The organism is Bacteroides sp. ET336, assembly GCF_024733815.1.
Taxonomy (GTDB): domain Bacteria; phylum Bacteroidota; class Bacteroidia; order Bacteroidales; family Bacteroidaceae; genus Phocaeicola; species Phocaeicola cellulolyticus.
The window spans coordinates 1-115,343 of sequence record NZ_JANRHK010000010.1; the positions used below are offsets into that span (position 1 = coordinate 1).

110 protein-coding genes and 2 pseudogenes (1 of these 112 running past the window's edge) are annotated in these 115,343 nt (G+C 39.4%); 64 read left to right on the forward strand and 48 right to left on the reverse strand.

Features of this window, described 5'->3' with window-relative positions; genetic code table 11:
- The first annotated feature begins 254 nt into the window (after positions 1 to 254).
- The 9 genes from NW213_RS10050 (at position 255) to NW213_RS10090 (ending at position 8,007) form a co-directional block, all read left to right on the forward strand.
- Positions 255 to 815: a hypothetical protein gene (locus NW213_RS10050; RefSeq protein ID WP_258322678.1), complete on the forward strand. Its 561-nt coding sequence runs from the start codon at positions 255 to 257 to the stop codon at positions 813 to 815.
- 20 nt (positions 816 to 835) lie between these two features.
- The gene (locus NW213_RS10055) at positions 836 to 2,035 is read left to right on the forward strand and encodes a caspase family protein (protein ID WP_258322679.1); all 1,200 of its coding nucleotides are present in this window, start codon (positions 836 to 838) and stop codon (positions 2,033 to 2,035) included.
- Between the two features lie 22 nt (positions 2,036 to 2,057).
- Complete coding sequence (locus NW213_RS10060) at positions 2,058 to 2,669, forward strand: hypothetical protein (protein ID WP_258322680.1); 612 nt, start codon at positions 2,058 to 2,060, stop codon at positions 2,667 to 2,669.
- 27 nt (positions 2,670 to 2,696) lie between these two features.
- The gene (locus NW213_RS10065; protein ID WP_258322681.1) at positions 2,697 to 3,317 is read left to right on the forward strand and encodes a hypothetical protein; all 621 of its coding nucleotides are present in this window, start codon (positions 2,697 to 2,699) and stop codon (positions 3,315 to 3,317) included.
- Positions 3,318 to 3,418: 101 nt separating this feature from the next.
- Entirely contained in the window at positions 3,419 to 4,150 is a 732-nt protein-coding gene (locus NW213_RS10070; RefSeq protein ID WP_258322682.1) for a hypothetical protein, read from the forward strand.
- 5 nt (positions 4,151 to 4,155) lie between these two features.
- A complete protein-coding gene (locus NW213_RS10075; RefSeq protein WP_258322683.1) occupies positions 4,156 to 5,217 on the forward strand; it encodes a hypothetical protein in 1,062 nt (353 codons plus the stop codon).
- Positions 5,218 to 5,228: 11 nt separating this feature from the next.
- Entirely contained in the window at positions 5,229 to 6,260 is a 1,032-nt protein-coding gene (locus tag NW213_RS10080) for an Ig-like domain-containing protein (protein WP_258322684.1), read from the forward strand.
- A gap of 92 nt (positions 6,261 to 6,352) precedes the next feature.
- Positions 6,353 to 6,811: a hypothetical protein gene (locus tag NW213_RS10085; protein ID WP_258322685.1), complete on the forward strand. Its 459-nt coding sequence runs from the start codon at positions 6,353 to 6,355 to the stop codon at positions 6,809 to 6,811.
- Between the two features lie 2 nt (positions 6,812 to 6,813).
- The gene (locus NW213_RS10090; RefSeq protein ID WP_258322686.1) at positions 6,814 to 8,007 is read left to right on the forward strand and encodes a caspase family protein; all 1,194 of its coding nucleotides are present in this window, start codon (positions 6,814 to 6,816) and stop codon (positions 8,005 to 8,007) included.
- A 392-nt stretch (positions 8,008 to 8,399) separates the two neighbouring features.
- Here NW213_RS10090 and NW213_RS10095 read toward each other — a convergent pair.
- The 3 genes and pseudogenes from NW213_RS10095 to NW213_RS10105 all read right to left on the reverse strand — a co-directional run bounded on the left by NW213_RS10095 (position 8,400) and on the right by NW213_RS10105 (position 10,797).
- Positions 8,400 to 10,025, reverse strand: a pseudogene (locus tag NW213_RS10095) (IS66 family transposase).
- 87 nt (positions 10,026 to 10,112) lie between these two features.
- Positions 10,113 to 10,481, reverse strand: a complete 369-nt coding sequence (tnpB, locus tag NW213_RS10100) for an IS66 family insertion sequence element accessory protein TnpB (protein ID WP_071149928.1) — start codon at positions 10,479 to 10,481, stop codon at positions 10,113 to 10,115.
- The gene (locus tag NW213_RS10105; protein WP_022233666.1) at positions 10,474 to 10,797 is read right to left on the reverse strand and encodes a hypothetical protein; all 324 of its coding nucleotides are present in this window, start codon (positions 10,795 to 10,797) and stop codon (positions 10,474 to 10,476) included. Before NW213_RS10105 ends, tnpB begins: the two co-directional genes overlap by 8 nt.
- Before the next feature lie 241 nt (positions 10,798 to 11,038).
- Here NW213_RS10105 and traK point away from each other — a divergent pair.
- The 8 genes and pseudogenes from traK to NW213_RS10145 form a co-directional block, all read left to right on the forward strand.
- Positions 11,039 to 11,422: pseudogene (gene traK, locus NW213_RS10110) on the forward strand (conjugative transposon protein TraK); the annotation flags it as partial.
- Between the two features lies 1 nt (position 11,423).
- Positions 11,424 to 11,843 carry a hypothetical protein gene (locus tag NW213_RS10115; RefSeq protein WP_258322687.1) on the forward strand — a complete coding sequence of 140 codons (420 nt, stop codon included), beginning with the start codon at positions 11,424 to 11,426 and terminating at the stop codon, positions 11,841 to 11,843.
- Positions 11,821 to 13,014 (forward strand): conjugative transposon protein TraM, encoded by a 1,194-nt coding sequence (traM, locus tag NW213_RS10120; protein WP_258322741.1) that lies wholly within the window; start codon positions 11,821 to 11,823, stop codon positions 13,012 to 13,014. The genes NW213_RS10115 and traM overlap by 23 nt, the downstream gene beginning before the upstream one ends.
- Before the next feature lie 18 nt (positions 13,015 to 13,032).
- Positions 13,033 to 13,890, forward strand: coding sequence for a conjugative transposon protein TraN (gene traN, locus NW213_RS10125; protein WP_375338135.1), 858 nt, complete (start codon positions 13,033 to 13,035; stop codon positions 13,888 to 13,890).
- A gap of 3 nt (positions 13,891 to 13,893) precedes the next feature.
- Positions 13,894 to 14,409, forward strand: a complete 516-nt coding sequence (locus tag NW213_RS10130; protein ID WP_009275704.1) for a hypothetical protein — start codon at positions 13,894 to 13,896, stop codon at positions 14,407 to 14,409.
- Between the two features lie 5 nt (positions 14,410 to 14,414).
- Positions 14,415 to 15,062 (forward strand): DUF1566 domain-containing protein, encoded by a 648-nt coding sequence (locus tag NW213_RS10135; RefSeq protein WP_149944515.1) that lies wholly within the window; start codon positions 14,415 to 14,417, stop codon positions 15,060 to 15,062.
- A gap of 16 nt (positions 15,063 to 15,078) precedes the next feature.
- The gene (locus NW213_RS10140; protein WP_258322688.1) at positions 15,079 to 17,265 is read left to right on the forward strand and encodes a type IV secretory system conjugative DNA transfer family protein; all 2,187 of its coding nucleotides are present in this window, start codon (positions 15,079 to 15,081) and stop codon (positions 17,263 to 17,265) included.
- A 200-nt stretch (positions 17,266 to 17,465) separates the two neighbouring features.
- Entirely contained in the window at positions 17,466 to 17,792 is a 327-nt protein-coding gene (locus NW213_RS10145; protein ID WP_375338137.1) for a glycoside hydrolase family protein, read from the forward strand.
- 25 nt (positions 17,793 to 17,817) lie between these two features.
- On the opposite strand, the gene NW213_RS10150 is transcribed toward NW213_RS10145, so the two are convergent.
- The 3 genes from NW213_RS10150 to NW213_RS10160 form a co-directional block, all read right to left on the reverse strand.
- Positions 17,818 to 18,723, reverse strand: a complete 906-nt coding sequence (locus NW213_RS10150; RefSeq protein ID WP_258322690.1) for a hypothetical protein — start codon at positions 18,721 to 18,723, stop codon at positions 17,818 to 17,820.
- Positions 18,724 to 18,814: 91 nt separating this feature from the next.
- On the reverse strand, positions 18,815 to 19,315 hold the full coding sequence (locus NW213_RS10155; RefSeq protein WP_258322691.1) for a hypothetical protein: 501 nt from the start codon (positions 19,313 to 19,315) through the stop codon (positions 18,815 to 18,817).
- Between the two features lie 98 nt (positions 19,316 to 19,413).
- Complete coding sequence (locus tag NW213_RS10160; RefSeq protein WP_258322692.1) at positions 19,414 to 20,949, reverse strand: agmatine deiminase family protein; 1,536 nt, start codon at positions 20,947 to 20,949, stop codon at positions 19,414 to 19,416.
- A 306-nt stretch (positions 20,950 to 21,255) separates the two neighbouring features.
- Here NW213_RS10160 and NW213_RS10165 point away from each other — a divergent pair, with 306 nt between their 5' ends.
- The 12 genes from NW213_RS10165 (at position 21,256) to NW213_RS10220 (ending at position 35,869) form a co-directional block, all read left to right on the forward strand.
- The gene (locus tag NW213_RS10165) at positions 21,256 to 21,498 is read left to right on the forward strand and encodes a helix-turn-helix transcriptional regulator (RefSeq protein WP_258322693.1); all 243 of its coding nucleotides are present in this window, start codon (positions 21,256 to 21,258) and stop codon (positions 21,496 to 21,498) included.
- A gap of 11 nt (positions 21,499 to 21,509) precedes the next feature.
- On the forward strand, positions 21,510 to 23,348 hold the full coding sequence (locus NW213_RS10170; protein ID WP_258322694.1) for a site-specific DNA-methyltransferase: 1,839 nt from the start codon (positions 21,510 to 21,512) through the stop codon (positions 23,346 to 23,348).
- 33 nt (positions 23,349 to 23,381) lie between these two features.
- The gene (locus tag NW213_RS10175; protein ID WP_258322695.1) at positions 23,382 to 25,754 is read left to right on the forward strand and encodes a DEAD/DEAH box helicase family protein; all 2,373 of its coding nucleotides are present in this window, start codon (positions 23,382 to 23,384) and stop codon (positions 25,752 to 25,754) included.
- 5 nt (positions 25,755 to 25,759) lie between these two features.
- Positions 25,760 to 25,978 carry a DNA modification system-associated small protein gene (locus tag NW213_RS10180; RefSeq protein ID WP_005807162.1) on the forward strand — a complete coding sequence of 73 codons (219 nt, stop codon included), beginning with the start codon at positions 25,760 to 25,762 and terminating at the stop codon, positions 25,976 to 25,978.
- A gap of 13 nt (positions 25,979 to 25,991) precedes the next feature.
- A complete protein-coding gene (locus NW213_RS10185; protein ID WP_258322696.1) occupies positions 25,992 to 27,992 on the forward strand; it encodes an AAA family ATPase in 2,001 nt (666 codons plus the stop codon).
- A 5-nt stretch (positions 27,993 to 27,997) separates the two neighbouring features.
- On the forward strand, positions 27,998 to 29,584 hold the full coding sequence (locus NW213_RS10190) for an ATP-binding protein (RefSeq protein ID WP_258322697.1): 1,587 nt from the start codon (positions 27,998 to 28,000) through the stop codon (positions 29,582 to 29,584).
- 34 nt (positions 29,585 to 29,618) lie between these two features.
- Positions 29,619 to 31,505, forward strand: a complete 1,887-nt coding sequence (locus NW213_RS10195; protein ID WP_258322698.1) for a KAP family NTPase — start codon at positions 29,619 to 29,621, stop codon at positions 31,503 to 31,505.
- Entirely contained in the window at positions 31,505 to 32,332 is an 828-nt protein-coding gene (locus tag NW213_RS10200) for a hypothetical protein (RefSeq protein ID WP_258322699.1), read from the forward strand. The genes NW213_RS10195 and NW213_RS10200 overlap by 1 nt, the downstream gene beginning before the upstream one ends.
- Positions 32,322 to 33,659, forward strand: coding sequence for a Qat anti-phage system QueC-like protein QatC (gene qatC, locus NW213_RS10205; protein ID WP_258322700.1), 1,338 nt, complete (start codon positions 32,322 to 32,324; stop codon positions 33,657 to 33,659). The genes NW213_RS10200 and qatC overlap by 11 nt, the downstream gene beginning before the upstream one ends.
- On the forward strand, positions 33,656 to 34,342 hold the full coding sequence (locus NW213_RS10210; protein ID WP_258322701.1) for a TatD family hydrolase: 687 nt from the start codon (positions 33,656 to 33,658) through the stop codon (positions 34,340 to 34,342). Before qatC ends, NW213_RS10210 begins: the two co-directional genes overlap by 4 nt.
- An 11-nt stretch (positions 34,343 to 34,353) precedes the next feature.
- Positions 34,354 to 34,758 (forward strand): hypothetical protein, encoded by a 405-nt coding sequence (locus tag NW213_RS10215; RefSeq protein ID WP_258322702.1) that lies wholly within the window; start codon positions 34,354 to 34,356, stop codon positions 34,756 to 34,758.
- Between the two features lie 91 nt (positions 34,759 to 34,849).
- Entirely contained in the window at positions 34,850 to 35,869 is a 1,020-nt protein-coding gene (locus NW213_RS10220) for a hypothetical protein (protein ID WP_258322703.1), read from the forward strand.
- 5 nt (positions 35,870 to 35,874) lie between these two features.
- Here the strand turns inward: NW213_RS10220 and NW213_RS10225 are convergent, their stop codons facing one another.
- A complete protein-coding gene (locus NW213_RS10225) occupies positions 35,875 to 36,516 on the reverse strand; it encodes a M23 family metallopeptidase (protein ID WP_258322704.1) in 642 nt (213 codons plus the stop codon).
- Positions 36,517 to 36,787: 271 nt separating this feature from the next.
- Between NW213_RS10225 and NW213_RS10230 the strand changes: the two genes are divergently transcribed.
- The 16 genes from NW213_RS10230 to NW213_RS10305 all read left to right on the forward strand — a co-directional run bounded on the left by NW213_RS10230 (position 36,788) and on the right by NW213_RS10305 (position 53,006).
- Positions 36,788 to 37,540, forward strand: a complete 753-nt coding sequence (locus NW213_RS10230) for a DUF4099 domain-containing protein (RefSeq protein WP_258322705.1) — start codon at positions 36,788 to 36,790, stop codon at positions 37,538 to 37,540.
- Between the two features lie 33 nt (positions 37,541 to 37,573).
- Positions 37,574 to 37,783 carry a hypothetical protein gene (locus NW213_RS10235; protein WP_004312159.1) on the forward strand — a complete coding sequence of 70 codons (210 nt, stop codon included), beginning with the start codon at positions 37,574 to 37,576 and terminating at the stop codon, positions 37,781 to 37,783.
- A gap of 24 nt (positions 37,784 to 37,807) precedes the next feature.
- Positions 37,808 to 39,445 (forward strand): hypothetical protein, encoded by a 1,638-nt coding sequence (locus tag NW213_RS10240; protein WP_258322706.1) that lies wholly within the window; start codon positions 37,808 to 37,810, stop codon positions 39,443 to 39,445.
- A gap of 22 nt (positions 39,446 to 39,467) precedes the next feature.
- Entirely contained in the window at positions 39,468 to 40,940 is a 1,473-nt protein-coding gene (locus NW213_RS10245; protein WP_258322707.1) for a toprim domain-containing protein, read from the forward strand.
- A 5-nt stretch (positions 40,941 to 40,945) separates the two neighbouring features.
- Positions 40,946 to 41,437: a PH domain-containing protein gene (locus tag NW213_RS10250; RefSeq protein WP_005939442.1), complete on the forward strand. Its 492-nt coding sequence runs from the start codon at positions 40,946 to 40,948 to the stop codon at positions 41,435 to 41,437.
- Positions 41,418 to 42,173: a hypothetical protein gene (locus tag NW213_RS10255; RefSeq protein ID WP_258322708.1), complete on the forward strand. Its 756-nt coding sequence runs from the start codon at positions 41,418 to 41,420 to the stop codon at positions 42,171 to 42,173. Before NW213_RS10250 ends, NW213_RS10255 begins: the two co-directional genes overlap by 20 nt.
- 20 nt (positions 42,174 to 42,193) lie before the next feature.
- Entirely contained in the window at positions 42,194 to 42,895 is a 702-nt protein-coding gene (locus NW213_RS10260; protein ID WP_022162488.1) for a hypothetical protein, read from the forward strand.
- 54 nt (positions 42,896 to 42,949) lie between these two features.
- Entirely contained in the window at positions 42,950 to 43,627 is a 678-nt protein-coding gene (locus NW213_RS10265) for a hypothetical protein (RefSeq protein WP_258322709.1), read from the forward strand.
- A 26-nt stretch (positions 43,628 to 43,653) separates the two neighbouring features.
- Positions 43,654 to 44,484, forward strand: coding sequence for a M23 family metallopeptidase (locus NW213_RS10270; protein ID WP_022162486.1), 831 nt, complete (start codon positions 43,654 to 43,656; stop codon positions 44,482 to 44,484).
- A gap of 23 nt (positions 44,485 to 44,507) precedes the next feature.
- The gene (locus NW213_RS10275; protein WP_018452583.1) at positions 44,508 to 44,789 is read left to right on the forward strand and encodes a hypothetical protein; all 282 of its coding nucleotides are present in this window, start codon (positions 44,508 to 44,510) and stop codon (positions 44,787 to 44,789) included.
- Between the two features lie 38 nt (positions 44,790 to 44,827).
- Entirely contained in the window at positions 44,828 to 46,216 is a 1,389-nt protein-coding gene (locus tag NW213_RS10280; RefSeq protein WP_211451906.1) for a hypothetical protein, read from the forward strand.
- A gap of 27 nt (positions 46,217 to 46,243) precedes the next feature.
- Positions 46,244 to 48,679, forward strand: a complete 2,436-nt coding sequence (locus NW213_RS10285; protein ID WP_211451904.1) for a zincin-like metallopeptidase domain-containing protein — start codon at positions 46,244 to 46,246, stop codon at positions 48,677 to 48,679.
- A gap of 12 nt (positions 48,680 to 48,691) precedes the next feature.
- On the forward strand, positions 48,692 to 50,272 hold the full coding sequence (locus NW213_RS10290) for a glucosaminidase domain-containing protein (RefSeq protein WP_211451903.1): 1,581 nt from the start codon (positions 48,692 to 48,694) through the stop codon (positions 50,270 to 50,272).
- A gap of 36 nt (positions 50,273 to 50,308) precedes the next feature.
- Complete coding sequence (locus NW213_RS10295; protein ID WP_211451901.1) at positions 50,309 to 50,923, forward strand: hypothetical protein; 615 nt, start codon at positions 50,309 to 50,311, stop codon at positions 50,921 to 50,923.
- 5 nt (positions 50,924 to 50,928) lie between these two features.
- Positions 50,929 to 52,434 (forward strand): ArdC family protein, encoded by a 1,506-nt coding sequence (locus NW213_RS10300; protein ID WP_375338136.1) that lies wholly within the window; start codon positions 50,929 to 50,931, stop codon positions 52,432 to 52,434.
- 188 nt (positions 52,435 to 52,622) lie between these two features.
- Positions 52,623 to 53,006, forward strand: coding sequence for a hypothetical protein (locus tag NW213_RS10305; protein WP_175324244.1), 384 nt, complete (start codon positions 52,623 to 52,625; stop codon positions 53,004 to 53,006).
- A 296-nt stretch (positions 53,007 to 53,302) separates the two neighbouring features.
- Here the strand turns inward: NW213_RS10305 and NW213_RS10310 are convergent, their stop codons facing one another.
- The 14 genes from NW213_RS10310 to NW213_RS10375 all read right to left on the reverse strand — a co-directional run bounded on the left by NW213_RS10310 (position 53,303) and on the right by NW213_RS10375 (position 71,072).
- Positions 53,303 to 53,704, reverse strand: coding sequence for a hypothetical protein (locus NW213_RS10310; protein ID WP_175324243.1), 402 nt, complete (start codon positions 53,702 to 53,704; stop codon positions 53,303 to 53,305).
- 212 nt (positions 53,705 to 53,916) lie between these two features.
- Positions 53,917 to 54,732 (reverse strand): hypothetical protein, encoded by an 816-nt coding sequence (locus NW213_RS10315; protein ID WP_175324242.1) that lies wholly within the window; start codon positions 54,730 to 54,732, stop codon positions 53,917 to 53,919.
- Between the two features lie 10 nt (positions 54,733 to 54,742).
- Positions 54,743 to 59,950, reverse strand: coding sequence for a DEAD/DEAH box helicase (locus NW213_RS10320; RefSeq protein ID WP_258322711.1), 5,208 nt, complete (start codon positions 59,948 to 59,950; stop codon positions 54,743 to 54,745).
- Between the two features lie 2 nt (positions 59,951 to 59,952).
- Positions 59,953 to 61,020, reverse strand: a complete 1,068-nt coding sequence (locus NW213_RS10325) for a DUF1848 domain-containing protein (protein WP_036632436.1) — start codon at positions 61,018 to 61,020, stop codon at positions 59,953 to 59,955.
- Between the two features lie 3 nt (positions 61,021 to 61,023).
- Positions 61,024 to 62,100, reverse strand: coding sequence for a hypothetical protein (locus tag NW213_RS10330; protein WP_036632433.1), 1,077 nt, complete (start codon positions 62,098 to 62,100; stop codon positions 61,024 to 61,026).
- A 107-nt stretch (positions 62,101 to 62,207) separates the two neighbouring features.
- On the reverse strand, positions 62,208 to 63,608 hold the full coding sequence (locus tag NW213_RS10335; protein WP_036644333.1) for an ATP-binding protein: 1,401 nt from the start codon (positions 63,606 to 63,608) through the stop codon (positions 62,208 to 62,210).
- A 360-nt stretch (positions 63,609 to 63,968) separates the two neighbouring features.
- On the reverse strand, positions 63,969 to 65,417 hold the full coding sequence (locus NW213_RS10340) for an OmpA family protein (protein WP_258322712.1): 1,449 nt from the start codon (positions 65,415 to 65,417) through the stop codon (positions 63,969 to 63,971).
- A 53-nt stretch (positions 65,418 to 65,470) separates the two neighbouring features.
- Entirely contained in the window at positions 65,471 to 66,925 is a 1,455-nt protein-coding gene (gene mobV, locus NW213_RS10345) for a MobV family relaxase (protein WP_004312136.1), read from the reverse strand.
- A 263-nt stretch (positions 66,926 to 67,188) separates the two neighbouring features.
- Complete coding sequence (locus tag NW213_RS10350; protein WP_004312135.1) at positions 67,189 to 68,109, reverse strand: hypothetical protein; 921 nt, start codon at positions 68,107 to 68,109, stop codon at positions 67,189 to 67,191.
- Positions 68,110 to 68,185: 76 nt separating this feature from the next.
- On the reverse strand, positions 68,186 to 68,593 hold the full coding sequence (locus NW213_RS10355; protein WP_004312134.1) for a hypothetical protein: 408 nt from the start codon (positions 68,591 to 68,593) through the stop codon (positions 68,186 to 68,188).
- Positions 68,594 to 68,694: 101 nt separating this feature from the next.
- Positions 68,695 to 69,123 carry a hypothetical protein gene (locus tag NW213_RS10360; protein ID WP_009275656.1) on the reverse strand — a complete coding sequence of 143 codons (429 nt, stop codon included), beginning with the start codon at positions 69,121 to 69,123 and terminating at the stop codon, positions 68,695 to 68,697.
- Positions 69,113 to 69,475, reverse strand: coding sequence for a hypothetical protein (locus tag NW213_RS10365; RefSeq protein ID WP_005939535.1), 363 nt, complete (start codon positions 69,473 to 69,475; stop codon positions 69,113 to 69,115). Before NW213_RS10365 ends, NW213_RS10360 begins: the two co-directional genes overlap by 11 nt.
- On the reverse strand, positions 69,476 to 69,931 hold the full coding sequence (locus NW213_RS10370) for a hypothetical protein (protein WP_004312132.1): 456 nt from the start codon (positions 69,929 to 69,931) through the stop codon (positions 69,476 to 69,478).
- A 13-nt stretch (positions 69,932 to 69,944) separates the two neighbouring features.
- Positions 69,945 to 71,072, reverse strand: coding sequence for a hypothetical protein (locus tag NW213_RS10375; RefSeq protein WP_004312131.1), 1,128 nt, complete (start codon positions 71,070 to 71,072; stop codon positions 69,945 to 69,947).
- Positions 71,073 to 71,388: 316 nt separating this feature from the next.
- On the opposite strand from NW213_RS10375, the gene NW213_RS10380 reads away from it, so the two are divergent.
- Together NW213_RS10380 and NW213_RS10385 are read left to right on the forward strand one after the other, a co-directional pair.
- A complete protein-coding gene (locus NW213_RS10380; RefSeq protein WP_004312130.1) occupies positions 71,389 to 72,045 on the forward strand; it encodes a recombinase family protein in 657 nt (218 codons plus the stop codon).
- 5 nt (positions 72,046 to 72,050) lie between these two features.
- Positions 72,051 to 72,851 carry a YqiA/YcfP family alpha/beta fold hydrolase gene (locus NW213_RS10385; RefSeq protein WP_258322713.1) on the forward strand — a complete coding sequence of 267 codons (801 nt, stop codon included), beginning with the start codon at positions 72,051 to 72,053 and terminating at the stop codon, positions 72,849 to 72,851.
- Positions 72,852 to 72,948: 97 nt separating this feature from the next.
- Here NW213_RS10385 and NW213_RS10390 read toward each other — a convergent pair whose 3' ends face one another.
- A complete protein-coding gene (locus tag NW213_RS10390) occupies positions 72,949 to 73,476 on the reverse strand; it encodes a hypothetical protein (RefSeq protein ID WP_232509266.1) in 528 nt (175 codons plus the stop codon).
- 40 nt (positions 73,477 to 73,516) lie between these two features.
- Positions 73,517 to 74,146, reverse strand: coding sequence for a DUF2958 domain-containing protein (locus NW213_RS10395; RefSeq protein ID WP_258322714.1), 630 nt, complete (start codon positions 74,144 to 74,146; stop codon positions 73,517 to 73,519).
- 132 nt (positions 74,147 to 74,278) lie between these two features.
- Between NW213_RS10395 and NW213_RS10400 the strand changes: the two genes are divergently transcribed.
- On the forward strand, positions 74,279 to 75,772 hold the full coding sequence (locus NW213_RS10400) for a DNA methylase (RefSeq protein WP_004312127.1): 1,494 nt from the start codon (positions 74,279 to 74,281) through the stop codon (positions 75,770 to 75,772).
- Positions 75,765 to 76,181: a hypothetical protein gene (locus NW213_RS10405; RefSeq protein WP_018668641.1), complete on the forward strand. Its 417-nt coding sequence runs from the start codon at positions 75,765 to 75,767 to the stop codon at positions 76,179 to 76,181. The genes NW213_RS10400 and NW213_RS10405 overlap by 8 nt, the downstream gene beginning before the upstream one ends.
- A 279-nt stretch (positions 76,182 to 76,460) precedes the next feature.
- Here the strand turns inward: NW213_RS10405 and NW213_RS10410 are convergent, their stop codons facing one another.
- From NW213_RS10410 to NW213_RS10420, 3 genes are all read right to left on the reverse strand, one after another.
- Entirely contained in the window at positions 76,461 to 76,949 is a 489-nt protein-coding gene (locus NW213_RS10410) for an SLOG family protein (protein WP_004312125.1), read from the reverse strand.
- Positions 76,950 to 76,954: 5 nt separating this feature from the next.
- Complete coding sequence (locus tag NW213_RS10415) at positions 76,955 to 77,536, reverse strand: hypothetical protein (RefSeq protein ID WP_004312124.1); 582 nt, start codon at positions 77,534 to 77,536, stop codon at positions 76,955 to 76,957.
- A gap of 477 nt (positions 77,537 to 78,013) precedes the next feature.
- Positions 78,014 to 78,226: a hypothetical protein gene (locus NW213_RS10420; RefSeq protein ID WP_237967204.1), complete on the reverse strand. Its 213-nt coding sequence runs from the start codon at positions 78,224 to 78,226 to the stop codon at positions 78,014 to 78,016.
- On the opposite strand from NW213_RS10420, the gene NW213_RS10425 reads away from it, so the two are divergent.
- Positions 78,225 to 78,485 carry a hypothetical protein gene (locus NW213_RS10425; protein ID WP_258322715.1) on the forward strand — a complete coding sequence of 87 codons (261 nt, stop codon included), beginning with the start codon at positions 78,225 to 78,227 and terminating at the stop codon, positions 78,483 to 78,485. The genes NW213_RS10420 and NW213_RS10425 overlap by 2 nt on opposite strands.
- A gap of 311 nt (positions 78,486 to 78,796) precedes the next feature.
- Here NW213_RS10425 and NW213_RS10430 read toward each other — a convergent pair whose 3' ends face one another.
- The 8 genes from NW213_RS10430 to NW213_RS10465 all read right to left on the reverse strand — a co-directional run bounded on the left by NW213_RS10430 (position 78,797) and on the right by NW213_RS10465 (position 83,743).
- Positions 78,797 to 79,429 (reverse strand): hypothetical protein, encoded by a 633-nt coding sequence (locus NW213_RS10430; protein ID WP_004309326.1) that lies wholly within the window; start codon positions 79,427 to 79,429, stop codon positions 78,797 to 78,799.
- A 550-nt stretch (positions 79,430 to 79,979) separates the two neighbouring features.
- Positions 79,980 to 80,492, reverse strand: a complete 513-nt coding sequence (locus NW213_RS10435; protein ID WP_309148292.1) for a hypothetical protein — start codon at positions 80,490 to 80,492, stop codon at positions 79,980 to 79,982.
- Between the two features lie 116 nt (positions 80,493 to 80,608).
- Positions 80,609 to 80,956 (reverse strand): hypothetical protein, encoded by a 348-nt coding sequence (locus tag NW213_RS10440; protein ID WP_004309324.1) that lies wholly within the window; start codon positions 80,954 to 80,956, stop codon positions 80,609 to 80,611.
- A gap of 5 nt (positions 80,957 to 80,961) precedes the next feature.
- A complete protein-coding gene (locus NW213_RS10445; protein ID WP_258322717.1) occupies positions 80,962 to 81,714 on the reverse strand; it encodes a ParA family protein in 753 nt (250 codons plus the stop codon).
- Positions 81,715 to 81,874: 160 nt separating this feature from the next.
- Entirely contained in the window at positions 81,875 to 82,042 is a 168-nt protein-coding gene (locus NW213_RS10450; protein WP_100069973.1) for a ribonuclease P, read from the reverse strand.
- A 55-nt stretch (positions 82,043 to 82,097) separates the two neighbouring features.
- On the reverse strand, positions 82,098 to 82,685 hold the full coding sequence (locus NW213_RS10455) for a hypothetical protein (protein WP_005826889.1): 588 nt from the start codon (positions 82,683 to 82,685) through the stop codon (positions 82,098 to 82,100).
- A 19-nt stretch (positions 82,686 to 82,704) separates the two neighbouring features.
- Positions 82,705 to 83,055, reverse strand: a complete 351-nt coding sequence (locus NW213_RS10460; protein WP_009275648.1) for a hypothetical protein — start codon at positions 83,053 to 83,055, stop codon at positions 82,705 to 82,707.
- Positions 83,056 to 83,365: 310 nt separating this feature from the next.
- The gene (locus NW213_RS10465; RefSeq protein ID WP_004309321.1) at positions 83,366 to 83,743 is read right to left on the reverse strand and encodes a single-stranded DNA-binding protein; all 378 of its coding nucleotides are present in this window, start codon (positions 83,741 to 83,743) and stop codon (positions 83,366 to 83,368) included.
- A 181-nt stretch (positions 83,744 to 83,924) separates the two neighbouring features.
- Here NW213_RS10465 and NW213_RS10470 point away from each other — a divergent pair, with 181 nt between their 5' ends.
- From NW213_RS10470 to NW213_RS10495, 6 genes are all read left to right on the forward strand, one after another.
- A complete protein-coding gene (locus tag NW213_RS10470) occupies positions 83,925 to 84,143 on the forward strand; it encodes a hypothetical protein (protein ID WP_258322718.1) in 219 nt (72 codons plus the stop codon).
- Between the two features lie 765 nt (positions 84,144 to 84,908).
- Positions 84,909 to 85,718 (forward strand): DUF6577 family protein, encoded by an 810-nt coding sequence (locus tag NW213_RS10475; RefSeq protein WP_004310962.1) that lies wholly within the window; start codon positions 84,909 to 84,911, stop codon positions 85,716 to 85,718.
- Positions 85,708 to 86,781 (forward strand): nucleotidyl transferase AbiEii/AbiGii toxin family protein, encoded by a 1,074-nt coding sequence (locus NW213_RS10480; protein WP_005826901.1) that lies wholly within the window; start codon positions 85,708 to 85,710, stop codon positions 86,779 to 86,781. Before NW213_RS10475 ends, NW213_RS10480 begins: the two co-directional genes overlap by 11 nt.
- Before the next feature lie 1,338 nt (positions 86,782 to 88,119).
- Positions 88,120 to 89,031 (forward strand): helix-turn-helix domain-containing protein, encoded by a 912-nt coding sequence (locus tag NW213_RS10485; protein WP_258322719.1) that lies wholly within the window; start codon positions 88,120 to 88,122, stop codon positions 89,029 to 89,031.
- A 92-nt stretch (positions 89,032 to 89,123) separates the two neighbouring features.
- Entirely contained in the window at positions 89,124 to 90,230 is a 1,107-nt protein-coding gene (locus NW213_RS10490; protein WP_258322720.1) for a site-specific integrase, read from the forward strand.
- A 195-nt stretch (positions 90,231 to 90,425) separates the two neighbouring features.
- Positions 90,426 to 91,193, forward strand: a complete 768-nt coding sequence (locus NW213_RS10495; protein WP_258322721.1) for a mobilization protein — start codon at positions 90,426 to 90,428, stop codon at positions 91,191 to 91,193.
- A gap of 6 nt (positions 91,194 to 91,199) precedes the next feature.
- Here the strand turns inward: NW213_RS10495 and NW213_RS10500 are convergent, their stop codons facing one another.
- The gene (locus tag NW213_RS10500) at positions 91,200 to 92,135 is read right to left on the reverse strand and encodes a restriction endonuclease (protein WP_258322722.1); all 936 of its coding nucleotides are present in this window, start codon (positions 92,133 to 92,135) and stop codon (positions 91,200 to 91,202) included.
- A gap of 240 nt (positions 92,136 to 92,375) precedes the next feature.
- On the opposite strand from NW213_RS10500, the gene NW213_RS10505 reads away from it, so the two are divergent.
- The 6 genes from NW213_RS10505 (at position 92,376) to NW213_RS10530 (ending at position 97,096) form a co-directional block, all read left to right on the forward strand.
- The gene (locus tag NW213_RS10505) at positions 92,376 to 92,744 is read left to right on the forward strand and encodes a helix-turn-helix domain-containing protein (protein WP_258322723.1); all 369 of its coding nucleotides are present in this window, start codon (positions 92,376 to 92,378) and stop codon (positions 92,742 to 92,744) included.
- Positions 92,745 to 92,755: 11 nt separating this feature from the next.
- Entirely contained in the window at positions 92,756 to 94,123 is a 1,368-nt protein-coding gene (locus NW213_RS10510) for a YfjI family protein (protein ID WP_258322724.1), read from the forward strand.
- 83 nt (positions 94,124 to 94,206) lie between these two features.
- Positions 94,207 to 95,280, forward strand: coding sequence for a DUF6371 domain-containing protein (locus NW213_RS10515; RefSeq protein ID WP_258322725.1), 1,074 nt, complete (start codon positions 94,207 to 94,209; stop codon positions 95,278 to 95,280).
- A gap of 139 nt (positions 95,281 to 95,419) precedes the next feature.
- Entirely contained in the window at positions 95,420 to 95,728 is a 309-nt protein-coding gene (locus NW213_RS10520) for a MobC family plasmid mobilization relaxosome protein (RefSeq protein WP_258322726.1), read from the forward strand.
- Positions 95,718 to 96,656 carry a relaxase/mobilization nuclease domain-containing protein gene (locus NW213_RS10525; RefSeq protein ID WP_258322727.1) on the forward strand — a complete coding sequence of 313 codons (939 nt, stop codon included), beginning with the start codon at positions 95,718 to 95,720 and terminating at the stop codon, positions 96,654 to 96,656. The genes NW213_RS10520 and NW213_RS10525 overlap by 11 nt, the downstream gene beginning before the upstream one ends.
- 35 nt (positions 96,657 to 96,691) lie before the next feature.
- Positions 96,692 to 97,096 (forward strand): hypothetical protein, encoded by a 405-nt coding sequence (locus NW213_RS10530; protein WP_008151765.1) that lies wholly within the window; start codon positions 96,692 to 96,694, stop codon positions 97,094 to 97,096.
- A 164-nt stretch (positions 97,097 to 97,260) separates the two neighbouring features.
- Here NW213_RS10530 and NW213_RS10535 read toward each other — a convergent pair whose 3' ends face one another.
- The 9 genes from NW213_RS10535 to NW213_RS10575 form a co-directional block, all read right to left on the reverse strand.
- Positions 97,261 to 100,416, reverse strand: a complete 3,156-nt coding sequence (locus NW213_RS10535; protein ID WP_258322728.1) for a type I restriction endonuclease subunit R — start codon at positions 100,414 to 100,416, stop codon at positions 97,261 to 97,263.
- A gap of 10 nt (positions 100,417 to 100,426) precedes the next feature.
- Positions 100,427 to 100,801, reverse strand: coding sequence for an ASCH domain-containing protein (locus tag NW213_RS10540; protein ID WP_013616573.1), 375 nt, complete (start codon positions 100,799 to 100,801; stop codon positions 100,427 to 100,429).
- Complete coding sequence (locus tag NW213_RS10545; RefSeq protein WP_258322729.1) at positions 100,779 to 102,281, reverse strand: PIN domain-containing protein; 1,503 nt, start codon at positions 102,279 to 102,281, stop codon at positions 100,779 to 100,781. Before NW213_RS10545 ends, NW213_RS10540 begins: the two co-directional genes overlap by 23 nt.
- 1 nt (position 102,282) lies before the next feature.
- The gene (locus tag NW213_RS10550) at positions 102,283 to 103,266 is read right to left on the reverse strand and encodes a hypothetical protein (RefSeq protein ID WP_258322730.1); all 984 of its coding nucleotides are present in this window, start codon (positions 103,264 to 103,266) and stop codon (positions 102,283 to 102,285) included.
- The gene (locus NW213_RS10555; protein WP_258322731.1) at positions 103,263 to 104,549 is read right to left on the reverse strand and encodes a restriction endonuclease subunit S; all 1,287 of its coding nucleotides are present in this window, start codon (positions 104,547 to 104,549) and stop codon (positions 103,263 to 103,265) included. Before NW213_RS10555 ends, NW213_RS10550 begins: the two co-directional genes overlap by 4 nt.
- 2 nt (positions 104,550 to 104,551) lie before the next feature.
- The gene (locus tag NW213_RS10560; protein ID WP_258322732.1) at positions 104,552 to 106,870 is read right to left on the reverse strand and encodes a class I SAM-dependent DNA methyltransferase; all 2,319 of its coding nucleotides are present in this window, start codon (positions 106,868 to 106,870) and stop codon (positions 104,552 to 104,554) included.
- Position 106,871: 1 nt separating this feature from the next.
- Positions 106,872 to 107,078 carry a helix-turn-helix transcriptional regulator gene (locus NW213_RS10565; RefSeq protein ID WP_013616568.1) on the reverse strand — a complete coding sequence of 69 codons (207 nt, stop codon included), beginning with the start codon at positions 107,076 to 107,078 and terminating at the stop codon, positions 106,872 to 106,874.
- A gap of 249 nt (positions 107,079 to 107,327) precedes the next feature.
- Positions 107,328 to 107,648 carry a helix-turn-helix domain-containing protein gene (locus NW213_RS10570; RefSeq protein WP_258322733.1) on the reverse strand — a complete coding sequence of 107 codons (321 nt, stop codon included), beginning with the start codon at positions 107,646 to 107,648 and terminating at the stop codon, positions 107,328 to 107,330.
- Between the two features lie 82 nt (positions 107,649 to 107,730).
- Positions 107,731 to 108,441, reverse strand: a complete 711-nt coding sequence (locus NW213_RS10575; RefSeq protein ID WP_258322734.1) for a hypothetical protein — start codon at positions 108,439 to 108,441, stop codon at positions 107,731 to 107,733.
- A gap of 463 nt (positions 108,442 to 108,904) precedes the next feature.
- Between NW213_RS10575 and NW213_RS10580 the strand changes: the two genes are divergently transcribed.
- The gene (locus tag NW213_RS10580; RefSeq protein WP_258322735.1) at positions 108,905 to 110,038 is read left to right on the forward strand and encodes an ATP-binding protein; all 1,134 of its coding nucleotides are present in this window, start codon (positions 108,905 to 108,907) and stop codon (positions 110,036 to 110,038) included.
- A gap of 118 nt (positions 110,039 to 110,156) precedes the next feature.
- Here NW213_RS10580 and NW213_RS10585 read toward each other — a convergent pair whose 3' ends face one another.
- The 4 genes from NW213_RS10585 to NW213_RS10600 all read right to left on the reverse strand — a co-directional run bounded on the left by NW213_RS10585 (position 110,157) and on the right by NW213_RS10600 (position 114,986).
- Entirely contained in the window at positions 110,157 to 110,984 is an 828-nt protein-coding gene (locus NW213_RS10585) for a nucleotidyl transferase AbiEii/AbiGii toxin family protein (RefSeq protein WP_258322736.1), read from the reverse strand.
- The gene (locus NW213_RS10590) at positions 110,981 to 111,607 is read right to left on the reverse strand and encodes a hypothetical protein (protein ID WP_258322737.1); all 627 of its coding nucleotides are present in this window, start codon (positions 111,605 to 111,607) and stop codon (positions 110,981 to 110,983) included. Before NW213_RS10590 ends, NW213_RS10585 begins: the two co-directional genes overlap by 4 nt.
- A gap of 901 nt (positions 111,608 to 112,508) precedes the next feature.
- Positions 112,509 to 113,417: an AEC family transporter gene (locus NW213_RS10595; RefSeq protein WP_154042630.1), complete on the reverse strand. Its 909-nt coding sequence runs from the start codon at positions 113,415 to 113,417 to the stop codon at positions 112,509 to 112,511.
- A 483-nt stretch (positions 113,418 to 113,900) separates the two neighbouring features.
- Entirely contained in the window at positions 113,901 to 114,986 is a 1,086-nt protein-coding gene (locus tag NW213_RS10600) for an IS110 family transposase (protein WP_154045073.1), read from the reverse strand.
- A gap of 202 nt (positions 114,987 to 115,188) precedes the next feature.
- On the opposite strand from NW213_RS10600, the gene NW213_RS10605 reads away from it, so the two are divergent.
- Positions 115,189 to 115,343, forward strand: the beginning of a protein-coding gene (locus tag NW213_RS10605; RefSeq protein ID WP_258322738.1) for a YitT family protein. It continues 580 nt past the right edge of the window; only the first 155 of its 735 coding nucleotides appear in the window; its start codon is at positions 115,189 to 115,191; its stop codon lies beyond the right edge, outside the window.

Genomic DNA, 115,343 nt, shown 5'->3' on the forward strand with positions numbered 1-115,343 from the left:
CTCTCCTATGGAGAGAGAGAACAAGAACTGTAATAATAATAGCTATATGTAACATATGATTAACATATTGATTTCAATAGTGGAACTTAGTTCACGAAGTATGTTATCTTTTGTATGTAATACATGGAGGGCTCTATTTACTATTGAATCCTCCATGGAATTCAGCATAAGGTTCTATGTCTATCATATGAACATTCTAAAGCTATCAGCTGATAAAATGCGTTTCGCAATTAACTTAACAAAATATTACTCAGATGAAAATTAAGATTTTACCATTTAGTTGTTATGCTAAACTTGTTGTAACATTTATTGCGGCAAGTTTTATTGTGACGAGTTGTTCCGCCTCCCCAACAAACAGAATTGAGGATAACAGGGTAACAATTCAAAAAGATTCTGTTATGCGTAAAGCAGTTGGCGATAGTATCTATACTATTCTCACCAATGCCAAGTCTGTTTCTGCTACATTAAAACTTAAGGCCAAAGACAACAAAACAGATTCTGTCGTAAACATGAAAGTTGCAAAGAATGATAAGTATGTCCTAAACTTCATTCTCTCTGCACCGTCTTATTATGAAAGTAACGACACTGTATTTGGAAAATACGTGCCGAATTTCACATTAAATTTTAAAGCTTCCAAAGGACGGTCATGTACAGCAAACTTTGATTTTGGTCTTAGAAAGTGGAATATTTGTGATGCAAACGGAAATGAAATTGTAAAATTTGATTTGCCAACAAATGATGTGTTAAGGTTTGCCAACCAACTTTTCCCTGATTGCGAATATTTTAATGTACTCTTAAATAGTCAACAAAAATGAAAAAGATTATATTGTTTTTTTTGGTTTGCATCTCGTCTGTAGTCGTAAAAGCGCAAACAATTCATTGGCTTACATTTATAGATACGGAAGACCCCCAAGTTGGAGAATTAGACAAAACGGGGCGGAGTGTATTATATGGACGATTCGTCAATGTAGTAAATGCCGCATTGCGTGACAAAGGGTATAAATCAAATATCCGTGACATCTACGATTCCGCTCTAACGCCCGAAAAATGCAAGGCTGAAGTAGAAAGCTTGACTTGTGATGAAAATGACATCATCATTTTCTATTATATTGGACATGGCACACATGCCCAAGCAGAAAACAATCCATACCCACAGATGCTTCTTGGCTGTGATTTCAGTGAAGAACATAAGTTTATACCCCTAAAATGGGTTCATGATGAACTAAAAACCAAAGGAGCAAGACTTACATTGTCTATAGGAATGTGCTGTAATGTAGTTCAGACAGCTTCTGCCAAAAGAGCACCTACTTTTTCTATCAATTATGGAAACGTCGAATTGACAGATACTGAACGAAACTCCATACAAAAAATGTTCCTTGGATATACTGGGGACTTTATACTTAGCTCTGCATCTGTTGGACAATCGTCTGTTGGTGGAAGTACGCCCTTAGGGGATATGGATTTATTCACAGCCGTTCTAGTTACAATCTTTGGCGATATGGCGTATGAAGGTAATTTAGAGTGGAACACTCTTTTCACTGAGGTGAAAGGAATTGTAAACTCAGTGACGGGTGGTAACCAAACACCGTTCTGGAATAATAATCTTGTTGCATCAACTATGCCTCAAAAACGACCTGTTAGACCCGGTGAGCAAAAGCGTGTTGTAAGCACACCTAATAAACAAAATAACAATCCGGGTATAAGCACAACTAAAACAAGTGTGAACATTAATGATATGGCTTCAATGTGTAATTATTTATCTTCACATTTTGATTGTATGGTAGATAATAGTAATAGTCGAAGTATAAGAAAAAATGAAGTGCAAATCATAAAACAGATTTTCAGTAATGATGCCATTGTGAAGATTATCCCTCAAGACGTAGATTCTCCTGTAATTGACAAAGAGACCATATCTGTATTTTTGGGAAGAATATCTTCTAGTGAGGGAAGCATTCTGAAAGTAATCCCTGTATCATACAAACACAGTGGAAAAACTATTACAGAACTAACAGTGCGAGAATGTTATAACAAGTAAAAATAGTTAATTCAATAGCAATATGTTAAGATTCATTTTTTCAATTATTGTTCTTTTTGCAAGCATAATTTCATATGCACAGTCAAACATAAATGACTTAATAGCAGCCCGTGCTCAGCAGAAAGTAAAGCAAATGACAGACTACGTTGCATATATGGCAGATAAAGATAAACCTATAGAGGATAGAAAAGAATATCGCGTTCTAGCTCTAAATCTATTCATAGGTCATGGTGAACCGTATATTGTCAATGGTGCTTCACGCGATGGTGTCATTATGCAAATCACATCAAAGTATCGTAAGAAACCTACACAAAGGTTGATGAAAGATTACTTTACTGGGTTAATAAACATGAGATATTCAAAAGTCGTTATAGAATCATCAGACATAGCCGATATAAAAGTTAGTGAATTAAAAAAGGTCGCTGACCATGAATATGAATGCACTTGTACATTCGTACAAGCATTCTGTGGTTATCGCGATGGAAGACCAGTCTACAAAGACATTACAAAAAAAAGAGTAACATGTCGCATAATAGAAGAAGAAACAGTAAAAATCTCCGACACTGGTGATATTGAAACAGAATACGAGTATGTAGTTTTATTGGGTGATGTAGAGGCTTTAGAAACTACTTAAGTTTTGCTTTATCTATAGCGACCCATTTTGGGGAAATTAAAGAAAAAATACATTCTTACTTTCGTTGTTGTCCTTAGCGCAACCTTAGCATATACGCAACCTAACAATGAAGATGCGATAACTATACGAACTGTGCATAAGGTCAAGCAACTGACAGATTATATCAACCATATGGCTGATAAAAATTTACCTATAGAAGACCGGTTGGAATATCGTCAGGCTGCTTTAAATCTATTTATTGGGCAAGGAGAAGCATATATAGTTAATGGTTCTCCACGAGGTGTTTATATGAAAATAACCTCTAAGTACCGTAAAAAGCCTGTGATAAGATTGATGAAAGACTACTTTACGGGATTGGTCCATCAGAGATATACTAAAATAAATATAGTGTCTGTTGAAGTTGTAAACGATATTAAAATAAGTGAACTAAAAAAAGTAGGAGAAAAAGAGTATGAGTGTACTTGCACAGTATCAGCATTCTATGGGTTTCATGATGGCAAACCTATTTATAAAAAAGTACCTCATAAACGAGTGACATGTCGTATAATTGAGGAGGAAACAATTCAAATATCTTCTTCTGGTCAAACAAATAAAAAGGTAGAATATGCTGTTGGCTTGGGTGACGTTGAAGCGATAGAAGTATATTGAAACGCAAACTGTATTATTTTAAATAATTTGGCATGAGAAAGTTTTTGATTACAGTGTTTATATGCATAAGTTCAACCTGCTATGCACAGTTCATTGGTAGCATGATTAATGAAGAGCAAGAACGAGCAAGGATTAGTCTTGTTGACGAATTTATGAAAAGATTTAATGGACTTCAAGACAGGCCAGATATCACTAAAAGTGTCGAAGATTATGAGACAAAAAGGCTTTTAGCTCTCTTTAATGGCAAGCAGTTCAAATCAATTAATGACTCTACGCTTAAAGAAGCATTTGAATTCATTGATGAGATTCAAAAAGATAGCACTCATATAAACTATACCGATACGACATGGATTGCAAAGGTGGATTGTCATGGCTTATTTAAAAAGAAGAATGTAACCTTTACATTATATATGTCAGTTGAGAACCGTAAGGATGATATGTATAAGTGGGTTATAAATAAGGCAGAGGGTGAAATATTCAGATTACTGCCAAGTTCTATATCTGATGATGTCTTTATTAGTCCTGATGCTCATGAAACTAAATTCATGGGGCTAAAGCATATTACAACAGGAAAAGATGATTATATATCTCGCTATTTAAAAAGAGATAAAAGAATTGATTTAACCTCTGTATTTTTATCATATGTATATAATGGTCTTCTAGAAATAGATTATATTGAGGATGTGGAATTTATCTTTTTTCAAGTACCCAATTATATTTTCACTATAAAAGAATTTAATCGAGAAAGCTTTAATGACGGCTGGCTGATAAGTTCTTTTCAAAAATTGGCAGAAGATGAAAAGACCCTTATATATAACAATTTAAAAAGATAGTCATCATGAGAAGATTTGTTCTAATTATATTATGTAATCTGTTTATATCGAGTATATATGCGCAAACATATGCAATATCCAGTGCCAAAGAATTAACAAATAGAATTGAGAATTGGGTAGTATCTGATAGATATAAAGATAGAAAGGCTATTGAGAATCTGTGCAAAAAAGGAATGAGAATCTCTGACGGTCTAGCTATGCAATTAGCAAAGAGGAACGATGCTGTTCCTCTAGAAACATATGAACTGGCAGATTATCTAAACTGGATTCAAAATGAAATGGATAAACGCCCAAAAAATTTTAAAATATCATTCAGTAACTATAGGAGAATCCCTGAAGAAAAATGGCCTTCCAATACCAAAGGCTTTGAACTTTATGCCTGTACGGTAAATACATACGGTACTTTAAATTATTCGTGTGAAGATTTGATACTTGTTAAGAAAGGCGTGATATACGGTATTGCTCCTTACATAGAAGACAAGAACCATAAAGTCCATATTGATTTTGATGATTTCATTAATGACTATGAAACAGTTGGTTTTTCATACAATTATGGGAAGCATTTTCCTGTAGGAGGTTCTTTTAATTATTCATTCGAAGAAATACCTTTCATGCTAAGTGTTGATTTTGGAATAAATTTAGATGGAGATAAATATATCATTGACAAAGTGGAGATGCAAGATATATTAAACTATACGAGAGAGAAAAAAGTAGTTGATCCAAAATTTTTCTTGACTTTAACACCACAAGTGTATTTTAAATATTTCGCTATAGGATGTGGAGTTGGCTTCCTTTATATGGATGGAACAGAAGAAACTGCAAATTATGCGTACACATCTAACTCAACAACAAGTGGAAATGTAAGCGTTACGGTTTCTGGTTCGGGTAGTCAAAGCGTAGCAGATAATTATATAATGCTTAAACCAATGATACGACCAGTAGCCAAAGGATTCATTCCAATATCTGATGAATTCTGGATTTCATTAAATGTTGGCTATGATTTAATTTTTGGCTATGAGGAAAAGAACGGGTTAAGTTTTGGTCTTGGTATTCAATGGGAACTATAAAACTAAGGATTATGATTTATAATAATTTTTACAGAAAGCTCTTACGCATATCTATTCTTTGCATAACTTTTACTTTAGTTTCATGTGAAGATGAAAATGTCGGGGAATTTTTCCTTACGGGAAACATAGAAAATATGATTCCTGAAGAAGCATACGACTTAAGAAGAATGAATTCTGACGATGGGAAATATATTATATATACGCCAGATTTGAACTCCAATTTTGAATACTGGGGATTATCATTGGAGCGGGTGGAATATTATATTGATGATGAACTATATACAACAGAACAAGTACAGCCATTTGAACTAATCTTAAATAAAAACGAAATGACAGTTGGTACTCATACCGTCAATGCAAAAATGACTGTTGTAGGAGAGAAATGCGAAGATGTCGTTCTTGAAAGGAATGACAATTTTTACATCTCTGAGACAGGTATTGTATCTGAACGTCATGGAGATTTCTTTTTTGACTATAATTATGTTACAAAGGGAGAATATCTTATTATAACTCCAGAATTATTACTTAATCGTTCAACAGAAGGATGTGAAATAGATGAAGTTCGATATTATTTTGATGGTACATTAATTTCTACAGAGTCCGTAGCACCGTTTGCATTAAACTATATGGTAAATGAAGAAATTGGAAGTAGCCATTCAATAGGTGTTACAATAGATTACCATGACAGTGAAAATAGTAATCTAACATACAATTGGTCTTATGCAAACTACACTGTACGTGATGAAGATGATGCATTTATACTATGGGATATCAAGTCCAGCAGGAATGATTATGCTAATGGTGAAACTATCTCGCTAACGACAAGACATTTTAAAGGTGATAATGTGGACGTTGATTTTGAAATTGAGTTTTATTTAGACGGAAAATTGATAGGACACTCAACTTCATTCCCATATACATTGAACTACACTTTGTCTGATTTAAAAATTGGTACGCATACAATTACAGGAAAGACCATTTCAAAATATAAGGATTATACTACGTCAGGGTCTTCTGATGAAACCATTATTATTACGAAATAAAAATGAAACATTATTCGCGTAGCTGCATATTCTACATTTTTTCTTTCTTGTTTTTGGTAAATTGCAATGCACAAAGCAAACAAGTGAAGGATATGTACTTTGAAGATAGTATATCTGTAATCTCAAAAAGTTACATAGATATAATTGAAAAAACAGACTCTATTGTGTGGTATCTTTTAGACCCCATGTGTGAAGTTGACACAACTGCAATGCAATTACAAGGTTATGGAGAAATACTATTAATACAAACCGATACTGTGCTTGATAGATGTAATGCTTTAAGAAGTACTCTTCTTTATCCAGGTTCGTTCAAGAAATCTGATATGGTCAAAGAAAGCACCTTTCTGCCAGATATTGCAATTCGTTTCTTTTCTGTTGATAGCGTACTAACATTCTCATACTCATTTTATTGTGATTTATGCCATTTTGAGATTGATGGGAAATATCAAGAAGTTGATGGAGAAATGATTAGAAAGTCTATAATAACAATGGCGTCAGAGGTTTTCCCTAACGACCGCTATATCCGGAATCTGAAAAGAAAAGAGAAATGAAGATGAATAGAATAATTTTAATATTGCCGTTTTTAGTTTGTTCCATTCATTTGTATGGTCAAACTATGCATTCCATCATATTTACCAACATGGAGGAGCAAGGACGCGAGTTAGACCGTACAGCGGAAATGAAACAAATGACAGAATTTTGCATGTCAATAGCGGAAGCCTTGGATTACAAGCATAACTTACGCTGTCATAGCGGAGCTGAATTTACCTCAAAAATGTTAGAGAAAGAAATAGCCTCGTTAAATGTACAGGAAAACGATGTGGTCTTATTTTACTATGCAGGACATGGTTGTAATTGGGATGATGATGATTGGCCGCACATGGCATTCTTGGATAAACAGTATTGGGAAACTACGACATTTAATAAATTAAAAGCTGTAAGTAAAAAGGCAAAATTGTTATTATGTATAGCGAGTTGTTGCAACATGGATTCTGAGGGGCGCAGAAAAGAAAGGATGCAATATGCGCCCATAGATAAAGAAAAAGCCAAGAAACTATTTTTAGGTTTTAGCGGGAAAAAAGCAATTATAGCTTCTTCCAGTATCCGTGGTCAATACACTTATAGTTGGTCTTCTGGAACTATGCTTGGGTCTATATATACTATTAGTTTGCGTAAAACCGTAAATGAAGTATTAAGTGGAATATCCAATATCGGACTTACTTGGGATGAAATATTTGAGGCTACAAAACAGCAAACACTTGCTTATACCAACAATAGGCAACTACCTCAATACGTGATTGAAAATAATTCTTCTCGAAATATAGCAATAACTCCTTTGCCAAGTCGGAAAACAAAAAATGCACAAGCTAAGATTGATAAAATCTGGCTGAAAAAAAACATCATGCACAATGGGGTTAGCTGTTTAGAGATTCATGTAAAGTTTAATACGCATTTTATGGAGCAGTCAGGCGGTAGAGTTGTAGCCCTATTTGAAAGTCCTAAAGGATATATGCTTAAAGATACAAATAATAACTATTGTACAGATGATGGACAAGTTTCAGTAGGAACGGATTTTGGTTCCCATTATGAGCATGCAATATATCCTGATGTTACCTTAATTATTCCAAATGATGAAATTCATGTGACAAAAAGGAATTATACTTATTACATAAAATTGGGGGTATATGATTATTCTCAAAATAAATATATTTATTTTAGTGATTATGTGACAATAGAGAAAAGTTGAATACCAATGCCGACCATCAGAAATGAAACAACAAAGCATTTTTTCGACCTAATTAATACAAGACTTAATTCTATATCTATTTCTGACTATTGGATAATCGAGTAGCGACACACTCACTAACCGTAAGTATTCAATAATCTTCTAGTAATCCTTACATAGAAATAGCGACTGTAACTATAAAGTAAAAAGTTACAGTCGCTATTGTTTTATTGCATATGTTGCAATTATAAGAAGGCGATAATTATCTAATATTATCGAGTATAGAAGAATATCAGTAAGCATTCGATAAACTACAAGTTTTAAACCTTTATATACAACAATAGCGACTGTCACTATGAACCTAATAGTTTCAGCCGCTATTATTTTGTTGAACCTATATGTTGCATATGGCATTAGTTGTCAGATACCCCATGCTGTTTTGTCAATATACTTTCCGGATGTTTCAGCTTCCACTTGTGTGGAAGCAGATCCAAAAGTATCTCATGAGTTGCATTCTTGTGATAAGGCATTTAGGCGATTACATCATTCAGGTAATTCCTTGGGTTTACATCGTGTGCCTTACAAGTAGCCAATAGGGAACAGATAACAGACATATTAGCTGCTGCTTCGTGATTACCACAGAAAAGAAAATTTTTTCTGCTCAGAGTGATGGGCCGTTGGACATTTTCCGCCAGATTGTTATCCCAGTACAGGCGGCCATCGTCCAGACATCTCATAATATTATCCCATTTGGTATAGGCATATGTTATGGCCTTGCCTGTCAAAGAACCTGGACTGTATTTAATTCCTTCTGCCTCCATCCATACCTTCATTGCCTCCATGATTGGCCTGGACAGTTCCTGACGCGTCTGTCTGCGCTCATCATATGACAGGCCGGCTTCGTCACACTGGCGTTCTATTTTATAGATATGCTGTATCTGAGTCAGTGCATGTTGCGCCATCTCCCTGTTTTCATCCAAAGCCTGCTCAAAATGACGGCGTATATGCACCAGGCAGTTGAGCAGCCGCACGTCGGGGTTGGTCTTGAAGGCTGTTTCATAACCTGCAAAACCGTCACATTGAAGATATCCCTTGAAGTTATATTGATTTGCCAGGGATTCGATGACCGCTCCGGCCCGTGATCCCCCGTCGTAATGGAAGATGACCAGTTTCTCCATGACTGATCTTACCATCCAGAGATATTCCTTGTCGGCTCTGTGTTTTTCTCTGTTAATGACCGGAACTGTAGTTTCATCCGCCTGTACATAGTCACAGGAGAAGACTTCACGTTTGAGTTCTTCATACAGAGGCTTAAGCAGTTCCACGGTTTTCTTGAACCAGCCGTCCAGTGTACTTTCGGTAAGGCCTTTCATTCCAAGATGGCGGTATTGCTGTATCTGACGGTAGAACGGGACATGATATTCATACTTCTGAAGCAATATTTCGGCAAGCAGGCTGGTGTCAGCAATGCACTTGTCGACCGGCATCAGCGGCATGGGAGCTATCTCTACGCCTTTCTGTCCGGCTGGAGGAAGCAGGGTACTATCCTTGAGAGCATATTTGGGACGGATGATCACCTTGACGTAAAGCATTCCCGGCTTGTGTTTGACGACTTTTGTTATCTCTTCGCCTATTCTACGGTATAAAGACAAGTCTACGCCTTTCGGTTCTATTGTATCGGTCTCCAATACGGGCAAGTCCTCTATCATTTTGCGGTTCTGGCGATTTCGTTTTACGTCTTCCGCCGATTCCTTCTCAATCTTTTCCACAGCCTCGTCCCGCTTTTCTTCCGCCTGCTGCCGGAGTCCGGAAAACTCGCCGGCAAAGAGATCTGGCATATTAGGATCATATACGCGAAGTTTCTCCGATTTACGGCCAAAGAGCTGACGGTTCAGCCACGCGACCTGAGCCGTCAACTCCTTGATACGTTCCTGCAGCTTTTTTATCTGTTCGGATTGATTCTTATTAGTAGTAGACAATGAGGCTATAGAGGCATTCAGCCCTTCTATCGTCTTGAGTAAAATTTCTTTTTCTTCCATTGTCTATACTTCTTTTAATGGTGTAAATATACTAATTAACAGTGAATTATGCAACAATATCCAAAGTTTACTCACGCAAAAAACATGTTATACATGGTATTCCTTACGTTCGGCTCTTAACCGCCGGAGCCTCTGTTCCGGGTTTTCCTGTATTCCTTCAACCATCATCACCAGATCGCGCCACTCCATGGGATAGCTGTTTGATTTGGGATCATACTCCGGCAGCTTGAAGCGACCGGCCTCCAGACGTTTTACATACATTACCATACCTCCGTCTTCGGCATGAAGGAGTTTCATTAGCCTGCGGCTGGAACCGATGAAGATGAAGACATCACCGTTCCTCACTTCACTGTTCATTTTCTCATGTACCACTCCGCATAGCGAACTGATACCCTTGCGCATATCTGTCCTGCCCGGACACAGGAAGTAGCGCATCGTGTCGTTCAGGTTAAACATGACCGTTTCGAAGACTTTGGGTAAATATTTCCTTCAGCAAATCTTCAGAACCGCTCCCGAAGTGGGCACGAAGTCCATTGGGAAACAGCAGCGCAACACCATGCGGCAATTGTTCTTCTTGGGAAGACTCCGTAAATGCCTGTTTAAAACTGATAGGAGCCAACTCGTGTTTGATGCTGCTCCTGTCAACGGAACATTTTCTACGCCAGTAGTGATAGGTTGAATAACTTACACCTATCTGTTGAAGATACGACTTCAACGGCAGCTCGCTTTGTTGCACCTGCAATTCTAATTCTTCAAATTCTTGTCTGTTCATAATAATTGAGGTTTGATTGTATTCACTGCCGCAAAGCTACAACCAAACCTCAAAGTGTAAAAGGTGCATTTCTTCGAATGCTTACGAATATCATTCTCCTTTGACTATTTGGCAGTCACAAACAATGTTCGTATAAGTTCTTATAAATCACCTCCGTTGTGTCTGTCTTGTTACTTTCCCGTTGCCTTATTTATCTTATATTCTGTATATCAATATTTTATGTTGATATATAAAGAAAGTCCACCATCTGTTTTTCACCCTGGCCCCAGACGACAAATATATCAAGTACACAATGGACAAAGCCATGTATTTAGTGGACGAAACGGGTCTTGCCCAGTATAATACATTGAAAGAAAAAGGATTCTACTCGAATATTATGGGTACGAGTGCTGTGTTCAGCATATTCTGCGACAGTATAAAATTCGATAAGGAAAAGATGGAGTTCATGTATTATGGCAAACAGCGTATAGAACGACGGACAAGCATTCTTACCAGAGAACTGGTCACTGCAGGTCAGCTGAAACGTGTACCGAGGACTGACAATAACCCTCACGGATTGCTCATCACAAACTGGAGGACACTTATGAATAAGGATATTGAACAAAAGAACAAAATGAACTACTAATATGGGATGGAAAAAATTATTTGTCGGAGAGAAGATGCCAGATAAGGATGATCCGAAATATAAGCAAAGATACGAAAGTGAAGTCAATGCCGGTCGCAAGTTCGCACGTATGATGAAACTTGATGTGCTTGCCGGAACGGTTCAGAACTTTGCCAACAATCACAGAAAACTGTTTCTAGTCATTGTGTTCGGACTTATCATACTCTGTCTATGTCTGAATATCTACAGAATGGCATTTGTGTTTAACAGGCAGCAATCCGTCCAAAGTGCCACAGAAAGGCAGGAGCTGATATTGCGTAAACATTACAACAAGGGCAATGAAACATCCAAACGTTTTCACGAAGTACTTTCTACCGTCAATGACGAATCTAATAATAACAACGTAAACATAAAGAATGATGGACGCACTGAAGAACATTAACTGGAAGCAGCCAAAGTACATGATTCCAATAATCATCTACTTTCCCCTGTTGTTTGTCGGTTACTTTGTCATAGATCTGTTTCATACGGAGAAGGCAGAGACTCCTAACGGACTCACTACGACTGATTATCTGAACCCAGAATTGCCTGATGCCAACATGAAAGGCGATGGAATTGGCAATAAGTATGACAATATGCTTAAATCATATGGGAAAATAGATGACTATACTGCTTTAGGAAACATTGACCGTAATGAAGAAGACAACAAAGAAGAGTATGATTCAAAATATTCAGAAGAAGAGCTTAAACAATTGGAATCTCAGAAACAGGAAGCCGAGAAACTCGCTGAGATGCAAAGACAACTACAGGAGAGCGCACAGAAAGGTCAGGAAGTCGCACAAGGCGACGGTACTTCTGAAGAAGACCGCTTAGCCCTCAGTAAACAACGTGAGCAAGAAGCCATGGAGGAGCTGAACCGGGCTATTGCCCAAGCCAGATTACAAGGTCTGCAAGCTACAAATTTGCCGACTGATACGGATACACTTACAAAGAGGAATGAAAAGAATCTGGAAGTGTCTGATGAAAAAGAAAATAACGATGAACCCCTGGAAGTGGTCAAGAAAGTCAGAGTAACGTCCGACTATTTCAATACTATCTGTGAGAATGAAAAAGAGCAGAAGTTAATTAAAGCCATCATAGATGAAAACATCAAGGCAGTTGACGGCTCAAGAGTCCGTCTCCGATTAATAGATGATGTGGAAATCAATGAAGTTGCTGTTCCCAAAGGATCATACCTTTATGCAACTATGAGCGGTTTTGGCTCACAGCGTGTTAAAGGCAATGTTACAAGCATCATGGTAGATGGTGAGATTATCAAAGTAAACCTTGCCCTCTATGATACAGACGGATTAGAAGGACTGTATGTTCCAAGCAGCCAGTTCCGTGAAACGACAAAAGACGTGGGTAGCGGTGCGCTAAGCAATACATCTACACTCACCAATACAACCACATCTGGAAACAGTCTGGCATCATGGGGAGCGCAAGCTATTTCCAATGCAGTCCAGAAAAGCAGTAATGCCGTCAGCAAGGCAATCAAAAAAAATAAAGCCAAGCTCAAATATGGCACTTTCGTTTACCTCATTAATTCTCGTTCAAACAACAAAGAAAAATAATTTAAGCACGTAGATATTATGAAACTGAAGACTTTTAAAAGAATCGGCGCATTGGCGGTATGTGTTTTGGCAACCTTCCCCTCTATGGCTCAGCAGACGTATCAGGAAATCGAGCAGCTCACCGTTAATGAGAATGTGACAACTGTTATCACAGCCACAGAACCAGTACGCTTTGTCGACATCTCCACTGATGCCGTTGTTGGAGACCAGCCCATCAACAATACCATCCGTCTTAAACCTAAAGAAGGAGCTGACATACATGCCGATGGAGATATTCTTGCCATTGTGACGATTGTAACAGAACGCTATCGTACACAATATGCGCTCATCTATACCACACGTATGCAGGAGGCAGTGTCTGACAAACAAATCCAGCCGGAAGAGAAAATTCCATACCACAACCCGGCAGTCTCAATGAGTACAGAAGAGATGACCAGATATGCCAGAACGATATGGAACTCCCCTGCGAGAATACGTAATGTGAGTACCAGACAGCATCGTATGACTATGCGGTTGAATAACATCTACTCAGTTGGTGAATATTTCTTTTTGGATTTCAGCATAGAGAACCGCACCAACATACGGTTTGACATCGATGAGTTGCGCATCAAGCTAAACGACAAGAAAATATCCAAGGCAACCAACGCACAGATGATAGAGCTGACTCCGGTCTTGGCACTCGAAAAGGCCCAAAGTTTCAAGCATGGATACAGAAATGTCATAGTTCTGAAGAAGATGACCTTCCCCAATGACAAAGTCCTAACTATTGAACTTTCTGAGAAACAAATCAGTGGCCGAACCATCAGCCTTGACATCGATTATGAAGATGTGCTGTATGCGGACTCTTTCAACTCATGTCTAATGATGGAGGAATAAGCCATGAAGAAAATCATCTTATCATTGATAATGGTACTCAGTTGTACCATTTCTTCATTTGCACAAAGTCACAGTGACCGTTTATCCTTGGGAGTTGGTGCACTTTATGAACGTGGGCTGGATGCTACCATCGCATGGGAACATGAAACACGTCACCATAACGCTTGGGAGTATTTCATCAACGGCTATATTAAATGGGACGAATGTGCTTCATGTGGTCATATCTGTCCTGATTCATTTTGGAACAACTATCGGACATGGGGAATTGGAGTCGCATACAAACCTTGTTTAGTCAGAGGACGTAACCATTACGGGAATCTGCGCATAGGAGCTTCTGGAGGCAGTGACACAGATAAATTCATTGCCGGTATTCATGCCGGTTACGAGCATAATTTATCACTCCGTCATGGCTGGGGACTGTATATTCAGGCCAAATGCGACCTTATCGTCCCTGACCGTAAGGATTTGTTCCGAACTGGTATAGTAATAGGATTTAAAATACCCACATCAAAAAGATAAAGAAGATGAAGATATTTCACACCATTTGTGCCGCTTTCATGGCGGCAACCATAGCATCATGTGATGCACATCAGGACTTTCCGGATACCTCAATGAAGATTGGAGACATCCTGTGTACCGATGGAAAAGTCGTCAGATATGAAAAAATGAAAGCACAGGAAAAGACACCCATAGCCGTGGTTTTCTATGTCAATCAAAAAGAGGATATTGAAGGTACTGGATATGCAGTCTATCTGAAAGATATAGAGCCTTGCGCCTACTCTGATAGTATTGGAATAAAGCATGATACTTCCGCAGACCTGGCAGCCTTCGATGGGAACAGCAATACCCATGCCATGTATTCTACCTATACTTCGCCTGCAGCCGAAGCTGTTTTTGACATGTGGCAATATGGACAGAGCGCCTACATCCCTTCCGTTGCTCAGTTATACCTGTTGTATGAAGTAAGAAATAAGATTAATGAATATATCCGTAAATGTGGTGGAGATGAGATACAGGACAATCCTGATGAATGCTGGTACTGGACATCAACAGAAGTAAAGGAGCAGGAAACCGATAAAGCATGGTTGTTCTCACTTGCCTCTGGAGCCATTCAGGAAACGCCGAAAACACAAGCACATAAAATCAGACCAATCATCACATTATACAACTGATTAAAAAACTGCTTTAATGGAAGAAACTAAAGAACTACAGACCACGTATAAAATATTCCGCTACTTGATTTATCTGTCACTGATAGTGGAATTTTTCGAATATGCCATTAATCCTGAACTACTGGATTATTGGAGTGGCATCCTGTGCGATATTCATGACCGTATAAAACGGTGGTATATTTATCAGGACGGCAACCTTATATGGAGTAAAATAGCTACCTTTATACTTATCTGCATTACATGTATAGGTACCCGTAACAAGAAGCATCTGGAATTTGATGCTCGTCATCAGGTATTCTACCCATTATTTGGTGGACTCGTTGTATTGATATTGTCTATTTGGCTTTACGGCCAAAGTATGAGTATGAAATTCTATACAATCAGTTTGAACTACTGGTTGTATATGGTTACGTCAATCATCGGTACAATATGTATACATGTAGCCCTTGACAATATATCCAAGTTCTTAAAGGAAGGACTTCTGAAAGACCGTTTCAACTTTGAGAACGAGTCATTCGAGCAATGCCAGGAATTGCAGGAAAACAAATACAGTGTCAATATACCCATGCGCTATTATTACAAGGGAAAATTCCGCAAAGGATGGGTGAACATTGTCAATCCCTTCCGTGGTACGTGGGTTGTCGGTACACCGGGTTCAGGTAAGACTTTCTCCATTATCGAACCATTTATCCGTCAGCACAGCGCAAAGGGCTTTGCCATGGTTGTGTACGATTATAAGTTTCCGACCCTCGCTCAGAAATTATACTATCATTATAAGATAAACCAAAAAGCTGGGAAAGTTCCCAGGGACTGTAAATTCAATATCATCAACTTTGTGGATGTAGAGTATTCCAGACGCGTCAATCCTATCCAACAGAAGTATATCGGAAATCTTGCTGCTGCCAGCGAAACTGCTGAGACCTTGTTGGAATCACTGCAGAAAGGAAAGAAAGAAGGCGGTGGCGGTAGCGACCAGTTCTTCCAGACTTCCGCCGTAAACTTCCTCGCTGCTTGTATCTATTTCTTTGTTAACTATAAGAAAGTACCTTACGACAAGGACGGCCATGCCCTCATAGCAGAGATGACCACAGAACCGAAGACACACAGACCCAAGTCTACAGGCCGAGTATTTGACCAAACAGGTAAGGAAGTGGAACCTGAATATTGGTTGGGGAAATACAGCGACATGCCTCATATCCTATCCTTTCTGAATCAAGACTACCAGACCATCTTTGAGGTACTGGAGACTGACCCTGAAGTAGCTCCCCTATTGGGGCCGTTCCAAACAGCCATGAAGAACAAGGCGATGGAACAGTTGGAAGGTATGATTGGTACACTGCGTGTCTATACATCCCGTCTGGCCACCAAGGAATCCTATTGGATATTCCATAAGGATGGTGATGATTTTGACCTGAAGGTGTCTGATCCGAAGAATCCGAGTTATCTGCTTATAGCCAACGACCCTGAAATGGAAAGTATTATCGGTGCCTTGAATGCACTGATTCTGAACCGTCTCGTAACCCGTGTGAATACCGGTCAAGGTAAGAATATTCCTGTGAGCATCATCGTGGATGAGTTGCCTACACTCTATTTTCACAAGATAGACCGACTGATTGGTACCGCCCGAAGTAACAAAGTGAGTGTCACACTGGGATTTCAGGAACTACCGCAGCTCGAATCCGATTATGGGAAAGTGGGTATGCAGAAAGTTATCACAACAGTGGGTAACGTAGTCAGTGGCTCAGCAAGAGCAAAAGAGACTTTAGAGTGGCTTTCTAACGACATCTTCGGTAAGATTGTCCAGCTAAAAAAAGGTGTAACCATTGACCGTGACAAGACCTCCATTAATCTCAACGAGAATATGGACAGCCTTGTTCCAGCAAGTAAAATTTCTGATATGCCCACCGGTTGGATCTGTGGCCAGTCCGCCCGTGATTTTATCAAGACCAAGACAGGACGTGGCGATAGCATGAACATTCAGGAGTCTGCCGAGTTCCAAACCTCCAAGTTCTATTGCAAGACTGATTTCGACATGAAAAAGATTGCAGAAGAGGAAGCGAACTACAAGAACTACCAGATACCGAAGTTCTACACCTTCCCTTCAAAGGATGCCAAGGAACGCATTCTGTACCAGAACTTCGTAAGTGTCAATCTTGATGTCAAGAACATGATTGACGAGATAACCAAATTTAAAGTAAAATGAATTTCAGGATAATAGCAACTTTTGTCATATTCTTATTTGGTATGAGAGTTAACGGCCAGACGGTAACGCCGTCTGAGCCACTCTCTAAAAGCCTAACGATTTTCGACCTTCCACCTTTTGAAAGAGCAGTCTGTTGTATCAAGTACTATGAGGGACTACATCGAAAAAAAGACTATCCTTACGTTGGATATGGACATCGACTGCGACCCGGAGAAAGGTATTCATCCGAGATGACTACCACAGAATCAGAGTCACTTCTCCGTAAAGACCTTAAAGAACTCTGTTCATTGTTTCGCCCCTATGGTAAAGACTCACTTATACTCGCAGCATTAGCTTATAATGTAGGAGCCTTCAAGCTGTTAGGATTAAAAGGTAAATACCCCAAAAGTACAATTCTAAAGAAACTCGATTCCGGAGATAGGAATATAAAAAATGACTATGTGAAGTATTGCCACTGGCGTGGAAAGAAGATTGTTTCCATAGAGCGACGACGATATGCTGAATTTATACTACTCTTTTCACCATAGTAATCTTTAAACATTATCAAGAATTCTACTTACAAGTTTTATTAAGATTTATATTTTCAGACGGTAAAATGCCTTTTACATTTAATGTATCAAGTTGTTTTACCACAATTGAATCAGGAACGATTGTTTTACTTTGAATAATAGCCTCTTTTATTTCTTTCAATTGTGAATCTTCAATCTTCGCAGGTGAAGCACATTTATTAACCAGAAGAGGAACAATGACAGAAAACAAAACAGCCATTGCAGATATAAATAATGACCAGTTTGTCTTGTTTATTTGTTTCTCTTGCCACACATTATTTGCATCCATTTGCTCTTTGTGATGAGAATCACTTCTCTCAATCTGTTCGATATGATGATTATTATTCTCCTCCAGCTGCTTTTCAAAATTTCTTTGTTCAATTGTTTTGTATTTGTTTTTAACAAAGTCTTCAAGCAGAGGCAATGGATAGACTACTTTGTTTGCATATTTTTCCAAATAGTCAACAAAGTCAATAAATACTTTATGCTGTGCATCTACAGAACATAATGCGATAATATCCTCATTTTCAATCCAAAATCTATCATTATCCTTATCGTACTTATATTTTTCCCGATCATATAACATTCTTTCGTTATCATTCTTGATTTCAAATGATAAGGTTTGAATTTTTACAAAATTCTCCTTTTCAAGCTCTTCTACAAAGTATAAAAAATCAGCCACTTGGAAATAGCTTTTTCTCAATGCATCCCAATTAATTTCTTTACTATTAATGTTTCGTATAGAATAAAAAACTAAAGTTTTATTAGTTTCAATATTCCATTTTAGAGCAAAGCAGTTTAATTCTTTGCGTAGTAATGTTGCAACTTGTAGCTCTTCTAACCTTGCTGATTGCTTTAGTTGAACAAGTTTTTCTAATAGTTGCTTTTCGTTTTCTGTTAACTGTCTCATAATTGTAGTCTAATTAAAGAATTTAATCTGCGAATACCATTCCATGTTTTTTATCTTTGTACATTGTATATTGAGTATAAACATTTAAGGACTATTTGCCATTGCTATATTCGTGTATAACAGCCTTCTGAGCCTCATTCAATGCATCCCATTGTGTTCCTCCAGGAGTTAACACCATATCCATTATCGCCTTTCTGGTTTCTTTCGGCAAAGACTTCCATTGTTCTTTTTCCTTATCAGAGAATGCTCCTGGCACTAACATATTCAAGACATCCAAAGCTGTAAGTTCGTTATTCGTTGCTTCTGACAACGACTTCTTCACGTCTCTTTTGGTTGCACAGGTATCAACGGATAAAGCCAAACCGGTAGTGTCATTCAATACTGACACTCCACAAAATCCAAACATTTTAGCAAGCAAGTCTTTGGAGATAGTAAATTGAGCATTTCCCCTTTTGTTTGCCCTGCTTTTGGATAGAGAATTGTGAACCATCGTCTGTGTTTTAGGTAAAGACATTCGAACTTGTGACTGAGCATAAATTCGAGGGATGACCACAAACATTGCCAATACTGATATGATTAAATACCTACCCATATAAATTCCTTAATTTAATCTACAAATTTACAAAGAATTAGCTTAAATGAATTACATAAGTCAATATAAATGCAGCTTCCTCTCTAAGCTAAATTCCATTATCTCCGAATGTTCCAGCTGATACAATGTAAAGCACCACCTTCCTCTGCTACTTCAGCCATTTCAATTTGATGAATCTCGCAATCAGGGAATGCTTCATGTATATATTGCCAAGCAATAGCATCCTCTTTAATATTGAATATTGGCATGAAAATCTTGTTACCGATTTGCAAAAAATTGATGTAAGCCCAATTCAGATCAGTGCGTGAAGAAGTCACCTTATCCGCAAATCGCATCTCTGTGACTACAAAGCCATATTCTTCAAGAATACGTCGGATAGCGGCAGCTTCTTCCGGGTATTGATCTCCATGATTACCCATCAGGATACGGTTGCCACCACACCATTTGACAAATCCATCAGAATGACCATACTTGTCTGTATCACGAGCATTAAAGTCACCGTGCATTTTCCATGGAATTATAATCACGGGATGTCCAAGTTCCGACTCCAACTCAGATTTGAACACTGCATCCTCTTTTTCTTTACCATTCTCGGTGAACACCTTATCCGTCATCACAATATAAGGACCACATGGAACCATATTTCCGCCGTCAATTATTAGTTTTGTTGAACGACAACTTATCCCCATTCCACGTAGTACGTTAGTACATTCGGTCCTTGTTTCAGCATCCTCTGGATTCTTGCTCTTCATCAGATAGTCAGGATAATATTGGTACTTCAAGAACTTATTCTCACTCAACTGAATAGGCATATAGTCGCGTGTCCAATAATCTCTGGTGCATTTTAACTCTTTGGGTTCTATGCCGCAATCCTTCAGAAGTTTAGTCAGACGCTGATAAAATTCCGGATGTCCATCCTTCTTATCCTTCAACCTGGGTGACAGATAGATTTCATTTATTTCAATGTCATGTAGCAACTGGTCACACCGCACATATCTGTATCGCTTATCCTTAAAAGAGGAAAACTCTTCGTGTAACTCTTTTCTGTCTGGATGTGATAGATATTCTCCAAGTATATAATCCACTTTACTTTCAATAGTCTGCTTACCGGTTAGAAGATTCAATCTGGGTTTACAAATATATCCAACCATACCGTTATTGCGCTCTACAAGAGTAGGAAAATTATAGTCCTGTTCAATCGCATAATGGAGTCTGAACAGCTCTGCACAAGCCCAAGGTCCTTCTAAAATATCGTTTTTATCCTCGCTAACTAACTGACGGATCAGAATACCTCCAAAGTAAGAGCTATCATCCAATATATACTTATTCACCTTTTTCCCAGTGCTGTCAGTCCCTTCCTTTTTACAAATATCACTTGGAAAATTCAAATCTATACCTCCAAAATCATTCACGTACCAACAAAATGAATTAGAAAAACGAGGATGAGTGATTATGTCACGATGATGCTTATTGTAGAAGTAAAACTCAATCTCTTTGAAAAGATAGATTTTTTCTCCCTGTTGTATCGCAAAATTTTCAAACAGTAATTTCGCTATCTGAGTAAATCGCAACTCTATCTCTGCTGTACTTATTTCAGCATTAAGAGACATTAATTCTTTGAGCTCTGCAATCATTTTTTACTATAACACTTTAATATCAAAATTAAAACTTTATACGGTTGCTTTTAAAAGATCTATGAAATTACCTCAAATCTTTTTGAAGATGATTCAACCGTTTTATTATAGAATACATATTTTCATTATATATTTAATGCTTAAAATTTCAATCAGTAAAGATAGTCATATTTCAATAAATGACTCAATTTAAATTAATAATATTGATGTGATTCGCAATTTTTATTATAAATTGGTCTATAAGAATGGCGGTTAATTAAATTTTATTCATTACTTTTGTAATAATATGAAATAATCATCACTAAAATGAAAGTGAGAAAAGATATAAATCGAATTAAAGTTGTTCTCGTTGAGAAGAAAAGGACAAACAAATGGCTTGCTGAACAACTCGGAAAGGATCCTGCTACAGTGTCTAAGTGGTGTACAAATACAGCGCAACCAGGACTAGAAACACTGTTGCAGATAGCCAGGGTTTTGGAGGTTGATGTTAAAGAATTGCTTAACTCTTCATTGGAAAGCGATATTCAAATGGTTAGGCTTGTTAAATAACAGAAAAAATTATGGATAGAAATGAACTAATAAATAAGATACGCGAAATAGATAGTTTGACAAATGACGAGAAATCGGCATTAATTGAGTTACTTCGCAAACAAAAGAAATACGGACTAGTATGGGAAAATAAACCTGAAGATGTTGAGGAACGTCTTCGTGAAGAGTTACCCGTTCTAATTGAAGACATAAGTAAAGCGATCATCAACACAGCTGCAGATGTCCCTAACCATATTCTTATCGAGGGAGATAACCTAGAAGCCCTTACAGCTCTTACCTACACGCACGAAGGGAAAATTGATGTAATTTATATTGATCCCCCATATAATACAGGGAAAAAAGATGAGTTTAAATATAATGATAAATATGTTGATGCACAAGATGAATATAGACATAGTAAATGGTTATCATTTATGTCAAAAAGATTACGTCTGGCTCAAAAACTATTAAAAAATACTGGTATAATTTTTATTTCAATTGATGATAATGAAGTTGCTCAGTTGAAATGTATTTGTGATGAAATTTTTAATACTTTCACTGATAAAACAAGAACAAATTGTTTAGGTGTTCTTGTTTGGGATTTAGGGACCGGAACTCAGGCTGGTCATTTTACCAGAGCTCATGAATATGTGTTAGTATATGCACTTAATAAAGATAATGTCGCAAACTTTAGTGGTGGTGAAGGAGAAATCGATCATTCTGCATTAAAAAAAATTTCCAAAAAGAATCCTCCTGTTTTATTTAGATTTAAAGCAGGAACTAAATTTCTTGCACCTAATGGGACAGAATTATGTAATGAATGGGGAGATTCAGAAAAAACAAAGCTTATTTCTGGAAGGATGGTAGCAGAAAATGGAGCTTTAAAGTACGATGTAGAACTGGAAGCTGGCTTCGCTATGGTTAAACAAATGAAGTCATGGTTTAATGGTGAATTCACTGTAGATTCAAAAGGTCAACAAGTTACAGAGTTTTATTTTAATAGTACAGGAGTTTTGCATTACAAAAAGCAACGCTCAGTTATTAATCCGCCAAGTGTAATAAAGGAGTGTGGCTCAACTAAAACTGGTTCGACAGAATTATCAGACATAATTGGAAGTTCAGATACATTTGGCTATCCTAAACCTTCAAAACTGATTAAATTTCTATTATCATTACAAAATAACAACATAACTGTTCTTGATTTTTTTGCTGGGAGTGGTACAACATTGCATGCTGTTATGCAACTAAATAAAGAAGATGGAGGACAACGTCGATGCATTCTTGTAACAAACAACGAAAACGAGATATGTGAAAAAGTTACATATATTCGCGCAAAAAAAGCTATAAAAGGGTATAAAACTTCTGCAGGAAAAGTTTTTGAAGGCTTAAACAGAAACAACCTACGTTATTATAAAACAGATTTCATATCGCGAAACCAAACACCTCAGAATATGCGTGCATTGGTCGCTGCCTCTACAGGCTTGCTCTGTATAAAGAATGATATTTACAGAGAGACTAAACTTGCTGGACGGAATATAAGCCCGAAAATTGCTCGCTATTTTGAAGAAGGCAATAATCGTATGCTCATAATATACGATGAACGAGCCATATCTGCCATTGCTGAAATCCTTGAAACAGTTGAAACGGGGAAAGATAAAATAAAAGTTTATGTATTTTCTCTGAGTAGTTATGCTTTTGATGACGAGTTTGTAGAAGTTGCTGATAAAATACAGCTTTGCGCATTACCAGACGCAATTTATCAAGCTTATAAAAAAGTTCTACCAAAGCGCCGCCCTAAATTCTTGCCGGAAGCAATGGAAGAAGAGCAACACAATGATACCGAAAACAATTTGTCAATGGATGAAGCATAAGAACAGTACTAAAATGTAAAAAGGAAGGAAACAATGAAAAATATACAATATCAGCAAAAGGCCGTAAGCGAACTGGTGGAAAAGACCATCGGGTTACTTTCACTTAGCGGAAATCGCCATACGCTCGTGTTCAAAGCACCAACTGGCAGCGGAAAGACAGTTATGGCATCGGAGATGCTTATACGGCTGAACAATGAACTGGCCGAACGCCCAGACGCACCGTTCACCGAAGTGGCATACATCTGGATCGCGCCTAACAAGCTTCATGAGCAGAGCTACTTCAAGATGAAAAACTATTTCACGGAAACAAAAATTCTGCGTCCAGTTATTTATGATGAGCTTGACCATTCAATAGAAGGATACATACATCCCGGAGAAATTCTATTCGTAAACTGGGAAAGTATCAACAAGGACAATGCTGTGATGGTGCGTGAGACAGAACTTTCGGCTTCACTATACGATATTACCCGTCGTACACAGGAAGATAATGCTATCCCGATAATAGTAATCATAGACGAGGAGCACATGTTTGGAAGTCGCAATGCGAGGAAATCGGAAAAAGTGCTGAGCAACATCTGTCCGAAAGTGGAAATCCGCATTTCAGCCACACCTCTACCGGAATCAACCGCAAAGGCGGAGGAACAGGTTACGGTTCCGCGAGAACGTGTTATTGCAGAACAGATGATCAAGGAAAGTGTCATTCTGAATCCGGCACTGGAGTTCAATCCGATGCTTGGTACATTGAACCAGCAACTTATCAATCTTGCTTTGAAAAAGCGCGAAGAACTGGCGGATACCTATCGGAAAGAAGGAGTGGACATCAATCCGTTGCTCCTGATACAATTGCCAAATGATGGGGAGGCAATGACTGGGGATGATAATTCGGTCAAAGAGGAAGTTCTGACCTATCTTGACAGCATCAAAGGAATCAATGTAGCGAACGGAAAGCTCGCAATATGGTTGAGTAACGAGAAGACTGACAATCTGCAAACAATAGCCAATCCTGATGATATCACAGAAGTTTTGTTGTTCAAACAGGCCATTGCTTTGGGTTGGGATTGTCCGCGAGCTGCCGTATTATTGATCTTCAGGAAAATAGAAAGTTTCACTTTCTCTGCACAAACAGTAGGACGTATTCTCCGTATGCCTGAGCAACGTTTTTATCAAAATAATCTGTTGAACAGAGGTTACGTCTATACAAACCTCAGTAAAGATATTATTGAAATCGTAAAAGACGATATGGACTATCTGTCGTCACTCCATGCTGTGCGCCGGATGAACCTAAATAACGTATCGCTTATTTCGGAATACAATGAACGCACATCTGCTGACCGTAATCGTTTGGGATCTGATTTCAAAAAGATTCTCATGGAGACTTTTGAAAGAAACTGGCTTGTAACGAATTGTATGCCTTTATTATTTACTGCGGCAGAACTGGATGGGATGCCGGAGGAAGAAATAAGTGAGGAAGATCGGGTAAGTCAAACTTATAAAAACCGTAAAGCCGTAGAAGATAAAATCAATTTTAATGTAAAGAGCATTGGAATTGAGATTGTGGAAGACCTCAGTATTACAGGAGAAGTAGGCCAGACCATGATTCGCAATAAAGCAAAATACGTGCGTACCATGCAGGAACTTAATACCGCTTATATGGCTTTTTGTGCAAAGATGCTTGGCAACGGCTATGAAAAAGTCAGCATAAAGACTTTAGCCGTGGCTCTTTTGGAAATTATGGAAGATTTGTTCGAGCTGTTTGAGAGCGAAGCAATCAAAGTCATACTATATCATGGTAATCGTCCTAAGTTTGCTGATATTATAGAAAGAGCATTGAAACAATATGCTATTATCCTTCAACGTCGTCGTGCCGCATATCGTGCAAAAGGATATGTGAAATACACATGGGAAGTTCCAGCAGACAGATTCTACCAGGAAGACACGAACAGAGTGTGTCCAAAGATAGAAAACCATGCGTTGATGCCGTATATTCAAGAAAACAGGGTATCTTCACCCGAACTGAAGTTTACGGCATTTTTAGAGGAAAACAAGGAATATATAGACTGGTGGTACAAAAACGGAGACTCAGGTAAACAACATTATGCCATTAGCTATACTAATGTAGATGGTAATAAGGCGCTGTTTTATGTTGATTTTGTGATACGAATGAAAAACGGCCAAGTTTTTCTGTTTGATACCAAGAGTGAAGACAGTGACAAGAACGCTCCATGTAAACACAACGCTTTGATTGATTATATCCATAACAAGGAAAATGCCGACAAGCACTTGAAAGGCGGTGTGATAATCCAAACTAAAAACGGGGAAAATTGGAAATATTGCCCGATGAAAATAGAGAACACAACAGACATATCAAGTTGGGACAGTTTCCATCCCGATGAATATAAAGCATAACGGTTATGGCAAAAGGAATCGACCCTAAATTTGTGCATTACGGCATCCGCAAAGATGATCTTGCTACGATTGAAGCCATTTGTGAAGCCGACAATATTGACTTCGACTGGCTTAGTGAGGAAATACTGAAAGCATATCACGCCAAAAAGGTGGATGTGATAGAAATGAGTGACAGCGATGCGGAAGAGATAATTCGCGCCGCCATACAAAAAGTACGTCAATAATGAATTTGTAGCCATGCTAATACAAAAAATAAAGATAAGTAATTTTAAGACCTACCTGTCACTTGATCTTGATCTGACGGTAGATGATGACCGTCCGATTATACTTATCGGCGGTTCTAATGGCGGTGGAAAGACAACTCTGTTTGAGGCTATAAGCGGTGCGCTTTATGGACTTAAAATAGAGAATAAGGAACATTTTATGGAATTGCTCAATCAGGGTGCAATAAACAAGGTGAAGCCGGAAATCAGTCTGCAAATAACATTTGTAGGAAAAGTGTTAGGGCAGCAACAGAAGTATATCCTAAAAAGAATATACCAGTTAAATCCGCAAGACCGTCCGCTTGAAAGCGTATCCCTGAACATGAACGGAAATATGTATGTGTATGGCACTATGACTGCACCGAAAGAAAGAGTACGTGCAGAACAAGAAATCAGTAAAATCATCAAAGCCAATCTGCCACAGGAATTGAGCCAGTATTTTTTGTTTGATGCCATGCAGTCAAGTGAACTACTGAAGAAAAACGTGTTCCAGCAGACCATCCGCGACAATTTTGAGAATGTACTTGGATTCAAGAAGTATCTACAATTGAAACGGGCATCTGAGAAATTGCAACAGGAATGGGCGCAGCAACGATTGGAAGCCGAACAAGAAGCCAAGGAATACAACAATCTGTGCAGTCAGAAAGAAGGTCTTGTTGCTGAAGTGAACGCTTGTCTTGCCGAGCAGGACAGGTTATACAAATATATGGCATCGGTCGAGGACGAATATCAGCGTGCCAAAGAAGGAGCGCAACAGGCCATGAACCTGAACAAGCGTATTCAGGATGTTACCGGGAAAATCCGGGCAATAACCGATGAAGCTGCCGATTATGCCGAAAATCTAAAAACATTTATCGAGAATATCGAGATAAATGTCTTTCTGCCTAAGCTGGCATCCAATCTTTCACAGGAAATCAACAACATACTACGCATAAAAGAACAATTGTTGAAACAGAGCACAGGTGCCTATCCGATAGAGACACTCCGTGATGTGACGGCAAAGATTATTGAGTATCTGAAAGAACTGTCATTGTGTAGTCAAGCTGTAGAGGTAGAAAATGTGGTAGCCCACATGGTTGCCTTACAGAGTACGACGAACACGAAAGACCCATACGACTTTTTGGATGATGCCGAGGTTAATGCACTTAAAGAATTACCCAAGAAAGGAGGCAACAACCAGTTCGTTACACTTGACCGCAGAAGACAGAATATGGAAATAAAGCTTGCTAACCTGGATAATCTGCGGACAGAAAAACGAACGCTTGAACAAACACAGATCGGAGGTAACAATCTTCTGATAGCAAACTATGAGAATGCCAAACGAACTGTCGAGAAACTGAAGTTGCAGGAGGATAGTTTGAAAAATGAAATTCAACGTCTGGAGAAACGGATTCATCAGTACGATGTACAGATTCAACAGGAGCCGGACATCAAGTTTGACACCTTGGTAAAACTCCGTCCTTTTTTTGATAAGGTTGCTGACAGCTTGCTGAAAAAGAAAAAGGTCCAAATAGAAACAGAAATGCAATCACAACTCAACAAACTGTTGGTTTCATACAAAGGACATGTAGGCAGGGTTGAGTTGTCTGACAGTATGGAGAATTTCAATATCAGACTATATCACACAGCCGGAAATGAAATATCCTTGAACCAGCTCAATGCAGCATCGAAACAGATATTTATTCAAGTATTACTAAAGGTATTGCGTAACTTAGGAGACTACAACCCGCCGGTAATGATTGACACGGTAATGGGTGTACTTGATAATGAGAGTCGTGACGCATTAATGGAAGAATACTTCCCTCAGTTAGCGGAACAGACTATATTACTCTGTACTACATCAGAAATACGAACAGACAGCGATTATCTGAAATTGGAACCATTTATATCAAAGACCTATACTCTGCATCGTAATGTGGAAGAACAGAACACCACTGTAGAAGAAGGTTATTTCGGAATACCTCTTAATCAGTAACGACTATGAGCATAATAAATTTTTCAAATACCCGCCAGATGGAAGGATTGCTTGACGAAATCAGTCAGGTTAAGGAACTTATAGAGAATAAAATCAACTTGTCTCGTGCCGCTGACAGGGAGAAACGGGTCAGTCTCACGCTGAACAAAGTAATGCGTATCTGCTTTATAGTAGGACTCAGCATTACTGCAGAACGTAAGGATGAAAACTATAAGGACATACAACTGTCAACGTCTTCAACTCGTATTGTGCCCAGTTTCTTCACCATGCACGACCTGTCTACCTTATACTCCGCTTTATTGAAATTACGTTATGCGAATCTGAATATAGACTGGTCACAGAACGCTACTGTTTCTCGTATCATTGCCTCTGAAATGTTGCGTGGAAGAGATTATTTATTGGAAGAGAACAATCTTGATTCCTTCTTGTATGCAGTCAATAATAAGGTAGCCATGGCGAAAGATATACCTGTGCTCAATCTGATTATCGGTAACTATGGAGATGCCGAGATGGAAGCCACACTTGACATCAACAGTAGGAACATTACCAACTCACAAATCATTATAGCTGGAGCAACTGGTTCAGGTAAAACCAACTTGTTAGCCGTTTTGATGCAGCAGTTCCGGGCATTGTCTTCTGAATCCCAATATCCGGTAAACTTCCTGTTGTTTGACTATAAAGGCGAGTTCAGCGATATTCAGAACAATCATTGGCTGTCACAATTCGACGTGGACCGAAGCTGTATCTTAGATCCTATAGAGCATCCCCTACCGTTCACTCCATTTAAGGACTTCACTGGGCGACCTATAAATGAGATAAACCTCTATTCATCTGAAATGGCTTCAGCCCTTTGTTCGATAGACCGAGTATCCGCAAGTGCTAACATGAATAATCGTCTGAGCGAAGCCATAGTAGAAGCATATAAGAAGACTGATGGATCACCTATTACATTCTCTATGATGTTGGAGGAATACCAGGCAAAAATGGTGGATTCCGCAAAAGACGACAGTATTTCATCAGTATTGAAGCAGTTGGTTCGTGCAAACATATTTGAGGAAGAGGACAAGGCAGATCTTATCGGAGACTGTTACATTATAAAGATGGACGGTTATCCAAAAGACGGTCCGATAGCCAAGGCTATTGTGTACTTCATCATATCCAAGCTGAATAATATATACGAACAGCTTGAAAAGCAGGCGACCAATGAGGATGTGGTACAGATTCGTCACTTCTCTATCATAGATGAAGCCCATTATATGCTTGACTTTGATAACCGGCCATTACGTAATCTGATTGCTGTAGGTCGTAACAAGGGATTGAGTATTATCCTTGCAACCCAAAACATGAGCAGTTTCAAGAGCAAAGGTTTTGACTTTTATGCCAATGCCCAATATCCTCTTATCATGAAGCAACAGACCATCGACGACAAGGTTATAAAAGACCTATATGGAGTTAGTGGCCAGGAATTGCAAGAAGTACGAACAGCAATAGCTGGGCTTCAGAAAGGTGAGCTAATTATAAAAGACCAAATGGCTTTTGCTTTAGGTATGGGTAAGAAATATAAGAAGATCAATGTAACACATTTGATATAAATTAGATTACTCAACTATCTTAAATTGGAATTGTATGTGGTCAGATATTGAAACTTCAAAAGATTTATTGGGTTACATGGTTCACGCTTCATTGTTAAAAGATGTCGTGACAAATGAAAATAATTTACCAATTACCATAGGACTATATGGGGATTGGGGATGTGGAAAATCTAGTATTCTCAAAATATTAAAGGAAGAACTGGAAAAAGAAAATGACTGTGTTGTCGTATATTTTGATGGTTGGTCTTTTGAAAGTTTCGATGATGCAAAAATGGCCTTAATACAAGGGATTATTGATGCTCTAGAAAATAATGAACGCTTTTGGGAAAAAATAAAAGATGATACAGAGGAAACAGTAGAGAAGTTTAAAAAGAGTTTCAAGAAACTCCGTAAATCGATTAGTTGGATGAGACTATTAAAATGGGCTGTAACAACAGGTGCACCAATTGCTGCGGCTGGAGTGACAGGAGGTGCATCTCTTATAATCCCCACATTATTGGATCTCTTCAATAAGAATAAAGGTAAGTTAGATGAAGTTTTAACAAACGAACACGCAGAGCAACTACTTAGAGACACTTTATTTAAAGATGATGAAGAAAAAAAATATGAAGCAGTGCGTGAATTTAGAAAAGACTTTGAGGCTTTAATAAACAATAGCAAACAGGGAAAAATTGTTGTATTAATTGATGATCTGGACAGATGTTTGCCTCGGCATATTATAGACAATCTTGAAGCTATCAAATTGTTTCTGAATGTTCCTAAAACTGCATTCGTGATTGCGGCTGATAGGTTTATTGTTTCTAATGCAATAAAGAGCGAATATAAGACTATTATCGAAGAAGGTGAAAAACAAGATAATCGTCCTAATCTCGGTGATTCATATATGGAAAAATTTATACAAGTTCCTTATAATATTCCTGCATTAAGTCGTAAAGAAGTAGAAACTTATGTAACACTCCTTTTTTGTCAATCTCTTCTCTGTGAAAAGCTATTTGATAAAGTGCAATCTGACTTCGTTGATTTCAGTAACAAAAATAAATTTGATAGGTATGGTTGGGATAACATTCAAGAGATATTAAAGGATGAGTACGAAAATAAACAAGCTTTATATGAAACGATAGGTTTCGTAACACGTTTCTCAAATATTATCGGTCGATCATTGCGCTGGAATCCGCGATTAATCAAACGATTTTTAAATGCTTATGAAATAAGAGCTAATTTGTTGGCAAAATCGGATATATGTGATACTAAGAATAAGTTTGCATTGCTTAAACTAATGCTAATTGAACAGCAATATATTGAGCAATTTAAGCAACTCAACAGTTGGATTATGAATGCAAAAGAGACATCCGAGGAATTGCTTAAAATAGAAAGCTATTCTCTGAGTGACAGAAAGGGAGAGTTGGAATTTAAAGATTGGAAACAAGATGACTTGTTACAGATTATTTCAGAAGAGCCTAAATTTAGTTCAGTCAATATGAAAGAACTCTTTTGGGTGTCTCGTGATAATATGGTTGTTGATATGAGCGGTATATCATTAGTTCCTTCGCGAATAAGAACTATTTTCAAAGAGGCCTATGATGCTACTGATAAAATATGCAAAAATGTTATTCAAACAAAAGTGGTTAATATGACACAAGACGATCTTAGGGACTTTTTTAATCTTCTTGACGCACAAATTGCTACTTCACCAAACGTAAAAAATGGCTATTGTATTTATTGTATTTGTGATACAGAGAATATTGATGGAGCTTACGAACATTTGAAAGCAATAATATCGCGTATAGACGTTACAAAAATCCCTATTTCAATCGGGAATAGATTTCATGATTTGCTTATCAAACATAATAATGATGCCGAGTTCCGAGAATTTTTGTCTAAGAACTCAAAGTTAATTAAAACAATTGACAGTGCACAATAATGGGAACATCACATAGACATACTCCAGGAATTGCTGGAGAACCTAATTGGGGGAAAGCATCTTCTGCTTTAACTAATGTTGCAAAAACGGAAGAAAAGTCCGAGCAGTTAACAAACAATCCTCCAACTAATGTAAGTAATAAACAAATAGCTAAACGTCAAACAAATTATTCAAAATCAATTACTAAAGGATATCACCATGCCGTACGCAATTTAGTTCGTGCGGCTGGTGGACGAACTAAGGTTAGTAGTGGCTCTTCACGAGCTTTAGGACGAGCAGGTATTTATGTTGCAAGTGCTTTAGCAAGTACAATTGCTGCCATTGCTCAAAAAGGGTTGAATAATTGGCTTTCGGAGAAAGGCTTTGGCAGTAGTGCTGGAAAAACATGTATTGAGATCCTTCATTTTCTCCGCGAATATCTTAGTTGTGATGTAGTTGGCATGGATGATACAGCTGCAAATGAGGCGTTGGAATATATTCTTGATAAATTTGAAGATAAGATTGACGAAGATGCCTCCAATTTTGATGAGGTCATGAAAACAACAATGTCCACTTCTGAAATAAATGAGGTTATTGACGAATATATGGGTATGTATGTTTATAGTCATCTTTCTCAAGATTTTAAGGAAAAACTTGAACATGAAAGAGGGACAACAATTACAACTGCAACATTAGAAGAAATTAAAGATCTCATAATGGATGATGTTCACAGAGGTTATAACGGCCATACCTCATCTACAATAGATTGGACTGGAAAAGAAGGAAAAGACTTTATACAACATGAATTTAATAGAATAATCTATATCATTTCAGGCAATGAAGATTAATGTTACCACATATAAAACAGAAAAATTTAGTAAACGGGATTATCGTTTAACAATTGGCTTAAATATTGATACTCTTAAGTCGAAAATTATTAATTCTTCTGCTGTCATTCAATTATTTCCAATTACCTATTTTCATGGAAAGATTGCAGAAGAAGCTTATGGGCTTCTATACTTATCCGCAATAGTCTATGCAATTGATAGGTCTGTGGATAGGCATATATACTCTATTGACGGATGGTCAAGAGAGTTTGACGTGGATATTGTAATACCTAAACATGAGCACTTTATTACGATACAAGATGAAATAAATAAAATGCTTTCTTTCCTAACTGGAGATTATTGGAACTGTAGATTTGTAGATGAAGCTGATGTGGTATATCCTAAATTCAAAACACATACTGACTATGATAATATAAAGCAAGTAATCTTATTTTCGGGCGGATTGGATTCTCTTATAGGTGCAATAGACTATCTATCTCAAAATCCTAATGATCATCTGTATTTATCTTCGCATTATGATAGGTTTATGGGAGGTCCAAAAAATGACCAAAAAAAAGTAAGGCAAGCTTTGATAAAAAAATATAAAAGCTCTCTTAAATATAGAGATGCTGTCTTAATTACGCCAAAACTTTCGATTGAAATGTCATGCCGTTCACGCTCTTTTATGTTTTTTGCTTTAGCTACAATAGTTGCTTCATATGCTAAATGCGATGTCGTAGTTCCAGAGAATGGATCAGTATCATTAAATTACCCATTGTCTCCTTCTCGCAGAGCATCTTGTAGTACAAGAACAACGCATCCATTATTCATAATGCGCTATCAGAATATGATTAATGCACTTGGACTAAATATACGAATATATAATCCTTATGAGTTCATGACCAAAGGAGAAATGGTTCAACAGTGTGCTGACAAGAATTTCTTATTACAAGTAGTTGATCTATCAAATTCTTGTGGTAAGAGAAATATGCATCAACAGATGTATGATAATCCTAATGCAACACACTGTGCTCATTGTATGCCATGTATGTATCGTAAAGCGGCTTTGTTGGGAGAATTGGATCCTACATCATATGGTAACCATTTGGAAACTATTTTCAAAAAACATAAGTACTCTGTATCTAATGATTTTTTTGCCATGCTCGATTTTTTAAAATCTAGTATTTCTAAAGAAGACATAAAAAAAGAACTCTACATTGCAGGAATGAGTGGATTCACAAATATAGATCGATATGTTGACCTTGTTATTCGTACAAGAAAAGAGTTAGAAGATATGTTGCGCGCAGAAAACTGTCAGTTAATTAATCAATATATGGGTTGGATATGATAATTGATACGCACTGTCATATTGATATGCTTCCTAATCCTGAATCATATCTTATGGAAAAAGAACAAAGTGGAGATATAACTATTGGAATGACTAATTTGCCAAGCCATTTTACAATGGGTATTCCCTACTTTAATGAATTAAAGAAATCTCGATTAGCGTTAGGATTTCATCCTCAATTAGCTCAATCACACATTGCAGAATTAAAAGATTTTCCAAATCTTATTTCAAAAACATCATATATAGGTGAAGTTGGTTTGGATTTTAGCAAAAGCCACATAAATAGCAAAGATACTCAACTTAGTTGCTTTAACTTTATTTGTCAATGTCTGCAAGGAAAAAACAAAATAGTGAGTGTTCATTCCCGTAAAGCTGAGAATGAAGTTTTAGATATTCTAAAAAAACACTCAGTAAAAAATGTAATCTTTCATTGGTATACTGGGCCATTAGGATTAATTGAGGATATAGTAAATGCAGGTTATTATTTCTCAATCAATGAAGCAATGACAAAAACAATTTCGGGTAAAAAAATTATCGATAAGATTCCCCAAAACAGAATACTTACAGAAACGGACTTTCCATATAACAAACAATCAAACATTACCAATGCTATTTTAAATTGTGGTTTGACAGAAGTTCTTATTCAGTCCAACTTTAAGAATCTAATAAAATCCATTTTATAATTTTAAAAGATATGAATTCTATCCGCATATTTCTATTAAAAGGAAAAGAAAGCATGATTAACCATGTAAAGAGCATTCAAACATTGGGATGTGCCTACTGGAAAAAATCTCGCAATAAAAAATTGGAGGTTGGTGATATATGCTATCTATATCTCATTGGTAAAGGTCATTATCAAGTGCGCTATCGCCTCGAAGTTGTAGATACAAACTGTACTCGCAATGATAGCTCATGTTGGATTGCTCCGTTCAAAGCAGATAATAACTGTTATAAACTCGTTCCAACAGCAGAGATGTATATGGGTAATAAATTATCTTTAGACACTCTTGAAAATATAGGTGTCAATCGTCATAGCCAGTTCAAGGAACTCAATGAATATCAGGAAGTCTTTTTGAGTCAATATTTCCGTGAACTTTAAAATCACATAAAAGCAATTATATTGTAAAATATAAAAGTATGCTATTCGATAGATGATCAAGAACTAACAGAATTAAAAGGATAATTTGAAGATGGAGAAGACTATCAAAGGAATAAAATACTACCTTCCGAGCAAATTAACTTCGGAACAAGAAGCGATTTATATACACATCATAGACTGGAAACGTAAAAATATTACCACCCAAAGAGGTTTATATAGAGGACATGAGTACGATGCGATTTTCCCAAAAGAAACTCCTCTCCCGAAAATGTTGTACAAGCCGATAGTCCCATTGCTGGAGGAAATGCAACAAGGCAATTTTGCTTATAAACCCCATAAATTTGCAAATCATGCTGTCAGTTCTCAGACTGCATGCATCAACCTTTTCATGCCTTTACTCCACTCTAAAGATGCAGACCGCATATTACCTATAATTCCTGGATGTCCTTCGGATTTTAGTAGAATAGCACGAAACAAACTTTTCCATGGGTTCTGTTTTGAATATTGGGGACAAGATATTAAACAAGGAACGGGCGTCTTGAATGACCACTCCAAACGAGCTGGGACTGATGCAGATGTAGCCATTGCTTATTATAACAATGAAGATAAATTATGTCTGTGGCTGATTGAGCATAAACTGAGCGAAAAAGAGTTTACCATTTGTGGAGCGTACACGAGCGAAGCAAATTCATGTAAAGAGAATTGCACTCTATGTACACTCATAGACATTGCTCATAATCCTAAGAAATGCCATTATCATATAATCGGATATGAATACTGGGATATTCTAAAGAAGAATTTGGATAAATTCCAAGGCTCAATAAATATTAAAGGTTGCCCATTCAAAGATGGACTTAACCAACTATGGCGGAATCAGATGCTTGCATTTGCGTTGCAGGGAAAAGGGGCATATAATACAGTGACTTTCTCGGTATGCCATCATGCCAAAAACACCATGTTGGATAAGTCAATCAATAGATACAAAGCATTGACTTGCGGAAATCAAATGTTCAGTTCTTTCACCAACTATGATATAATGAGAGCTATAACTACGCAAGATTATGACTTGCAGAAATGGGTACAATGGTATAAAGAGGTCTATTGCTTTTAAACCCATTACAATACAGTCAAGGCTGCCACACAACTTTGTCGGGTGGCTTCTATATGTTTGAGAATGAGCATCGGGTCTATGCTATTTCCATTAAACTTGCAGGTTATATGCAGATGTTCTCCTGTACTGCGACCAGTACTTCCGGTAATTCCAACGATTTCTCCAGCCTTTACTGACTGACCTTGATATGCAAGTATGCGTGAAAGGTGGCAGTAGCTTACTATAAAATCACCGTGTTTAAGTATTACATATTTACCTGAAACCCTATCATGCCCAACCTTCACCACTTCGCCTGCCATCATTGCAAGAACTTTTGCATTCCTTGCATGAAGATCCAAACCATTGTGGAATTTTCGTTTGCCTGAGAAAGGATTTTTCCGATAGCCGTAAGGTGAATTGATTTTAATCTTAGACAGTGGATAGCTCACACTCATATAACGTGCTATTTGCTCTTTCATGGAATCATGCTTCAAAGAATCCTTCAATATCAGATTATCCGCAAGAGAAGAAGTATTTATCTCTTGTGGATTTTTAGTCTTATGGATTTGGTGATTATGCAAACGTCCAACCGTATTAAATTGAGCTTTTATTGTGGTACCTGACATCAATGAGAGAAGTACCATCATGAGTATGTTTCTAATTTCCATGAAACAAAATTACATATCTCTATTACCATGGGATAAAACTCACATACTTCAAGTGATTTTTCTAACTTTATTTATGCTAATAGTATGATTTTAATCAAAAAATCATACTTCTTTCATAATGATATATAAAACTTAAGGCATGATATACCCATTCTTCTGATTCTCTAATCACACCTTATATTTTTGTTTCTGGATTAGCAATTACAGTTCTTCATAAGACAATGAAATACTGTTATGGAAGAAATAATAATGTATTAAAAAAAGGTAACAAATGAATTACAACTTTGATGAGAATGAAATGCCCTACGGCATTCTCGAACGTTTTGGATTGACACAGGAGATGATTGAGGATCTGCCGACAGACGTTTTGCAGAATATTCTCAATGGCCGGCATTCTCCAGTCTTACCTGTCCATATCACTGCAGATGATAGTGAAGAAGTTAAAGCAAGAACACGATTCTGCCTTGTCAGAATGCCAGAAGGCAATGTAGATATTCTCTTCTTTCCGAAGCTTGACGAGTATGATTTCAAAGTATTCAATGAGCAGCAGAAGCAAAACCTTCTTGCAGGCAAACCAATTATCGGACATTTGGAGAGCAACGAGTCTGGCAACGAACTCGGTACTAAATGTTTCTTTCAGCTTGACCAGGAAAGCAAACAAGTGCTGAGCGTACCAACCCCTGTCATAGGCAGGAACATTCAATATCTTACAGATCGTTATCATCTTACGGGTGCTGAGATGCAGAAACTGCAGAACGGAGAAATCCTTTCTATCATTGAAGACGATGATGAGATTTCCATCGGTATCGATCTGAATTCAAATACGGGTATCCGTCTCGCTGCAGGTAATGAACAAGTTTGGCGCAGAGAAGCCAAACGGGAATGGGACAAATACAACTTCGGTATTTTCGGTTGTTGGACCATGGACGAAAATGGTAATCTTGACTATATCCATGAGGAGGACTACTCTGAAGAAATCTGGAATGAGCAGAAGAAACAAGGTATGCGCATGATGCAACGATAAACCAATGTAACAACCATCAATAACAAATCCAATATGGCAAATATCAAATACTATCCAGAAGACGAGCTTGTACAGAAAGTACAGAGTGGAGAATACGGTTGGCTCGATTACATCAATCACCACTCACCGGAATGGCAGGAAGAATACACCGAATTCTGTAATGAAAGGAACCTTGTAGTTAACGAAGAATCAGCCGAAGATTTTATCGAATGGAAAGGCGAGCTTGTTGAAACTGGCGAATAATCAACATTTAAAATCAATCACAATATGTCAATCAGATCAAATGCACTACCAGTAGGTAGAGATTTGTCACCTGAGCTGCAGGATATTCTCCGTCGCAACGGTATGCAAGCACATATCATCCGACAAGGAGAAAACTATCTTCTGGCTGTTCAAGGGCATGACTCACCTCTCCTAACCTATCATATCAGTGCCAGACAGATAAGAGACTTGGCAGATTGGGGTACAAACTCGGCTAGCAAAAAAGCCTATAACACCTTTGCTGATTTAGTGAAGAAAGACTTCTATATGCCGAGAGACTTTGTCCATGCCCGTAATGCCAACGGTCGTGTAGCCATGGGACTTCATGGCTACCGGATTGGTGTTGGCGAATACGGCAGACTGCCGTGGGACAGACAACGTGCCTTTATGATGATGGACCCGTTTCATGGACGATTCTTAGGATGGACACCACGCAATCAGGAAGGCTTCCACATGCGCCGTGTCGGTGGTGCCATGTTCCTGCAGGGAGCCCCTATGGTTCCGGAACGTCCCGATGGAAGAATCAAACCAGGTGAATTACTCAATGGAGGCTATGGCTTCTATTATAAAGGAGAACAGCAAAATGTGGCACAGCAGCCCTCACAGGATGTACTCGCAGGTTTGGAAGCTGTAATTCCACCTGTTGAAATACCTACCCGTCCACAGGAGCTGGCAAAAACGTACAAGGAACTTATCACCTCAGACGTATACTTCAGTAACGAAAAATGGCAGGAATGTCTGTCTTCTCATGGAGTCATTATTGATACCAACAGTAAGACTCTGACCATTCAGTCGACCGCCACACAACATGAACTTGTTTACGACCTGACGGATGAAGAAGTTACCCGGCTTACAGACAATTCCATCAAGAATGTACCTGTACAGAACCGTCTAGACATCATCAACAACGTCATCAAAAATGATTTTTCAGATAGATTGACGATAGACATGCTCAATTCCAATGAACAGATAGCCCTGAATCTTACTCCTGAAGTGGAAACAGAACTGAATGCCAGACAAGAAGTAGTGGCAGAACATGCGTTTCCTCTTACTCAGGGAAATGAATATGTCATTGCGGAGCAGGAAGACCGAAGCGTAGCCCATGTGGATGGCAACAGCCTTTATGACATAAACCAAGATAAAGGTTGGTTTCGGGAAGGAAGAAACGGACGTGAGGTACAGGTGGACGACATCAGAGTTGAGCCTGTACGAAACGAGCAAGGAGAAATCCAGCAAGACGAAAAAGGCAATGCTATGTTCCGTATGACCGCTGTTATCAATGGCGAAAGCATCAGTCACGAGATAAGCCAAAAGCAATATGAAAAGTTCATGGCCGTAGATGACTATCATCGCATGAAACTCTTCTCTAAAATCTTTGACGAAGTAGACATGAAGAATGCGCCGGGACATGGAAGGAATATAGGTGCCATGATTGGAGGTGCTCTACTTGCAGGTCTTACTGTTATGCGAGAACTCGGAAGAGACCATTATCCTCCAGCCGTGTTTGTTGAACATCATCATGCACCAGGGCCACATGTCTATTTCAAAGGAGGTGTGGACTCACCGCAGGATCTTGCTTCAAGAGCATTTGATGCCGGACTCAATGCAGCTGAGCATGGAGTCGGCTTAGGACATGGCAGATAATACTTAATCATCATAGAACACAATGAACGAAGAGCAGAAATTTGAAGACTATCGCAACCGTCTTAATATCAGAGACGTGTTGACGGATGCAGGTTATACGCTTCACAAGCGGGACGGCTTGCGCTATCCTGCCTATGTACGTCTGGATAATGATGGACGCAGAATCAGGGGTGACAAATTTATTGTCATGCCCAATAAGAACTGTTGTTTCCAACCTCCAACGATAAAACTGTATTCTGTCACATCCTTCATTTGGGAACATCCTAACCTCTTTCCTGAATACAATCAAGGAATGAAAGAGTCTGCTCTTGTTCACAAAGTCTGTCAACGGCTATTGAATATTCCTGTGGAGCAACGTAACCAGAATGTGCTTGCTCCTACCCGTGATGCAAAGCCTTTCAATATCAAAGATTATAAGATTGAGCGTTTTCATCCTGATGAAGCTGACTCTCAGAAACTTTTTTATGCTTTCTTCAAGTCAAGAGGAATCGATTTTGCTACACGTTGTGCTTTTCACCGTAACTTCTTTCTTGCTTCCAAGGCCGCAGACAATGGAGCAAGTTATAAGAACCTTTCTTTTCCCATGTATATACCGGGGCATCCTGAGAAATGTGTCGGTTTGGAAGAAAGAGGCTGTCCACGTAAGGATGGCTCTGCACGAAAAGGTATGGCAGCCGGTACAAATGCAAGTGAAGGTCTGTGGATGGCAAGTCCGAAAGACATGGAACTGAAAGATGCGAAAGATGTATATGTGTTTGAGAGTGCATACGATGCCATGGCATTCTACCAGTTGAGAATGAAGAAAGACTCCGGACTGGACTACAAAGCAAGACAGGAGCTGAAGTCAGCCGTATTTATCTCCACCGGAGGAAATCCCAGTTACGGGCAGATACAGGGAGTGGTCAAGGCTGCTCCCTATGCTACTTTCCATCTTGGCTTTGACAATGACCTGGCGGGAAAACAGTTCGTCTTCAACTTTGAATCCATCGTACAAAAGATGAATCCGTTGCACCCTGAATCAGTCTCATCGGACATGAAAGGCTTCATTGAAAGTTTCAAGGAAGGTATCACATCTACCAAAGAACTGCTTGATATTGACGATGACAGATATGTGGAACTCCCTGAAGGACTACAGAAGCTTTACCTCGCTTATGACACAGCAAGAAATGAGGCATGGGAATACCATTATTCTCCCTTTCTGTGTAAGGAAGACAAGCAGGAAGCGGCTGACAGGATGAACAAAGCCTATCAGGAGTTTAAACAGGCCCTGTTTCAAAAGCTCCATGTGCAGGACGGACAAGACCTGAATCCAATAGGAATAGTACGTGAACTGCCGTCTGAAGGCTATAAGGATTTTAATGATGAACTGTTGGAAAAGAAACAATACTCAATGACCGATGTCGTTGAGACAGCCTTTGACGAAAATGGTGTTTCTCTCACTGAAGAGAGAGAAGAAGAAAATGAAGAAACCAAAAAGAGCGGACTAAAACGATAAATGATATGACAGACTCAAACAGACGGTTCAGCATAATCACATTGCACCCTCACTGGGCGCAATACATTATCTCACAAGGCATGGCATTTCTTATCAGTTGTGCCCTGTTCTTGGCAGCCGGTCACGAAAGCATCACCTATAAGATGCCTTTTGTGGTACTCGGGGCAATCATGACGTGCATCATGCTCTACGGTTGTCTTTATCTACACAAACTGAGCTATATCATCACATCCGAACAACTGATTATCCAACATGGTGTACTTATCAGGAAGAGTGACTACATTGAACTCTACAGGGTGGTTGACTTCAGTGAAAACCGTGGTATCGTGGAACAGCTGTTCGGATTGAAGACTGTCTCGATTTTCAGCGGAGACCGTTCCAATCCCAAACTGGACATATTTGGAATCAAGGAGCGCATTGATGTTGTAGGAATTATCCGTGAACGAGTTGAGTATAACAAACAAAGGAAAGGTATCTATGAAATCACGAACAGATAATATATCGTCAGAAGCCAAGACTTCCAAAGGCATTGCTTACGACAGCAGATGGATGATTATCTCGGCCATTGCTTTGGCCTTGTTCCTATTCCGTCTTGAAGGTCGTGCCCAATTGGTTTCCAGCAATCCGATGGAATATGTGGCATTAGCTGAAGGTAATGAGCTTATCAACGGTCAAATCAAGAATCAGATTGAAGACCAGCAGAAGACGGCACTACTACAAAATACCATTGCGGCAGAGTTCACTCAGATAAAGCAATGGGAGAGAAAGTACAACAGCTACCTGAAAACCGTGTCTGGCTATGCCTCCACACTTAAAGCATGCAGTCATCTCTATGATGACGGTGTAAGGATATTCATCAGTCTTTGTGATTTGAAGAAAGCCATATCACAGAATCCACAAGGGATAATGGCCACAATGAGTATGAATAACCTTTATATCGAAACAGCGACTGAACTCATCACTGTATACAGCATCCTGAAAGATGCCGTAGCCAAAGGTGGAGCAAGCAATATGCTTACGGGTGCGGAACGCAGTAAGATTCTTTGGGAGTTGAATGACCGTCTGGCACAATTCAACAAAAGACTTTCACAGCTCTCCATCAGCATCCGTTATTACACAATGGCCGATGTATGGAACAGAGCCACTGCAGGAATGATAGACAGGAACACCGCTGAGATTGGCGGTCAAGCTTTGGACAGGTGGCATAGATGCGCACGAATAGTAACACCATAAAAGATTATCAGGATAACACAATGAAACGCTTATTGCTGTTTTTTGCCATGCTTATTTCTCTCACCCTCCCTTTTGAAGGGCTGGGTGGGAGTTTTCTCCGGGCTCAGGGCAACGACCCTGTTTTGGCCGGAATGATTCTGGCATACACAAATAAGGCAGAAAAAGAACTGAAGCAGCAGGAACAAATGATGCTTCTGGAATCTACAGGTCATCTGTGGATAAAGGAAGAAGTACAAGGAGTGACTGACCTGCAAAAGGAGTTCAACACTTATTTGGATAACTTTCATAGCATCATCAGTTATGCGGCACAGATATATGGATTCTATCATGAAATAGACCGACTCGTGAAACACCTGGGAACTTTTAATGACCAGATCCAGCACCAGACAGGAAATGCCCTGGCAGTAGCATTGTCTTCAAACAGGAATAAAATCTATAGAGAACTTATCATGAATAGTGTTGATATAGTCAATGACATCCGGCAACTGTGCCTCTCCGATACCAAGATGACAGAGAAGGAACGACTGGAAGTTCTCTTTTCCATCCGTCCGAAACTTAAACTCATGAATCAAAAGCTCAAAAGGCTTACGAGAGCTATTAAATATACTTCACTCTCTGACATATGGGCGGAGATAGACTACAATGGTAGAAGTGAGGTGGACAAGCCCAATATTGTACAGAAATGCAAGGAAAGATGGAAGAGGAACGCAAAGCCAAAGTAAGTATTCAGGTATAAAGATAATTCAGGATAACAATTTAACAATCAAACTTTAAGTATGGGTTGGGGAGCATTATTGAAAGCAGCAGTCAGCTTGGGAGGAAGAGCTATAAAAGCTGTAGCTAAATCGGCAGGGGGTGCAGTAGTACATCCACAGCAAACGCTAAAAGGATTAGGAAGTGCCACCAAGTCTGCGGCCATAGGTGGAAGCCTGGGCTACATCGGTTGGGAGAAACTGACTACAGACAAAAGCGTAGTGGGTATTGTCAGCGATGCTGTCATTGGCGAAGAAACGACACAAAAGATTGGAGATACGGTTTCGAATATCGGTGAAGGTATGAAAGAGGTGAAAGACTCTGTAACTGGTCTCACTGAAAATGTCAATGATGCCATCACCAGTGCAGACAGCAAATGGAGCGGTATGAGCAAGTTCCTACAAGGTGTTTTCTCTGGGAACGGTGGAAACATGATGGGGAACTTTTTCAGCAATATAGGTAAAGGGAATGTTTCCAGTCTGAGTCTCATCGGACTTGTAGTGGCTGCACTACTTGTTTTCGGAAGATTCGGATGGATGGGCAAGATAGCTGGAGCTGTGCTTGCCATGATGATGATAGGAAATAATGTAAATATGAACGAGGCACTTGCCAGTGAGAAGAAACGACCTGCTGCACAAAGTCAAGACGAAAGTCAACAGTCGGAGGTTGCGCAAGGCACTGGTGGCGGCAGACGGAGATGATAGTAAAATTTATAAACAGATATAATATGCAATATACACAGGAAATGATTCTTCGTTCGGACAGCGGATACTGTATGCCCTACGAAGAAAAAGGCCGTGACGTACAGATGAGTCTTGGCTACGGTAAACAGAAACATCCGCATACAGGGGAACCTTTTTTTCATCATGGTGTGGATTTCAAGGCCAACCATTATCTTCTTTCAGCAGTTGCAACAGGAAAGATCACTGGACTTGGGAATGATGCCGTACATGGTATCTATCAGGTGACACGCTATGGAGACTACGAGGTAAAATACGCACACCTCTCGAATGTTTTTGGCAACTACGGAAGTGAAGTCAAGGCCGGTCAGGTTATTGCCGTAAGTGGGGAAATACTCCACATGGAGGTCAAGTATAAAGGAGAAGAGCTTAATCCTCTGGAGTTCCTGACCATGATATACAGTAATTTGAAAGTCATGGAACAGAACGGACAACCTGGTGCAGTACCACAATTTGTGACACTGGATATGGATGTCAGAACCATGTATGACAAAGACAGCAAGGAGATAGAGAATCTGATGATGCGTTTTTTTCCGGACTACATGAAAGACATCAGTCTTGGAGCCTACACGTTGCCGGAACATACACAGTTCACTTTGAGAAATATTCTCTCACTGTCGGCTACAAAAAATTACTTCTATGAAACCATCCCTAGTATGGCCAATCCATTGGGTATGGGCGCACGAAGTATACCGATTGCAGAACGGGTACAGAATCTGCTTATCGGTGATTTCCTGAACTATCTTGCCCTGCGTCATCAGATATTCCTTTCCAGTTTAAGTGATCACGAAAAAAAAAAGCACAAGAACTTGCCATAGCAACCAGTGGACTTATTGATCCATTGGCAGAGCTCGATATTGATGTTCAAAGCTTCGATATTCCCCGTATGGTGAGCGTGTATCCGGATAAGTCCGGTATCAGATGGTGGACGAAAGCATGGTTCAATGGTAGTGAGAAAGGAGAAGCTGCGATAGAGATTGAACGTGAGCTGGCTATCAAGTTTATCAATGAAAACATTGAAAAGGATGAATGGCTGGAAGAATATTTCCCGAAACAGATGGAAGTATATCACAATGCCATAGAACAGACACGCGAGCAATTACTCAACCAGATAAATCTATAAAGGGCATATAAATTATCAATCATATAAAACAGCAACTCATGGCAGAGTCAGAACAAGATAGAATATTCAGGAAAAAGGTCATTCCAATCATGAACAAGGTCCGGAATGAACTGCAAGATAAGATGGCAGCAGAGCTTAAAGAGCACACCTCATCATTTGCAGGATTGATGGCCAGTGCCATTGGTCCTGATGGTGGAATGTCTGCCAGACAGACACAGATGCAGTCTTTGCGTTACACAGGTGAATGGAACTCGAAAACGGCTGAAGATTATATTGAAATGGTCAAGAAAGAACTTCAACGCCAGCACATCACCGTTGATTCCGCCATGGAGAAAAAGATGATAGACAAGATGATTCAGGATAAGATTCCACGCTCATCCATTGAATACATCTTAAAGAAGGCAGCAACTAACACCATCTTTTATCTCCCCCAGGAAGTTGCAAAATCACCATTAGAACATCATATGGATACAGAAGCCGAAAAGAGATACAACCCATCTGCGTGGGAAAAGAACACAGGTATAATTCTCGGATCCGTAACTGATCTCGCATGTATGGGTGGAGCCGGTGGCGGTTGGAAAACAGCGGCCACATGGGTCGGCGGTGACTTCCTGTTATCTAAATTCTCTGACAAACAGGAAGACCGTTCAGACATACCTTCAATAGTGCGCCCGGGATGCGAGGAACAATATAGACAAGACCAGGAGAAAATGAAAAAGCAGTCAGAAGAAAAGCCACAGACTAAGACTTCATCAGCAGAGACTGCACCGGAACAAGAAGAAGCGGTCGAAGAGGAACAACCAACAGAAGAACAGACCTCCCCGAAGCCGGAACAGACCAATATGGACGGATGGCAAGGGTTGCTGACCTCTTTCGGACTCAATGGCATTAGCGACATTGGACACAATATCGGATATGTACTGGCCATGCTACCTGACATGCTTGTAGGACTCTTCACGGGAAAAACAAAGTCAATCAATCTGAAGGACAATATGATGCCTATTGCCAGTATCGTTACAGGCATGTTTGTCAAGAATCCAATCCTGAAAATGATACTTATCGGTATGGGAGGACTCAATCTGCTGAACAAGGCCGGGCATGAGACTTTGGATGATTTCAAAGCACATCAGCACCCTGAAGCAGGAAACAGCCCAGTGAATTATCGGGTTTATCCTGATGAACCGCTCAATCCCCGGATTGTCAATCCTCAGATTAGGTCCAACTGTCTGATTGCTACAATAGACAAGGTTCCTTGCAGCATCACTTTGCCGGATAAAGTTGTGGATGCTTATCAGCAGGGAGCTTTACCTCTCAACACACTTGCAAATGCAATACTGGCCAAGAATGACCAGATGCGTAAGATTGTTTCTGAAAACTACGAAGCAAGCGAACGGCAAACAGTAGCAAGACCACTTGCACAAAGATAAAAGGATAACAATATAATAATCAGACTTATGGAAGAGAAGAACCAACAAGAGAAAATGGCAATAGTACGTCAGGTTGAGCTGTTTGAGAATGCTTTCAATAAAGCCAAAGAAAATGGAGGAATGTGGCTTGACAACGATGGTCGCAAAGCACCGAAACTATATCTGAAGCCTTTGCAGATTTCTGCTTTCAATGCTATCATATTGGGAATGCACAGCGACCAGAATGGATACAAAACAAATCAATATACGCTTTTTTCTGAAGCAAAGAAACGCGGTGAATCTGTCCAGACCAAAGAAAAGGGAGTACCTTTTCTCTGGTATAATTGGAATGAGTATGTAAACAAACATAATCCTGAAGAGAAAATCAGTCGCTCAGACTATCAAGCACTGCCAGCTGACAAGCAAGAGGATTATAAAGGAATCAGAAACCGTGAAGTCCGCTCACTTTTCAATATCGAGCAGACCACACTCCCTATGGTTGATAAAACAACATTTGATACAGTAGTAAAAAAGACCGGTCCTCTGAAAGACCGTACAGATATAGAGTCAGCTTCGAATGAAATCCGTCAGGGTGTCGAAAATCTTCTGGAACAGTCACGAAAAAATTTGGTTGATATACGCACTGATACTACAGGTGTAGCGCATTACGACAGCAAGAAGGATATTGTCTTCCTGCCACCTGCTTCATCTTATGAATATTATGAAGACTATGCCCGTGATGCAGTATCCATGCTTATATCTGCAACAGGACACCAACAGAGGCTCGCCCGTGAAGGAATGGTAGTCAAGAACGACAAGATTTCAGAGGATGCCGTGAAGCAGGAAAGGCTGGTTGTGGAAGTAGCTTCAGCTGTTAAGCTGCAGGAGTTGGGTATCTCAGCTAAACTCTCTCCGGACAGCATGAAGATGACCGATTATTGGATCAGAGAGCTGAAAGAAGACCCGCATCTGCCAGATATTCTGGAGAGAGACGTAAACAACGCTATAGATATGGTTCATAAGGCTGAACGTGGTGAGAAAGTAGAACTCAACAACAGAGTCCTACAGAAACAGATAGCAGATATTAAGCACATTCTTCCAAAACACTATTATGTAGCCGATGAAATCAAGACGTTGCCCAATATTGATACTAAAGAGTTCGTGGTTATAAAAGAACCTGAACAGAAAATGGCTGATGTGGTTCTCCCATCTGGAGCTTCATTAGGAGTCGAGAATGAGATTCCTGGAATGAACAAAGGCCGTATCGAACATGCACTTCAAAAAGAGGGATATGAAACGGTTACATTCTACAACGTAGATGGTTCTATGGGGTATCGTCCCGATGACAGTTTCTTTGACGGCAAGGAAGTTTCCGTGAACCGCATGAACAAGTGGAATCTGGAGACCCTTACATTACTTGATGTGTCCGATGCCGTCAAACGCTCCGGTGCCATAGACTTTGAAAAGATACTCATGTTGCGTAATGACGAAGGGAAATGGGCACTTTATCTGAAGCCCGAAAATGAAAAGAGCTTCAGCGTTTACCCCGAGAAGGCAGATCTTAACCTTTTCTTTACCACTGTAAAGCAAGGTGACGAAGAAACTTCAGAAAAAGTACGTCAGGATATGGCCCAAAAATACTATATGGCCGCCCAGAACAGTCCGGACATTAAGATTGACCTCTTCAAAAGTGATGCAACAGCAGAAGAACTCGCAAGGATAGACCGTGTGAATATATTCAAGACCAAAGGTACTGAGAGTACTCCCAGTGTGATATTATGTATGCCCACAGTCAACGGTGAGAAATTGACAGCCCGTGAAGTAAGTCCACAGCAATGGCAACGTATGTGGCTGGCAGAAGATATGCAAGATTACAAGAAACATCTTGCAGCAAGTCTTTTTGCCGATGTGCTCCGTAAGGACCGTACAGATGCTGTTGCAGTAGGTACGGATAAATCAGAACAGGAGACTCAGTCAAAAAATCCAAATCAGCAAACGGAAGTATATGAGGAACAGACCGAAGAGAAGAGCAGACAGAGTGAATCTCATGGGCCATCCGAATCTAAGGGCAATAAGAGCAAGGATGAAAGTCCTAAGACTGAAACAAAAGTAACCGCTGAGCTCTCTCCGATGCTGAAGCAATTCTATGAATTAAAATCGAAGCATCCTGATGCAATTTTGCTCTTCAGATGTGGAGACTTCTATGAAACTTACAGCAACGATGCAGAGAAAGCAGCCAAAATACTTGGAATCACGCTCAGCAAAAGCAATCACACAAAAGATGCTGAAGGAAAACCTCTTATGATAGCAGGGTTTCCTCACCATGCGCTCGATGTTTACCTTCCTAAACTGATCCGTGCCGGTGAGCGAATTGCCATCTGTGACCAATTGGAAACTCCCAGGCAAGAAAAAGACGTTACTGAAAAACAGAAAAATGAACCCGACAATCAGGAAGAGAGCAAGGTTTCAAGAATGCACAGATAACATGTAACCGCAATGTCAAAGAATCAAGAATATATCCAACAATATGCAGAGTATGCCATGGAACAGATGCGCAGATATGGCATACCTGCCTCTGTCACGCTTGCACAGGGTATCTGCGAAAGTGCCAGTGGCCAGAGTGAACTGTCCCGTAAGGGAAACAACCATTTTGGGATCAAAGCCACCTCCAGCTGGATTGAGAATGGAGGCAAATATCTTGTATATACCGATGACCGTCCAAACGAAAAGTTTTGCCAGTATGCGAATGTTGGAGATTCCTATGAGCATCATTCTCAGTTCCTGAAAAGGAACGGAAGATACGCCGAGCTGTTCCAACTCTCTCCTGATGACTACAAAGGATGGACAAACGGATTACAGGATGCAGGATATGCGTCAAGCAAACAATACGCAGCAACCCTTCAGAATATTATCGAGAAGAACGGATTGCAAAAATATGACCAGATGGTAATGCAGGAGATGAAAGCAGAGGGTAAATCCTTTGGAACAACTGATAATCCCCGTCAAGCCACATCAGATGATGTTTCCGTGCAGGATACTGAAGAAAAGAAATATTCCTTCCCGTTAAAAAGAGATGAATTTATACTGGTTACTTCTCCCTTTGGTACAAGAAAGGATCCTTTGGACGCAAGTAAGTCCCAGTTGCATAAAGGGATTGACATTCAGACAAATCATGAGGCAGTCCTTGCAACAGAAGATAAAGGAAAAGTTGTCAACGTGAACAGCAATGCTAATACAAACGGAGGACGGTCTGTTACAGTTGAGTACAACAGAAACGATGGCAGCATATATCAATGTACCTACATGCATCTGGACAGTATATCCGTCAAGGTCGGTGATGAAGTTGCTGCCGGACAGAAGCTTGGCATTTCAGGAAACACTGGGTATCGGACTACTGGTGAACATCTTCATTTTGGAGTTAAATCCATATCCACAGATGGAACAAAAAGAGATATTGACCCGGCTGCATATCTTGCTGAGATTTCACAAAAAGGGAACATCTCACTACAGGTTCTCAGTAACGGAAAAGATCTGACTGCGCAATACAAGAGTGCGAGTAAATCCGATGCCAATGTGCAGCCAGATACAGCCATGAGTCCGGATGAGTGGATGAAGAAAATTCTGTCCTCTGAAGACAGTGGGGTGAATATGCCTATAGCTGATCCTGTAATAGAGATGGCCATGACTATGTTCACCTCACTCATGGCTCTTGCCCTCCAGATAGACAAGTCAAGTGAGGAGGAAAAGATGCAGAAGGCCACTGATGCAGCTGTCAGTAAAAGCATAGACCTTACTCCTATCCTCCCATTCTATAAGACCTGCACCATAAGCCTGCATGATGGTAAACCCAATCTGTATGCAGACAATGGAGTTGTACAACTCAACAGAGAACTGAGTAATGCAGAAATAAACAAGATCCAACAGACACTTGGCAGTACCATGATGAACGATGATGAGAAACGACGTAGCATCGCCTCTGTTATTAACTCTGCCGTGGTCACGCTGCAGATGTCACAAAACTATCAGAACAATCTGGAGAACCAACAAGGCAGACAGGAGTCTGTACAGTTGAAATAATTTGCTTTTTAAGTATAACAATCAATTCGTTTTATTATGATTAAATGTAATGTAACCGTGTGTGGCACCGTTTCCCGCCAGGCACAAATGCGTGCTAACAAAGAAGGTACGCAGTTCGCATCATTCGGTATTAATATAGTTATTCCGGCAAAATCAGGAATTAACAAGACAGTTGAAATCAGTGTGGCCAAGACCTGCAACAGCCTATCTGAGTTACCACCAATTCAAGTTGGGACTCACATTGAAGTAGCCGGTATTCTAATGTTTCACAAAAAGGGAGAAGCATTATACCTTAACCTGTCTGCAACTGGCATTAACACATTCAATGCAAGCAATAACGACGGCATTAACGGTACAATGGAGTTCAGAGGTACTTTAGGCAAACAAATTGAGGACAAGACAACTAAAAGTGGTAAGTCCTTTACGGTGTTTTCCGCTTATAGTAGCGAAAAGGATGGAGATAATTACACCTATACTTGGGTACGCTTTATGCAATTCGACAAAAGAAAAGAAGCATGGATGCAACCCAAAGCCGGAATCAATGCTAAGGGGGAATTGGAATTAGGTGTGTACAATAACAGACTTGACCTTACATGCCGCATAAGCGAATGCTCTCTTTGGGAGAAAAGCTCTAACTCTTACCAACACTAATGACTATGACAGGTAAAAAGATTTATAATTCAGATGGCCGTAGCAGTGAAGATAAGGCCTTGGATAAATTCGCAGAGATGATGATTGAGAAAATCAAGACTTTGCAGAATGACTGGAAGAAGCCTTGGTTTACAGATAAATCCATCTCCTGGCCGAGAAATCTTTCTGGCCGCGAATACAATGGAATGAATGCACTCTTACTCATGATGCACTGTGAGAAACAGGGATATAAACTGCCTGTATTCTGTACTTTTGACCGTGTGGCCGGTCTGAACTACACCAAAGACAAACAGGGAGTACGTCAGCCGATAAAAGATAATAATGGTCAGGAACTACCAAAGGTCTCCATCCTGAAAGGAGAAAAGAGTTTCCCGGTGTTCATCACGACATTCACTGTTGTCGATAAAGAGACAAAAGAGAAAATTAAATACGATGAGTATAAACAGCTAAGTGAGGAGGAAAAGAAAGGCTACAACGTCTATCCGAAGCTTCAGGTATATAACGTGTTCAATGTGGCCCAGACCAATCTTCAGGAAGCTCGTCCTGATTTATATAAGAAACTTGCTGATGCAGGAAAACAGATAAGTCCACAATCTGAAGGTAAAGAATTTTCCTTTGCTCCTATCGACCGGATAATAAAGGATAACGAATGGATCTGCCCTATCAAGCCTACTTACGGAGACAGTGCCTACTACAGCATTTCGAAGAATGAGATTGTCGTTCCTGAGAAAAAGCAGTTCAAGGATGGTGAGTCATTCTATACCAACCTGGGGCATGAAATGGCCCATTCCACAGGAGCAGAAAATCAGTTGGGAAGACTACAGCCGACATCCTTTGGTAGTAAGGAATATGCCCGGGAAGAGCTTGTGGCCGAGCTAAGTGCAGCCCTCGTTGCACAACGCTATGGTATGACCAAGCATCTGAAAGAAGACAGTGCCAGCTACCTCAAAAGCTGGCTTGACAGCTTGAATGAATCTCCGGAATTCATCAAAACTACACTGACAGATGTGAAAAAGGCATCAAGTATGATTACAAAATGTATTGATGCCATGCAACAGAAAATTGACCAGGAACAAAACATAGAAGTAGTCCAAAGTAATAGCCAAGAGCCTGTGTACTATGCTTCTATAGCCTACCTTCAAATGGGTGAAGACACAGACAGACTTGACAAGCTACAAGAAAAGGGCGATTATGAGGCACTATTGAAGGAAGCCATTGAGTACGATGCCGGTGATGCCATAGACATGTCCAACACTTACCTGTCTCCTACAAAATACCGTGGAGATGACCTGTTGGTGGAGAACGAACACTATGCCGTGGTATATAACCCGTCTGTTGGAGGAACCTATGATGTGATGCGTAAAGTCACTGCTGAAGAAGTCAGACAGAACATCACCCGTTACGGATTGCCTGATAACGCCACTGCTGATGTCAAGTCCATTGCTGAAAAACAGGAACAGAAAATGGAAACTGTCGCACAAGAAGAGACTCACTTTCATCGAGGAAGATAATGGAATATTCTTATGAGATTGGGAATAGTGATGAATTTATTTCAGAACTCATGTTATTAATTGCTGAAAAACACCTACCTTTGTTCTATCAATAATAGACGTTATATAGAATAAGGTTTAGGGTACTGATAACCAATAGCCCTATTCCTTATTCTTTATAAGTTCTGATGATAACTAAAAATATACAAATGAAAGCAACCATAATAGAAATAGAAAGCCAACGACTTAGTGATTTTTGTTACTATCACGGTGGAATTCGTGTCGCTGACGAATGGCTTGATGCTGAAGGAAAGACGTTAAGATTTCTAACACAAGATAAGAAGCACTCTTCGTATGAATACTATTCCTATGTTTATATATCAAAGGAAATAGGAAGGTCTCGCCCATTTGATTTTATGTTCGGAAATAATGAAAGTACAGTAGCTACATGTAAAGATGAAGAGGGAGATGAGTGCTTTATATTATGCAAACATCCCAAATTGGGACAAGTAGTTGAATTTGAAAAAGAAGGCTTTTACCCCTATGACAACAATCCTGAGCCCAATCGTTGGGGTAGAAATTATGATGACTGAAATTTTTATAACCCCCAATCATAATAACCGATTTGGGGATTATAAATCTATAGTCTCTTTATAGTAATAAATTCAGGCGCTGAAGAATAGCTCCTGACTGCCTAATTTAATAAGGCAACATAATGTATCTTTCCCTCTCGTATTTTCAAAAATAAATCCACTTGTATTAGGCTTCGTCATTCGAAGTTCTAAGACAAGTAGATAAATTTGTATATAGGTGATTTTCTACCTGTTACGTATTCTCTATGGAAACAGGTAGTTCTTTTACTAAATATTACCTTATATGGTAAGAGTTTTTACTTATCCATAATTTCTACAATCGGAACAGTTTTCTCCATTTCACTACGCGAGATGTATTTGTAAGTACCTACTTGCATTACACGTTTGTCTGATGGAACATCTATTTTTTGATTATCATAATATGAAATTTCTTTATCAGCAAGGAATAAAACAATCATTCCTATATTAGAAATATCTTCTACCGTTGCCAATGCACTCCCATCTGGAAGTACTTGCATAATCTCAAAGGAATGGACATTAATTTCTTGCTGTGGCTTTTCAAACATAACGACATTATTGTCAGATGGCGTTCCGTTTGTATTTCCTAATGCTACAAAGAAAAAAAATGCAAAAGTAAGAATGATACCCGTTATGATACCACCTAAATAGATTAAAATAGATTTTTTACGTGAGTTCATAAATATTTTAGATTTTAGTTGTTTTGGTTCTTTTTAATTTACCGGAAAATAGGAACAATAAAAGGATTTTCTTTTGGTCATTCATATCAAGATAAGCAAAACGTCGTTGTATTTCGGATACGTGCATCAACTAATTTGCCTTTCTCACGTTTGACAAACCATTTAATGAGTTTAGCTATAGGACGATTGTGCATACAATTACAGCTTACTATTTAACGAATGAAATGCAAAGCAACAATAATAATGATACCAGCAATAATAATCCAACGATTGATGTTAATTGCTTTCGTCGTAGCTTCAGAAGAAGTCGCTAATTCATTTTGCAAATTCTTAGTCTCGTTAATTATATTATCAGTTGAACTTTTAATGGTATTGCATGAAGTCTGTATACAATTAATTATATTGGTAATTGCATCAACTTTTGTTTCAATAGATTTTATCTTTGGAGAAATATCATCTATTAACTTTTTCAGCTCCTGATTCCATTGATTCAACTTCGTAGTAATGCTATCAGCATGTTCCTTAATATTTGAGGGAAGGTCATCAACATTTTGACTGATTGATGCAATGGCATTATCTTGCCCCTTTTGAGATTCTTTCAAATCTTTGGAAATGTCAAAAAGAAACTTTTTAATGGTTTGAATCTCTTTTGTGGTTGATTTTATCTCTTCACGAAGAGCGCTAAGTTCTTCGACCCTTTCAGATAGCAAGTTATTCTGCTCGGTAAATTCTTGCAAAGAAGCATCGACTGAAGATGTGAAACTAGACGTAATATTCTCGCAAGCAGAGGTCATTTTACCCACTGACTTCTGCACTTCTTCTGAAATTCCAACCTGTGCTCCTTCTAATTGTTTCTCCCACTCTTTGATTTCTTTAACAAGAGAATTGATTGAAGCGACATAACCAGCAACGGCATTTTGCAGTCCTTCACTTGCTTGAACAGTGTTTTCAACTTGTTTTCTTGCAGAATCAAGTTGCTTTAGGTTCTGTTCTAACCTTTCCAAAGTAGCGTTAATATCGTATGTCATTTTGATATAATTATTTTAGATATTTCTTTGTTATTTCATTTAACTTATCCTCATGGACAAACAGTGTTATCGTTTTCTTACCATCGTCAACCAAGTTCTGCTTGATAAACTTATCATCTTTACGAACTTTGGCTTTTAGATAAGATGTAAAAGTGTCAATGTCACTCCAAACCTGCTTATTATCCCTATTATACAAAGTCATAAAGCCTTCGATATAATTGTTGTAAGCATTATTTTTCAGTGTCTGGTTATTCCCTGCGCCTAAAAAAGTAATGCAATAAGCGAGCAAAAGCTGCAAAGCAGCATTATCAGGATGTGCTCTCAGACAAAGTAAGGTCGCGCCATACAGATGTTTGACATTATCCACTTCACTGCCAGAGTTATCATTAACAGGGTCAATTATTTCAATATACTTCTTAACGACATCGAATCCATCTTTTCCTTCTATATCTGTATCATCCTTCAGGGAATAAGGCTTTCCATTAACTTCATAGCCGGTTCGCGCATACTTAGAGTTGAAGTACAGATGAATAAACTCCTTCAGCCATTCATCGTTACCATTTGCTTGACGTTCTATGATACTGTCCTCACATGCTATACACATGTCCTCGATGGCACGATAACGCTTCTTTTCAAGGTTTTCATACACAAAGGCTGTTAAATAGCCCAGGCAACGGTCTAAATAATTACGCCCTGGCTGTTTGTCAATTTCATCCACCTTCTTCTGAGCTTGCTCCAAAGAATAATACTTACGGAAGAAATCCAACATATACTGTTTGAACTCTTCATCAGTTCGTTTGTGGATTTTAAGTTCGTATGTTTGTGACAGATAATCAATAGTCACATCATCTACAAGCCCTATGCAGCACATTCTGTATATTGCTTTATCTGTATCATCTTTATCTCTTTTCTTACAAAAAGCCATTCGTAGCCTTTTATAGATGCTTTTATTTGCATGATTGCGAAGCCATCTAGTATCACCTGAGCATTTGGCTATCTTAGCTATCAACTCATTAAAATCACCAATTTTTTTCAAATCCAACTTTCCGTATCTGTCCTCATTGATATTTTGCCATCCCTGTTCCTCAGAAATAGCAAGAATTTCCTTTTTGATTGAAGCTTCAAAACCTTCAGGATCTTGTTGAACATTATTCTCCCAAGAAACAACAACACTTGCATTGCCGTCTTCGTCAGCATGTGCCATTGCCTGATATATACCCTCTGTGATATTGTCTTCTCCCTCCAAAGGGCGCATAAGTGTCTTAGGAGAATAATCTTCATATGATTGGAGTATCTGGATCAAACAATTAGATATATACGAGCATAATGAATATTCAAAACCTAGATAATTATAAGTCGGGCGTAGGCTGTCGAGGAAGATATAACCATATTGTTTGTTATTATCTTCTTCCGAAACGATTTTAACTGCATTTTTTCTTGTATCTATCTTTAAGCACACATCCTCGTTTCCTGCTTCGTCTCTCAACTTTGCCTGAATCTCTGTTAAAAGTGTAGGCTTAGCATTGATTATTCTATCAGTGAGTTCAACAAGAATGACCTTCTCCTTGAATAGACCACGGAACGAGTTATTATGGAACCACAAGTTAATGTCCTTGTCTATGTTCTCCAGAAATCCTTGCTTTCTGATAATATCAAGAATCTTATCTGTCTGTTCTTTGGTACAGTTATTATATTTGCACAATGCAGGAATATCATCTGCAAGAACAAACTTATTTATATATCGTTCAAGCCATGTTGGGTCTTCATCCCCCATCAAATATCGAATATCATTTATTTTATCTATAGTAAATTCAATGAATTCTGTCGGATCATATAAAACATAAGATATGGCATGCTTCTTATCACGACCACAACGACCTGCCTCTTGAACATAACTTTCAATGGATGAAGGGTGATTTATATGAATTGTATATCTGATATTTGGCTTATCTATACCCATACCGAACGCTTTAGTGGCCACCATCAGATTTTGGTCATTTTCATTAAATGACTTCATATCACCAGAAGGCTTGTCACCGCCAACAAACGTACCCATCGACAATTCCGGCTCATGCTCTCGCAATTCAGTGGAGATACCAGTCCTGGTACCCCAAACATTATCTTCTACACCGAAAGTTCCATGTGCATGTGGACAGAATACTATTCCAGCATTTTTATAGTGTTGTTCACTATCTGCCGAATAGAAATCCTCTGCTGAAAAATCCTCTATATGAGCAACCCTTGATTTCTCAGTCTCATGCTGATTGACTTGCACTATATCTGAAGGTATTTCATGCAGTAGCTCATACATCTTATTCTTTTTTGCTGTTGCTACAACATCTTTAAGTTCCCAATCTGATTTTGCTTTAAGCAAGAACTGCTCATTAGGTTCTCTCAATTCATCAAAATTAGAAAAGACCTCAATAATACGATATGTTAGTTCAGGACGTGAATCAGACTCAGGACGTACAATTGTTTCACTGTCAATAGTAAGGTTTCCACCAAGAGTCAATTCACGCTCAACGTCTGCAAGAACATCAAACGATGCTGTAGCCGTCAAACCTATAATAGACAATGGACGACCTGATTTCGTATTCATGAAATTTATCATGTTTCGTCCAAGGTGGAGATAAGAAGTACGGAAATCATGTCCCCATTCAGATACGCAATGAACCTCATCAATAATGCCATAAGAGAAATACACATGATTCTTCTCTGTCATTGTAAGCAAACTTGAACGAAAATTCTCCATCATAAATCTTTCCGGAGAAAGGAGCATGAACAAGACAGAACCATTTTGAAGAAGATTCAGTTTTTTAGCCTTCTCTTTGGCATTCATTCCACTATTAACACATTCACAAGCATCAATTCGTGCTTCGCGCAACCCTCGAACCTGGTCAACCATAAGTGAAACGAGAGGGTCAACAATTATAGAAACGCCAGGTTGTAAAATGCATGATAACTGATATGTCAAAGACTTACCGCCACCAGTAGGAAGTAATCCTATTGTAGTTTTATCAGCTAAAGCATGGCTAAGAATAGGCAACTGCCCAGGACGGAAAGATGGCTTGCGGAAAATATCACGCAAGAAATATGTAAGGACATCTTCCCTTTCCTTTATATTTACATAAGACCCTGTGCCATCTTTTGTAACCAATGGAGGATATTGTATATTGTCTGCAGCGCAGATTGTTCGCTCACGTTTCTTGTAATGAGAAGAACGGATAAGATAGACAGTATCTGCATCGACATTCAAAGGAAGGGCATCAATGTTGTCTCTAAGTAACATTGATATATCCAAGCATAGGTCAAAATGTCCTTCTGGCATTTGAGTAGCGACACGGTTTCCCAAATGCAATGGAGATTTTTTGAATTCTTCTGTTGATATGATCTGAAGCTTTATCTCCGGCAGTCTATCTGATGAAGCTGCTAATTCACAAATATACCTATATTTTTCAGCAAGGTCCTTTATAGCCAATGCAGAACATGGGATGTCACGTTCTACAATGGCAATATTCCATACATCGCTATCAAGACTAAGAGCACCGGACATCATTGCCTCCACCAACATTCGTTCTACTCGTGCAATTGCCATTGGTGCAAGAACTATTTGCAAAGTGTCCAACCAATTTCCAGACAGAGCCTTTTTGTAATTAGCCTTTATAATCTGTAAGTAGTCAACTGAAGCAGCGTCACTTTCCCAATTTTGCATGAACGCCATATTATTCAGTTGTTCAATACGATATGTATCCCAGCCTCCATTGAGAGCCATTCGGTCACGTCGCTCATCGCTAATTCTACTGAATATATTAGAATGATAACGCAGACCGTCCATCTCAAGAATGAAGCCGGTTCTTGCATCACCATAAGGAATTTCCAACGCAAAATCTACTCGTTGATCTTTGCTGAATCTTCTATCAGGAATATCTACAATTGATGAAAGATTACGTTGTGGCTCAAAAACTTGAATCAGATATTCACTTTGAGAACCTTCCAAGTATTTTTCAATAAAATCTTTCTCAAAGGAACTGTCAAGCATATCTCCATTATAGAAATCTACATTAAAACGAGGATCTATAATATGCAGGGCTTCATAAATTTCCTGCACCGAAACTTTATGAGTAGATTTATAATCAAGTATCGCTCCTTCTTTTGGCTTGGTTGAAATATGGAATAAATCAGAAAAAGTATTCTCTAATAACAACGGAGCCTTTGTTGGCAAACCTCTTGATATGATATTTGCCAAGACTGCAAGTTTGGAGTCTGTATTTGAATTATAAGCAAGAGGTATATTTGATTTGACATCGAAAGCAGAAAGAGAACGATAAAGTTCTTCAGCATTATCTGCCTTATCAGATTTGCTATATTCCTCTGCGACAGCATCAAGAACAAATCCAGCAAAGAACTGTTCTTTCTTATGCGAATCTTCAATACGTTTACCAATATTCTCAACGGTCTCAATGCGGTCGAAATGTTTGAAGAATATACGCATTGAGATTGTCCAGTCACCCTGCCATGTCCCACGTTCCTTATTCATCGTGGCATACATAATATCAGGTGCTGTGGCAGCTACGAATTCATCAACACGTCTGTTGTTGCTGTAATAAGGACCGATGCACACAAAATAGTTATCACTTCCGAATAGCTGTTGGAACAAGTGAATGAATCGTGCAAGGTCAAAAGCTTCTACATCGAGAATATTACTGAAAAGATGTACTTTCCTAATATTCGATTTCTTGAAATCTTCCGGACTCAAAGAGTCAAAACCCTTAGTAATGGACTTTACGAAATATGCAGAACTAAAACTTTCAATAACCTGTGTTGCTCTTTCGACAGCAGCAGAAGAAGGCTCTACCAAGCAAAAATGCTTGATATTAGGTGATATATTCTTTGAATGTAGAAAATCCAATAAGCATACTGAGGCTGTTCCTTGACCGCAACCCCAATCGTAAATCTCCACTTCTTCTGAGAAGATTTCAGAAATATCAGGAATGCAACCAAAAGCAGCATCAAGCTTCGCTTTATGCATTTTACCGAAGCTATGTAAATACATATTTAGATGGTCTTCGTCATCTAATATGCCTTTACCTCGTTCTAAATCCTGATACAGCTTATTACGACTCGTTCGATCAGCAGGAAGAAGAGTCAATGCTGCATCTCTCATACCGACAAACGAGATATTTCTGTTTCTTCTGAATATATCTATAAAATTTGACATAATTATTTCCCTGTTATTGTATCAGCATTTTTATTCTGCTGATGACGTTTCCAATTCTCTAAAGCTAAATGCTTAGTTGTATTTGCATAGCAGTATTCACATAGATGTGGACAAGTGTTATATTCACCAATATCTTTAGCTGCCATACATCCACACAGGGCTCTTTGTCCTGGATCTTTCTTGTGAGCACTTAGGAAGAATTGATTGTGTGGCAGAATAATTGCACCATCAGGTAATGATGGTGAATCTTCAAACAATGACGGTGCTGGCATCTGCTGAATTTTAACCTTCATAAAATCCATAAGAACCTTATCGTCCCACGCCAAGCGAGTTATTAGATCTCCATCAATACACCTATTATGAGCTATTCCATATCTATCAATATCTATCTGCTCTCCGCAAGTAGCAAGCTGGAAATTCCAGTTTCTTTCACTATTCATTTTTGATAATTTCATAGCGAACTTCTCCATTTGCGCAGTTTCCCACTCATGATATGGAATGCCATTCTTTTCAAGATTCAATTTAACCTTTTTATAAAGCTTGATGTCAGCATACGAAAACACCAATTTCTTCGTATATCCTTTGAGCTGGTCACCAATCTTCTCAACTTTACTAATAAGGTCATCTATAGTAATATCATCTGTAAGAATCATCGGATCGAAACGCCAAACAACAGCGTCCGCTCCAAGTTTATCAGATAACATTTTGAATGTCTCAATGCGATTTAAAAGTGAAGGTACTTTCTCCAATCCCTCCTTCTCATAATCATTCAATGTGTATTGTATATAGCACCTTATATTTCTTTCTTTGAGATAATCAAGATATGGAAGAAGCGGACGAGGATTCTTTGACCAAAAAACTATAAAGCGAGTTTTATCATACGATACATAAGACTTCACGCCATTAAATGGGTTGGTCCATGCTGAGTAACCTTTCTTTAAGCGGTCAAAAAACCAATCGGCATAGAATGCAGGAATATCCGTACTTCTACTTGCCGACACGATGATAGGAGCCTGCGCTTTCACAGGCTGCCCATCAACGATTATGTCTGTATGTTCCCAAGATGCCATACTTTATTCACTAAACATTATCAAGTAATAGAAATCATCTTCATTAGGAAGATTATTGATTATAAATGCAACAATCTTACCTTTCTGTTGAGTTATTTGAAATAATGAAACATATTCTTTACCACTTGAAGCAGATTCCCAAGAATTTCCGACTTCAGCAGAAGCTGCCTCGAAATCGTTACCTTGTGATTGGTAATCAAATTGTGGAACAAATGTAGGATTCTGCTGAAGTATTCTTTTTGAACGAAGTTCTGCTATATTGCTAATATCAAAAGTAACAGTTCCGTTTGTCTCTTTTCTCACAATTCTAGCATAAGCAGATGAGTCCGTCTCGATAATTTGTGCGTCACCATGATAAGGTTGTTTGACAACCTTAACCTTTGGTAACTTCAAATTAAATGTAAAACCATTGGCTACTGCACTAATTGAGATGTTGTTATTGAAAGGTTTGTCATCTTCTTTCGGCTCTTCCTTTTTAATGATTGACGAATGCAAATACTCCAGGCGTATATTGCGGTCATACATATGAAGCACACACTTTTCCACTTGCCCATTTTTGAAATAAACTACAAAACCATAGTCGCTGTAATCTACTTCTTGCCAACCGAAAGGAGATCGTGCCTCGATAGGGAAACCACGCAATTCTACCATGTCTGCCGTTTTTTTCACAACCTTCATAGGTTTGTCTGACATGTTCGGCTTACCCAGGTCATCATTGTATATCTTTACGATGTAACCAACGCCGGGGGCTAACTTGTAACCAGGGCAACCATCAGTGTTCTTTACCATACTGACAGTACGAATACACTCCTGTAAACCCATAACAGGAGTGTCGTTTTCATAACGCTGATGACAATTGGAACGAAATGTAAAAGGCTGTATTGACTCTTTCTGTTCACGTTCTGCTTTCAGTTTGGCTTGACGTTCAAGTTCTTTACGACGGTTCTCTTCCAACCTACGTTCTCTTTCACGTGCAATACGCTCTTCCTCCAACTTTTGTTGGCTAGCTTGCTCTTCAGCGCGACGGCGTTCTTGTTCTTCCTTTTCACGCTTCTTTTTGAAATAATTAAAAGGCCACATATCGATAATATTTTAATTAATATAGTATTCCACATTGATGTTCAAATAAAGTCTTTCGTTATATTCCATGAAATGAAGCCTTGCCATTCGATAAGGAACACATTACTCTACTGATTATTCTTCCACAAAAAGGCACTCAGCAGTTTATCCATTTGCGACATGGCATAGAGTGGGCAGATTTGTACGTGACGTACTGCATTATTATCCTTGACATCCTGATACTCAAAACTTCCATAGTTCTCCATTGAGCATCTAAGAGCATTGTCCAAATGCTTTTCGTTCATAAACAGCCAAAGGCTCTTCATTCCGCCTTGCATTCCCGCCTTCACCTCGATGGGAACAACTTGCTGCTTATATGTTACAAGATAATCAATCTCTGCAGAGGAATTTTTCGCCATTCTAAGCCAGTAAAACAAGTCATGGCGGATGTTCGGAGTTTTGTAGTGCAGTATTTCCAGTCCTGCAACCATTTCTGCCATTGGTCCTTTGTTTGCCAATTCTGAAACATCAGATGTTAGGATTTGGGTTGTCAGCTCACTTACATCACCGGTCGTCATATTCAGCAGACGCAACATCAAACCAGTGTCGAGCAAAAGCATCTTACGATAGGAATAATCAGCCTCACTTCCTAAAGGTACGCCATTGGCTGACGTATGTGTGACAGGAATCAGTATGCCTGCAAGAATAAGCATTTCAAGGGCTTTCTTCACTTCTGAAGTACTATAACTGCCGCCGACCTGAGAATAGACAAACTTTTTAGTGGCTTGAACGGCTGCACTACGCATGGTCAGGCGCAAAAGCATAGGATCAACACGCTTCTTATATTTCGGAAAATCGTCTTCATAGGTAACGACAATATCATCCTGCACCTCCTGGCAAGCCAGATAGTCGTGGGTCTCCACCCATTTGCTCACGGCTTCAGGCATTCCGCCAACAAGCATGAAAGTACGGAGTAGCCCCACCAACTTTTCATATAGAGGAGCTGGCAGTGGTGCTGATGACGTAGCTTGATTCCGCGCCTCAATAAGCAAATTCTCGCCATTAGCAAGCAGGAACTCATCGAACGTCATCGGAAACATAAACATCGAGTGAATCCTGCCGACACCAAATGTTGGCAGTTCTTCAAGTGCGAACTCTAACAAAGAGCCTGCAGCTATCACATGAAGTTCGGGCATGTCCTCTTTGAAAAATCGGAGTGACATGATGGCTTCGGGACAAGCCTGAATCTCATCAAGAAACAGAAGTGTGCTTCCTGGTTCTATCGGCTTACCGGCAATAGCCGCCATTTGTGGAACAATTCGTTTCACATCAATATCGCCTTGAAATAGCTGCTTATATGAAGGTTGCCGTTCAAAGTTCACCTCCACAAAGCTCTTGAACTTCTGACTCAGATGACGAACTGCTGTTGACTTTCCTACTTGACGCGCACCTCTTAACAGCAAAGGTTTATGTGAAGACCTTTGTGACCATTCCAGCAAATATCCGTCTATCATTCTTGGATAATACATAACTCTAAGATACTTTATAATTTGTCTGTAAAGGTACAAAATTAAAATTATCCAAGGAAATATTTCTCAATAAATTTCAAAAATACAAGGTATTATTTAAGTATCATTGAATATTTTCCCATCTAATAAAATCGTTAAAAATCAACTTTTCCAATCATTTTCGATATTCATCTGATTTTGTCTTGAGACATCAATTCCCAACATTTAAGTTGTAGTATGAAAAACATTTCCATGTTAGCCCACATAAAAAAGGTATGCAAGGAAAATCCAAGCATACCTTCTCGACAAATTTTTAAATATGAGATTTAAATTTTAATGAAAGTCTCAAGACTTTGTAGCTTATACAAAAAACAACTTCTATCATTCAGTAAGCATGACTACCGCAAAGCGGTTTGAGTCATTGACCTTATATTTATCTATTCCACCAAAGCTATGCAGATGAATGAGACTTTCGGATACCCCTTTATCCACAAGCATTTGAGCAATATATCTGGCACGACGCTGAGCAAGTTCCTGATTGATGGACTGTGTACCAGTGGCGCTGTCAGCTGCTCCGGATATGGCCACTTTTAAATTATGTGCCTTGGATATTTTTGCAATGTCATCAAGGTTCACGATCTGGGATTCATCTACAAGCTTATCAGAATTTAGCTGGAAGAAGAAGTACACTGGAACACCCACAGTTATCTTAGAATGACCTGAAATTGCAATTGAGTCCAATGCATTATTATTTGCAGACATAAGATTATCAGATATATTCTGACCAGCAGACAAAAGTGAATCTGAGTGGCAGTTTCCAATCTGTACATACGTATCCACAAGACCGATTTCAGCATCATCAGCCGAGTTTTCAGCTATACCGTCAATACCTAATTTGCTTTCTGGTGAGCCAGACTTTTTCCCGGACAACCGTGCTCTTAGTGAGTTAAGCCCACTATAGTTATTCTTGGGATAGACAGTCTGTACCTCTTTATCTCCAGACATTTTTTTCTGCAATCGTATATTCTCATCCTTCATATAGGAGATGTAATCCTTGAGATAAGCATTCTGCTTGATATAAGGTTTAGCATCAACCACACGCTTCCATCCAGTCTTGCCTAATGTGATGGAGAGACCGGCTGAGACCGTAAGCATATTATCCTTGAATTTTATAGAGCTACCCATATTATCAAAATTCTGGGCTGTAGTCAGTCCACTGACTCCGGCAACAAGTTTTACCCTGTTGCCAATTCTGTAACCTATCTCCAGTCCATAGGTAAAGGCGAACGGACGGCTGCCATCTGAACCTCTGCCACATGAGCATGGATCAGACCAGTTCGCATTATGAATCATACCCACTCCCACATAAGGAACAATATCCCAAAGAGAGAGTCCGTACTCATTCTGACGGAGTCCTGAAGTCAGATTGTACATCAGGTCTGCATGACAGAACTGATACTTCATGGATTTGAACTCAGCGTTCTTGAACGTCAGTCCCTGGAAACCTACACGTCCACCGATTGCGGGTGTGAACCACTTTCCAACACCTACCTTCAAGGCAGGTGTTATCCGGTCGAACACATCACCGCAACCAATGGGTGATCCGAGAAAAGCTGAAGCCCCGCCCTTAATTTCTATAAACCAATTTCTACCCCAGTTGGCTGCTTCGCTTACATTCTTCAGATATGTAGGATTCATAGGCAAGAGCATCTGCTCCTGACTGAAAGTATTTTGCTTATAAATGCTGTCAGTATTGTGATGGATGTTACTTGCAGAGACTGTCATTGCAGCAAGACATCCAGTTAAAAGCATAAGAATATTCTTTCTCATATAGTTTATACTTTAATAGTCGTTGATACTGTCATAAGCCAACAGGCTTACCATTACATTCTCTTCTTCCGTTTGACAGATGGCGCACACATCTTGCGTGCCATTGCCAGACACCTACGTGCCCACTCACGGTCATCATCTTCCGGCCGCCTTCCCCAACCAGTGGAGGGGCCACCGCCACCTCCGTGAGTCTGGGCAATGGTCGTAGCATCGTCCACATAACCGCACACAAGGTTCAAGGCAACCATGACAACATGATTTCCCTGTTCTGCCAGTTGGCAGATCAGTGTATCGTCAAACAAGGATTTTGTTTCCTCCGGCAGATGGTGATAGCGGGATGTGAACTCCTGTGACATTGTGTCAAGCATTGCACCGTTCAAGTGATAGCTCATGTTATGAGCCCATGAAAGTTCAGACTGATTGGCCTTGTCTTCCAGTTCCCTGGCTTGCTGCTCGATGTCAGCCTTATCTTCACGAAGAGCTTCAAGCAACCGGTTAGTCTCATCAAGTTTCTTTTCCTTGTCTGCCAGTTTAGCTTCAACCTGAGCCTTCTGGTATTCGAGACTTTGAATCTTGCGTGCAATCTCTGCACTGATACTCTCGCTGTTGGCCTGCATTTCCCGAAGAGGACGAAGTTCATCTTCAAGACGGTCTTTCTCCGTCTTCAGATTATCAATCATGGTCGTAAATGACTTCTGTTTCTTCTGGGCTATTGCCAGTTCCTCGTTCAGAGACTTAAGCAACTTCCTGTTGTTCTCCAACTGGGCTTCAAGTGTCACACAGGCATTGGCCAGCCATCGTCGGTATTCCTCAGTAGAGCGATGCCTCGCACCAGATTCTACAACCGACACCCCTCTTGTAAGGCCCCATTTTTCATTGACCTTCGCAAGCTCGTCGTGCAGGGCAAGCATATAATTCTTAAACTCCAGACGGTTCTGTCCATGGAAAATCTGCTTGAAAGCAAACTTGCCGTTCTGGTCTATCGGTAGTAGAGCACAGTGAACATGCGGGTTCTTCTCGTCACAGTGAACTATAAAGGAAATGATGTTTTCCTCTCCATATTTATCTGCCACGAAGCGATAAATGTCACGTGCCCATTCTTCTATTTCCGGCATACGCCTTACATGTTCGTTACCTCCTTTGCTCTCAAAGTCAACTACCTGATTGCCGAAGGCCAGCTCACGCATACGGTCGGTTGAGCCTCCGAATATGAAGTTGACCACTGTCCGGAAACGTGGCTCGGCTAGTCCTTCATTCGGATCCTTGATGCCACGTGACGCAAGGTTTTCTGCCATGCGTTTTGTCAACGGACGCTTCTTATCTATCGGTGTGACTATGCCACCTTTTTGTACCTCGAAATTAAGATGTTCACGGCTGCGGTCATAGTTACCCTCACGCATAGCCTGCTCCCATCCTTTATCCGTCCAGGCACGTAACTCCTCATTGCTCGTCTGTGAGAGCCCTTTGGAAGTCTTTATATCCATGACTTGTTTTGATGTAGTACCCATAATGACAATTTTATTTTTTGCGTTATTCTGAGCCTTTTTTCAGTCTCCTTTGCGGTCATACGCACACTTAGAAAACTGACCCAGCTTGCTGTTTATCTGGTCAGCCCTCCCGCCGCTTCATAGCGGTCGGGGTATTAGGCTTCCCGAGACTGTAAAAAAGTGGTACGTGCAAGCACGCTGCCTGTCGTTGCATCTATCCGTTAGCGGGACAAAGACGAAGTGTATAAAAGCGTATGACATGCCGTGCATCGTTAATAAGGCGTTTAATCCGTTCCGTTTTCAATAGAGGAAGTGCCCCCAGGCTTATCATCCGTTCTGTCCTCTACGGGGCTTAAATCAGGTCGAGGAGGGTCATCATAATAAAATGTTCCCGGGTCAGATACGTAGTATTCAAATATGCAGTCAAGGAGAATAACTTCTGCTTTCGTATAACGGGATACGGGTTCTGCCATATAACCCGGCTTTCTGTTTTCACGTATGGCCACAGCCAGAATGCCAAGGATTTCTATTACTTTCTGCCAGTCCCATACATGGTCTTTTCCAAAGAGAAGGCCGATGGAATCCGACAGTTCTTCAGGCATTTCCTTCTCCATTTTCAAGACCTGAAATATGGACTTTGCCAGCGAGTCAAATACTTGACCCTGCTGTTTGAGAACATGTCGGGCAGGTCTGCCTCCGTCGTTCTCCGTTACCGCCAATTCCATAACCTTGTTGAAATAACAATTATATGATTGGGCCACCTGACCGGCAGTGTTGCGTCCTTTAATGAACCGTACAAACTGAAGTGCGTTGAAGTCCAATATATCAGACGGTGTCTCAACAAAGAGAGAAAGGCGTTGTTCCTGGCTTACGGAAAACACATAGCTTTTTGAGAATTGCTCCATGGTTAGATGGCCCAGGTTGGCAAGACCGGTCAGGAACTGACGGACTGTAGCACGTTGCCATTGCCACTTCCTTGCAAGTTCAGATATGGTGGCAATAAACTGGCCGGGAAGTAATTTCAGATTTCCTACTACAACGGATGTGGAATATGTTCCTGATGTCGCTCTGGTGAGCAGATCACAATAGGCTTCCAGTTTGCTGTAACGGTCCTCTGATTTAGGCTTCAGATACTCCAACAGGGAGCGGTCTATGCCCTGTGGGTCATTCAATTCAGGAGAAGAATTGTTTTTATTGTTAGTCATTTGCGTCATTTTTAGATTACATTTAAAAAGTGGGAAAAAAGCAAGCAAGGAATATATATTCCACATGTAAGTGGCATTAATAGTAGTTCTTCATTATCCAGTCCATCTGGCTTTTAAAACTGTCGCAGTCTTCAAGTACGCTTTTCTGCTGAAGGACTCTTTCAGACGGATAAAAGACAGCTGCCACACTTAGCAGGAAAAAAAGCTGAAACACACTGTTCATATAAGGGGTGGCATAACATACCACTGCTATCAGGAGTGTGATAAGCCAAAACCGTTTCCTTTCATGCAGAATATGAAGGGTACTATCGGCAATCCTTCTGTTCAAAAGTGCCAGCGTCAGGATGCTTGACAGTCCAACTGCCAGATTGGGCTCTGTCATACAACAGCACCAGTTGATGAAGATGAGTGTAAGCATCATAATACTTAAATAAAATTTTCTTGCACTGTCAAATACTACCATCCTCCACATGAAGCTTTGCATGCAGCGGTACGTTTTTTTATATAAGCAAAAAAATGCCAGAAGTAGCAGGAACGGGAACAAAAAACGGATGATGGTTAATGTATGTATCATAGTGAATTCATTTAGTTATTTGTATTCTCAACGTGTTCCTGCTCTTTTCTCTGGATTGACTCCAACCGTTCAGCTATGCGCCTGTTCAACCGGACATTATAGCTGAACGATTTCTGGTCAATAGTGGGGTCTTTTGAAAGTTCTTCATCCGTTTCGATGAGAAGATTCAGATAAGAATCCAAATTGGAATCGTGATTCCTTTTCTCATCTCCTATGGCATAATCATCAGTCAATGAAGTCATCTTGTCCAACGTATCAGGGTCAATATCATCGGCCAGGTCATAGGCCCTTTTAATGCTTCTCATAACCATCAGGCAAGAGAATATGAGGAAACACAGTATAGCCTTGATTATTATATTCAGGTCAAATACCATCATCGCCAGTACAGCCAGCAGGATGACTGTAAAATAAAAAACATAAATTTTCCTGTTAGTATTCATAATCGTCAAGTTCAAGTTTTATTATACCGAAAGAAGCTTTCTCTATAATGTATTCGACATCACGCAAAGTGAGCGCATCATGCTTAATCCGTTCAGAGGCTGAAGGGTCTTTTTTGCAGAGAGCCAACAGACCCATGTTCAAATCGTATTCATTGATGTTCCAGGTACAGGACCTCTTGAAACAGTAATGTTCCCTGTAGCTTTTCAAAGTGATAGCTTTAAACAGCAGCGGCTTCAGCATTCCATCCTGAAGTATTCGCATCTCTACCAGTTTTTCTGTACCGATAACCTTTATCCATGTCCTGTTTTTCTGTATGATGTCTGCAATGAGGTAATACGTTTTCCTGTTCATTCAAAGTCCGCAGTTGAAGTCATTCATTATCTGGACATGCTCTCGCTTTTCTATGAATTTTCCACGACGTTCATGTAGTCGCAAATCTTCAAAAATGTCAGCAGACATAACCTCAATGGAATTGTAGATGGTAACATATAACTCATGGATAAGACCGTCCGTATGTGTCTTGCAGTTTATCTTGAACATACGTTCCGTCACCGGATAACAGTAGGCGCAGCATTCATGTCCGTATGCGGTAGCGGATGATGGCACTATGTGGTAAAGAATGGCAAGATCCGCATTCATCTCAAACATGTCCAAAACCTTTTCGAGAGGCTGAGGTTCGTGTACTTCATAAGGAAGTACGGCATAATCTTCGTAAGTCTTGATTTCCCCAAGCCAGTAATTATCAATAATGGCTGGCAACAATATGGGACCGGATGATCTGAATTTTAAAATAGCTTCCTGTAACATGATATTTATATGATTAGATGGTTGATATGTATAATCGAATTAGCTGATTCGGTATTTTTGTGGTCACATCCCGATCGATTAAGTGTTTGCTGTCTAATCTGGAAATGATAGCCGGATAATCCTTTGCCATATCCGTCATAAGCCGAATCTGTTCCGGTGTCAGCATTGTTATGGCAAGGGCATCTATCGAGAGATAAGGTTGTAACATCATCCACAAGTAAGCATTGGCATATTGCGAATCCTTTACTATACCACGTTTCAGTTTCTCATGACAGACTTTGGCATTCAGAAGCAGACGGCGGCCTGTCCTCATGGACATATAGGTAATAGTTTCATCAGCCTTGATTTTACCATTTGATGCTTCCTTATAAATGCTGTCACAAATATTGGCCGTCATATCAGTAATATCCGCCATACCCAAAGCTGAGCACTCGTCAATGGAAGCAAGAAAGCTTCGGAAGAAGAAGTCTTCCATACGGATAAATCGAAGAAGCGCATCTTCTGAGTGTACCCCATGTAATTTATATGAAAGCAGAAACTCTGAGTAATCGGCAAGTAAGTCTCTAATATTCCCGGTATATACAGGAATGCTATCCAATGAGGAAAAGAATACTGTTGCATGTCGCTTTAATGAGTCAAGTTCCTTATCCTGACCATAGATAGAAGTATGAAGTTTGACATATGCCACATCGCTTAGAGTAAAGTTGTCCGCAAGCTCCATCAACCTCGTGCGAATGGAATCCGTTATACTGTCAAACCTCATGGTCAGACCGGCATGAGCCGTAAACGAAGGGTCTTTCTGAATAAATTTGTAGACTGTGTCTGAGCATTCATACCACAGATTGATAAATGAGGCAAGTTGCTCGGCATTGCACGTTTCCTGTGATCTGACAGTCTTATAAAGATTATCGTATTCATTCAGAGCTTCATCAGAGGACTCAAAATCATATTTCTCATGATTGTTGCATGAGTAAAACAAGAGTACAGAGCATAAAAAAATCAAGTGAAAGATTAAACTCATTTGAGTATTTTTTCTTTCACTTGATTTACTTTCTTTCACTTGTTTTCCTGAACCTGCGTCAGACATACCAATCAAACCGCTACTACAGTGATTCTTACCGATTAAATTTCTATATATCATTGGCATAATTTTGTTTGTTATGTGGCAAATGTATAGATAAAATTCCACATTGTCAGTATAAAATATTCAGTTTATACTAATTTATATTTCATACTCATAATAGTATGATTTATAATACATATCTATTGATAATAAGAAGTTGTTAAAAAAGAAGTCGATTATAAAATCTGTCATATCAGTATGATTACCAATATGAATATAATTTATACCTTTGCATCAGAGTCGTGTTCATTATACTCTTGGAGAATTATCATACTATATATTTTTCAAGACAAGATAAGGCATCTATTTGATTATCAGTCAAAACCTTTATAATATGGCAAAGATAGGTTACATTATGGCAATATCCCAGTATGACAAACTGGAAGAAGACAGGGAGTGGATGAATAACTTCGGATGTATACGCATTGTAGAGGAGTGCGATGAGAACGAACGCAACAGGCCGCTTTGGAAGCAACTCATGGTTGCCCTGCAAAGGGGGGATGAACTTGTTATCCCCAAATTTTCAAATGCCATCCGTGGCAGTCGGGAACTGGCTACTTTCCTGGAATTTTGCCGGGTAAAAGCTATTCGCGTCATAAGCATACACGACCGGATTGATTCCAAGAACCAGCTTTTCCCTGAAACCAAGCCATCGGATGTGCTGGAAATGATGGGTGCCTTACCTGAAGAAGTACTTGCTTTGAGAAAGACTGCCGAGCATATGGTGAACCTGCAGGCGAAGATGATTGCATCATTACCGAAGGTTTCTTCCACAAAATTACAAAAGCTCGACAGAGAAAAGACAGTTATCAATCTGTATGCAGCCGGTCATCCTATAGATGAGATATGGAGAGCAAGCGGCTTCAAAAGCAGAAGTTCTGTGTTCCGTATTCTGAACAAGCATGGCATCAAACTCAATAGAGGAAACCATTCCGGACCTATCAAAAAGAAAAATGAAGAGGATACATCGAAAGATATGGATAAAAGCTGACTATAATGAAAAAGATACTTTTCCTTCACGGATTCTTTGCCACAGGAAGTTGTCCGATGGCAGTTGCTCTGAAAGAAGCATTTGAAAATCATGCCTCCTTCTTAACGCCAGACCTTCCGCTTCATCCCAAGGAGGCATTAAAACAGGTACGCTCAATCATTGAACAGGAATCGCCCGACCTGCTGCTGGGTAACAGCTGCGGATCTTTTCTTGCGCAGATGCTCGCCCCGATAGTCGGCATCCCGGCATTGCTTGGCAATCCGCACTTTGAGATGACGAAATTCTTGAAAGAAAGAATCGGTGAGCATCAGTACAAAGCCCCACGCAAGGACGGCAATCAGACGTTTATCATAGATGAAGCTTTAATCGAAGAGTTTGCCAAACTCGAAAAGATTCAGTTTGACTGCTGTAATCCGTATTACAGAGACCGTGTCTGGGGACTATTCGGCGAACAGGACAGACTGGCTCACTATGAGCCCATGTTCCTGGAGCATTACAACAATTCCCATCATTTCCCGGGTGCGCATACTCCCACAGAACAGGAAGTGAAGACCTGGTATGCGCCCTTGGCCATGAAGATGCTGATGGAGTTTCCTAAAAAAGAAGAAAGATATTTCCGTCATTTCAAGGGTGGTACCTATAAATATATCCATTCCGCTTTTGACAGTGAAACTCAGGAGCGGATGGTTGTATATCAGGCTCTCTATGGAGAGAAATCTTATTGGGTCAGACCGGAAAAGATGTTTTTCGAGACTATAGAAAGGGACGGAAGACGCTTTTCAAGGTTTACGGAAATAGACATCTGAGTGTTTAAGGTTTATCCGCATAGCAGCTATAACCGTAAGACTGCAACGAGTAAAGGAACAGAAGACCATCCCTGTGGCTCCTGTTCCTTTGTTCTTATCACTCAATTTCCGACGTAATGAAATCAATGTGACCGGCAAATATATCATCGGCATCAATCTCATGTTCATTGCCCCGGTCGTTTTTCTCATCTCCTATGATGGTTATTCTTCCATCATTGCTAACCCTCACTGCAAGGATTACCACATCACAAGGCTCATCATAGTCATACGCTGCCACTATCGGGCAATCACCCTCAAAGTGCCATTCATAGCCATCGGCAACCTTCTCACCATATTGGCGAATTGCAGAAACGAGCTCTTCCTGTTCGCGATGCTTTACCTCCTGCACGCTATCATAGATTGAAAAATTCTTCAACCTGGTATCCCTTTGTTCATGTACCTCCTTGCCATTCTCTTCATCTATGCCAAATTCATGAAACTGCACCGGAACATAATCTGCAGGAACTGCCATCCATGAAATGTTATTCAAGGAGTAGTCGTGCTCTACAAGGAAAAGTTCAACGTCCTCTCCAACCATATTCTCCGGAACGTTCAAAACATCGATGCGGACATTTGCGCAATCCACAACAATAATCTTCATAGCTGTCCAATTTTTAAGTTATACATTAGTTTTCATCATAAAGTCTTGACAAGAAAGACTGAAGTTCTTTATCCTTTACCTCTCTGAGGGCACAAGATTTGAAACTCATATCCTGTTCTATCTTCAATAAGCCGAGTCCGTACTTACTCGCATCATAAGTGACATCGGCCATTTCAGATGCTGACATGTAGCCGTACTCTGTTTCATGTAGACCGACCACTATACCATATAGGGTGAAGTCATCTCCTTCGGGCTGTCCTTCCATAATATACCAACGGATATTGCCAAGGTGAAACACTGCGATGCAAAGCGCATCCTTTCCTTTTGCGTCCTGTGAATACAGGGGATAATCACTCAGAGCCTCTCTCAGTTCTGGAGTTACCAGACGATTGTTGAATTTTGTTACTGTCATAATATCTGAATTATTTATTTCCCTTTTGTTACAGCCTTTCAGCTGTGTGTCGGGAAGATTTTTCTGCATCAGAAGTTTGGAGAAGGCAAATAAGGCAAGAATGGCATGAAGAATACTCTTTAAGTGCCTGTCACTTAAAGGAAGATTGTTCACAAGACACGTCTTGCAGTTTGACAGATCCAAGATAACTTCGCTGAAAAATTTTCCTCTGACACGACAGCGGATGTGCTTAAAGGCAGACATATAACAGGTGAAAATCAGTCCGGGACTGCATGTAAGAGTGAGATATGGGCTGTATATAACTGATAAGCAATAACAATATTAAGGAATTTTTGGAGGATTCTCGTTATCTTTGTATCGTTTTCCGGAAATATAATGAGTACAGAGCCATTACGACAATATATAGCCATAGATCTGAAATCATTCTATGCTTCAGTAGAATGTGTTGAACGGGGATTGGATCCGCTCGACACATGCCTTGTCGTGGCTGATGCTTCACGAACGGAAAAGACCATCTGCCTGGCTGTTTCGCCGGCATTAAAGAAGTATGGTACCGGAGGCCGTCCTCGCTTATTCGAGGTGATTGAGAAAGTACGTGTGGCAAACAGGCAGCGAGGTAACAGTGGAAAATCCTACTCGAAGAAGGAGCTGGACAGCAATAAAAGTCTGGCCATAGACTATGTGGTGGCTCCTCCCCACATGGCTCACTACATAGAATACAGTACAAGAATCTACGACATCTACCTGAAATATATAAGTCCGGATGACATCCACGTGTATTCCATCGACGAGGTCTTCATCGATGCTACCACCTATCTCGCGACTTACAGGATGACTGCTCATGAGCTGGCAATGAAGATGATCCGTCATGTCCTTTCGGATACAGGCATTACAGCTACAGCAGGAATCGGTACCAACATGTATCTGTGCAAGGTAGCCATGGATATTGTGGCCAAGAAGATGCCACCCGATGAAAACGGTGTACGCATTGCCGAACTTGACGAAATGACTTATCGCAAATTGCTTTGGGAACACACTCCTCTCACAGATTTCTGGCGTGTAGGCAAAGGTATTGCCAACCGGCTTGCCCAGTACAATATCCTGACGATGGGTGATGTAGCCAGATGCTCTATAGAACATGAAGGATTCCTGTACCAGATGTTTGGAGTCAATGCTGAACTGCTTATTGACCATGCCTGGGGATGGGAACCAGTTACCATGGAATATGTGAAAGCCTATAAGCCTGAAAGCAAATCATTGAGTTCCGGACAGGTTCTCCAGTCGGCTTACACTACGGATATGGCCCGTAATGTGATACTTGAAATGGCCGACAGTGTGTCGCTCGACCTTGTGGACAAGAGGCTGCTCACTGACCAGTTGGTGCTTACCGTCGGATACGACATTGAATCATTGACCAACCCTTCAATAAGGGAGAAGTACCATGGTAAGATTACAACCGACCATTACGGCAGACAGGTGCCGGTCAATGCTCATGGCACCATCAATATCGAGGAGCCGACTTCTGCAGGCAGTATCATCTCCGAAAAAGTGGCTGAACTGTACGGCCGCATAGTGAATCCTGTCCTACTCGTGCGCCGTCTTAACCTGTCGGTGAATCACCTCGTACATGAGGAGCAGTATAAAAAGCAACCTAAAATCGTCCAACTCGATCTTTTTACTGATTTCGAAGAGTCAGAAAGACAGCGGAAAGCTGACCTGGAAAAAGCTGAGAAGGAACGCAGACGTCAGGAAGCTATCCTGAGTATAAAGAAGAAGTTTGGGAAGAATGCCATCCTGAAGGGCATCAATTATGCCGATGGAGCAACCCAGAAAGAACGTAACCAACAGATTGGAGGGCACCATGAGTAAATATGACGACATAATCAATCTGCCACATCATGTCTCAAAGAACAGGACACCCATGTCCATGGAGAACCGTGCCGCCCAGTTTGCCCCGTTTGCCGCTCTCACAGGACATGATGAAGCGTTAGCCGAAACAGCAAGGCTGACTACTCCCAAGAAGCTCCTTTCTGATGATGAGATGGCAAGTCTTACAAGAGAACTCGCCCGCGTCATTGAACAGGTGCCGGAACAGGAAGAATACACTTTCGTGTATTTCGTACCTGATACTCAAAAAGATGGAGGCAAATACGTGTCAATAACAGGCACAGCCAAGAAATACGAAGAGGTGACAAGAGCACTCACGTTATCGGACGGAAGAGTGCTTCTGATTGACAATATTCTGTCTATCAGAAGACTTGATACTCCGGAGTTTTAACAGGTTATACCAAAGTCTCGTTCACCAAAATACGCAAAGACCCGGCAAGGATAAAAACCTATCCTTGCAATGAAAGCGTGATTGTCCTGTAGAAGCTGACGGCAAGACCGCTCCTACTCACCTGTACTTGACTTATATATCAGGATTGCTATCTGTCTCTTCTGAAATCGTTCCGTTCATCTCCATTCCACCATACTTCCAAAATGTAGAAGAAAAAACGGAACACGAAAAAGACAATAATAGTATCAAAAAGTTCATTCATACTCGTTCCATTTAAAATCAATACACATTAATAATCGGGATGCCCCTCGCTCGTGCCTTTTTAACGGTGTAGTATGTTCCCCCTTTCTCACGGCCATCATAATAGGCAATGAGATATGAAGCATTCTCAACCATAAACTTGTCCCGGTCAAGGAAGCACCTCGGATAATAGTAGTCACTGAGCACAATTACCTTATCAGCCAGTTCAAGCAACCGTCTATAAACTCTTTTATCATAAATATTATATCTCTCTGCCTGGCCTTCAAACGGTATGGCTGCAGTCAGAGATATTCCGGGCAAATCACACTTCAGCGATTGTACCAACTGTGCTGCCATCAGATCTATTCCCAAAGCAAATCCGGAAATGAAATTCCTGATGCCATGGTCATAGGCTTCGGATATTGCTGAGGTAAGGCGTTCCTGAATAAATTCCCTTTGGGAAAAGTCATAGAACCGATGTCCTGTAAAAGCAGCTGAGACTGTCCTGTCAAATTTCAAATCATTCATAATTGTCATTTTAGTACGTATTTATAGCTTGTTTTGGCAAGGAAGATGCCGTTGGTCACATGAGCTCCGGCCTGTTCTAATTGGGAGACATAGGCATTAAAGGATGCACCCGTTGTGACTACATCATCCCAAATGCAGACCTCCTTGTTCTTGAAGAAATCAGCATCAATCTCAATGTTGTTCTGCTCATTTATCCGTTTGGCACGCTCTTCCTTTTTTATCTTTGTTCCATGGACTGCAGTACGTTCACCGATGACACTCACATGAGAGAACCCGTCAATGGCTCCGGAAAACTTGCATACAAGCTCGGAAAAATGTCTGTTTCTCATTTCGTTACGTTCCGGACTACTTGCAGGGATGCACGAGAATACCACATTGCATATCTTACGGCCAAACTTCTTTACAAGGAACTTTGCCACGCATTTGGCCACCTCCAGGTGGTTGCGGCCATCCTTGTAGTCATAGACAATCTGACGGTCAAAAACTGCGTCCATTCCTATGTTCTTGATGCGTGAAGGAAAATATCGCAAGAAACTAATCAGTTCCTTGTCTTCCTGACCTTTGATGTAAACATTCACTGTGTTCATACTGCACTCTGATTTTGTTTCCCTTTTGTTAAGTCCTTTCGGACTGTGATCGGGAAGTTTTTTCTGTTTTACAAAGTGCAGACAAACCAATACAGCAAGTCTTCAGTGGACAATACTCTTTTCAAGGAAAAGGAAGATTGTTTACTAAGAACGACTTGCCAATTTGGTGATGGATGCAACAACTTTGCAGAAAAAAGTTCGCTGAATCACAAGTAGGAATGAAGACACAATGGTTAAAATACTAGTATATAGGAACTTTATAACTGAATACAATCCTTATAACTGTCGGGTGGGAAATGTCTCGCATCGCCAACAGCAAGTACGGCATCAAGGAGCTCTCCACTATCTTTGATAGCGGAATGCTCTTACCGTACCTTTGACAGAGGGGTGTTCTGGATATAGTCGATTCACTCGACCATGGACAGAATACCTCTATGGCAAACTGTTAGCGAATGCGGACATTGGTGTGGGCGAAGATTACAAGAAAAAGAAAACTCTAAGATTATAAAAGGGAAGCGTCAGCTTATAAAGAAGTAAGAGCATAGCATTACAACTGTCGGGTGGGAAATGTCCTGCAACGCCAACAGCAAGTACGGCATGAGAGAGCTCTCCACTATCTTTGATAGCGGAATGCTCCTGCTGTACCTTTGACAGAGGGATGTTCTGGATATAGTCGATCCACTCGACCATGGACAGAATATCTCTATGGCAAACTGTTAGCGGATGCGGACATTGGTGTGGGCGAAGATTAAAGGAAAAAGAAAACTCTAAGATTATAAAGTTTAAGGCAAGTGTTAGCTGGTGGAGTGGTAAGAGCATAGCATTACAACTGTCGGGTGGGAAATGTCCTGCAACGCCAACAGCAAGTACGGCATTAAGGAGCTCTCCACTATCTTTGATAGCGGAATGCTCCTGCCGTACTTTTGACAGAGGGATGTTCTGGCTATAGTCGATCCACTCGACCATGGACAGAATATCTCTATGGCAAACTGTTTGCGAATGCGGACATTGGCGTGGGCGAAGAGTAAAAAAAGTTCTACAAATAACGTTACAGATTCAAACATATATCAGAACTGACTACGTCTTATAAACAGGAATTTTGGCTATGGAATAACAACCAACGACTTTTCAAGGAATATATTCACTACTTTCCAACCTGGAATGTAAGTATTAAAAGAGGTAATCAACCGTCAGCATACTCGATCTTCAAACAGTCCACATCGGGGCTTCCCGATATGGTCTGTTTGAATTATAACTATATCAGTCTATGTCATAACCTATCACACAATCATCATTGATAAGCAGATAATAATAACCGTTACCACAATTTCGGTATTCCTTGCTGAATCCGGCTATCATATCACCATTCTCTTTCGGTTCACACCAAAGTGTCCCGTCATAACCGCAAAAGTCAAACCTATAGCTTGAATACTTCTCTTTCTTTTTGAAGGCTTCCCTGAAGCATGCCATCACCATGTAGCCGCAATACTTCTCGATGGTGCTCAATCTGATACATTTTCCGTCAATACCTGTTCCTGTGGTTATATGGTTCTCGTAAAGGGATTTTGTCAAATCCGCACCTGCAATCCTGCGCAACCAATCATTTGTATGTGTGGCAAGTCTGGCAAGTTTCTGGTATTTGAGAATCATCTTCTTTTCTGCCTCTTCTTCATTTTCAGTGGTCGGATAATAGACTTTCTCAATGCTTGACCAGGCATTGAAAACATAACCTCGTTTGCGTTTACCTTTTGCAATAATGCCAATCACTCCCTCTCCGTCACTGCGGTTAATGAACAACTTTCTACGTTCTCCACTAATTCTGACATACAATGATGTGGGGTTCTTTTCGTTGCGAAGATACTCTTCTGCCGGATGAATCTTTTGTACTTCCATATCTATAAGTATTAAAATTAATCATTTCCCTTTTGTGAAATCATGACAATTTCAAAGGGCTTCAAATTTTCACGCTCCCGATACTGTGAGACATGGAAGATAAGACAAGTAAATGGCTGTAGATTTGTATGGAATACCCAAATCTCTGATTTGCGGAAGGTTGCCATACCAATCTGAGACACATTAGAGAATCGGTACTTGGCGTTCGGACATTCACAGTAATTTTGCGGTGAAAATCTGACAAGCCGTGAATTGTCAGCATACAAAAAGCTTATGAAATATGCTTTAATCAATTACAAGAAGGCGAATTTAGATTCAACTATAAAGGGTTTATTTCATTTGTCTATCAATGATTTAGAGAATTATCTTTCATTCATCCAATGTCCACATGTATTCATGTCCACACGTTTACATATATACACCTATACAAGTGGACTTATATACATGTTTACATATAACCATGTATTCACGTCCATATGAATACATGTATACAAAAAGCCACCACCAAATCATAAGACTTGATGATGGCTCAAAGCTATATAAGACAATATCAATTGACGTAGGCGTAATTTACGTTGAAATAGGTGTCAGAAACCTTTGCAGTCGTAATGACCATTGACCTGTCTGAGTTCGTGAAACAGTATTCAAGTGTTGCCTCGTTCGCCGGAACAATCAGAGAATAATGTTCCTTCAAATAGTCGATAACCAGACGGCTATTAGCTATCAGCTCTGTATCTATTACCGAATACAATTCCCCATTTGAAGCATAAAAGCTATATAGGATACCCTCATTACCGTTGCCGGTTTTGTAAGTGAGTTGAATAGAACCAGCTATTGTTGCCTCCGATACAAGACCATATCGCTTCATTGAAAACTCCATATAGTTCTTGACCTCGTCTATGGTTGAACTTTCAACATGATAAGGCTCCGTCCATACTTTCAACTCCGGCTGAAGCTCTTCAACATCATCCAAAAAGTTGTCTTTGCCACAAGAAGTTAATACCAATGGTACTGCCATTAGGAATACTACAATGGCAAATGAGAAGTATTTATTCATATTCATAATTTTTGATTGTTATTGACTTGAATATATCTGTGTATTCACGTGTACGTGTAAACATGTATATATTGCTACACGTACACATACCTATACGTACACATGGCTACGTGTATACACGTTTACATTACATCATTGATGCTTTTGGACTTGACTTTCCGAGCCTTGCCATGCTTCGCCTCGTATGCCTCGATGCCCTGTTTCATCACATACTCCATAAAGGCACGTATAGTGAAACCCTCCTTGTAAGCTATTGCCTGTACCTTATCTACAAGTTCCCTGGAGCAGATAAAGGAGAAATGCCGCCAGGAATTGTCCAGTTGCTCTTTACGTTCTGCCTTGACTGACCGTTTTTCCTGTTTCGGAATTGGCTTGGTCTCGGGTGTTTGTTCTACTGTTTTATTGTCAGGGCTGATAGCAGCACTGCCCAAAATATTGCCAAGCAGAATGTCCATATTGTTTTTTGCCATAGTTGTTATTGGTTACGTGAAAGAATTTCCTCCGTAAGTGCAAGATAATCCTTTGCACCGTTGGAATTTAAATCATACTCGAATATACTTTTGCCACTACCGGCTGATTCAGCCAAGGCGATATTCTCACGGATGCGGGTATTCATGGTGATACTTTCGTAACGCTCCTTTACAGCCTGTTCCACTACCTTGTTCAGTTTACGATGATTGAATCTGGCGATGAACACACCTCCCAGGCGAAGCGACGGTTTGACACGTTGCAAGGTGGTGACAAATGCGTCAAGCATCCTCATGCCTTTCAAAGGAAGCAGCTCCGGTGTCATCGGTACGATGATCCCATCAGCCGCGATAAAGGCATTGGTAGTGACAATACCAAGAGAAGGCGGACAGTCAATCAGGATATAGTCATAGTCTTTCCTGAGCGGTTCAAGCAGACGGCTGAGCAGTTGCTCTCTTGCCAACAGATTGGTCAGAGCTATTTCCGCACTTGCCATTTCAAGGGAAGAAGGGACAAGGTCAAGATTCTCCCGGATATGTTTTACAGGCAAAGGAACACCGTTTACCAATGAATCAAAAATGCTCGTCTCAATTTCATCCTCATTAGGTATGAAATACAGTGTCAGGTTTGCCTGTCCGTCAAGGTCTATAAGCAGGACTTTCTTGCCTTTCATTGCCATACAAGCCCCGATAGAGGCGGTTGAAGTTGTCTTTGATACGCCACCTTTATGGTTGGCGAAAGTGATGATTTTCTGTGCCATACTATTTGTTTTTATGTTTATATGTTTCAATGTGTTCTTGTATTCCTGTTTACACGTGTACTTGTCCACATGTATCAATGTATACAAAGGTAAATGTATGATATACAAACACCTACCAATGTCTCCTAACAGTTGAAAACAGTCAGGGAAAGTATCAGGGTCATAATAATATGACTTCATCTTTGCTCACTAATCGTTGTGCTCCGCTGATTAACCGTACAAGAAGTTGTTCGTTATACACTGCCACAATTATTCCATGGCTACAGCCCCTGCATGGGGTTATAAGTTCGCAAGATGCTCCAATCAGTTCTGCGCTGTACCTGTCCATATTATCTTGTTTTTATGCAAGGACACGAGACTTGCCTCATGTCCTTGCGGGTATGTTATTCGAATGTAAAAGGGTGGATGTAGAAATAGGTCTCTTCGCTTTCGTATTCATAGCTATTGATAAAATCCACCATTTCTTTTTCACTGCGGTCTCCCTGTCCAATACCGGTCTTTGATGTCCATTCAGCTATGGCATCCTCAATGGTGTCAAAAACATCCTCACATGCATCCTCGAAAGGTTCGCCGTATGAACTCACACAACATTCTTCGGGAAAGAAATCCCCCTCGTCATGGGTATAGAACAAATCACATCCACTTTCGCAACATCTGTATGAAATACTCAGTTCATCATTCAATATCCGGTTTATTTCAAAGAAGAGTTCGTTACAGGCATCCCATGCGGTTTCTGTCTCAAATGAAAGAAGGAAATAATCATTCTCTTCGTCTTCTTCATATTCAGCCCAATAGATATGTCCTCTAACACTGATTTGCTTTTTCTCATAGTCAATGCCGTAATGCTCGGCAAGCTTGAACAGCCTTATATCCTTACTATCCACTTCCATGTCCTGAAAGGTAGTCCACAGGTTATTTACTGCTTCACGTGTCCCAGTGACCTTATAGGTCGTTGTTGCTAAATTTGCCATATCATTGAATTTTAAAAGATTACCACTCCGTATAATAACTCTGGTCGTTGTTCTCGCATTCCTCAGCCCATTCTTCATCGGTGAAGTCACTGTGCAGACATTCATCACTGCAATAGTAGGCTACTCCCATGTCAGCACAATACCCGGCACGCATCAGTCTGCCACACTCTGAACATCTTCTGCAAGCCCTGTCTGTGTCCCACCAGAAGTCAGTGAAAGACTCGGCTATGACATCCTCACTGGTGTTCTCGTCCCACTTGTCAAGGTAGAACTCTGCAAACTTGTTCAACTCCGGCTCTATGTAGAGCATCTTTTCAGTACCGCCAACAGCCTTGGTCAGTCGGCTCAGGATTGATTGGATTGTCGTCATAATATCATCTGTTTTTTTTCTTCCCTCTCGTAGATAAACTACTTCGGGAACACATATAAATTTTGTTGCACCAAGAAGGTGTCGGGGCTGTCTCTGCAAGGTTTTGCTCCAAAATACTACCCGCAGGTGTGGAGATTTTGCGGCAAAGCGAAGCCCTGACCTTGCTGATGACAAGACCGGACAATTACCTTCGCAACGGAATTTATGCCAGTTCCCCGAAGTCGGTGTATGAGGAACGAATCTCGGCAAAGAGAAGTATAAGCATAAAAAAAGCGACCCGAAGGCCGCTCTATTGGAGAGAAGAAAGGATTTACTTGCCCTTCTTGGAGTTCTTCTCCTGAGCTGCTGGAGTTTCCTCCTTTTCAACAGCTTCATAGAACCTGGTGGCTACAAATGCCACTCTGTTGCGCTTGACACCGTCGGCATCCTGCCACTCCTCCGGCTTGAAATAGCCTTCAACCGTGAGGAGTGCTCCTTTGACAAGGCGGTCAAAGGATGTAGTATTCTCATTCTTGCGCCATGTCTCGACGTTTATGAAAGCGGAAGTGCGGGTTGTTTCCTCGCCTGATTTCTCAGTGCGGCTGATTGCCAAAGGGAAACGTGCAACGCTTGCGGTTGAGAACTGATGGATGCTTGCATCCTTACCTACAAAACCAGAAACTACGAAAGAATTTTCCATTTTCTTCATAACATTGAAATTTTAGAAGTGAAACATTTATTTTTTATGTTGCCATCAAAGTTGGCAAGGATAGCAATCAGGCAAGTAATTACCGAATTATTTCACCGTCAGGCAGGAAAAGTTTTCCGAAAAGCTGCAGCTGGAAAAGTTTTTGAAAAAATTCAGGGAATAAGGTTCTGGTACTTGCAGTATGCGGCTTGCACTAACTTCGCAACAGGAAAAAGTAAGTGTCACGGCTTCGTCCAAAATGAGATGTGAAGGGAATGGCCTGATATTCTTGTGTCTGGTCATGGTAAAGAATGCTGTTCTCATAGTCAGACTCGACAGGTTTCACAGATCCATGGCAAGCAATCCGGACATAGTGAAAGCGATAACTCCCAAACTTCACCATGAACCCAGCATAGCATAGCAAGAGAAATACGAAACTCCGCACTCTGCATAAAAAGGTCTGAACACGGAAGCTATTCAAGAGGATGGAAGCCAGAGGTGAAGCACAACAAGGCTGATGCCACTCATGTGAGTGATGAAAAGGTGCAAAATCAGCAAGGAGAAAAAGAAAGTCAATGCCTATCAGTCAAAGAGCGGACTTCTGTCCTACTCTGGCTTACTGCAAGTTTAAAGTTTAGATTTACCCATGTATATATACATGTATTTTAAACTTTGGTTACAAACCTGAACAGGTTTATAAAAAGACTGACGAACAATTCATTGCGAATAGAAATATCATATGAGAAAGAAAATGGGAACTACATTTTCTCCTTACTGAAGCACCGACAGACAATGCACAACCATGTAAATATTCTCATAAAGTAGTTAACAGCCCGGATAAAAGAATTTGATAATATAAAGTCGGCAATAAATCGGTTTTATTGCCGACTTTATATTATCCTAGCAGAACAATGGAATCATTTTACAAAGAGTAAACGTAAATGGTAAGACAATGTTTTATGGTGTGATTTCAGATTGTTGATCGAGAAATATTTACCTCTTCATATTAGGAAACAGTCAAGCAGATAGGTGTAGTTTCGTTAATAAGAGATTCTACTTAATTTCTTAGTCATTTGCGGGATACTTTTAATACTATGCTTTTACAACACAAGAAAAATACCTCATATATTACATAATATGATGAATTCATAATGGTGTTACTTAATATAGAAAAACACACTAAAGAATGATTAATTGCTCAGAACTTATATATAAAGTCGGCAATAAAGTTGGTTTGTTGCCGACTTTATATTATATTTGCACTGCAATGAGTATTGACGAGAAATATAGTATTAAACAGAGCATATTGAATTATGCTCGTACTTACGGACGGATTGAAGTGCCTCAATTAGTATCAGTATTGGGGATAAAGACCAATACCGCCCGCCAGTATCTCTGTACCTTAACCAAAGAGAACAAGATAGCCCGTACAGGAAATGGTGAATACATGCTTACAGATAAACAGGTGTTCTCATTTGCTCCAACAGAAACACTGAGAAAACTATATGTCGGATTGAAAGAGAAATTGCCATTCACCGATTTCTGCATCTACGATGGCAGCATCTTCACCACACTACAACATCACGTCTCTGTGAACCATGCTATTTATGTCGAGACCAACCGGGATGCTGTAGATTCTGTTTTTTCTCTGTTGAAGGATTCAGACATGCCCGTTTATAAGCAACCGACAGCAAAGTTCATGTACGACTACGTAAACATGCATGAACCATGCATCATTGTAAAGATATTTGTCACTGAATCTCCAGTAAATAAGGTTGATGGGATGGTTACTCCTACCATCGAAAAGCTACTCGTAGATATACAGAAAGACGAAGACTTTGATTATATGCAGGGCACGGAAATCACTTATATGTATCAGACCGCCTTTGATTTGTACACAGTCAATACTCCCAAAATGCTCCGATATGCAAAACGTAGAGGAGCATACGATAGTACTTATTCATTAATAGAACAATCACAAAAATATGATAAATAAAGAATGCTTTACAGCAAGATGGATTGAAGAAAAATCCAAGGAGCTAAACTATCCGGACAAAAATATCATTGAAAAGGTCATCCATGCCTTTTCATTGCTGGACATGTTGGCGGCTTCAGGTTGCCCATTTCATTTCAAAGGTGGAAGCAGTCTGATGCTTCTTTTAAAAGAACAAAGACACAGGCTGTCTATAGATATTGATATAATATGTCCTCCAGGTACTGAAATAGAAGAGTATCTGCAATCATACAAAGACTATGGCTTTATTGACTATAAGCCGATAGAAAGAATTCAGCGTGGAACAGACATACCAAAATCGCATTCCAAATTCTTTTATCAAGTGGCTTTCCTTGATGGCATAGACCGAAAAGAAACCATCCTGCTGGACGTTCTAAATGAAGACTGTCACTACAACGAAGTCGTGACTTTACCTGTAGAAAGCCGTTTTATAAAGACAGAAGGTGAACTGAATTATGTAAAAGTACCATCCATTGGAGATATTCTCGGAGACAAGCTTACGGCGTATGCACCCAATACAACAGGTATTCCATATATCAAAAATGGTAAGGATGCCAGCATGGAGATCATCAAACAGCTATATGATATAGCCAGACTGTTCGAGAAGACAGAGGTCCTTGAAACAACGACAAAATCGTTTGTACAAATTGCAGAAGTTGAACTCTCATACAGGCATTTGCCAAACAATCCAAAACTCATTTTCGATGATATCAGACAGACTTCGCTGTGTCTGGCAACAAGGGGAAGTGAAGGAAACGGACAATTTGATGCACTACAACGTGGTATACAAAGGATCAAATCCTTCATGTTCAATGGCGGTTATTTCATTGACGATGCGATTAGAGACGCAGCACGCGCAGCCTATATCGCCACAATGATAGAGACGGGCAACACAATAATAGAAAAATACGACGGTAATCCTGCCACCATAGGCTCCCTGGATATAGCACCCACACTTCCTTCGCGACTGAATAAGCTGAAAAGGACTTCTCCTGAAGCCTATTACTATTGGGCAAAGACCAGCCATCTATTACAACAGTTGTAACTATAAACAGAAATACAATTTCAGCAAGGAGAAAAAGACCAATATAGCCCTCCATCAACCAGAACAGCATTCTGACTGATGGAGGGCTTTCTACAAGTTTAAAGTTTAGATTTACCCATGTATATATACATGTATCTTAAACTAAACTTACTTGACTGATTCAGCCATACAACAGGATAAGCCATTGAGTTTACAAGTTTAATAGAACTCATATATGTATATATGAATTGATAAACTTATTTATAAACTTCATCCCTAAGCAGAAAGTAAGTTCTTTATTCCTTTGCTGAAAAATCATGTAGCATAAATTTCTACCATATGCAGGATCAACATAACGTACATCTTTCTGAGAATCTGAAAACCTGTATATATGTGAATACCTTTTTCTCCTTGCTGAAATAATTGGCGACTAAATAAACACAGATGAGATATTGAGAAATATTTTCGATACATATTATGCGAAATAATTGATAATTACCTAATTTTGCAAAATATAGATGCATATTAGAGATAAATTCATTCGCATCTGTGTTATTAAATATTAAACTCTAATAAAATCACATCTAAATCAGGAAAGTGATGAAAAAATTGAAACTTATAAGAAAATCAGAACCGTTCATATTTCCAAATGGATAGAAACGTAAAATTTAATGGCTCAAATATGATTCAATTAGCTGTATCAAATTGAGCATCAGACTGTTTATATAACTGTGTGGGTAAGTAGCTGAATAAAGAAGATTCAACCAGCGATTACGCACTCAGATTGCAGGTCTACAATATAAAATACTGATAATCAATTATATAAGTTATTTTAGCTAGTAAGTGGAAGTAATGGCTCAAATACGAGCCAAATAGCCATTAATTATCTGACAATCAACTATATAACAAATGTGTATTGGTAAGTAACTTGTGAAAACAAAAGAAAGCAACATTTATATAATACATAATAAGCTGATTTACAACTATTTAAACTCTTATTTCCAACAATAAAATCATGGCTCAAATACTATTCCAATACAACCCAACTAACTGATATACAAATTACTAACATCTTTGCATCGGCAAGTAAATACTTGATTATCAAATAGTTAAATTGATTATAATCGATTAATATGGCGCTCTTTACGGGCGCCTTTTTTGTTGCTCAAGTATCGTTGATAATCGTTGCTAAGCCTTTTTACGCCATTTTTTGTACCTCCTGTGTACCTCACCACGAAAATCCGAGGATTATCGTTGGCAAGGTCGTGGAGAATGTTGACTATGGTTGACAATAGTTTACGATGGTTGACAAAAAACAGGAGAAATGAAGGAGAATTAACCCCTAAATATTAAGTAAAAATGGCAACTAGTAACTTTAGAATTAAAAAGATTTGTGAGTGGTGCGGTAAAGAATTCGAGGCTCAGAAAGTTTCTACAAGGTTCTGTTCACACAGGTGTGCAAATTTTGCCTATAAACGGGCCATACGCAAAAAACGAGTGCAGACAACAGAGTCACAAACTCAAGTTCAGAAAACTGAACGCATCATTGAAGACATTAAGGAGAAGGAATATCTGTCCTTTTCAGAAACAGGACGTCTGTTAGGTCTATCTCGCCAAGCTATCTATACCATGGTAAAGGCAGGTCACCTTAAAGCGTCTAAAATTAGCAGTAGGCTTTCATTTATCAGGAGGACTGATATTGATGCTATGCTTCAAAATAAGCCTTATCAATATCGAATGCCCAAAGATACAATCCCTATCACAGACTTCTATACCACCAATGAGATTAAAGAGAAATTCGGTGTCAAAGATTCCTGGATATTTCATATCGCTAAGGAACATAATATTCCACGAACCTTTCACCGTGGAAAAACCTATTGGAGCAAAAAGCATATTGATGATTACTTTGCAAAGAAAGCTCCCGATCCTGAAATCAAGGAATGGTACAGCACACAAGACATGCAGGAGAAGTTCGGCATGACGCTAACGGCCATTTATTCTTTTGTATCAAAGAATGCTATTCCCAAGAAGAAGGTTGGCATCATGGTGTACTACTCCAAAAAGCATGTGGATATTGCCAAAGGTCTCATAGCTCCAGAAGAGCCCAAATACTACACCATTGCCGAAGCGATGGAGCGATTCAATCTGACACGGGATCAACTCTACCATTATGTGAAATACCATAATATTCCCCGCATCAAGGTCGGTAAATATACCAAGATCCTGCGGGCAGAGCTAGACAAGTTCTTTGAGCCTCCAAAGATAGAATGAGCCGAAAGTTATTTTCCGGTGATAAATACCACCATTAGAACACCTATTTTATTTGCAACAAAAACAAGTATTAATCAAAAAACAATATAGCTATGACACTTACATGCACCAACGTAACTTTGAGACAAAAGCCATTGCGTAACGACCGCATATCTCTTTATCTGGATTATTATCCGGCCATACGCAATCCTTATACGATGAAGATGAGTCGCCGGGAATTCCTTGGTATCTACATCTATGCCAAGCCCAAGAACGAGCAGCAAAGAATGTTCAATCAGGACATGTTGAACAAAGCAGAGGCAATCCGCTGTATCCGTGTCCAGTCGCTTATCAATGAAGAATTCGGGTTCCTAGACAAGAACAAGCAAAAGGTAGATTTCCTTGCCTACTTCCGGACAAAGGCACGGGAAAAGTATGAGAAATGGGATTGTGTTTACAACCACTTCGAGAAATTTGTCGGCGGTAAATGTACATTCGGCGATGTTACCGTAGAACTGTGCGAGAAGTTCAGGGATTACCTGCTCAAATGCAAACAGATCAATCATCCCAATGCTTACATCTCACGCAATTCGGCAGCCGGTTATTATTCGACGTTCCGTACCTTATTGAAAATAGCCTATAAAGAAAAGATGTTGCGTGAGAACTTGAACGACTTTCTGGAAAAGATAGAATGGAAAGAGGTCAAGAAAGAGTATCTGACACTTGATGAAGTCAAGAAACTGGCCGCTACACCCTGCAAAATTCCAGTCTTGAAACAGGCCTCCCTGTTTGCCTGCATGACCGGTCTCCGTATCAGTGATATTCTGAAGCTGGACTGGCGTGATTTTGAGGTCGGCCCGGATCAGGGTTACTACATCCGTATCTGCACCGAGAAAACAGAAACCGAGGCCACCCTTCCCATCAGTCAGGAGGCACTGGAGTTGTGTGGCGAATGGGGCACCGGAAAAGTTTTCAAAGGCTTAACCCGCTCCATGACCCATCACCCCTTGAAACAATGGATTGCCGAAGCTGGAATCAGAAAACACATAACCTTCCACTGCTTTCGTCATTCATACGCAGTCATCCAAATCTCTTTAGGTACAGACATTTACACAGTGTCGAAGATGCTAACGCATAAGAATGTCACCACTACTCAAATCTATGCTGATTTGGTCAATTCCAAGAAGCGAGAGACGGCGAATAAGATTTCGTTGAAATAGTATAAAGTTCTGTAACGTAAGAAGAGTCTGACTAGGTTTTAACCCCATGTCGGACTCTTTTTTTATTCTATTGTGGCATAGATGGCATAGAAATAAGTACCATATCGAGGACAAATGCTGCCACTTTCTTGGATTTATAACATAGTATCTATGAAATGACATATATTTGCGCACAAACAATTAGCAAATATCACTATGAATCAGAAAAGTATAGAACATATAGCACTATATTCCCTTGTATTGGTAGGTACTCTTGTCGTTGGCGTTTTAGCTCGGCAGTTTGTTTTATCCAAAGGTATTGACGATTTCAGTAGTAGTGTTGCATTTTTTGCAACAGTAATTGTCTTGATGGCGATCTATGCCAGTTTACAGACAACTTTTAATCAGTTTCTGCTGCCGCGCATAGAAGCTTCTCTATTGCGTTTCTCTGCTTTTCAAAAGATGAAAGATAACAATGATACCGTTTTTGTTCCGGAAGCCATTACAGTCAAAGATTCAAATCAAACTACGCTTGATGTCATTGAGTCTGCTCCTACCGCTGAAGAAACAATCTCTGAACCTTCAGAATATGAAGTTTTGCGAACCAATTCTATCGCAAAAAAGAATCGTGCTATTCAAACTAAATTGGAAAAGGTCATTAGCTATACGAAGCAAACAATGGTTGCCTATATGAGTGAAGAGGATCTCAACCGTCTATGTACATACGTTGCTGAATATAGTTCAGGCGATACCTTGCAAAAGATAACGCCCGTAAAGGTGGATTCACAACTTAAAAGCATTGATATTATGCATTTTGGTTGGAACATTGGCAAGGCTTTTGGTATAAAGCGCATTCACACAGCCACATTCATCAAGAATGTTTTTGCCCATACCCTCCGTGACTTGGAGATCTCAACGATTGAACGTAAAATGTCACATACGGAATCTGAATGTTACATTAAACTACAACAATTAAAAGAGTAATATATGTCATTTATCATCTTCCATTGAGTCCCAATAATCACTATCCATTTTCATCACCTTAAAGGTCATTTCTGTCTGAAGCCCCAATCCAAAATCATATATATATTCTGTTAATTGATGGCCATTAATCAAAATAACAGTAGGCGAACCATTTAAGCTATCTACATAATCCATAGCTCCTTTTGTAAAATCTGAAGTAGTGATAAAAACCCCCTTTTTAGATGGAGTTCCTGCTACAGCTCCCACAAAACTCTGAACTTCATTACGTCCAACATTATTACCTAATGCATATCGTTTAGCTTGAATAGAAATATGATTAAAGCCAAGAATATCTTCTTTTATAATGCCATCAATACCTCCATCATTGGATAATTTTGTAACAAATCCTGAGTTCTTTACTTCACCTCCATATCCCATTGCTTGAAGTAATCTCACAACTAATCGTTCGAATTCTTGGGGCTTTTTACTAAGTATTGTCGTGAGAATTTCTGATTGAATGGATTGTTTTATATTATCATACGAATTATATAAACTTTCTTGAGGAGTCGGTTCATTCTCTCCGGTTGTTTCTGATGCTTCTTCTAATGTGTCTTTAATTTTAGATTCTTTCTTCGGAGTTCGTGCGTTGACAGTTGTCTTAATATACTCACTTATCTGTTCATCAGAACATGATTCAAGCATAGACAATCCTTTATCACTAATTTTATAGTCTCCTCTTTTAGGCTTTTCAACTAAGCCAGCAATGAATAGATAAGACAAAGCCCAGGAAATACGATCTAAAAATATTTCTCCATTACCTGATGGATACCATGCATTCATCTCTTCATCTGTCAAATGAAAATGTTCTGCTAAAGGAACTCTAAAATCTTTGGCTCTCATAACGGCCCCCGACTTTAGTGTTTTCAGCGCTTGTATCCTAATTTGATCAAATTGCGGTATCATTTTGGTATTCACTAAATTAAATTGATAACAAACAAAGTTACTGCTTTTTCCTCATATATTCTAATAATATATTTCTTTTATACACGAACTCTGTGTATCCAATCGCTTTCTATATTGATATTTAATTATTTACCGTCAACAATCATCATCAAAAGTTATCTCACAGTTATATTCCGGTGATGTTTTCCACCATCAAAACACCAATTTCCTTTGCCAGCGAACAATTAAAAACGAGTACGTATGGCAAACGAACAAATCACTTTTGATAAGCTGCCGCAGGCGGTAGGTTATCTCACGGAACAGATGGAACAAATCCGTCAAATGGTAGCGGCACTGCAACCGCAGCTTTCTTCCGACAAGCATCGTCTTATTGAAATTGACGAAGCCTGTAAAATCACACGAAAGGCAAAACCTACCATTTACACGCTTGCTCGTAAAGGACTGATTCCGGCTTACAAACGAGGAAAGAAGCTCTACTTCTATGAAGATGAGTTACTGCAATGGATTGAGTCCGGACGCAAGCAGATGCAGGCCATGTCACTCCAGGAACAGGCAGCGGAGATAGTACATGGAGCGAAACGCAAACCAAAGGGAGGTTATAACTTTTGATCTGTACGGCTATGGAAACCTCCAAATTAACAGCAGAAGGTATTATCGGCGAGGCTGTGCGCATCGGAGCCAAGATGTCTGGTAGCGAGTTCCCGATAGAAATCTTTCCTATCAGGATTCAGCGTATCATCAGCAGTTTGCACGATTGTCAGGGCTATCCCGTGGATTATGTCGCTGCGGCTATCCTTGCGGCCATTGCTGTGGGGATTGGCAACTCCCATTTGGTGCAGGTGAAGCGCAACTGGCAGGAAAGTCCCATTCTGTACATGGCACTGATTGGACGCCCCGGAGCCAATAAGAGTCACCCGCTGAGTTTCGCTTTCCAGCCGTTCATTGAACACGATTACCGTCAGAATCAGGAATATCAGAAGTCGTATGCCGAGTATGAACGCACTATGTCCATGAGTAAGAAGGAACGCATGGAAGCCGGTTTGGATGAGTTTCCGCAGGCTCCCGTGCGCAGACGCTTTCTTGTTTCGGATATCACTCCCGAAGGATTGAGTCTGATACATGCCCAGAATCCCAGAGGACTCTGCCTTTGGTCTGACGAGCTGTCGGCTTGGTTCAAGAACTTCAACCGCTACAATAACGGTTCGGAAGAACAGTTCTGGCTTTCGGTGTTCAATGCCAAGCCCACGATTTCCGACCGCAAGAGTACGCAAAGTTCCATTTTTATCAGACGTCCCTATATCTCCGTTATCGGTACCATCCAAAAGAAGATTCTGGGTGAACTGGTCAAGGGCGAGCGTTCGAGTAACGGTTTCATAGACCGTATTCTTTTCGTGATGCCTGAATCTGTCTTGAAAAGCAGATGGAACGACCGGGAAACTCCTGAAGAGCTGGAAATCCAGTGGCAACAGATTATCAACAAGCTGATCGCACAGGATTGTCCGCATGACGAGAATAATGAGTTGCAGCCTCAATGCCTGCCATTCGATGATGATGCCAAGCAACGGCTTTATGGTTGGCAGCATGAAAATGCCCGCCAATGTGATATGGAAACCAATGATGCGTTGGTCGGTATTTACTGCAAACTGGAAATCTACATTATCCGGTTTTGTCTGATTATCCAGCTTGCCCGATGGACTTGCGGAGAGTGCGACAAGCATACGATTGACCTTGAAAGCGTGAACCGTGCCATCCTGCTGACTGAATATTTTCGGACTACAGCTGTAAAGGTGCAGACTGCCGTCAGCAAGGAACAGTTGAGCGAATTGCACCGCAACATCTACCTGAACCTGCCTCAGAGGTTTACAACGGCAGAAGGTATCGGCATTGCTGAAAGTTATGGGATGAAGGAGCATGCTTTCAAGATGTTTCTAAAACGCCACATCGGAACATTATTCAGAAAAGAGAATCATGGAGAATACAGTAAATAAACCTGTTACTATGCACATTTTCGCAACCGAGGGGTTTGTGAAGTTGCGAAAATGTGCATAGTAACATCCAAACAGAAAGAAAAATGAGCTACAGATTCACATTAGAACCATACAAAGGTGTCAGCACCCGGCACACATGCCCGAACTGCCACCGCAAAAGTTGTTTCGCCAAATACATTGATACGGAAAAGCAAATCAGCTTTCCTGATTATGTAGGGCGATGCAACCATGAACAGAAGTGCGGCTACAACTATACGCCCAAAATGTACTTTGACGAAAACCCGATTGCCAAGGAACGATTGAACGAAGAGTTTGTGCCGGTGTCAAAGCCACGCATCAGTCTGCCTCCTGCGCCTTCATTCATTGAGCCGGAAATCATGAGGCAGTCCCTGAAGCTGTATCACACGAACAAGCTGTTTCAGTTCCTGAGTTTCCATTTTGGACAGGAGGCTACCGAAGAGCTGATGTTGCGCTACCATGTGGGAACCTCGAAGCATTGGCCGGGAGCTACGGTCTTCTGGCAGGTCGATATTTCCGGACGGGTACGCACCGGAAAAGTGATGCTCTACAATTCTGAAAACGGGAGACGGATTAAAGAGCCGCACAACTACATCACGTGGGTACATTCCCTTTTGAAGAAAGAGAATTTCAACCTCCGGCAATGTTTGTTTGGTGAACATCTTTTGGCCTCCGACCAGCAGCGTCCGGTTGCCCTTGTGGAGAGTGAGAAAAGTGCTTTGATATCCAGCTTCTATCTGCCGCAATATCTCTGGATTGCTTCGGGCGGAAAGAACGGAGCGTTCAATCGGGATGCCATGAGCGTATTGAGAAACCGACGTGTCCTGCTCTTCCCCGACCTGGGTGCAACCGACTATTGGAACAGTAAAATGGAGATGATCCGAAGTCTGGGAATAGAGGTTTCTCTCTTCGATTTTATGGAAAGAAATGCGACAAAAGAAGAACGTGATGCGGGTTATGACATCGCCGATTTTCTGCTGAGAGAAGAGACAAAGGAGGCTATTTTCAATCGTCTTATCACGTTGAATCCGGCCTTAAAAACGCTGGTCGAAACTTTCGATTTGCAGCTTGCCAATGTGGAGAAAGCACCGCTTTCAGCAACGGTTCAACATACCCGGAGAGGACTTTTCAAACAATGACTTTCAGATGTCTGATTCTCTTCTTTTTCATTGGAGCAAGTTTATGCCGGTGTATTACATTTCCCGGCCACTTGCTCACCTCAAAAGAAGGTGAGACGGCTCCCGATGGTCACAATTATTAATCTCAAAAGCAAATATTATGGACAAGAAAAATACAGTTACAATCCGTCTTACAGACGAACAATTCGGTTGGCTCAGAGCACTCAGCCGACGCAGTAAACGCAGTCAAAGCGAAGTAGTGCGTTCACTCATCGAACACGGTACGGTGCGCGAACGAATTACGAGAGAAAATCTTGACATTATTCGAAAACTGATTGGAGAAAGCACAAACCTGAACCAGCTTGCCAGACGAGCCAATGCTTACGGTTTTTATCGTGTGGCCGATGAGTGCCAGACCGCCGTTCAACAGATTTCACAACTCATAAAACAGCTCAAAGATGATAGGTAAAATTGTCAAGGGCACGTCGTTTTCCGGATGTGTAAACTATGTGCTGAAAGAAGATAAGTCACGCCTGATGAAAGCGGTTGGTGTCTACGGCTCGCCTGAAGAAATAGCGGAGCAATTCGAGTTGCAGACTTTACTGAACGACAAGGTCAAGAACAAGGTCGGCCATATATCATTGAGCTTTTCCGCAGAAGACGGGGACCGCATCCGTGACGATGACGGACTGATGCTGAAAATCGCTCACGACTATATGAAGCTGATGGGAATCGTGAACACGCAGTTCATCATCGCTCGGCATACCGACCGTGACCATCCGCATTGTCACATCGTTTACAACCGGGTGGATAATGACGGCTGCACCATCAGCGACAAGAACGACCGTTACCGGAATGAAAAGGTCTGCAAGATGCTAACAGCTCGTTACCGCTTGCATTTTGCCGAAGGAAAAGAGCATGTCAATTTCATGCGGTTACGTCATCACGACAAGGTAAAGTATTTTATCTATCATGCCTTGAAACGAGAAGTTCCGAACGCCCGAAGCTGGAGTGAACTGAGACTGGCCTTACGGAAGTACGGAATTGATACGCAATGGAAGCTAAGTCGCACGACCGGAGAGATGCAAGGTGTCAAGTTCACATGTGACCAACTGACCTTTAGTGGTTCAAAGATTGACCGCCAGTTCAGTTTCCTGAACATCGACCAGGAGTTGAGATATAACACTCTTTCTGCTACCATGAACCAGCGTCAGGCACAGGCAAGAACCATACGCGAGGAACCTCGGCATGAATATCAGCAGGAGAATCATTCCAGTATTAGTCTGGGACTGTTTACTCCCTCTCCTACGGATTATGATACGGAGGAAGCGATACAGGCCAATCGGCTTAAAAAGAAGAAAAAGAAACCGAAACGTAAGCGAGGTTTCAGTCTATAATCAATTTTTTATTAACCATCAAAATTCAAATTATTATGAACTATTCCGATTTTATTTACGATTTCAATCTCTATTTGTGTGAGAGATTCGGTTATAGAAATTGCTGTTCCGTTATGCACAACGCCAACGGCATTTGTGTTTCTGTCCATGTAGGCGAAATGGATTTATACATCCGTTTTTGGGAATACAGTTGTGGTGTTGGCAGCATCCCTGACTGGAGCATCATCATAGTGAGAAGCAACTTCAAACGAAACCAGCAGGAAAACCTGAAAGACCTTGCCCGCTTCTTCAAGGAGTACGCCCCGCGTTATGGTTACAAATACCTCTGCACCGAGGATGATGATTACAAGTATTATCAGACCCTTGGTCTGAAACTTATCCACAAAGGATTTTTCAGACAATATAATTATGGGTTGCCGTTGAAGGAGTTGGAGGTGTAATGTGGATTTTATCTAGCCTGTCACAAAAGACATTATTCCTCCTCTGAGAATCTAATATTTGTAAACAGTTCCCATTAGAAGTACGAAAAAGACGAGGCTTACTCATGCTTTTGAGTTAACCTCGTCTTCTTTTCTGTAGATAAAATTATTTTACTTACATACATTCATTTTACATAGTCGAGATCGCCTAGCATTCGATTAATCAGATTACGCAGATTATATTTAAAACCATCGTTCTGTTGATATTCCTTGTATAAAGACATATCACCTTTACGTTTTTTTCGGATAATTCGATCGATTATAGTAGCCATTGCTTCATCGACAGCCTGCTTATCAGGATTACCCACAACAAGAGTCTGATAATCTTCATCCTCCGTTACAGCTTTTGTAATGCTTATCAATTTTGCTTTCTGATCATCAGGCGTAGCATCCCATCCTTTAAACCATCGTTCATTAAAATCTTTAAGAATTATATCCAATGGATCTTTAGGCTCATCATCTTCTCCTCCAGCATTTACCATTATAGGTTTGTTAGGGTCAATTACCGTTTCTCCAGCATCAAGCTTAATTGTCTCATTCAAAACGGTACGACGTAAGCCATATGTATTTAAATCGACATAATCAAGCAAGTCTTTTATATCATTACCGCCATTGGGTTCAATATAAAGTTCAGGTATTAGGAAACGTAAAAACCAGAATAATTTTTCCCAATCCTTGACTTCATAACTCATAATAGCAGCTGCTTTGGAATAAACCTTAACAAATTGCTTGCATTTCATCTTAAAATCAGCTTTCCCATTTTCAGCCCATTCAATTTCTGAATTAAATCGTTGTGCAGCAACATCAATAATAGGAGCCCATTTGTCAGCTTCTTCTCCACGAATATACAAATCGATGAACTCATTCACTTCGTCCATATCGAATACACCCATTCCAAGCAATGTAGCTTTTAATTCATGAAGTACATTCACATTTGTAGCTTCTGATAAAGTTGTGGCAGTATAAAAAGGGTCAAAAGCTTCTTTTATATCCTCTATTTTATTATAGAAGTCGAGAACAAATAAATCTTCGCTAAGCTTACCCAGGTCAGGAGCTGCCCGATTAAGACGTGATAAAGCTTGAACAGCCAACACGCCATCTAAAGGCTTATCAATATACATAGCACACAACTTCGGTTGGTCAAATCCTGTCAGATATTTGTTGGCAACGACCAAAATACGATAATCATCTGACTCGAATTTTTCAGCTGTTTGAGTATCAGGAAATCCATTCATTTCTGCCTCTGTATAGCGGCGTGTAACATAATAATCTCCACAAGGTTCTGCAGCTTGTATGTTATTTGTATTATATATTGGGGTATCATATCCAATGCTTTTGTCTATAATCTGTTTCTCTCCAGAAAATGCTATCAATATCTTATAAGGAAGTTTCCTTGCCTCCACCAACTTCTGGAGTGCCTTATAATATAAAATCGCACACTCAATATCTTTAGTCACCACCAGAGCTTTTGCCTTTCCTTTCAGCTTATGGTTACGGAATATCTTAGCATCAAAATGTGTCAGCATAATCTCAGCTTTGGCTTCTATAGTCCTAGGTTCTCGCTCTACAGCTCTGCGGAGCAACTTTTGGGCTTTTTCATTATTATATTCAGGATTATCCTCAATACTTTTTGTCAGTTCATAATAACTTTTATATGTCGTATAGTTAGACAACACATCAAGAATAAATCCTTCTTCAATAGCCTGTTTCATACTATAAAGATGGAATGGATGGAATTTTCCGTCTTTATCCTCTGAACCAAATCTTTCAAGTGTTTCCTTCTTTGGAGTTGCTGTAAATGCAAAGTAAGAACAGTTTGTACTCATTTTACGATCTTTCATCAGTTTTTCCAAAAGTTCGTCTGTATCTGCCCCTTCACAATCCATGTCCTTCTGAATTGTTTTATTCACACTATCAGCAGCTATACCAGACTGCGAACTATGTGCCTCGTCAATGATAATAGCAAAATTATGTTCGCTCACATCCGATATAGAATCACATATATAAGGGAATTTCTGGATAGTTGTAATAATTATTCGCTTTCCATCTTCAATGGCTTTTTTCAGGTCTTTGGAGGTATCAGCATGAGCTACAATTTTTTCACTCTTACCAAAAGCCTTAATATTGTCTGTTATCTGCTTGTCCAACAATCTACGGTCTGTAACGATAATCACAGAATCATACAAACGCGAATCTAGTGTCTTTGCACGAACTGCATCCATCGTAACAGGACAAACATCTATAAGTTTGTATGCCAACCATGTTATTGAATTTGATTTTCCTGAACCGGCCGAATGTTCAATCAAATAAGTTTTACCAACGCCAACTTTTGCTACATCAATAATCAATTTACTAACCACATCAAGCTGATGAAAACGTGGAAATATAAGTTTTTTGGCATTGGACATGATATGAGGAACCTTCTTTTGAGTCTTTGCTTCACCATAATCAAATAGCACATAATTCATAATTATGTCTGCCACAATATCTTTTTGCAGGACCTTCTCCCACATATATGCGGTTTTATATCCCCCATTAGGATTAACTGGATTTCCTGCTCCCTGTCCATCGGGCAGACCTTGATTGAATGGCATAAAAAAGGTTTTGCCCGAATTCAATTTAGTGGTGAAATATACTTCGTTCTTATCCATTGTAAAATGGGCAAGACATCGACCGAATTTCAAAAGTGTTTCCTTCGGATTCCGCTCCTCTTTATATTGTTTTTGACCATCATATTTGGCAGTCTGATGTGTCCATGGATTCTTGAATTCAAATGTAAATAACGGCAGACCATTTACATACAACACCATATCAATCTCCAAGCCTGGATTACTAACAGAAAAGGTCTGCTGACGGGTCACGGAGAATTGGTTTTGAATATATTTTTCTTTTGATAATTGACTATCGGCAGGTGATGGTTTCGGATAAAACATTGTGACATGAATATTGTCTATATCTACACCTTTCCTTAGTACCTCAATAATACCAAATGTATCAATTGCTTTCGAAAGTTGCTTAGGAAGTTCGTTTTCAATGTTTTTTCCTTTATATTCATCTATAATATTTTGTTGGGTTGTCCTCAAGAACGACCACAAACGACGCATATCAAAAGCATACTTCTTGTCGGACATATCCTTCGGCAGCCCCCAATAATATTTATCTAAGTCTGGAGACTGTGCATCAATATCATTAACACCTGTTTGTTGACGTTCTTCTAATGTTGTGCCAACAAGCGCCTTTTCTATCAAAGCTTCAAAAGCTTGTTCGTTTGTCTTGTTCATATTTTTAATTCTAATCTGATATATAACAAAAAGATTGTGGTGCCTGGGCAATATTATAGTCAGAGAGCATTTTCATCTTTTTATATTTTTTAATCTTACCTATTTCTATTGCATTTGCAATATTTTTATGTTGGAAATATGACAAATAATATTCTCTCGATATACCAGAATATTCTTTTGTTCTCTCCCATAAAACATCCACACTTTCCGAAAATATATCTTTTATCCTAAATTCACCAACAACGCGTTTGACTGGAGCAGATGCATAGATAACAACCACATTTATATCATTTCTTTTGAATAACATTTTACGATATTCATACTTTTTACTCCCATCAAAAATCCTCTCTACGAATTCAGGTTTAATTGATAATAAAACTTTCATCACTCTTTGTCTCTTTCAAAATAATTTCAAATTGTTCTTTTGTTATCGGTTTGAATCCTCTTGGTGCATCGTTTATGCCTGATAAAACTTTTAGATCTATCAATTTTTGCATATTGATTCTATGCGGGAAAGAATATACATACAAAAAGTTTACAACAAAAGGATGTCTTATCGAATACTTCCACATGTTCCTCAACTCCTGTTCTGGGTAAACACTTTTTTTTCGACAATATGAAATAAAATCTTCTTCATCTTTAAACTCAAATTTAAGTTCCTGCACTACTCCTATCGTAGTAATAACACTTTTATATAATCCTCCCGTACGATAGAAAATTAAAATGTCTCCAACTTCCGGATAAGGTTCAAGAGCCCTTGAGACATATACTTTATTAATACTGTTACGATGAGGAAAATCTTCAATAAACTCTTGCGGTGATTCTGTATTTAAAATAGAATCTGGAAGAAGTTCTGTATGATATTTAGGATATATAGGGACTATATATGCTTGCTGCTCTCTTGAAATATAAGGGAAGCAGCCTTTAATATCCTTTACATCATATTTAGGTGAGAAGTTCCTAATATATACCAGTTCTTCATTCTTCTTCCCCCACAAAGTGAATCCCCATTGTTCCAATAATTCAATTAATCGTCTTTGTTCAGGACGTTTATCATAAATGGTTACATATATTTCTTGAACATGATTTTTCAAAGCATTATCAAAAATTATCTTAATAAATCTTTCACCTAACCTAAAACCGTTACTTATAACTTTGAAAGTACCAATTTTTAATCGTTTTTTAGGCGAGAACATAGGGGTTATATCCATATAACTTTCATTTTCATCTTCCACCTTTAAATAGAGGAAAGACAAAAGCATCCCATTATTTGAATTTATAGTAATATATGCCTCATTATCATATTTTTTTATGAACCATTTATCAAAGCCAATATAATCAGCTTTTAAACTATCAAAAAAAGAATCTTCAAGACTGAGCTGTCCAAATTTTATTTTTTGGACATTAAGAACTTTATAATTAACTAAATCAGGGTGTTCTGCAAAAGTTCTTTCCAAGAAAGAATCTATCGTATAAACCTTGTCTTGAATCCCTAAAGCATTAGCTTTTTTATGAATTTTTTTGTCTTCAGTGATTAATATATCCACACGTCCGACAAATACTTCATTCAACAAAGAAGTATCAATTAAGTCATTTTCCGTACGATCATAGCTTTCAGAGATCTTTTTTACTTCATCTTGTATAGGTGAAGGTATCTCTATTGTCTCATAACTGTCTAATTTTATCAAGAAAAGCTTAACCGTTTCTTTATTGGGATTTTTCTTTATCTCTTCAATGGTTGCAGAATGAATACATTTTGTATATTTCCCTCTATCCAACCAGCGATAAAGAATACCGATATCTTGAGACACAATTTTATTTGCCTCTCTATGAATAATAATATTGGTATCTAATAAGGCTTTCATACTATTTTTTCTTTTTATGTGAAATAAATAAATATCGACATAGCACAATTAGCCCTAATAAAGCAATTATACCTTCCCATGGCATTTGAATATACCATACCTCACCCTTCTTAATTCCAGTTCTAACACTATATACAAAGAAAAGTAGACTGCATAATATATTTGTAGCTATTGCAAGTGAAATTTGCTTAGTTCCAATAGTTTCTTCAGAACATGTAGTAAACAGGGAATAACTTTCTTTACCACAATCTTTTAGGAACATTATGTTATAGCAATCTTTACCTATATCCTTCACATCTGGAAGATATTTTTTGAAGGCTTCTGTTTCTAGTTTTCTAATGTTTTTAAGCTTAGAAGAATCAATAAAACTAAACTCAAAATCATCAGGGACAGAGTGTAGACAGAACAGATTTTGAATTTGACAAATCTGCAAATTTTCATTTGATTTCAAATGATATATGTCTTCTGGTAAATTACGAGTTTCATTAATTTTCAGGTCATATATATATGTATTTTGGCCAATTCCTGATTTTTTTATCGCAATTGTTCCATTATGTTTTACTATAACTCTAAAATATAAATTACCTTCATATCTATTAGGCTTATTAAGAGTAAACTTTAGAAGACCACTTGAAACGTCTATCTTACAAGGTAAAATAGTCAACGAATCACGTCCCTCAAAATGCAAGATACTTCCATCTCGAGAATCGGCTCCGATATTACTAATCCCACTTACTATATTATTAAAGATAAAGCGACTGTTTGCGCTATCAGCCAAATTCTTCAATAAACATTTTACATCATCGTTCTCCTTAATAAAAGGGACAGATAACCAAACGTTTAAAGTATCATTTGTAAAACTTCTATAAGAAAATTCCATACCAAACTCTATATATGAATCGGCATTAGGAAATTCCCATGTACAAATATGTAGCCGTTCTATCTGGATAGCCTCTTTTGCTAATATGTAATATGAATTATTCATGATACTTTCACTTTTCCGATTACTACATCATTGATTATTATTTGCTTACGCTCTTGAAGGAGGGTTATCTGTCTATTTGCTATGTCTATAGCATTGTCAATGGGTAATATCATATCTTTTATATACGCAACAATTTTGACTTGTTCAGCTATTGTTGGATAAGTAATTATATAGTTTAAAATTTTACTTTGAGAAATAGTTGGTATAGTTCCTCCAATAACAGAAGTTTCTATTTGATATTTAATTGATTTTCCTTGTAATACATATGATAAATATTCCGTAGAACATGAAATATTTTTTAAGACCAACAACTGAGGATTTATAGTTGCCTTCATGGGCAAATCTTCAACTAAAGAAGACTTCCCATAAGTCGAACCTGTTTTTACAAATAAAATATCACCATTATATATTTTTATTTCAGGAGATTCCTCATATTTTTCCCAAGACAAATATGTACAAGAATCATAGCACATATGACCTGAAACCATATTAGAAGGACTTAAAGTAATACAGCCCTCACCTTCATTTACCAGATCAGTTGTAGAATATCCTCTAAAACCAATTCGCCCAAATGCTTTACAAATATATTTTAACTTCTTTAATTCCCAATGCTCAGGAATCTCGCCAATCCAATCAATGCCACTATCTTTCATTGGAGCATCTGGATTAAGCCCTTGGGTTACTGCATTATTGATAATTATCTGTTTGCGCTCATTCAACAAATCTATCATCTTTTGTTGCTGGGCGATTGCTTCATCAATCTTTGATGTGACTTTATCGAGATAAGAAACAATTTTATCTTGCTCATCTATTGGTGGAATAAGAGTCAGAACTTGTCCAAAATCATCCGTGTACATACGCCAACGTGAAGGTATTACACCAGTCGAATGTCTCGCAAATTCAGCCAAATACATCGGCGTTTTATACAAATAATGCATGAATCTGGGATTTGCAGCCTTTTTCAATCCATATACGCAATATGCAGGACTAACGATGCCATTATATTCTGAAACGCCAAGGCCACCCATCCAAGCAAGCATGATATTTATAACCAGATTGTCTTTTACTACTTTCTTATAACCTTTAAGAGATTCACTCCTAGATTCATTCTTAGCTTGTGTTACCCCATCATACTGAGATACAGACAATAAATTTTCTGAACCATTTTCTGAAAAAGAAAACACTTCATTCCACAGATATTTAGCCTTAATAACATCCCAATGTTTTGGAATTTTACCAAGCCACTGTGCACCACTATCCTTGTATTCACTATATCTTTCCATACTTACATCAGTTCGAATAGCGATTTAATATAGCCTTGACTTTGCTCATCCAAAGCAATAATGTCCTGTTCATTCTCTTTAAGTGAACGTAAAGGTGTTGGCTTATAAAAATACTTATTGAAAGATATTTCACATCCTATCTTAATCTGTGTCAGATTAATCCATGCATCTTCCACGTATGGACGAACTTCACATTGGAAATAATCGTAGATATCTTCTTTTACCGGTATTTTTTCACTATCACGAAGTTCACTATCGGATTCAAATTCCACATACATGCCTTTTTTTACTGAATGATAGCCATAATCAGAGAGTTTATCTTCTGGTACACCGTAAGCTTCCACAAGCTTTACGACATCCTTACTATTAGCCTTATGCTCTTTCTTTACAACAGGCGTCGCTTTCGAATCTGTTACAGACATCGCTCTGCATATAGTTTTCAATTCGGCAGCACTTGTTTCAAGTTTCAGCTCCTTAGCGGTAGCATTCACTTTGGCGGAGAATAGATTATAATCCATATAAACATCCGTACCCATATCCTTCATTAAGACTTTAGCAGCATTCATCAATCGCTGACGGTCTTTCCATGCCTTTGCAGAAATGAGTTTATTTAGTTTCTTATCAGTTATCTTAATCTCCTGATCATTCAGATATTCTTTTATAGCTGGAATTTCAGAATCCAAACCAGAAAAAACTCTATCCTTATAAGTATTATACAACCACTTACTTACTTCAATATCACTGCTATCATAAAGCATTTCATCAATCTTTAACGAATTAAACTGACAGCGAAGACGCAACGGACGTTCGATTGTTACATTGTAATAACGGAAATCGTCGTCGTCGAAAATCTTAGACCCTACTTTCAGTTCCTCGTTAGCTTCTTGTTCAACAAAATCTGTATAGACCCTTAAAATATCCGTACGATAAGGCTCAATTGTGCAATTTCTCGAGCCTTGATTCTTTCTTAGTTTCTCAAAAGCTTGTGAAGCATCTATAAGCTGCACCTTTCCTTTTCTGTTATCCTTTTTTTTGTTGGTCAACATCCATACATAAGTAGAAATACCCGTATTGTAAAAGATATTGTTAGGTAATTGTATGATAGCTTCAACCAAATCTTTTTCAATAAGATAACGACGTATATTACTCTCTCCACTACCAGCATCACCTGTAAATAAAGACGATCCATTATGAATAGAAGCTATACGACTTCCCTGTGGTTGAAATTCTAGAGGTTTCATCTTATCAACTTCTTCCAAAAGGAAAAGCAACTGTCCATCTGATGTACGTGGTGTAGAATCTAAAACTTCTTCTTCACCGATATAATTGGTAAGGGTCAGTTCGAAACGATGGTCAAGAAGCATCTTTTCATGATATATTTTCTTTTTATCCTCCTTCCATGATTTACCATAAGGTGGATTAGTTATCATATATCCGAAAGACTTGTCTGAAAAGCTATTATCTGTAATTGTATTACCCCAATGTATGCCGCTTGGGTCCACACCTTTTATGATAAGGTCGGATTTACAGATGGCATACGTCTCAGGGTTTATTTCTGTACCAGATAGCTGAATAGCAGCACTTCGTACTCCTAAATCAAGTAAATATTCACGACTTTCGGTTAGCATACCACCTGAACCACATGCCGGATCATATAGTGTTATAATCTTAGGAAGGTCCTCCTTTACGGGTTCAAAGACCAAATGCGCCAAAAGAGAAATCGCATCTCTTGGTGTAAAGTGTTCTCCCGCTTCCTCATTATTTTCCTCATTGAATCGACGAAGCAGTTCCTCAAAGACAGTTCCCATACCCACATTGGTTAGTGCCGGTAAAGGCAAGCCATCAGGATCGATAGTATTCTTATCTGTTAGATTAATTCTCGGATCAGTTATACGCTCAATAATGGAAAGCAGTCTGTCATTGTCGGCCAATTTTCGTGCTTTAGTGTAATATTCAAAGTTACGAAGCACATCACGGACATTCTCACTATAACCGTTCAGATATTCTACAAAGTTATCGTATAAAATATCATTATTATCCGAAGCCTGAGACTTCAAACGGTTGAGGGTCCACTTACTTGTATTAAAGTAACTGAGCCCTGTAATGTCTTTCAAGACTCCTTCGTCTATATTATCAATTCCACTTTCTTTTATTTCTTCCTCTACGTCTTCTTTCGTTGGTTCCAAAAGTGCATCAAGACGGCGCAAAACAACCATAGGTAATATCACATCACGATACTGTCCTCTAAGAAAGACATCCCTCAAAACATCATCTGCGATATTCCAGATGAGTGCAACTATTTGACTATATGAACTATCCATATTATTCTTTACCATTTAATAAAACTCTAGGATCAATCTCTAACAAATCTGCAATCCTACTAAGAGTTAAAAGTGACGGTTGAGTTATATTTGAGCACCACTTACTGATTGTCACAGGAGAAACGCCTAATTCTTGCGCTAACCAAACACCAGTCCGCTTCTTCTCGACCAAAACTAATTTCAACCGATTTATTTTCTTACCTTCCATCTTTAAGAAATTAAATTATAAGGCAAAGTTATTGTTTTTCTTCAATAAACACAACCAATTCATAGTAAATGTACATTCTGATAGAGATTTACAATTTAATTAGTGTTAGCAACTTAGCAAGAAGTCATTCATTATTATAGTAAAATCCATAGTTGTCAAAGCGACAAAGGGACTCTTAGCTCACCTTTCTAATTAACCTTGATTCTTTCAACAATCAAGATCGACAAGTAAACGAAGCTCTTTTATAACCTATCTCTTTTTGGATGCCCTTTCTCGTTTCTTAAGACACAAATCTTGTAAGGCTTTTCCCATGGCATCTTCTTTTGCAAGCAGAAGAATATCGTCATCTAATTGAAGCGCATAAAGCACTCTGAGATAAATACCTATAGCCACTGTCGGCACTCCTTTCTCTATGCGCGAAACCGTGAGGGGGGAACAAGTGGCACGTTCGGCAATCTGAGCGATACTGAGATTTCTGCGCAATCTGGCCAGCCTGATCTGCTCGCCTACTACCTGCATCTTCTGCTCTAATTTTCTTGGCAGCTTGGTACCCATCGTACTTTTTGTCATAGCTCAATATATCATATAATAATCTTTTTTATTTTATAATGCATTACAGCATATTTTTTGTATTCAGCATGTATCTTCGAAATTAGAAGCATGCTTGTAATCTTTTTAACCCCAATTCTTTAATCGGACTTGTTTCGTTACCCCGTTTATTAATAATACCTTCGTACTCAACAATTAATTGCACGGCATTAGCTAAATGCAATCCTTCTATAACTTCAATTTGAACACTTACTTCCACATCTCTATGAGCATCTATCGTATTTCTAACGCGAGTTAATTCAGAAGCATTCGACTCTCTAAATTTAGTAAGTTCTTTTCGTACATCAGTAAATATTCTATAGTCATAATTCGGAAAACAACGTTTGATAAATTTGAAAATCTCGGCAGTAGCATCAACCAACTTTTTTGAAGTTTCATATATCGCCGTATATACTGATTTAATAACATCTCGCTGTTCCCATTCATCAATACCGTCAACAGACAATCGCTTCAAATATTCTTTCATTTCAATACTGGCCATTTGAATATGCCCCATTGTATTCCATATGAGTAGATTGTCTTTAAATGCAGATTTCTTTGTTTCGAGGATAGCCAAAGAAGCCGGACTGCATTTTTTTATTTGTTTTTCACAAGCAGCAATATTATCCTTGCAATGACTTATACTTTGACGTATTTGTTCGAGACAATTTTGTTCCATTTCCAATGTTTCATTGAGTGTATGCTTTAACTCTTTTGCATTATCGTTTATCCGTTGCTCTAAAAAACTATCTAAAAGGCTTTTTTTATATTTCATATTTCTATTCTTAAGTTGATAATTTCACTAATTTACTCTTGTTGTGAACCTACCCACAATCTACATCTTCTGCTCCAGTTTTCTTGGCAACTTGGTACCCATCGTATTTTTTTATCATAGTTCAACCTATCATATAATATACAAATTTAGCGGTTTTACTTTATTTTATGATGTGTTACAGGAATAAATTTTCGAATTTACTCTTACCGTAATCTGCTTGACCACATCATTGGACGTTAAGACATTAAATGCTATTATATTATTCGTAGGGTTTGTATTTCACCTATAACAAACAATATATTGTTTCTTACTGGAAAGCGAAACTCATTATGATTGTACAACTTTTATCCTGATATTGATGTATAGACAACACCAATCAGCAAAATACTACAATAAATGTATATACACTTTTTGTAGTTACATTTTTGTGCTATATTAGCACTACAATCAAAAATAGAGTGATATGGAAGTTCCTTTTATTTATGGAATAATCGCTACTGGAAAAGATTTTTGTGATCGTGAAAAAGAAACGACTTACTTGGTCCAGTACTTCACATCGTTAATCAATACCATTATTATCTCTCCTCGTAGCTGGGGTAAAAGTTCGCTTGTAAATAAAGCCGCAAAATTAGCGATGGCGCAGAACAGCAACCTCCGAATCTGTCATATCGATCTTTTCAATGTGTGTAGCGAGGAGTATTTCTATTCGCTGCTCGCCCAAAAAGTAATTGCCGCCACTTCCACAAAATGGGAGGAAGCAATCGAGAGTGCGAAGAGTTTCTTTTCGCATCTTGTTCCCAAGATTTCAATCGTTACAGACTCAACGAACGAGGTTTCAATCGATTTTGATTGGGAGGAGGTAAAGCGTAATCCCGACGAAGTGCTCGATCTTGCCGAAAAGATTGCCAGGAAGAAGGGCCTGAAAATCGTGATTTGCGTAGATGAGTTCCAAAATATCTCGGAATTTACAGACCCAGACTATTTCCAGAAAAAGTTGCGTTCACATTGGCAGCTGCACCAGAGTGTGGCCTATTGTCTCTATGGCAGCAAGCGCCACATGATGATGGAAGTGTTTACCGACTCATCCAAACCATTCTACAAGTTCGGCACCCTGATGTTTCTCAATAAGATTGAGACACCTTGCCTTGTGGAATTTTTCAAGAGTCGTTTCGCTGATACCGGCAAAAATATAAACGATGAAGCAAGCCATTTGATTGCGAAGCTTGTAGACAGCCATCCATACTACGCACAGCAGTTGCCACAGCTTTCATGGCTCAGAACAAAGGATGTATGTACCGTTGAGATTGTGAGCGAGGCACACACGGCATTGGTAGAGCAGTTAAGTCTGTTGTTTGTAACAATCACCGAAACACTTACCACACAGCAACTGAATTATCTTAAAGCCCTTATAGCCGGCGAAAAGGCCATCAGTTCGACTGAAGTGATGCATCGCTATCAAATCTCTTCAACAACCTCAATATCCCGTTCAAAGGCTGCCCTTATCAAGAATGACATATTGGATAATAAGGCCGGCGAAATCTCATTCCAGGATCCGATTTATGCCTATTGGTTAAAGACTGAATATTTTGCAAAATAATAAAACTATGGAAAAGTGTAACCGTACTTGGATTGCTTTCGCCAATAAGAAAAGGTGCAGGCTTACTAAAGCTATAAATACTTTAGTAGTTATTTCTTGGAGAAAGCTTAATGTTGTATTATTCAATTCTTACCATCCCTGCCAACTGCACGAAATAATCATTTGACCAAATATCAAGTTCCTTTGGATTGCGCATGAAAGGCAATACATCTTCTTTCACTTGTTTTATATCAGCTGAAGAGAGACGCTCAATGAGTTTCTCCTTGAATAACTCTGGAGTGATATTCTCATTGTTGAACTGCTTGCATCGTTCTGCCAAATGAGCAAAATCAAGTGGAATATTATGGCGTACATACCATTCAAAGTCGTACCAATCACGACCTTTTACTCTGTTCTTCCACGCACGATATACTAAGGCGTGCATCTTGCCTGCAAACAAGTCGGGAAGTGTAAAACAACGGGTCATAAATGAATATGGCTGAAGCAATAGCTTCTGTTCCGTCTTGAAGTTCAACGGTGGGCAAGTATCTACTTCTATCTTTATCTTTATAGATTTCTCTGTTTGGAAAGTCACATCATACACATCGGTATTATCTTTAAGAAATGCCGATTCGACCTTTCCGAAATTCCTCTTGTCTTTTTTCTTTATTTCAACCTCACGACCTACCATTGCAAAGGCGTCAATGATAGCAGGGAAGTATTTCGTAAAATCGAACTTGTCATCTTGCGTAAGCAGTGAAAAATCCATATCCTCACTGAAACGCTGCAAACCATGAAAGATTCTCAGGCAAGTTCCGCCATAGAACGCAGCCGACTCAAAGAAACCTCCAGCATATAGGCCTGCAAGTATCATTTGTTGGTTAACTTCAAATATGGCGTTTCTCTTATGTTGCTCCGTCGTCAGGTCATAACGGGAGAGCATATTGTCGAATATTTCATTTTTCATCGTCTTAAGAATTTTAAAAGTGTCGAAATTGAATCAGCCTTTTTGCCCACATTGATATAATCTTCAAATATAGTTGCGTCCATCTTATGGAACTCATCCATATCCATACGAATATCCTGCTTAAGATATATCTCTACATCCTTCATATAGCGAAGAATGACTTTTGAGGAATTGGCAATCAAATCACACAAAGCCTTTTCCGGTGATGCAATAAGAAAAGCATAATTATCCTTATACATACTCCTTACTCCTATTGGAAATACCATTTTTGAGATATGTTTGTAGTCATAACAGCCGACCGGAGTTTGAAAGCTACGCGAGTGCTTTACCGTCATTGATTGATGAACATATACAGCCTCGGGGATAAGTCCATAATATCGTAGTGCAGTAGACATTGAAATATACGAAGGTGCATAGAGATGATTGGCAATCAACTCACTCGATAAAGTCTTTCCTGAATGTTCTGGGTTGATCACATAAAGTCCTCGCTTCAATCTGATGATAATCCCTTGCTTTTCGAGCCAGGTTACTTTCTTGTCAGCAGACTTAAGTTCCGGATACAACGATTCAATGATTGAAGTCGTTACTGGAATGGTTCCTATTTCAGTTAATTTTCTATCCATACTGCAAATATAGCAATAATTTGAATAGTAAAAGAAATAATACTTCCTTTTCTATTCAGAATATTACTACTAAGGCAATCTTAAAAATAGCGACTGCTGTCACATAGGTCTGTTGTTTGTAACAATCACCGAAACACTGACCACTCAGCAATTGAACTATTTAAAGCTCTTATTGCCGGCGAAAAGGCCATCAGTTCGACCGAAGTGATGCATCGCTATCAAATCTCTTCAACAACCTCAATATTCCGTTCAAATGCAGTCCTTATCAAGAATGATATATTGGATAATAAGGCTGGTGAAATCTCGTTTCAGGACCCGATTTATGCCTATTGATTGAAGACTGAATACTTCGCAAAATAATCATAATGTCCCGCTCGGTTTCAGAGCCATTTTGTACCTTTTCTCATCAAAAAACGCCATTTTTCACAAGTTTTTGTACCGCACATTTTGATATTCAAGAAATTACACTTACTTTTACTTTCCAAAATGGAGGTACAAGCCGAGAATGGTGCTAAAAATCACTAACTTACACATTCTCAGATACTTGCCAACCTGCTGGTTGTACCTTCTAGAGTGCTATACTATTGATAATCAACGATATACACATACTGCATCGGAAAGTGAAGCCTTATTTTGTTACTGAAAACAAATAAGAAAAAGTAATTAATCACACTAATATAAAGGCATAAAAAAGACAGCAAATATTTATTTTTTTATTTGCTGTTTTTTCTTTTGTTTGTATATTGGGTTAATGATTTGTTACTAGCAGTAGAACGAGTAACAAAGTATCAAATAAAATGTTCTAATTTTACATTGACAACCTAAATCTATACATATGGAATTACGGACAAGATAAATTTTGCAGATGAAATATTTTGTATTTGAGAAGTTTAGTTTACACCTACAGAAACATCGTCAGCAGCGGAATACTCAGCACTGAGAGTAAGGTCGTAAGAAATGTGCCTTCTGCCATAATTACTTCCCCTTTCTGATACTGGATACAAAACAAGGTGCCATACGAAGCAACAGGCATAGCTGCAAGCACAACATTTATATTGGCTATGGTTTCGTCTATTCTACATAGACGCGATAAATACAGAATTAGAAGCGGAACAAGCATCAGACGCAGAACAGACATAATGTAAATAGCCGTATTGCCAAACATACGACGGACAGGCACACGCGCAATTGACGAGCCTATAATGAGTAATGCTGCAGGTACAGTCACATTTCCAAGCAGTATGAATGGAGTGCTGATTACACGTGGTGGTACCCAGCCGGTTACCACAATCAGAATAGAAAGATATGATGCAATCATGGCAGGACAATAGAGAGTACGCCAGTCAAAACGCATTTTTCCCTGACCGCCGGATATGAACAATGTCCCGAACACAAATATCAATAGAGTACTTGGAAAATTAAGAATACTTGCATAGAATACCGCACTGGCTCCGAAAATTGAAGCCACAATAGGATATCCTATAAAACCTACATTACCAAATGCCAGCATAAAACTATAAATGCCTCGGTCGGATGATTTGACAGGCAAATAGCGTGGAAGCAGAAAAGCCAGTCCAATGAGAATAACATATGTAGCAAAACCTACCACGAGCAAAGGAAGAATCTTTTCCTTAGCAGGGAGTGTGTCACCCATCACCGACGAAAGTATCAGACTCGGACAAGTCACATTGATAACCAGTCCAGAAAGTTTGCGGTCAAAATCCGCATCCATCATTTTTTTCTTACTCAGATAATAACCGATGATTACCAAAATAAACAGAATAATCATCTGTGTAACGATTGCATCCATTGTTTTCTTCTTACCTTTAAAAGTCGTGCAAAGATACGGATTATCGTATTTGAGTATTCACCGGCAAAGTTTTTTTTCATATCTTTTTTTCCATTTAAAATCCAAACAAAGTTGGATAATTCATTAATAATTAACTTTAGTTTTATACCTTTGTATCAGGATGTTAAGAGGAAGTAGGCTCTGCTGAGGAGCAACCTACCAGCAATAAGCATCCTGACGGTACGCAGTAATGCTACTTGGGGAGGCGGTCACACGCCTCTCTTTTTGTATTACTGATATCGTCTGATATGGCTAAGAAAACCTAACCATAATCCTATGGTAAAACAAACTTTCCACAGCAGACACCGCATAAGGGGCTGCAAGTTCCTTTATCAGTCAAACCATTAATGAGGGCTACAAACTATTTTGAGCGGACTTCAAAGCCGCATAAATATGATAGTATTTCCCTCAAAAGAAAGCTGTTTTACCTTATAGGATTCTGTATCATTTGACAACACACGGTATATATTCCTTTTCATGTTTGAGTACATAGTATATTCTGTTTACAAGCCGTCTGGCTATCTTTACAATTGATTTCTGTGGATTCATACGTTTACGGTATTCCGTATAGGATACAGTCATTGCAGGATCCTTACGGATTGCAATCCATGCAGCTTCAATCAAAAGACACCGAAGCATAAAATGTCGGCGTATAGTTATATCCCCTGTGCCGTTACTTTCACCGCTCGAATGGCACATTGGTACCAGACCGATGAAAGAAGCCAGATGGTCAGCATTCTTAAAACGCACTATATCATCAAGCTCAACCATCAGGGTGGCAGCTGTAGTAACGCCTATTCCGGGAACAGAAGTCAGAAGGCGTATCGGCTTCTCAAAAGGAGTTTTACGTGAAATCTCACGGATGGCACGTGTCTCCTGCAGAAGCATCTTACGAAGACGGATGAACTGCTCAAGATGAAGTTCAAGTGTCTTCTTGCCATATTCTGTAGACAATTCAAGAGCCTGTAACCAGGAAAGGAAGCGTTTGGACCAACAGCCAACGGAGCAGCGGGTAAACTCTTCCGGTATCTCTACGCCATGAAAACGAAGAAGAGACTTGATGCGGTTCTTCGCACGGGTGCTGTCTTTTACTATCAGGTTTCTCATCCTTATCAAAGAACGAAGTTCCAGAGTTTCCACTCCGGGAACGTATATTCCAACCAATGAACCGGAACGTAATTCACGAGCCAGCTTGTTGCAGTCAACGGCATCTGTCTTGCGAAGTTTTTCCTTACTCATAGTCGGTACATCGGCAGGATTGACTACTATGTTGGTTATGCCCAAATCTGTCAGTCTCTCGTGTATCCAAAAGCCGCAGAAGCCGGCTTCATAAACAGAGAAGTAATTGGCTCCAGGATAATTGCTGACAAGATACTTGTGCAACGCTTCCGGTTCGGGACTTTGGCTGAATCGCTTCAGAACACTGTGCTCTGACAAAATTGCAACCGACCAACTTTTCAAGTGGACATCAATTCCTACGTAAATATTTTGTCCACTAAAATCTAATTTGTTACTTTGTACACACTTCATAAGCTATATCGTTATTGGTTAATATTGTTTTTCTCTTATATACAAAGTTAACTATAATGGTATAGCTTTTTTAGTGCTATCTTATGTTATCCGTCACTTCCGATTTTAAACATAGGAACTATTTGCTGTTTTTATATTCACCATTTATAGGCTTTTAGTACTTTTGCACACGAATTTTTCAAGTAATAAAAATATATTTAAAATGACGAGAAAAGATAAAATTATATCCTTTGTTTGGCAACATGTACTTCTTTTTATAGCCTTGTACATAATGACTCTAGGAATTTCCCTTTGCGTAAAAAGTATGTTAGGAGCCAGTGTTATCAGCGTTCTGCCATATGCATTTCATGATGCCGG

Excerpts from the sequence above, each read along its gene's own strand:
- NW213_RS10050 (WP_258322678.1), top strand. The coding sequence starts at position 255 with ATGAAAATTAAGATTTTACCATTTAGTTGTTATGCTAAACTTGTTGTA.
- NW213_RS10060 (WP_258322680.1), top strand. The coding sequence starts at position 2,058 with ATGTTAAGATTCATTTTTTCAATTATTGTTCTTTTTGCAAGCATAATT.
- NW213_RS10070 (WP_258322682.1), top strand. The coding sequence starts at position 3,419 with ATGATTAATGAAGAGCAAGAACGAGCAAGGATTAGTCTTGTTGACGAA.
- NW213_RS10075 (WP_258322683.1), top strand. The coding sequence starts at position 4,156 with ATGAGAAGATTTGTTCTAATTATATTATGTAATCTGTTTATATCGAGT.
- NW213_RS10080 (WP_258322684.1), top strand. The coding sequence starts at position 5,229 with ATGATTTATAATAATTTTTACAGAAAGCTCTTACGCATATCTATTCTT.
- NW213_RS10085 (WP_258322685.1), top strand. The coding sequence starts at position 6,353 with ATGTACTTTGAAGATAGTATATCTGTAATCTCAAAAAGTTACATAGAT.
- NW213_RS10090 (WP_258322686.1), top strand. The coding sequence starts at position 6,814 with ATGAATAGAATAATTTTAATATTGCCGTTTTTAGTTTGTTCCATTCAT.
- tnpB (WP_071149928.1), bottom strand. The coding sequence starts at position 10,481 with ATGTTTAACCTGAACGACACGATGCGCTACTTCCTGTGTCCGGGCAGG.
- NW213_RS10105 (WP_022233666.1), bottom strand. The coding sequence starts at position 10,797 with ATGAACAGACAAGAATTTGAAGAATTAGAATTGCAGGTGCAACAAAGC.
- NW213_RS10115 (WP_258322687.1), top strand. The coding sequence starts at position 11,424 with ATGGGATGGAAAAAATTATTTGTCGGAGAGAAGATGCCAGATAAGGAT.
- traM (WP_258322741.1), top strand. The coding sequence starts at position 11,821 with ATGGACGCACTGAAGAACATTAACTGGAAGCAGCCAAAGTACATGATT.
- traN (WP_375338135.1), top strand. The coding sequence starts at position 13,033 with ATGAAACTGAAGACTTTTAAAAGAATCGGCGCATTGGCGGTATGTGTT.
- NW213_RS10130 (WP_009275704.1), top strand. The coding sequence starts at position 13,894 with ATGAAGAAAATCATCTTATCATTGATAATGGTACTCAGTTGTACCATT.
- NW213_RS10135 (WP_149944515.1), top strand. The coding sequence starts at position 14,415 with ATGAAGATATTTCACACCATTTGTGCCGCTTTCATGGCGGCAACCATA.
- NW213_RS10140 (WP_258322688.1), top strand. The coding sequence starts at position 15,079 with ATGGAAGAAACTAAAGAACTACAGACCACGTATAAAATATTCCGCTAC.
- NW213_RS10150 (WP_258322690.1), bottom strand. The coding sequence starts at position 18,723 with ATGAGACAGTTAACAGAAAACGAAAAGCAACTATTAGAAAAACTTGTT.
- NW213_RS10155 (WP_258322691.1), bottom strand. The coding sequence starts at position 19,315 with ATGGGTAGGTATTTAATCATATCAGTATTGGCAATGTTTGTGGTCATC.
- NW213_RS10160 (WP_258322692.1), bottom strand. The coding sequence starts at position 20,949 with ATGATTGCAGAGCTCAAAGAATTAATGTCTCTTAATGCTGAAATAAGT.
- NW213_RS10165 (WP_258322693.1), top strand. The coding sequence starts at position 21,256 with ATGAAAGTGAGAAAAGATATAAATCGAATTAAAGTTGTTCTCGTTGAG.
- NW213_RS10170 (WP_258322694.1), top strand. The coding sequence starts at position 21,510 with ATGGATAGAAATGAACTAATAAATAAGATACGCGAAATAGATAGTTTG.
- NW213_RS10175 (WP_258322695.1), top strand. The coding sequence starts at position 23,382 with ATGAAAAATATACAATATCAGCAAAAGGCCGTAAGCGAACTGGTGGAA.
- NW213_RS10180 (WP_005807162.1), top strand. The coding sequence starts at position 25,760 with ATGGCAAAAGGAATCGACCCTAAATTTGTGCATTACGGCATCCGCAAA.
- NW213_RS10185 (WP_258322696.1), top strand. The coding sequence starts at position 25,992 with ATGCTAATACAAAAAATAAAGATAAGTAATTTTAAGACCTACCTGTCA.
- NW213_RS10190 (WP_258322697.1), top strand. The coding sequence starts at position 27,998 with ATGAGCATAATAAATTTTTCAAATACCCGCCAGATGGAAGGATTGCTT.
- NW213_RS10195 (WP_258322698.1), top strand. The coding sequence starts at position 29,619 with ATGTGGTCAGATATTGAAACTTCAAAAGATTTATTGGGTTACATGGTT.
- NW213_RS10200 (WP_258322699.1), top strand. The coding sequence starts at position 31,505 with ATGGGAACATCACATAGACATACTCCAGGAATTGCTGGAGAACCTAAT.
- qatC (WP_258322700.1), top strand. The coding sequence starts at position 32,322 with ATGAAGATTAATGTTACCACATATAAAACAGAAAAATTTAGTAAACGG.
- NW213_RS10210 (WP_258322701.1), top strand. The coding sequence starts at position 33,656 with ATGATAATTGATACGCACTGTCATATTGATATGCTTCCTAATCCTGAA.
- NW213_RS10215 (WP_258322702.1), top strand. The coding sequence starts at position 34,354 with ATGAATTCTATCCGCATATTTCTATTAAAAGGAAAAGAAAGCATGATT.
- NW213_RS10220 (WP_258322703.1), top strand. The coding sequence starts at position 34,850 with ATGGAGAAGACTATCAAAGGAATAAAATACTACCTTCCGAGCAAATTA.
- NW213_RS10225 (WP_258322704.1), bottom strand. The coding sequence starts at position 36,516 with ATGGAAATTAGAAACATACTCATGATGGTACTTCTCTCATTGATGTCA.
- NW213_RS10230 (WP_258322705.1), top strand. The coding sequence starts at position 36,788 with ATGAATTACAACTTTGATGAGAATGAAATGCCCTACGGCATTCTCGAA.
- NW213_RS10235 (WP_004312159.1), top strand. The coding sequence starts at position 37,574 with ATGGCAAATATCAAATACTATCCAGAAGACGAGCTTGTACAGAAAGTA.
- NW213_RS10240 (WP_258322706.1), top strand. The coding sequence starts at position 37,808 with ATGTCAATCAGATCAAATGCACTACCAGTAGGTAGAGATTTGTCACCT.
- NW213_RS10245 (WP_258322707.1), top strand. The coding sequence starts at position 39,468 with ATGAACGAAGAGCAGAAATTTGAAGACTATCGCAACCGTCTTAATATC.
- NW213_RS10250 (WP_005939442.1), top strand. The coding sequence starts at position 40,946 with ATGACAGACTCAAACAGACGGTTCAGCATAATCACATTGCACCCTCAC.
- NW213_RS10255 (WP_258322708.1), top strand. The coding sequence starts at position 41,418 with ATGAAATCACGAACAGATAATATATCGTCAGAAGCCAAGACTTCCAAA.
- NW213_RS10260 (WP_022162488.1), top strand. The coding sequence starts at position 42,194 with ATGAAACGCTTATTGCTGTTTTTTGCCATGCTTATTTCTCTCACCCTC.
- NW213_RS10265 (WP_258322709.1), top strand. The coding sequence starts at position 42,950 with ATGGGTTGGGGAGCATTATTGAAAGCAGCAGTCAGCTTGGGAGGAAGA.
- NW213_RS10270 (WP_022162486.1), top strand. The coding sequence starts at position 43,654 with ATGCAATATACACAGGAAATGATTCTTCGTTCGGACAGCGGATACTGT.
- NW213_RS10280 (WP_211451906.1), top strand. The coding sequence starts at position 44,828 with ATGGCAGAGTCAGAACAAGATAGAATATTCAGGAAAAAGGTCATTCCA.
- NW213_RS10285 (WP_211451904.1), top strand. The coding sequence starts at position 46,244 with ATGGAAGAGAAGAACCAACAAGAGAAAATGGCAATAGTACGTCAGGTT.
- NW213_RS10290 (WP_211451903.1), top strand. The coding sequence starts at position 48,692 with ATGTCAAAGAATCAAGAATATATCCAACAATATGCAGAGTATGCCATG.
- NW213_RS10295 (WP_211451901.1), top strand. The coding sequence starts at position 50,309 with ATGATTAAATGTAATGTAACCGTGTGTGGCACCGTTTCCCGCCAGGCA.
- NW213_RS10300 (WP_375338136.1), top strand. The coding sequence starts at position 50,929 with ATGACAGGTAAAAAGATTTATAATTCAGATGGCCGTAGCAGTGAAGAT.
- NW213_RS10305 (WP_175324244.1), top strand. The coding sequence starts at position 52,623 with ATGAAAGCAACCATAATAGAAATAGAAAGCCAACGACTTAGTGATTTT.
- NW213_RS10310 (WP_175324243.1), bottom strand. The coding sequence starts at position 53,704 with ATGAACTCACGTAAAAAATCTATTTTAATCTATTTAGGTGGTATCATA.
- NW213_RS10315 (WP_175324242.1), bottom strand. The coding sequence starts at position 54,732 with ATGACATACGATATTAACGCTACTTTGGAAAGGTTAGAACAGAACCTA.
- NW213_RS10320 (WP_258322711.1), bottom strand. The coding sequence starts at position 59,950 with ATGTCAAATTTTATAGATATATTCAGAAGAAACAGAAATATCTCGTTT.
- NW213_RS10325 (WP_036632436.1), bottom strand. The coding sequence starts at position 61,020 with ATGGCATCTTGGGAACATACAGACATAATCGTTGATGGGCAGCCTGTG.
- NW213_RS10330 (WP_036632433.1), bottom strand. The coding sequence starts at position 62,100 with ATGTGGCCTTTTAATTATTTCAAAAAGAAGCGTGAAAAGGAAGAACAA.
- NW213_RS10335 (WP_036644333.1), bottom strand. The coding sequence starts at position 63,608 with ATGTATTATCCAAGAATGATAGACGGATATTTGCTGGAATGGTCACAA.
- NW213_RS10340 (WP_258322712.1), bottom strand. The coding sequence starts at position 65,417 with ATGAGAAAGAATATTCTTATGCTTTTAACTGGATGTCTTGCTGCAATG.
- mobV (WP_004312136.1), bottom strand. The coding sequence starts at position 66,925 with ATGGGTACTACATCAAAACAAGTCATGGATATAAAGACTTCCAAAGGG.
- NW213_RS10350 (WP_004312135.1), bottom strand. The coding sequence starts at position 68,109 with ATGACTAACAATAAAAACAATTCTTCTCCTGAATTGAATGACCCACAG.
- NW213_RS10355 (WP_004312134.1), bottom strand. The coding sequence starts at position 68,593 with ATGCAAAGCTTCATGTGGAGGATGGTAGTATTTGACAGTGCAAGAAAA.
- NW213_RS10360 (WP_009275656.1), bottom strand. The coding sequence starts at position 69,123 with ATGAATACTAACAGGAAAATTTATGTTTTTTATTTTACAGTCATCCTG.
- NW213_RS10365 (WP_005939535.1), bottom strand. The coding sequence starts at position 69,475 with ATGAACAGGAAAACGTATTACCTCATTGCAGACATCATACAGAAAAAC.
- NW213_RS10370 (WP_004312132.1), bottom strand. The coding sequence starts at position 69,931 with ATGTTACAGGAAGCTATTTTAAAATTCAGATCATCCGGTCCCATATTG.
- NW213_RS10375 (WP_004312131.1), bottom strand. The coding sequence starts at position 71,072 with ATGATATATAGAAATTTAATCGGTAAGAATCACTGTAGTAGCGGTTTG.
- NW213_RS10380 (WP_004312130.1), top strand. The coding sequence starts at position 71,389 with ATGGCAAAGATAGGTTACATTATGGCAATATCCCAGTATGACAAACTG.
- NW213_RS10385 (WP_258322713.1), top strand. The coding sequence starts at position 72,051 with ATGAAAAAGATACTTTTCCTTCACGGATTCTTTGCCACAGGAAGTTGT.
- NW213_RS10395 (WP_258322714.1), bottom strand. The coding sequence starts at position 74,146 with ATGTCTGCCTTTAAGCACATCCGCTGTCGTGTCAGAGGAAAATTTTTC.
- NW213_RS10400 (WP_004312127.1), top strand. The coding sequence starts at position 74,279 with ATGAGTACAGAGCCATTACGACAATATATAGCCATAGATCTGAAATCA.
- NW213_RS10405 (WP_018668641.1), top strand. The coding sequence starts at position 75,765 with ATGAGTAAATATGACGACATAATCAATCTGCCACATCATGTCTCAAAG.
- NW213_RS10410 (WP_004312125.1), bottom strand. The coding sequence starts at position 76,949 with ATGAATGATTTGAAATTTGACAGGACAGTCTCAGCTGCTTTTACAGGA.
- NW213_RS10415 (WP_004312124.1), bottom strand. The coding sequence starts at position 77,536 with ATGAACACAGTGAATGTTTACATCAAAGGTCAGGAAGACAAGGAACTG.
- NW213_RS10425 (WP_258322715.1), top strand. The coding sequence starts at position 78,225 with ATGGACAGAATATCTCTATGGCAAACTGTTAGCGGATGCGGACATTGG.
- NW213_RS10420 (WP_237967204.1), bottom strand. The coding sequence starts at position 78,226 with ATGGTCGAGTGGATCGACTATATCCAGAACATCCCTCTGTCAAAGGTA.
- NW213_RS10430 (WP_004309326.1), bottom strand. The coding sequence starts at position 79,429 with ATGGAAGTACAAAAGATTCATCCGGCAGAAGAGTATCTTCGCAACGAA.
- NW213_RS10435 (WP_309148292.1), bottom strand. The coding sequence starts at position 80,492 with ATGAATATGAATAAATACTTCTCATTTGCCATTGTAGTATTCCTAATG.
- NW213_RS10440 (WP_004309324.1), bottom strand. The coding sequence starts at position 80,956 with ATGGCAAAAAACAATATGGACATTCTGCTTGGCAATATTTTGGGCAGT.
- NW213_RS10445 (WP_258322717.1), bottom strand. The coding sequence starts at position 81,714 with ATGGCACAGAAAATCATCACTTTCGCCAACCATAAAGGTGGCGTATCA.
- NW213_RS10450 (WP_100069973.1), bottom strand. The coding sequence starts at position 82,042 with ATGGACAGGTACAGCGCAGAACTGATTGGAGCATCTTGCGAACTTATA.
- NW213_RS10455 (WP_005826889.1), bottom strand. The coding sequence starts at position 82,685 with ATGGCAAATTTAGCAACAACGACCTATAAGGTCACTGGGACACGTGAA.
- NW213_RS10460 (WP_009275648.1), bottom strand. The coding sequence starts at position 83,055 with ATGACGACAATCCAATCAATCCTGAGCCGACTGACCAAGGCTGTTGGC.
- NW213_RS10465 (WP_004309321.1), bottom strand. The coding sequence starts at position 83,743 with ATGAAGAAAATGGAAAATTCTTTCGTAGTTTCTGGTTTTGTAGGTAAG.
- NW213_RS10470 (WP_258322718.1), top strand. The coding sequence starts at position 83,925 with ATGCGGCTTGCACTAACTTCGCAACAGGAAAAAGTAAGTGTCACGGCT.
- NW213_RS10475 (WP_004310962.1), top strand. The coding sequence starts at position 84,909 with ATGATTAATTGCTCAGAACTTATATATAAAGTCGGCAATAAAGTTGGT.
- NW213_RS10480 (WP_005826901.1), top strand. The coding sequence starts at position 85,708 with ATGATAAATAAAGAATGCTTTACAGCAAGATGGATTGAAGAAAAATCC.
- NW213_RS10485 (WP_258322719.1), top strand. The coding sequence starts at position 88,120 with ATGGCAACTAGTAACTTTAGAATTAAAAAGATTTGTGAGTGGTGCGGT.
- NW213_RS10490 (WP_258322720.1), top strand. The coding sequence starts at position 89,124 with ATGACACTTACATGCACCAACGTAACTTTGAGACAAAAGCCATTGCGT.
- NW213_RS10495 (WP_258322721.1), top strand. The coding sequence starts at position 90,426 with ATGAATCAGAAAAGTATAGAACATATAGCACTATATTCCCTTGTATTG.
- NW213_RS10500 (WP_258322722.1), bottom strand. The coding sequence starts at position 92,135 with ATGATACCGCAATTTGATCAAATTAGGATACAAGCGCTGAAAACACTA.
- NW213_RS10505 (WP_258322723.1), top strand. The coding sequence starts at position 92,376 with ATGGCAAACGAACAAATCACTTTTGATAAGCTGCCGCAGGCGGTAGGT.
- NW213_RS10510 (WP_258322724.1), top strand. The coding sequence starts at position 92,756 with ATGGAAACCTCCAAATTAACAGCAGAAGGTATTATCGGCGAGGCTGTG.
- NW213_RS10515 (WP_258322725.1), top strand. The coding sequence starts at position 94,207 with ATGAGCTACAGATTCACATTAGAACCATACAAAGGTGTCAGCACCCGG.
- NW213_RS10520 (WP_258322726.1), top strand. The coding sequence starts at position 95,420 with ATGGACAAGAAAAATACAGTTACAATCCGTCTTACAGACGAACAATTC.
- NW213_RS10525 (WP_258322727.1), top strand. The coding sequence starts at position 95,718 with ATGATAGGTAAAATTGTCAAGGGCACGTCGTTTTCCGGATGTGTAAAC.
- NW213_RS10530 (WP_008151765.1), top strand. The coding sequence starts at position 96,692 with ATGAACTATTCCGATTTTATTTACGATTTCAATCTCTATTTGTGTGAG.
- NW213_RS10535 (WP_258322728.1), bottom strand. The coding sequence starts at position 100,416 with ATGAACAAGACAAACGAACAAGCTTTTGAAGCTTTGATAGAAAAGGCG.
- NW213_RS10540 (WP_013616573.1), bottom strand. The coding sequence starts at position 100,801 with ATGAAAGTTTTATTATCAATTAAACCTGAATTCGTAGAGAGGATTTTT.
- NW213_RS10545 (WP_258322729.1), bottom strand. The coding sequence starts at position 102,281 with ATGAAAGCCTTATTAGATACCAATATTATTATTCATAGAGAGGCAAAT.
- NW213_RS10550 (WP_258322730.1), bottom strand. The coding sequence starts at position 103,266 with ATGAATAATTCATATTACATATTAGCAAAAGAGGCTATCCAGATAGAA.
- NW213_RS10555 (WP_258322731.1), bottom strand. The coding sequence starts at position 104,549 with ATGGAAAGATATAGTGAATACAAGGATAGTGGTGCACAGTGGCTTGGT.
- NW213_RS10560 (WP_258322732.1), bottom strand. The coding sequence starts at position 106,870 with ATGGATAGTTCATATAGTCAAATAGTTGCACTCATCTGGAATATCGCA.
- NW213_RS10565 (WP_013616568.1), bottom strand. The coding sequence starts at position 107,078 with ATGGAAGGTAAGAAAATAAATCGGTTGAAATTAGTTTTGGTCGAGAAG.
- NW213_RS10570 (WP_258322733.1), bottom strand. The coding sequence starts at position 107,648 with ATGACAAAAAGTACGATGGGTACCAAGCTGCCAAGAAAATTAGAGCAG.
- NW213_RS10575 (WP_258322734.1), bottom strand. The coding sequence starts at position 108,441 with ATGAAATATAAAAAAAGCCTTTTAGATAGTTTTTTAGAGCAACGGATA.
- NW213_RS10580 (WP_258322735.1), top strand. The coding sequence starts at position 108,905 with ATGGAAGTTCCTTTTATTTATGGAATAATCGCTACTGGAAAAGATTTT.
- NW213_RS10585 (WP_258322736.1), bottom strand. The coding sequence starts at position 110,984 with ATGAAAAATGAAATATTCGACAATATGCTCTCCCGTTATGACCTGACG.
- NW213_RS10590 (WP_258322737.1), bottom strand. The coding sequence starts at position 111,607 with ATGGATAGAAAATTAACTGAAATAGGAACCATTCCAGTAACGACTTCA.
- NW213_RS10595 (WP_154042630.1), bottom strand. The coding sequence starts at position 113,417 with ATGGATGCAATCGTTACACAGATGATTATTCTGTTTATTTTGGTAATC.
- NW213_RS10600 (WP_154045073.1), bottom strand. The coding sequence starts at position 114,986 with ATGAAGTGTGTACAAAGTAACAAATTAGATTTTAGTGGACAAAATATT.